The following is a 115343-nucleotide window of genomic DNA, read 5'->3' as shown; positions in this document are numbered from 1 at the left end:
GCGCCTTGTCCAGGCGGCCGATTTTCGAGTCCTTGTCATAGGCCCATTCGCGTTTGGCGTCGGTGTGATGCACCAGCCCCATCAGGCGCGGGCCGTCGCCGGCGGCGGTCCACTGGAGCATCTGCAGGTCGCCGTCGGAGTTGCCGAAGGCGAGGATCGGTCGGCGGCCAATCACGCTGTCGATACTTACCGGTTTGCCGGGGCCGTCATCGTTGTGGGCAATTTTGGCGGTGCGCAGGATTGACGGTTTGCCGTCCTTGACCTGGTATTCGGTGACAAACGTGGAGCCGATCACGTGCTCTGGCGGTATGCCATAGACCTCTTCGGCAAATACGCGCATAAAGCCGGTATCGCCGCCGGACACGATGTAGGGCTTGAATCCCTGGCTGCGCAGGTAGGCCAGCACTTCCAGCATCGGCTGGTAGACCATCTCGGTGTAGGGCTTGCCGCTGGTGGGGTGGCGTGCGCTGCTTAGCCAGCGCTGGACGTTGTCGCGGAACTCATCGGTGGTGAGCCCTGCGTGGGTCGTCATGAAAATTTTCAGCAGGCCCTCCATGCCGCTTTCGGCCAGGGAATTGTGGTCGTTTTCCAGCACCGCCTTGAACGGTTGCTGGTCTTTCCATTCCGGGTGTTGGGGGGCCATGCGTTTGATTTCGTCGAAGGCAAACAGCTCCTCGAAATAACCCGGTTGCTCGCTCCACAGGGTGCCATCGTTGTCGAACACGGCGATACGCGCTTCGGGTTGTACAAAGCCCTTACTGTCTGGCGTGGTAACCGTCTCGACAAATTCGATGATGCTTTTTTTCGCCGGCCCTTGGTTCCAGGAGGGCAACGGGTCGGCAGCCAGGGCGAACAGGGGCAGGGCGAATAGCAGAGTCGCTGCCGTTCTTGCCGAGATCCTTTTGCTCCAGTGGGAGCGAGCCTGCTCGCGAAGACCATTCGCGAGCAGGCTCGCTCCCACGGCTACAGTTTTTTGTTTATTCATTTTTGGAAGTCCTTTTCATGTCTTGGGTTGAGCGGGCGCAAACCATAGTTTTTGCGCGGCGGGCGGTTGTGTTTCCACTGACGCATGGCATTGAAAGCGTGGAGCAAGCGCCGCCGGTTCACAGACAGGGCAACGGCCAGCAGCAATAACCCGATGCCAACCAGCAACGTGGCGGGCAGCCGCAGCCGCAGCCGGGTGGGTTGGCCCATTTGCCTGAGGTCGTCAACGATCGAGAACACCGGGGTGTAGCTGCTGCTGGCTGTGGCCTTGAAGGTGACGGCCGGGAGTTCGCCGAAACGGATTTGGCGGTTCACGCTGTCCCACCATTTGACGCGGATTGCCGGCAGCTCGAAATCGCCTTCGCGCTCGATGCGATAACTGATCCGGTCAATGCGCTGACCGCCATTGAAACCGCCCCGGCCGTCGTCCAGATTGCTCACCTGCGGGGTCTGCGGGTAGGCACCGAGTCCGGCCACCGAGCCCCGGGGCGGAGCGGGCAGGGCCAGCCCCGGGGTACCGTCGGCCTGTAACGTCACGCTGCGGGTCAGGCTGTCACCCACCTTGAACGGGCCGCCTGGCGGGGTCAGGGTCTGGCTCAGGCGCAACGCGCTGGCCACCAGTATCGGTTCGCCGGGGCTGAACCCTTCGGGCAGACTGGCACGAAAGGTCAGCACCGGGGTTTGCCCCGACAGCTCATGGCTGGCCTGCGCCGGGGTCGCGCGCACTGTCAGTGGCGCGATCGAGAACGCTTGCGCCTGCGTCGGGGTGATTCGATAGGTGTAGCGCAGGCCGCTGAAGGTCTGGCCCTGAATCGTCTGCGACAGGTGCCCGGCCTCACCATTGGGCGGTGTCACATCGGTACCGTCCAGGTTCAGTTCGGGTAATGACGCACCACGGGTGAACCAGCTGTCGGTGAGCACATCGACCTGCAACTGCAAGGTCTCGCCCACCACCACGGCATCACCCGGTACCAGCCGGGCCTGCACCAACAGTTGCGGTTCGTTGGCCTGTGCCAGGCCGACGAACATCAGCAGTACCAGGGCGCAGGGCTTCATGGCGCCACCTTTTGGTCTTGCAGGCTGAATTTTTGCCGCAGGAAATTGGCCGGAGAGGTGGTCAGGTTTTGCAGCCATTGTTCGTCGCTGGCCGCCTGCGGGGTTTGCAGCGGTTTGCTCTGGCCTTTGCCTGGCGGCTTGTCGAATTTGATCGCGTCAGGTTTGACTTCGGGGTGTTCTGCTCGGCGCTGTCGGTATCTTTTTCCAGGGCAATGGCCAATGCCAAATTGGCACTGGCTTCGGGGAACTGCGGTTGCAGGGCCAAGGCCTGGCGATAGGCGGCAATCGCCTGATCGAACTTGTAGCGGCGTACGTAAATATTGCCCAGGTAAAAGTACGCCGGGGCGGTGTTCAACTGGGCAAAGCTGGCCAGTGCCAGATCGAAATCGGCGGCGTTATAAGCTGCGATGCCTTTCCAGTAAGGATCGACAAATAACTCGGCTGCTGCGGGGTAGTGCTGGTGCTCAAAGGCCCAACGCCCTTGCTGATCCCGGGTGAAGAAGGCATCGGTCAGTGCGTTGGCCTGCGCCGGTGACGGTTGCAGGGCCAGCCCTGCGCCCAGCAGCAGGACGGCGTTCCAGTTGAGGCTCCAGCCACGGCGCACCGAGAACCAGGCAAGCAATAGCAGGGGCCCGCATAACCAGTAACCGGCGTCTTTCCATTGCAGCTCGCGCTGCTCGTCGCTGGCGGCCTGGAAGTGCTGTTGGGCGTGGCCTTCGACCCAGTCCAGATCATCGTTGTTTATGGTCAGGCTGCCCAGCGGTGCATCGGTGGCCGCGGCCAGTTGCTTGAGCGCGGCGCTGTCGAAGCTGCCCAGTTGCGGGCGACCGGAACTGTCGGTGCGCGGTTGGCCGCTGGCATCGCGAATGATCCCGCCATTGCTGCTGCCCACTGCCAGTACCAGTACTTGCAGGGCATTGTCGTGCATCAGGGCTTTGAGGCTGTCCAGTTGCGAGGTGTCGGCGCCATCGGTGATCAGCAGCAGGGTGCCCGGAGCTTTCTCGGCCTGCAGCAGGCGCCTGGCCTGCTCGATCACTGCCGCTACGTTTTTGCCGGGCCGGGCAATCTCAGGCCTCCCGCGGTGGTGAGCGCGGGTGGCGCCGTGAGGCCAGCAGTGCGAGCAGGTGATACAGCGTCATCAGGCTGATGGCGGCCGCTACGGGCAACCAGAACAGGTCACGTTTGGGCTGGTGGCTGAAGGTTTGCACCCTGTGCGGGGTGATGCGGTCCAGGGTGGCGTACACCTGGTTCAGGCTGTCACGGTCTTCTGCGCGAAAGTACTGGCCGCCGGTGCTGTTGGCGATGCTCTGCAGGGCTGCAAGGTTGACCTTGGCTTCACCATCGGCTTCCGGGTCGCCTATGCCGATGGTGTGGATCACTACCCCTTTGGCCGCCGCCATGGCCGCGGCACGGGGCACGGGGATGACGCTGCTGGTGTCGTTGCCGTCGGTGAGCAGGATCAGTACTTTCTCCTGCTCGTGGGCCTGGTCGAGCAGTTTCAGGCTCAGGCCGATGGCGTCGCCGATAGCGGTGTCGGGCCCGGCCATGCCGATGCCGGTGTCGTCCAGCAGCAGCGACAGGCTGGCGTGGTCGAGGGTCAGGGGCGCTTGCGGGTAGGCAGCGCTACCAAACAGGATCAGGCCGATGCGGTCGTCCTTGCGCCGGGCAATAAAGTCCTGCACCACGTGTTTGACCGCGCTCAGGCGGTCGATCCTCTGCCCGCTGGCGTCGGTGAAATCGGTGGTTTGCATCGATTGAGAGATATCGATGGCAAGCATCAGGTCGCGCACCGGTTGCTGGCGCTCGATGGGTTTTTCGACCCATACCGGTCTGGCCACGGCCACCACCAGCAATGTCCACACCAGCAGGTTGAGCAGCAATTGCCAGATGTTGTGCTGCGCACCTGCGATCTGTGGTGCTTGATCGACAGCGCGGCTCATGGCGTTGAAAAACGGTACGCGTACCGCACTGCGGGCTTCGCGGTAAGCGGGCAGCCAGCGGTAGCCGAACCACGGCAAGGGCAGCAACAGCAGCAACCAGGGATAATCAAACTGCCACATGGTGCAGCTCCACCCAGCGTGTACAGGTGTCGACCAACTGCTGGCGTTGTGCGGCGGGCAGGGCGAGCAATTGCTCATCCTGGGCGTAGGCCAGAAACGCCAGTTGCTGGCTGAAATCCTCGGGCACAGGCGGCGGGCCGTGGCGTTGTAAAAAGTCCTGCCAGGCCTCGCCCTGCAGAGGCGCCGCTGCCTGCGGGACGGGCATGGACAGTGCCACCCGTTTAAGCAGCGTGGGCAGTTCGCGCAAGGTGCCCAGCGGGTCGTTGGCCGCGCGCAGTTGTGCCAGCCGTTGCAAGGCCTCGCGCCGGTAGCGGTCACGCCGCCACTGCCAGCAGGCGCGTGCCGCCCAGACCGCCAGGCCGGTCAGCACAACCCCAAGCAAGGCCCACCAGCCCCAGGTCTGCGGCAGGTAGCTGACGGGTGCAGGCAGGGCCAGGGTTTGCAGTTGGTCAATGCTGGGGATAGGACTGCTCATGGCCGCGCCCCGCCCAGTTTGCCCAGTTCGATCCGCAGCTGGCTGTGAGTATCCTGCGCGGTGCTGAACATCATCAGCGGCACCTGGCTGCGGCGCAGCAGGCTGGCGATGTCCTTGAAGCGCCCGCTGAGGAAGTCGCCCAGCGGCTGGCGTACGTGTGCGTGCTCTACCGCCAGCTCCACTTGCAACTGGCCCTGGGTAACCAGCAAGCGCCCGGTGTCGGGCAGGTCCAGCGCCAATGGGTCGTAAACCTGCATGGCGATGACATCGTTGTGCACTGCCAGTTGGCGCAGCAACTGCAGGGTGTGCGGCCCGGCCCCGGCGAAATCGCTGATCAGGCAAATCAGGTGGTCATGCCCGGCAATGGCCAGGCACTGTTGCAGAACCTTGTCCAGTTGGTCGGCGTCTTCGCAGTCCGGTTGAGTGGCATTGAGTTCCTGGTTTTGCCGGGCAATTTTGCTGCACAACGCCTCCACCCGTTTGCGGCTGCGCAGCGGGGCAATACTGTCGATGCGTTGATCGTTGAATACCAGGGCGCCCACCCGGTCACCGGCGTTGAACACCATCCATGCGGCCAGTGCACCCAGTTCGGCAGCGGTGGCGGATTTGAAGCTGCGGCTGGAGCCAAAAAACATCGACATGCGCTGGTCGACCACGATCAAGGCCGGGCGGTCGCGTTCTTCGGTAAAGGTACGCACCACTGGCTTGCCAGTGCGCAATGAGGCACGCCAGTCGAGGTGGCGCAGGTCGTCACCGGGTTGATAGCGGCGTAGTTCGTCAAAATTCAGGCCGCGGCCACGCAAGCGCGAAGCATGATTGCCCGAGAGGATACTGCCGTGGGGTTGGCGGGCGACAAAACTCAACGCCCGCGCTTTGAACTCCAGCGCCATCAGTTGCGCAAGCGAGACGTATACCAGGCCGTCGGCCTCCTGCCGTTGGGCGTGCATCAGGCAGGTATCGCGACTTTGTCGAGTATGCGTTGCAGTACCTGATCAGCGCTGACGCCATCGGCCACGGCGTCGTAGCTCAGTTGCAGGCGGTGGCGCAGTACCGGATACGCCACGGCGCGCACGTTGTCCGGGGTGACAAAGGCCTGGCCGCGCAGCCAGGCGTCGGCACGGGCGCAGCGGTCAAGGCCGATACCGCCGCGGGGGCTGGCGCCGATACTGATCCAGCGGGCCAGATCGGCGTCATAGTCGGCAGGACGGCGGGTGGCGTTGATCAGGTCGATCAGGTAAGCATCGATGGCGGGGGACACGGCCACTGTGGCGACTTCGCGGCGAGCCGCGAAAATCACCTCCTGACCCAGGGTAAACGGCGGGGCTGTATCGGCTGTGGCGTGCTGCACCTGTTCTTCAGCGCGCAGCATACGCAGCACCCGGGATTCATCTGCCGGGCTTGGGTAGTCGAGCAGCACTTTCATCACAAAGCGGTCCATCTGCGCCTCGGGCAGCGGGTAGGTACCTTCCTGTTCGATGGGGTTTTGCGTAGCCAGCACCATAAACAGTGCGGGCAGCGGGTGGCTGTTGCCGGCGACGGTGATCTGCCGTTCTTCCATGGCTTCAAGCAGGGCCGCCTGCACCTTGGCCGGGGCGCGGTTGATTTCGTCGGCCAGGATCAGGTTGCCAAACAGCGGCCCGGGTTGAAAACGGATCAGGTTCTGGCCGTCCACCTGGTGCAGCACCTCGGCGCCGGTGATGTCCGATGGCAGCAGGTCAGGGGTGAACTGGATACGGCTCATCTGCGCCTCTAGGTGCCTGGCCAACGCCTTGACGGTGCGGGTCTTGGCCAAACCCGGCAGGCTTTCGAGGAGCAGATGACCGTTGGCCAGCAAGCCGACGATGATCTGGCGGATAACCTCGTCCTGGCCCAATACCGCTTCGGCGATGCTGGCTTGCAGGGCATTCAGATCGTTGAGCGCTGTCATAAAGCATTCCTTGCTTGAGCACGATTACCAGGGGGCGGGGACCACCACAAACTGCACGTTGCCACCCACATAGCGGGGCTGATACCAGGTTGGTCCGCAGTGTTGATACGCCACATTGTTGGCCACGACCGATACGCAGTCCGCAGGCACGCTGGTGACTTGCGAGCCGATGGCTATTGCCGTGGCCGTGGTTGCACCCACCACGGCGGCGGCTGCCCACGGGTGATACCAGTTGTCCGGTGGTGGTGGCGCAGGCAAGGGCCGTGGCGGAGGTGGCATGGGCCGTGGTGCCGGGTAGGGATGCGGTTGGGGGGCCGGCTGCGGGTAGGGGTGCGGCCCCGGCTGTGGATGCGGCTGTGGATGCGGCTGTGGCTGTGGCTGTGGCATGGGGTGCGGCGCTGGGTGTCCGCCAGTGTGCGGCAGCACAAAAGTCCGTGCGCCGCCACCACCGCGCAGTTGCCAGGCCAGGGCGACAGAGGTGTGCAGCAGGCAGGCGCTGAGCACGCCACAGAACAGCCAGTGCAGACGCTTCATGGTTGCGCCTCCAGGCTGTATTTGCTCGGGGCCCACTGCAACGGCACTTCCTGGGCACCTGCGGGCGGATCAAAATCAAAGCTGTGGGCGCTGATTGCCGGTGTGAGCTGCCAGGTAAAGTCGACGCTGTGACGCGGCTGCTCGGGTATGTCGCGGCGGGTGATGGTCAGGCGGCACGGCAGGCGCTGTTCGCCCTCACGCAGCCACAGCTGCCAGTCGATAGCATCCTGACGCAAGGCGTAATGATCACAGCGCTGGCCGTCCAGCGTCTCACTGCCAATCAGCACGGCCGAACGCAAACCGGCCTGTCTGACGGTGTTGGCGTTCCAGCGAAACAGGTCGGCCAGCGGCAACTCGATGCCATAGCGACTATTGAGCAGGTCGATCAGTGCGTTGATGTTCGCCGGAGCGGGGGCGCTTGCGTAGTAGGGGCTGGGGCTCTGGTAGAGGGTGAAGCGCTTGCCGTTGTAATAGAGGGTGCGGTGTATGCCCTGATTGTCCACCGAGACCAGCAGCTTGTCCGGCTGTTGGGCCAGCAGTCGGGTGGTGTGCCGAAATTCGACGGTCTGGCCGTTATCCAGTACCTGGTCTGTCTGGCTGCGGGCCTCGACGCCAAACTGCTTGAGGCTGCGCAGGTAACTGCCCATCTGCTCCAGGGCCTGCACAGCCGCGGGCTCGATGGCGGACGGGTCGCCGGCATGGGCGTGCAAGGCCAGGGCCAGTAACAGGCCTGGCACTACGCGACGTACCCGAGGCATGGTCACGACGCTTACCAGACGTACTGCATGCGCAGCGTCCAGGTGGCGATATCCGGTGAGCCTTTGCGCTCGCTCACGGTGTCGGTATAGGCCAGCAGGCCGCCGAATTGGGGGGTGAGCATAAAGCCCATACTGGCGCCTGCTAGGGTGCTTTCCTGTTTGTTGTCCTGCCAGTCGCCGTCAATTTTTGTCTCGCCGCCCCGGCTATAGGTGGCGTCCAGCGAAGCCCACAGGGCGCGGTTGAAGTCGTAGCTGTAATGGCCTTCGATGGCATACAGGGGTTTTTGTTCGAGCTTGCTGTTGCCCTGGTATTCATCGTTGGACCCGAACAACGACACCATGGTGTTGATCTCCAGCCAGGTGGGGCCGATGGGGGTGCCGAAACCCAGCTCGGGTTTGTACACCCAGCGATTGGCACCGATATTGATCACCCGGTTCTTGTCATAGTCGCCGGTGGGGGTGGTGACTGTCAGGGATGCCGTGAGAAAGGTCTCGGGAGTCCATTTGGCGAACTCCTCCTTGCTCAGGGCGGGGCCGCCAAAGATGTTGTGTGCGAACACCAATTGGGTGTCACCCATGCCACCGTTGTGTTTGGTACCGGTGAAATAGCGGGCGTTGTCGAATGATGCGGATAGATCGGCGTAAGGCTGCAGGATCTCGAAGGCACTGTTGCGCCCGTCGATACCGAAGCTACGGGCATAACGCAGGATATACAGGTCGGCATTGAGGGACAGACCGTCGATGGGTAGCGAGGTGTCGATGGGGGTATTGGAGTCGACGCGGTTGTAATAGCCGAGCAGCATGTTCAGGTCGGTGGGGGTGTTTTGCCAGTCACGGGCGTTGTCGGCCCAGCCCGCCAGCGGCGTCAGGATCAGGGTGAGGGCGGTAAAGCTGGCCTTGCGAGCGGTACTTGCTCCCATCGTAGTGCTCCTTCAATCGCTCTTTGGCGGTTTATCGTCCGATGCCCGGCGTGTTTATTTGTTTACTGAAGCTAGCAGCAACCGCGAAATTCGCTGGCTGGTGACGCAAATGCTGCTGATTCTGTGGGCTGGGTCTCTTTTAAATGACGAGCGGTTATAGGTGTTGCGCTCGGGGAGCAGGGTTGGTGTTGTTCAAATTTTTGCTTTTGCTGTAGCCACCCCCATGAATGGATTTGTCCCCGGTGGTTTTAACTGCAATACCGGCGACATATTTTCTCTATGGGACCAAGCCCATTCAGCGGACTACTGGTTATTTAGCCACCTATGAGCACTGGCTGCGTGATATCGTATTGACCTTTATCCAGAGGCTATCCAATGCGAATGCTGATTAGCGTCATGAGTCTGGCCATGCTGGCCGGTTGTGTGTCTCCTGCGATGGACACTGCCCGTAGCCAGGCCCCGACCCGGGTGCTGGCTTCGGAAAAAGCCACGGCGCTGGTCGCCGAATGCATCAAGTTTTCCTGGCAGGATGAAAGCGTGTTCGGGGTCGATGCCAGTGCCTATATCAATAACGACAAGGCTGGCAAACAGACCGTCTACACCCGTGGCGCCGAGTCCTTTGCCGATCTGACGCCCCAGGGCACCGGCACGGCAGTGAGCTACTACGCCCAACAGCCGGGTGATGCTGCTGCCATGCGCCGCCTGGCGATGCTGGCGACATGCCTGTAACCGCGTAATGGACTTGAGGCAGGGCTTTGTCCTGACCCGGCACTGGCGTGATACGCCGTCGGGTATCGAGGTCGACTTCTGGTTGGCCACCGATGACGGGCCGCAGCAGGTGCGCCTGCCTTACCAAACCTGCACCGCGTTTATCCCCAAGATTCAGCTTGGCCAGGCCCAGGCTCTGCTGCAGAACGAGCGCGATATCGAATGGCGTGAGCTGGCGCTGTGTGATTTCCAGTCGCGCCCGCTGATCGGCCTCTACTGCCGCCAGCATGCCCAGTTGATGGACATCGCCCAGCGCCTGCGCCGCGCCGGGGTCGATGTGTACGAGGCCGATATACGCCCGCCGGAGCGGTTCCTGATGGAGCGTTTTATCACTGCGCCGGTGAGCTTTGGCGGCCGTGTACAGGGCGATGGCCCGCTGCTGGACGCCCGGATCAAGCCGCATCCCGACTACCGGCCAAGGTTGAAATTGGTGTCCCTGGATATTGAAACCAGCGAGCAGGGCGATCTGTATTCCATCGCCCTCGAGGGCTGCGGTCAGCGTCAGGTGTATATGCTGGGCAAGGCCACCGCGGCCGATACCCCGGTGGATTTCGACCTGGAGTTCTGCGCCAGCCGCGGCGACCTGTTACTGCGTCTTAACCAGTGGATGGCCCGGCATGACCCCGACGCGATCATCGGCTGGAATGTGGTGCAGTTCGACATGCGGGTGTTGCACGAGCATGCCCGGCGCCTTGGTATCCCGTTGCTGCTGGGGCGTGGCAGCAGTGAAATGCAGTGGCGCGAACACGGCACGCGCAAAAACCATTTTGTCGCCAGTGCTGCGGGCCGCTTGATCATTGACGGCATCGAGTCGTTGCGCTCAGCGACTTGGTCGTTCCCGTCTTTCAGCCTGGAAAACGTCGCCCAGACCCTGCTTGGCGAAGGCAAGGACATCAGCACGCCGTACCAGCGCATGGACGAAATCAACCGCATGTTCGCCCACGACAAACCTGCGTTGGCGCGCTACAACCTCAAGGACTGCGAACTGGTCACGCGGATTTTCGCGAAAACCGAGCTGCTGACCTTTTTGCTGGAGCGCGCCTCGGTCACGGGGCTGGAGGCCGATCGCAGCGGTGGCTCGGTGGCGGCCTTTTATCACCTGTATATGCCGTTGATGCACCGTCAGGGCTTTGTCGCCCCCAATCTGGGGGACAAACCGCCCCAGGCCAGCCCCGGCGGCTTTGTCATGGAGTCCGAGCCGGGGTTGTATGAGTCGGTGCTGGTGCTCGATTACAAAAGCCTGTACCCGTCGATTATCCGCACTTTTTTGATTGACCCGCTGGGGCTGGTTGAAGGCTTGCGCGAGCCTGGCGATGAAACCTCGGTACCGGGCTTTCGTGGTGCGCGTTTCTCTCGCACCCGGCATTGCTTGCCGGCCATTATCGAGCGCGTGGCCAAGGGGCGCGAAGTGGCCAAGCGGGACAAAAACGCGCCCCTGTCACAGGCCCTGAAAATCATCATGAATGCGTTTTACGGGGTGCTGGGCTCCAGCGGTTGCCGGTTTTTTGATACGCGGCTGGCATCCTCGATCACCCTGCGCGGGCATGAAATCATGCTCAAGACGCGGGCACTGATCGAGGCCCGGGGCTATAGCGTGATCTATGGCGACACGGACTCCACCTTTGTCTGGCTGCGCAGTCAGCACAGTGAGGAGGACGCGGCGAGTATCGGCCGTGAGCTGGTGCAGTACGTCAACGACTGGTGGCAGGCCCATGTGCGTGACGAGTATGGGCTGACCAGCGCACTGGAGCTGCAATTCGAGACCCACTACAGCCGCTTTTTCATGCCCACCATTCGTGGCGCCGAAGAGGGCAGCAAAAAGCGCTATGCGGGGTTGGTGGTGCACGCCGACGGCCGTCGGGAGATGGTCTACAAGGGGCTTGAGACCGTGCGCAGCGACTGGTCACCGCTGGCCCGGCAGTTCCAGCAGGCGTTGTACCTGCGCATCTTCAATCGTCAGCCCTGGCAGGCCTACGTGCGTGACTTTGTGCGTGCCACCCTGGCGGGTGAGCATGATGAACTGCTGATCTACCGCAAGCGCCTGCGCCGCCCGCTCAGTGATTACGAGCGCAATGTGCCGCCCCATGTGCGGGCGGCGCGGCTGGCCGATGAGTATAACGACCGGCAGGGGCGGCCCCGGCAGTACCAGAATGGCGGGACGATCAGCTACGTGATCACCGTGGCCGGCCCCCAGCCGTTGGAGAACCGCACCGCAGAAGTGGATTACGAGCACTATCTGTCGCGTCAGCTGCAACCGGTGGCCGACGCGATTCTGGTGTTTGTCGATGACAATTTCAGCGCCCTGGTGGGCGGGCAACTGGGGTTGTTCTAAGCGTCGCTGGCAGGGCTGGCGGCGGCCTTGGAGCGGGCACGATCCTTGGCGGCCTTGGCTTCGGCGGCCAGGCATTCCAGGCAGAACTGCTCGGCATAGCTCATCAGGATTTCGGTGGTGTCGCCCTTGATCGTGCGGGACCCAGCGAGGATATAGCGCATGCGTTTTTCCGTGACCCCGAGGCGCAGGGCAATCCAGGCCGGGGTCTGGCCGATACGGTCGACCAGTTTGTTGGCGTATTCGGTGGAGTGGTTGTAGCGTTCAGCGTTGGGAAACATAGGGGTTCCATGGGGCGGTAGGATGAAGCCGGAGGGCATGGTACTCCTTTTCACCCGCGCCCATGATTTTGCCTACCCCGGCGGTCACGACTTGACCGGCTTGATCAGACTCTCTGCCGGGATGCCAAACATCTCATGCAGCTTCCAGATCATGGGCAGGGTCAGGGAGCGCTTGCCGTTGAGCACTTCATACACCCGGTTCTGCCGGCCGATCGCAGGCACCAGGTCAGCCGCTGACAACCCGGACTGCTCCATCCTGAAGCGGATGGCATCCAGCGGGTTGGGCAGGTCGACGGGAAAGTGCTTGGCTTCGTAGGCTTCGATCAGGGTGATCATGACCTCCAGGTAATCGCCCTCAGGTGTCCCGGGCTGCGGTTCATTGTCGAACAGCGGCGAAACCGACTTCAGTGCGTCTTTGTAGTCCTGCTCGGTGCGAATTGGACGAATATTCATGGCTTACTCCATTTCCACGGTGTTGGCATCGATGGCGTCGTACTGCTGGTGAGTGCCTGCGAATTTGATATAGATGGCGCTGAAGCGGTAGGCCACAGCTACCACGAGCCGATAGTCGTTACCTTTGATGTTGAACACGACCCGGTTGCTCTTGAGAATGCTGGCATGGCGAAACGGCGCCTTGATGTCGGCCGGCGTTTGCCAGTTTGCCTTTTTCGCTTCATCTATCCAGCAGAGGAAGGATTGCTCTGAGCCTGGGTGCTGTTGCCAAAAAATCTTGAGCTGACTGACTGCGATGATTCTCATAAAACGATCCTGGTCCCATGATGGGACTTTTGCAAGTTGGCTTTACGTCCTGTGCTGCTCAAATACCCTGCAACTCTCAGGAGCGCCAGTTTGAAAGCTTGAGCAAATATGAGCTGCGCCATTCAGGCCTCACTGCCCCCGGCATGGACTCTTCTGTAACAGCGAAAGACCCGGCCGAAGTCATGCCCGCCCGCTGTTTTATGAACTAGAGTTTCCCCCACTCACCAACAGACACGAGAGGGACTTTCATGACTGCGCTGGATGTTTTCTGGGTCGGGCTGGGGGGCGGGCTGGGCTCGCTGTTGCGCTGGTGGATCGGTTTGCGGGTAGGGCAGTTCTATAAGGGGCCGTTTCCGCTGGGTACATTTTTGATCAACGTCAGCGGCGCATTTGTAATCGGTTACCTGAGCATCCTGTTTACCGTGGACTGGCGCGACCGCTACGGCGACTTCCTCAGCGCCGCGGTGCTCACCGGTATTCTGGGCGGTTACACCACATTCAGCAGCATGCAGCTGGATGCCTCGAAACTGGCCAAGGCCAGGGATCGTGCATGGGCCGCAGGTTATCTGATCATCTCGGTACTGGTCGGCCTGGCCGCCGCCGCTTTCGGCGCCTGGCTGGCGCGCTGACTCAGGAGTCACACCATGCTCAACATGATTATTCTGATTTTCGTCGGTGGTGCGTTCGGCGCCATGTGCCGCGAGTTCGTCATGCTCTCGGTGCCGCGCCTGGCCGATGGTTTTCCCATGGATATCTTTGTCGCCAATATCGTCGCCGCGTTCCTGCTGGGCGTGGCCACGTCGCTGTTCAAGAGCAACCGCATCAACCAGTACGTGCACGTGATGGTCGGCACCGGGATCATGGGCGGGTTATCCACGTTCTCCAGTTTCGTGTTTGGCGCAGTCGAGATGATGCAAGACCCGGGCAGTGTTTTTGTCTCCATCTGCTATCTGGTGATCAGCCTGGTAATCGGTTTTGCTGCCGTCGAACTGGGTCTGATTGCCGGGGCCAAGGTTACGCCGCTGCCTGCATCCGATACCCCGCAATAAGCCCTTGCAGCGCCCATGAAAAAGCCCTCGTCAGAGGGCTTTTTTTATCCTGCCAAGTCTCAGGCCAAAGACGTACGCTTGCCGAAGAACATCTCGGTGATCAGATCATTGTTGATTTGATCGCCCTGCAGGGTACGCACCAGCAACTCACTGCCCAGCAACGGCAACGACAGCACCATGGTCGGGTTGACGCGTTTGACCTTGGGCATGTTCCGCGTTTCGTTGACCAGTGCGATGATCTGGGTTTCGTCGCCTGCCACTTCCTTGGCCGCGAGGATGGTGAACACGTTTTCGGCGTCGCTGTCGCACAGGGTGACGATGTACTTGGCGTCCGCTGCTCCGGCCAGTTTCAGGGTCGACGCGGCCGACGGGTCACCTTCAATGATATCGGCCTTTTCCGGCAGGTCATGCTGGCTGCCGGCCGCGCATACCACCGTGACGTGTTCGCCGCGATCGGTCAGACCTTTGTAGACGTTTTGTGCCAGGGAACCAACGCCAACGAGAATGTAGTGATTTTTACGCGCCATATGGGTAATCCTGCCTTTAACAATACGTTGGATGTTGTTGCTGATCAGCGGGCCGGCAATGGACGCCACCGAAATCGCGAAGATGGTGATGCCCAGGATGATCACTGTCAGGGTGAAAAAACGCGCATCGGTGGTATGCGGGACGATGTCACCAAAGCCTACGGTGGACATCACCACGATGGCGAAGTAGAACGCCGATGGCAGGTCCGTCACCGGCGGTGCAAAGCCATCACCGATGTAGAGCGTGCCCAGCGTGCTGTAGACGATCAGTGAGGCGATGCTGACCACCGCAAAGAAGCTGCCCGAGGCCAGGCTGTAGTGGTCAAAACGGCGCCAATAGAAGGCCAGCACGGCAATGGTGACCAGCGAGAAGAAGGTCACGCCGTCAGGTTTTTTCAGAATGAAAAAATCCACGCAGACCGTGGCCACCAGCAGCAGCAGGGAAAAAAACCAGCTGATGCGTGACTTGATCAACAGCCCCAGTGACATCAGCAGGAGTACAAGCCCCACCACAAACCCGGGGATTTCCAGCAAGGCTAAAAAGCTTAATGCCTCCTTCCAGGTATCAAAGGAGCCGGATTTGGCATTGGCATGGGCAACGCCACGTTCAAGCACCGGCAGAAATAAAAGAAAGCCGTTGATCGCAACCAGCAAGGCGACCCCATAGGCAAAGGAGATCCGATTTTTAACGTCCTGTAATAAAGTCATGGCACCTACGACGCGTCAGTTAAGGGGTGAGGGGAGTGTAGGTCAGGTTTATCGGGCTGCCACCAGCAGCCCGTGCGCTTGAGCCTCTGATCAGGCGTTGGCAGGCAGTTGGTCATAGCCGCGGATGTAGTAATTGAGGGCCGAAATCAGCCAGCACAGGACAAACATCCCGATGATCCAGTAGCCAATCTCGCCGAAGTTTTCACTGAGGGCATTGATCGGCGTCCATATCCCGCCGGTGAGTTGCAGTTTTTCGGCAATCAACCCCAGCGCTTCGACACCACCAATAAACAGGGCCACGACCACCGAGGCGGCAGTGATGGTGATGTTGTAGTAGAGCTTGCGCACCGGTTTGGAAAACGCCCAGCCGTAGGCACCGATCATCACGAAGTTGTCCAGTGAATCGATCAGGGCCATGCCCACCGCAAACAGCACCGGGAATACCATGATTGACCACAGGCTGATGCCGTGGGAGGCGCTGGTGGCGCTGATGCCCAGCAAGCCGATTTCGGTGGCAGTGTCAAAGCCCAGGCCAAACAGAAAGCCCACCGGGTACATGTGCCAGCTTTTGTTAACCAGGTTGAACACCCGACCAAAAATTCGCGCCATCAGGCCACCCTGGTGGGTGGTGATCAGGTCCAGTTCTTCGGGGGGCAGGGTGTGGCCGGCCTTGACCTGTTTGAACTTCTTGTACACCGAGATCAGGATGACCAGGTTGAGCACGCCGAACAGCAGCAGGAATACCGAGGACACCAGGGTGCCGATCAGGCCGCCGGTTTCATGGAACCACTCCATATCGTCCTTGAACGCCATTGCCGTGGCCGCAATCGCGAAAGACGCCAGCACCACAATGGTCGAATGCCCCAGGGAGAACCAGGTGCCTACGGCTATCGGGCGTTTGCCCTGTTGCATCAGCTTGCGGGTGACATTGTCGATGGCGGCAATATGGTCGGCGTCCACGGCGTGGCGCAGGCCGAAGCCGTACGCGAGCAATGCGGTGCCCATCAAGACCGGGTTGTTGCCGAACTCGATAAAGGCCCAGGCCCAAGCCAGCAGGTTGGCCACGATCAGGCCGGTCAGCAGATAAATGGCGCGCCGTGTGGTGTTCGACGGCTCGGCATTTGTCAGGGGGTAGGCAATCGCGGTCATGGAAAGACTCCGGCAAAGGGATCGAAATTATTGGCGGTGGGCCGGCATGACGTCTTTGTTGGGCACCAGAAACAGCCAGGAAGCCAGTACAAAGGGCATGGTCAATGTCGGGATGCCAACCGGGGCCAGTACTGTATTCAAGGCGCCTTGCACAAATACAGTGAAAACCACGCCAATCAGGGTGTAGATCAACACGCGCCAGCTGGGCTTGTTGAAGGTCGAGCCCAGGGCGATGGCAGTCAGCACGGCGCTGAAGGCATACAGGCCGTTATTGATGCTGGCGTGTTCGGCTTGCAGCACCACGGCCACCAGCACCGCCAGCAGCGAGCCCAGCAGGCCGAACACCGCGGCCCACAACGATGACACCGCCAACCCGGCGAGAAACAGCACGCTGCCGATCACCGTGCTGATCAAGAACACTTCGGAGATCCCGTAGAACGTGCTCTTGAACAGGTCGATACCATCGAACAGGCTGGTGTTGTACGCGACCAGATCATGGGGCAGGTTGGGCACGGGCAGGGCGCTGGTGTTCAGGCCGCCAAAGGCATAGCTGGCCAGCAGCATGGTCCAGGTCACCAGCACGAAGGGCGCCGTGAGGGCGGCGACTTTCCAGGTCTTCAGAATATCGGCGATGCAGATGGTGACAATTACCGAGACCACACTGCCGAGGATAATGCACAGCCACAGGATGGGTGTGACAGCGAGGAAGGTAGGCAGGGCAGCGCCGACCAGGCAGCCGTTATAGCCATAGAGGCCGGCCTTCCAGGAAGTGCGGTCCTTGAGGTGCATACCGGTAAGGGTTGCCACGACCGTGCCCAGGACACTGCCGAAGGCCATGGCCGGGTTGCCTTCGCCAAACGCGCCGACAAAAATGGCGGCAAAAAACAGTAGCCCGGTCAGCGGGTTATTCTGGAACATGACCTGAGCACAACCACGCAGGGTGACGTCGATAAACTCAAGGACGACGTTGCCATCCACGATTTTCGACCACTTGGATGCAGCTTCCATATTGACTCTCCCAATTGAGCATTTGGCCAGGATCAGCTTGTGTAGCAGCTGCCGAAGGAACGAGGCTGCGTCCGGCGGCGCAGCCGTCGTAATTCCTGAGGACAGGGTTTGACTGGCACACCGCAGTGCCTGATTTTGCGACGGCTGCGCCGCCGAACGCAGCCTCGTTCCTACGGCAGCTGCTACACAGCTACTTCCACAAAAACGCCGGTTGCAGGGTCACGCCCAGGATTTCTTCGCGGGCCACCTTCCAGAACTCGCGGATTTGCGCCTTGACCTCGCCACTGTCGTTGCCCAGCACCTTGAATATCAGCCCGCAGTCGTTGGGCAGGCGGGTCACCCCGCTGGCCAGCCCGGCCTGCATGTCAAACAGCGCCGGGATGCGCTCGACAATCCGGTCGTGATGCTCCCTGGGCGTGAGCAATACCACGTTGCCGAACACATCGAAGGTCTGCATCACGCCAATGGCGTCCAGGCTCTCTTTTTTTGGCTCAAGAATGTACTTCTCGACAAACAGCTCGCGACCCTCGAGGTTCTCGGCGCGCACCCGGGAGGAGTACACGTCAAAGCCGAAACGCTCATCCACATGATGATACTTGCGCCCCGACATCAGGATTTCGCAGTAGATGGCCGTCGCCGTGGGGTGGATCCTGATTTGCGTGTCGGTGATAAACCGTGCATTGCGATGGGGGATCAGCGGGTCGGGCATAAACTCCAGGTAGCCGCCTTCTTCGATAGTGAAGTGCTGGATTTGCGAGGCGTAGTTGGCATTCATCGAATGCACTTTGGTCGCCGACTGGGTGGTGACGTGCCCGCAGGCACCCACCCCCACGTTGACATCTGTGGCCAGGCGGTCGCCCTGCAGCACGCAGCCCGAAGTTGAAATCATGGTCACACAGGGCAGCTCGGGCATTTCCTCGTCCCAATACAAGGCCCGTTGCACCAGCGATGGTACGCGGCGCTCCATGTCCGCCAGCACGCTGCGGTTACCGCGCTTTTCAAAACCCAGGCGCAGGTAGCCGCTTTTACCCACGGCACCGCTGTGCATTTGCGCCGGTTCGTCCTGGTACTGCGACAGCTCCGGCGCATCAATGCCGAGTGAGTGAGCGCGTAGCCGTGACGGGTTGTTCACGATCTGGCTCTGCGCTGTCATGCACTGACCCCGCTTTTGACCGCCGGTTTTTGTGCGAACAGGAACATGTGCTCGATCATGTCCACCAGTTCTTCAATGCCCTGACCGGTCTTGCAGTTGGTGAGGATATACGGGCGGTTGCCGCGTACCACTTTGGTGTCGCTTTCCATCACATCAAGGCTGGCGCCAACGTAGGGGGCGAGGTCGATCTTGTTGATGATCAGGATATCGGCCTGCACCAGCCCCGGGCCATTTTTGCGCGGGATTTTCTCGCCTTCGGCGACGTCGATCACGTAGATATAAAAGTCGGCCAGGGCCGGACTGAAGGTCAGGGTCAGGTTGTCGCCGCCGCTCTCGATCATGATCAGGTCGCTGTCGGGGAACTTCTCTTCCATTTCCTCGACCGCGGCAATGTTCATACTCGGGTCTTCACGCACGGCGGTGTGCGGGCAGGCACCCGTTTCCACACCGAGGATCTTGTCTTCATCGAGGATACCCTTGAGGGTACGTTTGACCTGTTTGGCATCTTCGGTGGTGACGATATCGTTGGTGATGATCAAGGGCTTGTAGCCACGGTTGATCAGGATCGGAGTTATCACTTCGATGATCGCGGTTTTACCTGAACCGACCGGGCCGCCAATACCAATACGAGTAAACTTTTTCACGGTTATTTCCTTACCAGATAGGGGAGCGGAAGCTGCGTCGACACATGCCGACGCAGCCCGGGGTGTCAGTTCATGAATAGCCGTACATGTGCCTTGACGTGCACGGCGGCGAGCACATCGACTATCGGGACATAGGAGAACATCTGCTCGATATCGCCGACTTCGGCGATATCGCAGAACGCTTCAATGTCGTGGTTGAGTTCGAACAGGATGTGCTGGGTGTCCAGGTGCGTGACCCGCATCAGGCGCATGGCCGCGCTGAGGATGGTCATGGCCACGCCGTACTGGTGCATCACCACGACCTCACGGGCACCGATGCCCTGGGTCGACATCACCACGGCCTGGGTGACGGGGTAGGTGCCTGCCGCGTTGCCGGCCTTGATCTGTTCAAGCCACCAGCGCACCAGCGGTTTTTCGACGACATGGATCGACATTTCCGCCAGTTTTTTGCCCATGCGCGTGGCCATCAACCGGCTTTCTTCATTGAGCTTGCGGTTATTCACCGCCCAGTCGGCGCGTAAAATGCCGTCGCGGTCTTCTGCCACGGCAGCCCGGTGCGCAGCGACCACGCCCATGCCGTCACAGCTGGCCGCCTGCTTGAGGGCGGTGAGCACAAAACCCTTCAGGGTCGGGACATCGTGGACGATGCCTTTTTGAATGGCCGATTCCACGCCGTTGGAGAACGAAAAGGCACCGACCGGCAATACGGAATCGCCAAACTGCATGATGCGAATTAGATCTGATGCGTTCATCTATGCGCCTTCTTGCCGGGTTCAGTGCTTATGGCTGTGAAACGTATGGCCGTTGTCGTGACTGTGACTGTGTGCGTCATGGCTGTGCACGCCCTGGATCTTCAGGGCGGCAGCGTCCAGCTTGTCTTGCGGGCTGGCCACGTGAACATGGGTGTCGGTTTCTTCGGCACCGCCAAACAGCAGGCGCGCCTCGGATGTGGTCAGCAGCGGCAGGATTTCGGCGCCGCCAACAAAAGCGTACGGCAGGTGTTGAAAGCCGTGGGTGCGCATCACCGAGTCCATCATTTTGGTTTCGACGGTGAGCGGGATATAGACCTCGTTGTTTTTGGTCACGGCTTTCCAGTGCTGGTTGCCGAGGGCATGGCCGAGCTCGAAGCTGGTTTTGATCAGCACGTCCAGGGGCTGTTTTTTCAGCTCCTTGAGATCGATGACCATCACGTCGCGCAGGTTCAGTTGCACCACTACGGCGGTGTTGGAGCCTTCATCCCAGAGCAGCACATCGCCGTCCGAGAGCACCACGTTACGTTCCAGCGAAATGCCCAGGTCAAGACCGCCGAGGCTGGTGCGCCGGCAGCGACTTTTTTGCGCTTCACGCTGGTCGAGCACCAGCAGGTCAACCTTGGCGCCTTCGAGTTTGTGTTGCCAGTGCGGGTCTTTCTTGGCGTTGCCGAGTATGTGTTCAATCAAAATCACGTCGCAAACTCCTTCCCTGAATCATGTGCCGGGCGTGTGCCACCGGGTGCAGGTGCCCCCGGTAGCGGCCCGTTCAGGCATTAGCCAAAGAAATAACGCTGGTTCATGGTGGCCACATCGATGGGCTTGCACGTGGCGTGTACGCCGTCGACTTTTACCGCGAAAGTTTCCGGATCAACATCGATATGCGGGGTCTGGTCATTGCGCACCAGGTCCTTTTTGGACACGGTGCGGCAACCGCGCACCGCCATGACCTGACGCTCCAGCCCGGCCTTTTCTTTCACGCCGTCTTCCAGCGCCGCTTGCGACACGAAGGTCACGCAGGTGTCTTGCAGGGACTTGCCGAAGGCACCGAACATCGGACGGTAGAACACCGGCTGCGGGGTTGGCAGAGAGGCGTTCGGGTCACCCATGGCGGCCCAGTTGATCATGCCGCCCTTGATCACCATTTTCGGTTTTGCCCCGAAGAAACGCGGATCCCACAGCACCAGGTCGGCCATCTTGCCGACTTCCACCGAGCCCAGCACATGGCTGATACCCTGGGCCAGTGCCGGGTTGATGGTGATCTTGGCCACGTAACGCAGCACCCGGAAGTTGTCGTTATCGGCGCTGTCTTCCGGCAGTTTGCCACGCGACACTTTCATCGCATGGGCGGTTTGCATCACCCGCAGCCAGTTTTCACCGACCCGGCCCATGGCCTGGGAGTCACTGGAAAACATGGAGATCACGCCCATGTCCTGCAGCACGTTTTCGGCGGCAATAGTTTCCGGGCGTACGCGGCTTTCAGCAAACGACACGTCAGCCGGCACGTTCGGGTTGAGGTTGTGGCAGACCATGATCATGTCGAACAGCTCGGCCTGGCTGTTGACGCCGTAAGGCAGGGTCGGGTTGGTCGAGCTTGGCAGTACGTTGCTCTGGCTGGCCACCTTGATGATGTCGGGGGCGTGACCACCACCGGCGCCTTCCGTGTGGAAGGTGTGAATGGTGCGACCTTCGAAAGCATCAATGGTGTCTTCGACGTAGCCACATTCGTTCAAGCTGTCAGTGTGCACCGACACCTGCACGTCCATCTCGTCGGCGGTACGCAGCGCATGGCGCAGTGCGTTTGAGGTTGCGCCCCAGTCTTCGTGAACCTTGAGCCCGGCGACACCGGCGATGATCTGTTCGGCCAGCGGCTCGCGGCCAAAAGAGTTGCCCTTGCCCAGCATGCCGACGTTGATCGGCAGCCCTTCGAGCGAACGCAGCATCTGGCGGATGTTCCAGGGGCCGGCAGTCACGGTGGTACCGTTGGTGCCATCGGTAGGGCCGATACCGCCGCCGAAGAAGGTGGTGATGCCGTTGGACAGCCCGTGATAAGCCTGCTGCGGCGAGATCAAGTGAATGTGGGTGTCGATCCCGGCTGCAGTCAGGATCAGGTGCTCGCCGGAGATGGCGTCGGTGCTCACACCCACGACCAGGCCGGGGGTCACGCCGCTCATGATGCCCGGGTTGCCGCTTTTGCCGATCCCGACGATCTTGCCGTCACGGATACCCACGTCGGCTTTGATTACGCCCTGGATCGCGTCGATGATGGTGACGTTGGTGATAACCAGGTCCAGTACGCCGTTGTCGCGGGTCAGGGTATTGTCGGCGCCCATGCCGTCGCGCAGGGATTTGCCGCCGCCGTAAACGGATTCTTCACCGTAACCGCGCAGGTCCTTTTCAATCTCGACAAACAGGTTGGTGTCACCCAGGCGGATTTTGTCGCCCGTGGTTGGGCCGAACAGGCCTGCGTATTCTTTGCGTGAAATGGTTGGCATCGGTGGCTCCTTTTCTAATGCCGCGCGAGCGTCAATGGTTCAACGGCGCGAGTGCAAAGTATGAGAATGCGTGTTTACTTGTCGTTGACGGGCTTGGACGGCTTGGCCGGCTCGGAGAACTTGAAGCCGCGATCGACTGCGCGCTGGATGGCCTGCAGTTTTTCCGGGCGCTCATGGTTGCTGGTGAGCTTGTCCGGTACCCAGCCATCGACCAGGTTGTTGAAGCCGTAAAGCGTTTGCTTGCCACCGTAGGGGATCAACGGCACTTCGATTTCGTCGCCCGGCTCGAAGCGGATGGCTGTGGTGGCCGTGATGTTCAGGCGCTTGCCAAAGGCGGCGGCGCGGTCGAATTCCAGGGCACGGTTGACTTCAAAGAAGTGAAAGTGCGAGCCGATCTGGATCGGACGGTCACCGGTGTTGCGCACCTTTACCTTGGTGACGGGGCGGTCTTCGTTAAAGGTGATGGGCGTGCTGGCGTAAATCGTGCCGCCCAGAGGCACATCGGCTTCATTGCCCTTGCTGACGCCACCGGGGTTCTTGGCGTGGGGGATGCTGTGGTTCGGGTGAGTATCCTGGTGCGGGCCTGCTGTCTCTTTGGTGCTCATGACTGATTCCTCAAAACGTGAAAGTTTTGCGTTTACCGGGTTTAAAGCAGACGGTTACTTGATCGGGTCGTGGACCGTGACCAGACGACTGCCGTCGGTGAAAATCGCTTCAACCTGAACGTTGGGAATAAGGTCGCTGACGCCTTCCATCACGTCATCCTTGGTGAGTACTTTGCTGGCCTCGGTCATCACATCCTCAACCGACTTGCCATCGCGTGCGCCTTCCAGGGCGGTCACGGTGATAATTGAAACAGCCTCTGGATAGTTCAATTTCAAGCCGCGAGCCTTGCGCCGGAATGCGACGTCCGACAGGGTGTAAACCATCAGCTTTTCGACTTCTCTGGGGGTGAGCTGCATAAGCCCTCCTATCTACAGTGCGGTAAGAATTAACGTTCTGGAGTGCCGCTCAGGCGTGCGCGCATGCAAAACACTCCACACGATGGGTACGTGTGAAGGCGGGTTGACGAGTGAGTGGGTTTTTTTAATGCCTATTGTCGTTTCATAAGCTCAACCGTTCAAATCCATTAATACGGGTGCGAGCAGAGCCTAGACCATAATTTCAGGCAGGCCAGGTGTTGCAGGCGTGCGGGTCAGAGGTTGTTGACACAAAATGAAATACAAGGTTTTGTTAAAAACTTCTTATAAAACAATTTGTTATATGTTTTGAGTTTGTGGTTTAAGCGTCGTTAATCGCTGAAAATTCCATGTTTATGTACGAAGATTCTTCATCTTTAGTGCGATAAGTCATCTAAATGAGTCGGATGTAACTTTTTGCTGTGGGTGTTACGTTATTTTTCGTCGGGCAACTTGTCGTTTTTAAACAAATGCCGATGGCCGCAGTGGTACAGCGCGGCATGCAACTGGTCATTGAGTTCGGTCAATTGCCTGAGCATCTCCAGGCTTAGCCAGACATAGGCATAAAAGGGTGTCTCGGTGATCTTGCCGTCCAGGCTCTTGAGCACAAGCTCCTTGAGATCGTGGGCTTTCTGGCGCAGTTCGCCGCTGATCTGGTTGTTGGAAATGCCCATACACAGCTTGTTCTGCAGCGATTCGAGCGCTTGCGGGATCAACTGGTGCAGACCGTTCAAGGCGGGCTCGCTTTCGATCAGCAGGTGGCTTTCCCGTGATGACCAATAAGCGTCAATCATCAGGCTCATGGTGGCCAGCAGGTTGCGGTGCAGGGTTTGCAGGGACTCGAACACTTGTGGCTTGAGGTTGCTTTCGTTGCTGGCAGGGGTGATGTAGTTGCGCAACTTGATGACCGCGTCCAGTTCGTTCTTCAGTTGATCATCCAGATTGGGGCGTTCGGGGATTCGCGGGGAGAAGTATTGCGAGTACAGGGTATTGATCTTGCCCAGGCTCTCGCTGAACTTGATCCGCAGGTCGGTATAGGCCCGCTGTGGGTAAATGCTGGTGTAGAGCATGGCCAACAAAGAACCTGCCAGCACATAGCCGCTGCGGGTGAGTGCCGACTCCATGTCATTGGGCGGGGCGCAGCTGACCACCGCCAGGGTTGCTCCGATCAGCAGGGCCATATAGGGGTGTTTGCCCAGGGTCAGGTAACCGGCGATAAACATCATCACCGCGCACCAGAGCAGCATCAGGCTAAAAGAGTGCATCTCCAGATACAGCGCCACCAGCCCGGACAGCGCGCCCAGTACTGTGCCGCCAGTACGCTGCAGGGCCCGGGAGAATACGTTGCCCCAGTAGGGCTGTGGTCCCATGACAATGAGCATGGTGATCAGGGCATAGGAGGCGCCGTCGAGCTTGAAGAAGCGGATGACAACAAATGTAATCAGGAACGCCAGGCTGATGCGGGTGGCGTGGATCCAGCGGTAATTTTTGCAGACCAACTGTTCCAGATTCGAAATCTTTTTACCCAGCCGCATAAAGTCCCCAATTGCTGTAGTGGATTGGGCTGGCAGCGTAGTTCAGGTCTGGCGGGTCCACCACTGGGGATGGCTCTATCGTGGGGCAGGAAAAGCGGCAGGCGTAAAAAAGGCCATTACCATCATGGGGATCCGGTAATGGCCAAAAATCTCAACCAAAGAGAGCGTCAGGCGCAAACCTGACGAGCGGCAATGTATCAATGCCACTCTTAGTTAGCTAGCTAAGAGTGAGCGAAACTGTTTTACCTGCTGCGCAACAATGGTGCATTGCTGGTTGGCTAGGCAGGGGGAGCGTTAGCCGATACCCTTTGCTCCATGCAAATACCTGACTTGAATCTACTGGTTACCTTGAATGTCTTGCTCGAAGAGGGCTCTGTGGTGGGTGCTGCCCGACGCATGAACCTGAGTGCCCCGGCCATGAGCCGCACCCTGACCCGGATTCGCGAGGTATTGAACGACCCCATTCTGGTGCGTTCAGGGCGTGGCCTGGTGCCCACGCCCCGTGCCCTGGAGTTGCGTGAACAGGTGCGCGGTGTGGTGGAGCTGGCGCACGGGGTGTTCACCCAGAGCCAGAACAGTGATTTGCGTGAGCTGGAGCGTACGTTCAGCATTCGCGCCAATGACGTGTTTTTTGGTGTGTATGGCGCAGCACTGCGCCAGCAAATGGCCCTGGAGATGCCCAAGGCTACGTTGCGGGTGGTACCTGAGGGTTTTACTGATGACGAGGCACTGAATGAAGGTCGCATTGACCTGACTATCTGCGCCACTAACCGCTTCAGCCCGGATATCAAGGTCCAGAGGCTGTTTACCTGTCCGTTTGTGGGGTTGGCACGGGAAGGGCATCCGATTTTTGATGAGCCCGTTACGGCCCGGCGCTTTGCCGGTTTTGACCACATCAGTGTGTCCCGCAGGGGCCATGCCCGCGGGCCGATTGATGCGCTGCTGGCCGAACTGGGGCTGGAGCGTCGGGTGTCGTTTACCACGCCGACGTTCTACTCGGCGATTTTTGCCCTGGCAGGGGAGGATCTGATACTGCCGCTGATGCCCCAGGTGCTGCTCAAAAACCTGGAGCCACTGGGCCTCAAACTGCGCCCGTTCGAGCTGCCGATCACCCTGCAGCCGGTGGATATTGTCCAGGCCTGGCATCCGCGGCTGGACAACGACCATGCCCACCGCTGGCTGCGTCGTACCCTCAAGACCTTTTGCGACAACGCGGTGATTTGACCGCAACCTCTGTAGCCGCTGCCGAAGGAACGAGGCTGCTGCTACGGGGAGGGAGTCAACATTACAATGGTTGCGTCTGACGCACTCCACAGTTAGTTATTTATCAATTTTTATAGCTATGCCGGCTGATTAAACTTTCTGTCATCTATCAAGACGACGGAGTCAGCCATGTATTGGCGGTTTGACCATGGGCGCAGTCTGGCGCCTGGAGCTGCGCTGTGACGGCGCTGGTTGCGGGTGCCGTGGCTCCCGCCCCGGCCCCGGCCAGCAGTGCGGCGTTTGGCCTGCGGATTTTTACCGGTCTGCTGGGCGTTTTGCTCGCCGTGCTGGTGTCGGGGTTCAACGAGAATGTCACCAAGGTGGCCATGCCCGATATCCGCGGGGCGATGGGTATCGGTTATGACGAAAGCACCTGGCTGCTGGCGGTGTATTCGGCCACGTCCATCAGTGCCATGGCCTTTGCGCCGTGGTGTGCAGCCACCTTTTCCCTGCGCCGTTTTACCCTGTGTGCCATCGGCGCCTTTTTACTGTTGGGCATTCTTTGCCCTCTGGCCCCGAATGTTGATGCGCTGATGCTGCTGCGCACCTTGCAAGGCTTTGCCGGTGGGGCCTTGCCGCCGATGTTGATGTCAGTGGCGTTGCGCTTCCTGCCGCCGGGCATTCGTCTGTATGGCCTGGGCAGTTATGCGCTGACGGCCACTTTCGGGCCCAGCTTCGGCACGCCGTTATCGGCCTGGTGGGTGGAGTACGCCGGGTGGCAATGGGCGTTCTGGCAAATCATCCCCCTGGGCCTGTTGTCGATGGCCTGCGTGGCCTGGGGCTTGCCGCAAGACCCGTTGCGTCTGGAGCGTTTCAAGCAGTTTGACTGGCGCGGCCTGCTCCTGGGTTTGCCGGGGTTGATCATGCTGGTACTGGCGCTGGAGCTGGGTCAGCGCCTGAACTGGTTCGAGTCGCCGATGATCCGTTTTTTTATCGTCGCCGGCACGGCCCTGATGGTGCTGTTCTTTATCAATGAGTGGTCCCATCCGCTGCCGTTTTTCAAGCTGCAACTGCTGAAAATCCGCAATCTTGCCCATGCATTGTTGACGCTGGGCGGGGTGTTGTTTGTGTTGCTGGCAGTGATCAAGATTCCGTCCAGTTACCTCGCTCAGGTGCAGGGCTATCGCCCCCTCGAAACCGCGCCGGTGATGTTGCTGGTGGCCTTGCCGCAATTGATTGCGCTGCCACTGGTCGTTGCGTTGTGCAATCTGCGCTGGGTCGATTGTCGCTGGGTGCTGGCCATTGGTCTGGGGTTGCTGGCGCTGGCCTGCGGCATCGGTTCGCAAGTTACCTCGGTGTGGAACCGGGAAAATTTTTACGGCTTGCAGGCGATACAGATCATCGCCCAGCCCATGGCAGTGATTCCTCTGCTGATGCTCGCCACCGGCGGCCTGAACCCGGCGGATGGCCCGTTTGCATCGGCCTGGTTCAATACCGTCAAAGGGTTTTCGGCGGTGGCAGCAAGCAGTGTGCTGGGGGTGCTGACGCTCAATCGCGAGCACTACCACTCAACCATGTTGCTCGATCGGCTGGGCAACTCGCCGCTGGTCAATTCCGGCACAGACCTGGCGCGTCGGGTTCACCAGCAGGCCGTGGTGCTGACCAGTTCTGATCTTTATCTGTACATGGCCGTCCTGGCGCTTTTTCTGATTGTGTTAATTCCTTTTGGCCCCACGCGGATCTACGCGCCGGGCACAGCTGCTGGAGTTGTGAAATGAGTACAACAAACGGGCGCAAGCCCTGGGTTCTGGTCGGCGCAGTCGCGTTGGCAGTGATCGTGCTGTACGGGTTGTGGCGGTTGGTCTTTGCCACGGGCACCGTGCAGAACACCAATGATGCCTTTGTCAGCGCCGATTACACCTTGATTGCGCCAAAAGTGGCGGGGTTTATCGACGAGGTGCTGGTGCAGGATAACCAGCCGGTCAAGGCCGGTCAGTTGCTGGCGCGGATCGATCCGCAGGACTACCGCGCTGCCGTGCAGGCTGCGCAAGCCAGCGTGGCGACGGCACAGGCACAACGGGTCAATGCCCTGGCGATGCTGGAGCGCCAGCGATCGTTGATCGAGCAGGCCAAGGCCACGGTCGATGCGGATCTGGCGCAGGTCGAATTTACCGAGCATGAGTTGCAGCGTTATCAGCATCTGGCCGGGCAGGGCGCAGGCACGCTGCAGAACTCCCAGCAGGCGAAAAACCGTTCGCTCACCGCGCGTGCCGAGTTGGCACAGCACAAGGCTGCACTGGAAGCTGCTCGCCAGCAAACCCGGGTGCTGGCCGCCCGGGCTACGGCCGCGCAAGCCTCGGTGCAGTATGCCGAGGCCTTACTGGCACGGGCCGATCTGGACTTGTCGCATACACAACTGCTGGCACCGTTTGACGGTGTGGTGGGGCGTCGCAGTGTGCGCCTCGGCGCTTACGTCAAACCCGGCGACACCGTGCTGGCGGTGGTGCCGCTGGCCGACGCCTATGTGGTGGCCAACTTTCTCGAGCACCAGCTCACCAACATGCAGGCAGGGCAGCGTGTGACGATCAAGGTCGACAGTTTTCCGGGGCAGACCCTGCAAGGCACCGTGGACAGCATCGCCCCGGCCACGGGGGTGACGTTCTCGGCGATTGCTCCGGATAACGCCACGGGCAACTTCACCAAAGTGGCGCAACGTATTGCGGTGAAAGTCACTCTGGATCACGGGCAGTTACTGGCCAGCCAATTGCGCCTGGGGATGTCGGTGGATGCCTCCATCGACACGGCAATGGCTCACGATCAGCAGGTCAGCACTCGATGAACAAAACTGCAGTGGCCCTGGCTGTGGCCTGTTACAGCGTACTGAGCCTGAGTGGTTGCGTGGTAGGCCCGGACTTCAAGGCTCCCGTGCCCAAGTTGCCTGCGAACTGGGCGTCGGTACCCACTGAGGCGGGGCACAACCATGCGCTGCAAACAGCGGTGGACCTGCACTGGTGGGACCGTTTCGGCGACAGGCAATTGTCGGCGCTGGTGCGCGAGGCGCAGCAGCGCAACTTTGATGTGCAACTGGCTGCAAGCCGCTTGCAGCAAAGCCTGGCTATCCGCCGTCAGATCAACGCCGACACCTTGCCCGAGGTCGGTGCAACGGCGGCTTACAGTCGGAGCCGTAACAGCCAGAAAGGTTTGAGTGACCCTTCCGGGCACAGTGGCAAGCAGGCTTTCAACCTGTGGAATGGTGGCCTTGGGTTCAGTTGGGAGGCTGACCTCTGGGGCCGGGTCAAGCGTTCGGTGGAAGCGGCTGATGCCTCGGTACAAGTGGCGGTGCAGGACCGCAACGCGGTGCAACTGTTGGTGATCGTGCAGACCGCGCAGCACTATATTCAGTTGCGCGGCACTCAGCAGGCATTGGCCGTGGTGGAGCAAAACCTGCAAATCGCCCGCCGCAGCCTGGAACTGACCCGGTTGCAGCTGCGGGAGGGCGTGGCTACGGATTTACAGGTGTCTGAAGCTGGCGCCCAAGTGGCCGAGATCGAAGCACGTCAGGCCCCCTTGCAGCAACGCAGTGCACAGTTGATCAATGCTCTCGGCTTGCTGCTGGCCCGCGAGCCAAGAGCCTTGCAGGCGCAATTGAGCGCAGCGGCAGGGGTGCCGGCCTATGGCGCCGATGTGCCGATCGGTTTGCCCAGCGAATTGGCGCAACGGCGGCCCGATATTCGTCGTGCCGAGGCCCGATTGCATGCAGCCACTGCAGCGATCGGCATGGCCGAGGCGGACTTCTATCCGCGGATTACCCTGTCCGGCAGTATCGGTTTTCAAGCCACGCAGCTGTCGGATCTGGGCAGTTGGGGCTCGCGCAATTTTGCATTCGGCCCGGGCTTGAGCGTACCGGTGTTCGAGGGCGGGCGTTTGCAGGGGGCCTTGCAGTTGCAGGAAGGGCGCCAGCAGGAGGCGGGCATTGCCTACCAGCAAACCGTATTGCGCGCCTGGCATGAGGTGGACGATACGCTGGTGGCGTATCAGGCCAGCCAGCGCCGGCGCGACAGCCTGCAGCAGGCGGTGATGCATAGCCAGCGGGCGCTGGACAGCGTGCACCAGCAATATGCCCAGGGTACGGTGGACTTTCTCAACGTACTCACGGTGCAAAACGCGTTGCTGGCCAACGAAGCGGCGCTGGTGGACAGCACTGCGCAGGTCTCGTTGTCCCTGGTGGATGTGTTTGCGGCGCTGGGTGGGGGGTGGCAGGGCTAGCTGCTTGCAGATTCTGGTGGGAGCGGGCGCATCGACCAAGTTATCCCGGCAAACCGCAGTGCCGGCATCGCAGGCAAGCCAGCTCCCTCAGGTAATGAGTGATTGCCCACAGGTTTTGCTATGCTCGCGCCTTCGACCGCAAACGCCAATATAGGCGTGCCCCGTTCATATTGAGCCTATTTATGTCTGCCGATACCCAAGCCACAACGGTGCGTTTTTCCCGTTCCGACTACAGAACCCTGGGCCTTGCTGCCCTGGGCGGGGCGCTGGAGATCTACGATTTTATCATTTTCGTGTTCTTTGCCCTGACCCTCAGCCAGCTGTTTTTTCCCCCGGACATGCCCGAATGGCTGCGTCTGCTGCAAAGCTTCGGGATTTTTGTGACCGGCTATCTGGCGCGTCCGCTGGGCGGGATTCTGATGGCGCATTTTGCCGATCACCTGGGGCGCAAACGAGTATTCAGCCTGAGCATCCTGATGATGGCGCTGCCCTGCCTGCTGATCGGCATCATGCCCACTTACTCCGAAATCGGTTACTTCGCCCCGCTGATCCTGCTGGCCCTGCGCATCCTGCAGGGCGCAGCGGTCGGTGGCGAAGTGCCCAGTGCCTGGGTGTTTGTGGCCGAACATGCGCCGGCCGGTCGCCGCGGCTTTGCCCTTGGTTTTTTGCAGGCCGGGCTGACTTTTGGCTACTTGATCGGGGCCTTGACCGCCACACTGCTGGCACAGCTGTTTACCCCGGCAGAAATCCTCGATTACGCCTGGCGCTTTCCGTTCCTGCTCGGTGGCGTGTTCGGCGTGATTGGCGTGTGGTTGCGCCGTTGGCTCAGTGAAACGCCGGTGTTTCTGGCCCTGCGTGAACGCAAAGAGGGCCGGGCCGAGTTCCCCTTACGCACAGTATTGCGCGAGCACCGGGCTTCATTGCTGCCGGCAGCGCTGCTGACCTGCGTGCTCACCAGTGCCGTTGTGGTGTTTGTGGTTATCACGCCGACCGTGATGCAGCAGCGCTTCGGCATGACTGCCAGTCATACCTTTGCGTTGAGCAGCCTGGGTATCGTATTTTTGAATATAGGCTGTGTGCTGGCCGGGTTGATCGTTGACCGTATCGGCGTATGGCGCAGCATCGCACTGTACAGTCTGCTGCTGCCGCTGGGCATTGGCGTGTTGTATGCCAGCCTGGTCGGGGAGTGGGTTTTGCCCGGCCTAGCCTATGCGTTCGCCGGCTTGACCTGCGGGATTGTCGGGGTAGTGCCGTCGGTGATGGTCGGACTGTTCCCGGCCCCGATCCGGGTTTCGGGGATTTCCTTTACCTATAATATCGCCTATGCGCTTTGGGCCAGTACCACGCCGTTGCTGCTGATCGCGCTGATGCCGTGGAGTCCCTGGGTGTGCCTGGGGTTTTGTGCGCTGATGGGGCTGGTGGGCCTGTCAACTGCATGGCGTTACGGTTTCAGCGGTGTTACAGCGGTTGAGAGGCGTTTGCTGGCCAAGGCCGAAATGTAGTGCGAAGACCTTCTGTCATCCGGGTGATTGCTGGCTCTAATAGGAAGCATTACTATTCGCGCCCCACCTGTGCAGTCCTGTGCGATGACTCAGAAAGTGCCCCGCAGAACGGGCTTCTTTGAACACTACGAAGAGTTGATCGGCACCTGGACCCGGCGCCTGCGCAATCGGCAGCAGGCGCAAGACCTGGCCCATGACACCTTTGTCCGCGTGCTTGAATCCAACCCGGATGCGGTTGAGCAGCCACGCGCCTATTTGCATCAGACTGCACGCAATATTGCGGTGGACGGTTTTCGCCGCCAGGAGTTACGCGACGCCAGGGAGCTGGCTGCCGTTCCCCCAAGTTCGTCGCAAACCGGCGATCCGGAGCAGTATATGCGCGCTATCCAGTTGGCTGAGTCGGTCGAAAGGGCTTTGCAGGAACTGCCGCTCAATTGTCGCAAGGTTTTCGTCTGGCAGAAAATCGAAGGCCTGACCCAGGCCGAGATTGCCGAACGCCTGGGGCTGTCCAGGAACATGGTGGAAAAGTATATGATCCGCACCCTGCGCCATCTGCGTGAACGGGTGGAGGCGCCGTGATGACATCGGTAAAGGATTGCAGGATGGATACACGAGACTGTACCTGTGGCAGCGCCAACGTGCGTGATGCGGCGGCCACCTGGTTTACCCGCGTGCAAGCACAAACCTTGGGTGCGTGCGAGCAGGCCGAGTTTGAAGCCTGGCGTACGCAGCATGCCAGCCATGAGGCGGAGTATCAGTGGCTGGCCAGCCTGTGGTCAGCCGCCGATCTCTTGCCCCGGGCCCGCATGCGGGCGCTGTGTGAAGTGCCGGTGGCGAAACCGACACGCCTTTCGTTACTGGCTTGCGGGCTGGCCGCAGGTATTGTGGCCGTGGCGGCGGGGGCGGGTGTATGGATGCAACTGCAGTCGTCGGCGGGTTATCACGCCGAATTTGCCACGGTGTTGGGAGAGCACCGCACCCTTGATTTGCCTGATGGCTCGAGCATTGAACTCAATGGTCGCAGCCGTGTGCGCGTCAGCTTTGCGCGTGAGCAGCGCAATGTTGAACTGGAGCAGGGCGAAGCCATGTTCAGTGTGGCCCATGATCCGGAGCGGCCATTTGTGGTGCAGGCCGGGGCCGGCAGGGTAACGGTGACCGGTACCCGTTTTGATGTGCTGCGCGAAGCCGAGCAGACGCGGGTTGCGGTGGAATCAGGGCATGTGCGGGTCCAGGGAGGCAATCCGGATGCACAGGTCAACCTGACTGCCGGGTTGGGTACCGTGGTCGATGCCCGGGGCCATGTAGCGGCCGCGCAGGCAGTTAATACCGGGGCGCTGACGGCCTGGCGCAAGGGGCAACTGGTATTTGAAGATGCCAGTCTGGGCGAGGTGGCCGCCGAGGTCTCGCGCTATCGCGACAAGCCGCTGCACGTCAGCACCCCAGCGCTGGCGCAAATGCGGCTTTCCAGCGTATTCAAAACCGATGACACCGATGCCCTGCTCAAGGCGTTGCCGCAGATCCTGCCGGTGGCTATCAAAACCCGCGCAGATGGCAGCCAGGAGATCATTGCCAGAAAATAATTGCGCTGGGGATTCAGGTTTTTTTCGAGTTCTTCGTCTTCTTGATCAACTGCAACTGGTTTGTATTAACAGTTGCACTCAAGTGCGATCCATAGGGCAAGACTCGACGTGAAAAACAACAATCTTCGTGGGCGACTATCCTCGCTTGAAACACCCCTGAGCATTCCATCTTCTGTCGCCCGGACGCGCCTGCTACCGCTGGCGTTGGCCCTGGCGGTGAGCGCGGCAATGCCCTGTGCTTTTGCTGGCGAATCTGCGCCGGCTGTGATCCATATTCAATCTCAGCCCCTGGGCTCGGCCCTGAGCCAACTGGCGCAGCAAACGGCATTGCAAGTGTTTTTCAGCCCGCAGCTGGTGGCTGGCAAGCAGGCTCCGGCGGTGAATGGCAACCTGTCGCCAGAACAGGCGCTGGCCCGACTGGTGCAGGACAGTGGCTTGAGCTACGAGCTTGACGGTGATGCTGTAACCCTGCGTGCGGCGCCCACGGTCAGTGCTGCTGCGCCAGCGTCCGGGCCGCTGGAACTGGGGCCGGTGGATGTAAAGGTGGTCGGCAACTGGCTGAGCGATGCCAATGACGCGGTGGTGCAGAACCACCCGGGGGCGCGGACAGTGGTGCGTCGCGAAGCGATGGTCGAGCAGGGCACGATGAACGTCAGTGATGCCCTCAAGCGTATCCCGGGTGTTCAGGTGCAGGAGTCCAACGGCACGGGCGGCAGTGATATCTCGCTGAACGTGGGGGTGCGGGGTTTGACGTCGCGTCTGTCGCCGCGCTCCACCGTCCTGATTGACGGTGTTCCGGCAGCGTTTGCGCCCTACGGCCAGCCACAATTGTCGATGGCACCGATTTCATCGGGCAACCTGGACAGCATCGACGTGGTACGCGGTGCCGGCTCTGTACGCTACGGGCCGCAAAACGTGGGCGGAGTGATCAACTTTGTGACCCGGGCCATTCCCGAGACCTTCCAGGGCGAGGTCGGTACAACCCTGGAAACCTCCGAGCGTGGTGGCTGGAAACATATTGAATCGGTATTTCTCGGCGGCACGGCGGACAACGGTATCGGTGCTGCATTGCTGTATTCCGGAGTCAAGGGTGATGGCTATCGCGCGCGCAACAACGACAACGATATCGATGACGTCTTGCTCAAGACCCACTGGGCACCCACCGACCAGGATGATTTCACCCTCAATTTCCACTACTACGACGCCACCGCGGACATGCCCGGTGGCCTGACCCAAAAGCAGTTTGACGCTGACCCGTACCAGTCGCTGCGTGACTACGACAACTTTACCGGGCGACGCAAGGATGTGTCCTTCAAGTACCTGCGTCAGATCGACGACCAGACCCAGTTTGAAGTCCTGACCTATTACACCGACAGCTTCCGTGGCAGCAACATTGCAGCCCGCAATCTGCAAACCCTGGCTTCGTATCCGCGCAGTTACCACACCTTCGGTATCGAGCCGCGGGTGTCCCATGTGTTCACCCTGGGGCCGGTCACGCAGGAAGTGGGGCTGGGCTATCGCTACCTCAAAGAGGCGATGCATGAAGAGGCCAGCCAGGTGTACCTGGTCAATAACGTGCCTGTGCCGGGGCCCGGGGCAGACGGTCATGTGTATCAGGATCGCACAGGTGGCACCGAGGCCAACGCGTTCTATATCGATGACAAGATCGATGTGGGTAACTGGACGGTCACCCCGGGTATCCGCTTTGAGCGGATCAGCACCAACAGGCACGACCGCCCGGTACTGGGCAATAACGGCAAACCAGTGCAGGAAAAAAACCGCAGCATCGACAGCAGCGAAGCACTGCCGGCCCTGAGCGTGATGTATCACCTGTCGGACGCGTGGAAACTGTTTGCCAACTACGAGACCTCGTTCGGCAGCCTGCAGTACTTCCAGCTGGGCCAGGGCGGTGTCGGCGATGCGACCGCAGCGGGTTTGCGTCCTGAAAAGGCCAAGACCTATGAGCTGGGTACGCGTTACGACAATGGTGTGTGGGGCGGTGAAGTGACGCTGTTCTACATCGACTTTGCCGACGAGCTGCAATATGTGAGCAACGATGTGGGCTGGACCAACCTGGGCGCGACCAGGCACCAGGGTATCGAGACCTCGGTTCACTACGATATGTCGGCACTGGACGCACGCCTTGACGGCCTGTCGGTCAATGCGGGCTTTACCTACACCAAGGCGACGTCCGAGGGTGACATCCCGAACTTCAAAGGGCGTGATCTGCCGCTGTATTCGCGCCAGGTGGTCAACCTCGGGGCGCGTTACGTGGTCAACCGCTGGACCTACAACCTGGACATGTTTGCCCAGTCCCAGCAGCACGCGCCGGGCACTGGCGGGGTGTACATCACTGATCCGACCCCGGATGGCCAGTACGGCGATATTCCTGGGTATGCGACCTGGAGCACCCGAGTCGGTTACGACTTCGGCCCTGAAGCGTCAAACCTGAAAGTGGGAGCGGGGATCAAGAACCTGTTCAACCAGGAGTACTACACCCGCTCCAGCGACAACAACGCGGGGATTTACCTGGGCGAGCCGCGTACGTTCTTTGTGCAGGCGAGTGTGGGTTTTTAAGCCAAAATGCCCCTCACCCGGAGGGAGAGGGGACTAAAAGCAGAAGCAAATTTGTGCAACACCACCCATCGGCCCCCTCTACCGCCGGGAGAGGGCTGGGGTGAGGGGCTCGCTCTAAACCCGCAAAATCCGCCCGCTGATGGCTACGGCTATCAGCATGGCGGTGATCAGCAAAAAGGCCGCGCCCAGGCTGCTGGCATGGGCGATAAAGCCGATGGCCGCAGGCCCTGCCAGAATCCCCGCATACCCCAGGGTGGTAATGGCTGGCACGGCGATATGCTCCGGCATTACGGTCTGTTTGCCCACGGCGGTGTACAGCACCGGCACGATATTCGAACACCCTGCGCCCACCAGCGCATAACCGAGCAATGCTGACTCCCAGTTCGGTGCCAGGGTTGCCAGGGCCATGCCCGCGGCGGCAAACAACCCACCCAGGACAATCACCAGCCGCGCACCCAGACGCTTGACGATGGTATCGCCCATCAGTCGGCCCGCGGTCATGGTCAAGGCAAACGCGGCATAACCCAGCCCGGCATAGGCATCGCCAATGCCTTTCTCGGAGGTCAGGAATACGGCGCTCCAGTCGAGCATTGCGCCTTCGGCCAGGAACACGGTAAAGCACAGCAAGCCGATAAAGAGCACCACGCCGTGGGGCACGGCAAACGCCGGACCGTTGCTTTCGCTGCCATAAGGCAGCAGGTGCGGAGCAGCCTTGAGCAGGGCTGCGAGGATCAATGCAATCACCACCACAATCGCCCACAGCGGCGTCAGGCCCAGCGCCAGCAGGGCGCTGACCCCGGCCGCACCGGCAATTCCGCCGACACTGAACAGCCCATGAAAACCCGACATCATGGTGCGCCCGCTGGCACGCTCGACGATCACGGCCTGCAAGTTGACGGTGGAGTCGACGGCGCCGAGCCCAGCGCCAAACAAGAACAGTGTGGCGATCAGTAGCGGTATGGCACTGACCGTCGCCAGCAGTGGCAGCGCGAGGCAGATCAACAGCGTGCCGCCCACCAGCACCCGGCGGCAGCCATAACGGCTGGCGAGGATGCCGGCAATGGGCATCGCCAGGATTGAGCCCGCGCCCAGGCACAGCAATAACAAGCCCAAAGTGGCCTCGTCCAGTCCCGCACGGGCTTTGGCGTAGGGCACCAGTGGCGCCCAGGCGGCGAGGCCAAAACCGGCGATGAAAAAGGCAATGCGGGTCGACATTTGTTCGAGGCGCCCCGGCACAAGGGGCATTTGGGTGGTGATGGCAGTCATGGTCATCCTTGGAAAACGGCTTTGGTGCGCTGCGGCGTAACATCCTTGCATATTTGCGGCCTGTGTCGCGAGGGCGCTGGCGTACGGCTTGGCGAGAGTGGTTGAATAGCGCGCTTGCTTATCCCACTGCCACTGGTGCGTATTTTATGGACAAGAATTCTGACTCCGCAGTGCTATTGCTCAACCCCGCCGGGCTGTATGACCCTGCGCCCAACGGTTACTCCCATGTTGCCCGTGTGGCCGCGAATGTGCGGCTGGTGTACACCGCCGGCCAGGGCGGCGAGAACGCCGACAGTGAGCTGTCGACGGACTTCGCCGAGCAGGTGCGCCAGGCCTTTGCCAACCTGCAGATCGCCCTGGCAGCGGCCGATGCGCAGATCAAGGACGTGGCCAAGATCACCGTATTGATCGTGGATCACAGCCTGGAGCGCTTGCAGATTCTGGGCGCCGAAGTGAAGCGGGTATGGGGGGAGCTGCCGGCCCCGGCCTGCACCTTGATCCCGGTGCCGCGTCTGGCGCTGGATGAGATGTTATTTGAGGTCGAGGCGGTAGCGGCGGTAGCCGTCTGAGAGATTGCCCTGTGGGAGCGGGCTTGCTCGCGATAGAAACGGCGCGGTTTACCTGATACACCGCATCGATCCAATCGCGAGCAAGCCCGCTCCCACAGGGACAATGTGGGGCGTTAAACCTGCAATAACCGCTCGCGCAGTTTGCCGATTTCGTCGCGCATTTGCGCTGCCGCCTCGAACTCGAGATCGCGGGCCAGGGCGTACATTTTTTCTTCCAGTTGGCGAATGCGCTTGCTGATCTCGCTGGGCGAGCGCAGCTCGTTCTCGTACTTGGCGTTTTCTTCCGCGGCCTTGGCCATGCCTTTGCGCTTTTTGCTGCGCGAACCCGGCACCACCGCACCCTCCATGATATCCGCGACATCCTTGAACACGCCTTTGGGCGTAATGCCGTTGGCGAGGTTGAAAGCGATCTGTTTCTCGCGCCGGCGTTCGGTCTCGCCAATGGCGCGTTCCATCGAGCCGGTGATGCGATCAGCGTACAGAATCGCCCGGCCATTGAGGTTACGCGCCGCCCGGCCAATGGTCTGGATCAACGAGCGTTCGGAGCGCAGGAAGCCCTCCTTGTCGGCGTCCAGGATCGCCACCAGCGACACCTCGGGCATGTCCAGCCCTTCACGCAGCAGGTTGATCCCCACCAGCACGTCAAATACGCCCAGGCGCAGATCGCGGATGATTTCGACGCGCTCCACGGTGTCGATATCCGAGTGCAGATAGCGTACCCGCACGCCATGGTCGGCCAGGTAATCGGTGAGGTCTTCGGACATGCGTTTGGTCAGGGTGGTGACCAGCACACGCTCTTCCAGCGCCACGCGCTTGGCAATCTCGGAGAGCAAATCGTCGACCTGGGTGAGGGCCGGACGCACTTCGATCTGCGGATCGACCAGGCCGGTGGGGCGCACCACCTGCTCGACCACGCGGCCCGAATGTTCGGCTTCGTAGTTGCCAGGGGTGGCGGAAACAAAAATGGTCTGCGGGCTGATGCGTTCCCATTCGTCAAAACGCATCGGCCGGTTGTCCAGTGCCGAGGGCAGGCGGAAGCCATATTCCACCAGGGTCTCTTTACGCGAACGGTCGCCTTTGTACATGGCGCCCACTTGCGGCACGCTGACGTGAGACTCGTCGATCACCAGCAGCGCGTCGGCCGGCAGGTAGTCGAACAGGGTCGGTGGCGGGGCCCCGGACTCGCGGCCCGAAAGGTAGCGCGAGTAGTTTTCGATGCCGTTGCAGTAACCCAGCTCCATGATCATTTCCAGATCGAAGCGGGTGCGCTGTTCCAGGCGCTGGGCCTCGACCAGCTTGTTGTTGGCCCGCAGGTATTCGAGCCGCTCCTTGAGTTCTTCCTTGATCCCTTCCACGGCGTCGAGCAGGGTTTCGCGCGGTGTCACATAGTGGCTCTTGGGGTAGAAGGTAAAGCGCGGCATCTTGCGGATGACTTCGCCGGTCAGCGGGTCAAAGGCACTGATGCTTTCGACTTCATCATCGAACAGTTCGATGCGCACCGCCTCCAGATCCGATTCGGCAGGATAGATGTCGATCACATCGCCGCGCACGCGGAAGGTGGCGCGGGCAAAGTCCATATCGTTGCGGGTGTATTGCAGATCGGCCAGGCGGCGCAGCAACTCGCGCTGGTCGAGCTTATCGCCACGGTCGACGTGCAACACCATCTTCAGATAGGTCTCGGGGCTGCCCAGGCCATAAATGCACGACACCGTGGTAACGATGATCGCGTCCTTGCGCTCCAGCAGGGCCTTGGTTGCGGACAGGCGCATCTGCTCGATATGGTCGTTGATCGAGGCATCCTTCTCGATAAAGGTATCGGAGGAGGGCACGTACGCTTCGGGCTGGTAGTAGTCATAGTACGAGACGAAGTACTCCACCGCGTTGTTCGGGAAGAATGACTTGAACTCGCCGTACAGCTGGGCAGCCAGGGTTTTATTGGGCGCCAGCACCAGGGTGGGGCGGTTCACATGGGCGATCACGTTGGCAATGCTGAACGTCTTGCCCGAACCGGTTACCCCGAGCAGGGTCTGGTGCGACAGGCCGGCTTCGATGCCTTCAATCATCTGGCGAATGGCTTCGGGTTGATCGCCTGCGGGCTTGAAGCGGGTAACAAGCTGAAAATCGGGCATGAAGGACCTCAGGGTTTGCTTCTATAAAAGCAGTAGCCTTTATAAGTGCATGCGACTCAGGCCGCAGGAAAAAACAGGATACGGCTAAATATGGAGGTCATGTCCGACTGTTTCAAGGTACAGCTCTGATACGGGCATATCGGCAAAGATTGCAATTAGACCAGTGGCCTGAAAATAAACTCAAATACTTGGGTAAAACCGGCAATAGGCTGTTGCCCGAATCCTGATCGGGCTTATACTTGCTCCCCGTTTGTGCACCGCTCTAGTGCAATCGGCTGGAGCGTTGTCACCCCCTCCATTCCCCATTCAGAGCCGCCGTAATAATGAGCCTGTTCTCCGCTGTCGAAATGGCACCACGCGATCCTATCCTGGGCCTCAACGAAGCATTCAACGCCGATACCCGTACCAGCAAAGTGAACCTGGGGGTTGGTGTTTACTGCAACGAAGAGGGACGAATTCCGCTCTTGCGTGCCGTTGTCGAAGCCGAAACGATCCGGGTTGCCCAGCACGCGTCGCGCGGTTATTTGCCGATCGATGGTATTGCCGCCTACGACCAGGCCGTGCAAAAGCTGTTGTTCGGTGCCGAGTCGCCGTTGCTGGCAGCTGGCCGGGTGATCACCACTCAAGCCGTTGGCGGTACGGGCGCGCTGAAAATCGGTGCTGACTTCCTTAAGCAACTGCAGCCAGGCGCAGTAGTCGCGATCAGCGATCCAAGCTGGGAAAACCACCGTGCACTGTTTGAAGCCGCCGGTTTTCCGGTGCAGAACTACCGTTACTACGACGCCGCCAGCCATGACGTCAACCGTTCCGGCATGCTCGAAGATCTGAATGCCTTGCCCGCCGGCTCCATTGTTGTGCTGCACGCTTGCTGCCACAACCCGACCGGTGTCGACCTGACCCCGGCCGACTGGCAGAACGTGCTGGACGTGGTCAAGGCCAAAGGCCTGATCCCGTTCCTGGACATGGCCTACCAGGGCTTTGGCGACGGCATCGACGAAGACGCAGCAGCAGTACGCCTGTTCGCCGGCTCGGGCCTGAGCTTCTTTGTTTCCAGCTCGTTCTCCAAGTCGTTTTCTCTGTACGGCGAGCGTGTCGGTGCACTGTCGATCATCACCGAATCGAAGGAAGAGAGCGCCCGTGTGCTGTCCCAGGTCAAGCGCGTGATCCGTACCAACTACTCCAACCCGCCGACTCACGGTGCAACCATTGCTGCAGCCGTGCTTAACAGCCCTGAGCTGCGTGCGATGTGGGAAGACGAGCTGGCAGAAATGCGTCTGCGCATTCGTGGCATGCGTCTGCAAATGGTTGAGCTGCTGTCGAAAAAGGCTCCTGGGCATGACTTCAGCTTTGTTGCACGTCAGCGTGGCATGTTCTCGTACTCCGGTCTGACCGTTGAACAAGTAACGCGTCTGCGTACCGAATTCGGTATTTATGCCCTTGATACCGGCCGAATCTGCGTGGCTTCTTTGAACCAGCGCAACATTGAGGCGGTAACCGACGCCATTGTTCAGGTCATCTGAATAATGCAGGGAGAAGTCAGCAAAAGTGTTGACTTCTCTTTTTATATCAGTAAGATAGACGCCATTCCGCGATAGCTCAGTTGGTAGAGCAAATGACTGTTAATCATTGGGTCCCTGGTTCGAGTCCAGGTCGTGGAGCCAGATAGTAAAAAAGCCGCTAGCGATAGCGGCTTTTTTTTGCCTGAAATTTGGCAAGGTCCAGATTCTCCCTCCTGGACCAGGACCTCAGCAAAACAATGGCTTATGGCCATTTTCCTACAACCTGAAACGTTTTTTTTAAGATGTTCGTCACGAATATCGCTATTCGATAATAAAAATCGTTTACCTATATCTGAGAATGATTATTATTGGCACCAGTGATGCCTCGCTAAAAGGACCTGTGTCAGTGATAAAAACTTCTCCGGTTTTTTCCCGGCTACAAGACGGGAAAGTTGTTTACGGCATGCTCAATTCCCTGCCTTCACCCATGCTTTGCGAGATGCTCGCGTTTGCCGGCTACGACTTTGTAATTCTTGATCTGGAGCACTTGCTGCGCTCCGAAGAAGACATCATGCATTGCGTTCGGGCATGTGAGGCCGCAGGTATTTCGCCCTGGCTGCGCATGGCGCAAGTGGACGAGAAATTGATCGGCAGGGCGCTGGACGCCGGTATCGAAACCATCGTGCTGTCACGCACCGAAAGCGCCGTACAGGTTCAGCGCGCCATTGAGGCGGCCTTTTTTCCGCCCCTGGGCAAGCGCGGCATGACCGGTGGGCGCATCACCGGCTTCGGTCGCCTGCCACTGCCCGAATACATCGATCTGGCCAACCGCCAGACCCCCATCATTCCCATGATCGAAAGCCGCGCCGGTGTTGACGCGCTGGGCGACATCCTGCAACTGGACGGGGTCGGCATGATCATGGAAGGCGCCCTGGACCTGGCCCTCGATCTCGGCCTGGGGCCTGATCCTCTCAATCCTCGGGTCTGGCAAACCCTGCAAGGCATGGCCGACGCCTGTCTTGGCGCCGGCGTCGCTTTTTGCGCCAACCCCCGCACCGTCGAACAGAACGCGCTATGGCGCGCCCGCGGCGTGCGCAGTTTTCTGGCCGGTGAAGACCGTGGCTTGCTGCATAACGCACTCAAAGCCCGCCTGCATTCTCTCCAACAGCAATAATGAGTCGACGTAGTCCAATGAAAACAATATCCCTACACTTTTCACTGAGCCTCATGACACTGGGTATTTGCCAGGCTGCCATGGCCGCCGATCAACAACCCCCCGGCCATAGCGTTGAGCTGGCGCCCATGACGATTGAGGGCGATGTACTGGGTGCCGCCAGCGATCAGGAAGTGCGTACCTATGCCGGGAGTCGCAGCGTCATCGATTCCAGCGACCTGAAAAAAGCCAGCACCCGTGGCCTGGATGATGCGCTGCAACGGGTTCCGGGCATCAAGATTTTCGACGAGACCGGCACCGGTGCGCTGCCCCAGATTTCGGTACGTGGGCTGTACGAGAGCCGCAGCGGACGCATCCAGGCCTTGTCGGACGGCATCCCGCTCGCGTTGGCACCCTACGGCCAGACCGGCCTGTCGCTGTTCCCAATGACCATGGCCACGGTCGACCGGGTTGATATCGTGCGCGGGGGCGCAGCGGTGCAATACGGTCCAAACAACGTCGGCGGGGTGATCAACTTCATCAGCAAGCCGATTCCCCGCGAATGGGAAACCACCCTGCAGGAGAAAACCACGTTCAATGCTGGCGGGCGCCAGTTGTGGGATACCTATCTGGGCACCGGCGGCTACCTGACCGACAACTTCGGGCTGCAACTGGACATCAATACCCTGAGCGGCGAATACGGGCGCGAACACTCTGATACCGATGTGCAGAACTACCGCCTGCGCGGCCAATGGAACATCGATGATGACCGGGATCTGAGTTTCGGCGTTCAGCATTACAAGGCCGACATGGACCTGGCCGGAGCCCTCAGCGTCAAGGACTACAAGGACGACCCGCGTCAGTCAACGCGCCCGCTGGACCGCTTCGAGGGTGACACGGATCGTGTGTGGGGCACTTACACCCAGCGTCTTGGCACCATGGGGCCGTTCGATTCGGTGGAGTTCAGCTGGACCAACTTTGCCCACAACAGCTACCGCAATTTCGTCGTAGGACTGCCGTTCACTCCGGACGGTACGGCCGTGACCAAGCAGGACGGCCCGCGTGACTTCAAGGTTTGGGGTTCGGAGCCGCGCATCAGCGCCACCATCGATGGCGACACCGTCGGCCAGACCTGGCTAATCGGTGCCCGCTATGTCAGCGAAGACATCAGTTACAAGGTCAACCGGCAGAGTCTGGCTACGGGTGTGACTGCACCGTTTCGCGACTGGAAATTCGATGACAGCGCCCGTGCCTTCTACATCAGCAACGCCATCAGCCTGCTTGATCATCGCCTGACCATCACCCCCGGCGCGCGCTATGAAAACGCGCGCATGAACTACAGCGATGGCATCACCGGGTTCGAGCGCGAGAACAAGTCTGAAGAATGGCTGCCGGGCCTGACCGTGGGTTACCAGGCCAACGACGCCTGGTATGTCTATGCCAACGCGCAGAAGTCCCTGCGTCCGCCTCAGGTTACGCAGATCGTCAAGGAAGGTGCGGTCGGTGCCGAGCTGGCCTGGAACTACGAGACTGGCGTGCGTTACACCCCGTGGGAGGGCATGCGTGTCGACTTCAACCTGTACCGCATCGACTTTGATGACCAGATTGTCTACAACGCCACCACCGACCGTTTCGACAACCTTGGCAGCACACGTCATCAGGGTTTCGAGACCGATATTTTCTGGACCCCGCAGGCCATGCGTGATCTGGACCTGCATGCCGGTTATGCCTACCTCGATGCCAAACAACGCAACGGCACTTACAAAGACAACGAAGTGCCGTACTCCTCGCGAAACCAGTTTATGGTGGATGCCCGCTACCGTTTTGCCGAGCACTGGACCTACAACCTCGACGGTCTTTACATCAGCAAGGCCTACACCGACGCTGCCAATACCCGCGAAGAAAACGCCTCTGCCAGCGTGGGTGAACTGCCTTCTTACTGGGTGTGGAACACGGCTATCGAACGTGAGTTCCCGCTGGCCGACAAGAGCATCCTGACCGCCTCGGCGGGCATCAGTAACCTGTTCAACCGCGAATACTATTTCCGAGGTATCGACACCAGCCCTTGGGGTCGTCAACCCGCGCCAGAGCGTTCGCTCACCTTAGGCGTCAATTACCGCTTCTAAACCGCGCACACGCGCTTTTGTAAATCAGTTGCCCATCCTGCGGGACGGGCAACTGTTGCCCCCAGGAAAGTGCCATGCAACGTCCATTCGTCATCCTTGCTCACGTCGCACACCCAGCCATTCTCGAGGGCTTTATGCCAGCCGCGCAGCAGCGCGGGCTGCCAATTGTGCTGATCACCGATCATGCTCAGGAACATCGTCGCCTGCTTGCCGGCTCGTCTCTTTCGCCGGACCGGCTGCAGGTGATCGAATGTGATGTATTCAACCCGCTGGCGGTCATCGAAACCCTCAATGGCCAGGGTTTGCGCCCGGTTGCCGTATTTTCCAACAGCGATCACCTGCAAACCGCGACAGCAGTCGTGGCGGAGGCGTTCGAGTGCCCCGGCAAGAACTGGCGGTTGTGCCATGCCGCCAAGAACAAGGCCGCCATGCGTGAGCGCATGCAGCGTCTGGGTCTGCCCGGGCCGTGGTTCCAGGTGCTTGCCTCGGGCTGCGCGTTGCCTGCTGATGCGCCATGGCCAGTGGTGGCCAAGCCCCGTGAAGGGGTGGCCAGCCTGGACGTGCGCTTGTGTCACAACGCCGCTGAACTGAGTGCTTACTGTGAACGGTTCTGGGAGCAGCAACCGGACCGTGCACTGCTGCTGGAGGCTTACCTGGAAGGGCCACTGTTCACCCTTGAGACCCTCGGTGACGGTCGTAGCCTGCAAGCCATTGGCGGCTTTGACGTAAGCCTTTCTGCGCCGCCCCATTTTGTCGAACTCGCTGCCCGCTGGAATGGCCCGCTAAGCAGCGCACAGCGTACCGCGGCGCTGGCGCAAGTGGCGGCATTCGGGGTCAATTTTGGCGTTTGTCACAGCGAATTCATCCTCACCGCACAAGGCCCGGTGCTGGTCGAGATCAACTATCGCAGTATCGGTGACGGCCGCGAGTTTTTGCTGGACCGGCTGCTGCCACAGGGCTGGTTTGACCGAATCGTTGCCCTGCATCTGGGGCAGGCGCTGGTCGACGCACAACCGGCTCGGGCCCAGGCAACCGTGCACTATCTGGTGGCCGAGCGTTCGGGGCGGCTGGATCAGGCCAGTGCCAGTTTCAATGTCGAATCCGCAGACCACTGGTGCGATTACCGGGCGCTGCAACATCCCGGCGACACGGTGACCATCAGCCACTCCAACAAGGACTACGTCGGCGTATTGCGCCTGATTGCCCCGGATGACGTGAGCCTGGATGCGCAATTGCATTCGACCCTCAACGACCTGAAATGGGTGGTGGCATGAACCTGCAACCAGAAGCTGCCGATCAGGCCTACATCACCCGCCGCATCATCGATTGCTGCCTGCGTGAAGATATCCGCGGAGTTGTCAGTCAGGGCCGGATCTGTCCGCTGCCCGAGGCGTTGCATCAGCTGCTTGCGCATCAATCCAGCGGCATCTGGCTGCGGATCACCGATCTGGCGGCTGACGAGTTGTGGCTGCCAGTGGTCAAGGCGTATCCGTTGCAGGATTGGAGTGTTACCGGCGATGCCTGGATCCGGGTATCGCGACAGCACCCGCCTGAGGTCCAGCGTGGCTACTCGCTCTGGCTTGGCCACCTGAGCCAGGGTCTGGACGCTGAAAGCCTGGGGTTGTTCGAGGCGTATCTGAAAGAGGCCGATTGCGCCACGCAACACCGGACCCTGTGCAAGCAGGCCGGTCAACGCAATGCCGTCGCGCTCGGCGATGTGATCGGGCTCCAGCACTGGTCGCAGCGCCTGTTGAAGATTGATCAGCTGGCCAGCTATCTGGACCACCCGTACTACCCGACTGCACGGGCCAAAAGCGGCTTCGATGACGCAGCCCTTGAACGCTATGCGCCGGAGTTTGCACCGCGTTTCAAACTCAACTGGCTGGCGATCCCCAAGCAGGCCATGACCCTCACCAGTGTGCAGCCGCCGCACTGGCCGGGTTTCGAGGAAGTAGGCTTGCCAGGCACTTTGCACAACAGCCACTCACTGCTGCCGGTGCATCCGTTGACCTGGGCTGTGCTTGAACAGTATGGCTTGCCTGAGGGCGCACTCAAGGCGCCACGCACGGCCATGCAGGTTGAGCCGACGCTGTCCGTGCGTACGGTGGTGTGCATTGATCAGCCCCATTGGCATATCAAATTACCGTTGCTGGTCACTACCCTGGGCGCGCGCAATCTGCGTCTGATCAAGCCGAGCACCCTGTACGACGGCCACTGGTTTGAAACCACCTTGCAGGCGCTCGCCAGGCGAGATCCGGAGTTGGGATCACGCTATTTGCACGTAGATGAACAACACGGCGGTCATGTCGCCCAAAGCCGTCATCTGGCCTATATCGTGCGCCGCTATCCGGCGGGGCTGGAGCACACCACACTGGTGCCGGTGGCTGCACTGGCCAGCCCTCTTGCGGGTGGGCGCCTGTTCCTCGAACAGCTGGTCGAGGGTTTTTATGCCGGCTCCCTGCAACACTGGCTCGACGACTACCTTGACCTGTTACTGCAGGTTCATCTACGGCTGTGGCTGCGATACGGCATCGCGCTTGAGGCCAACCAGCAGAACGCCGTGCTGATATTCGAACACGGCCGGCCAATGCGCCTGTTGATGAAGGACAACGACGCCGCGCGCCTTTGGCCGCAACGTTTCGCTGCAGCTTGTGCGGATCTGGCCGGGCTGCCAGCCGCCTTGCAGGATGAGCGCATTCGTGTCAACAGCAGTCAGCCTTTGGCCGAGATGTTCTGCACCATCACCCTGCAACTGAATATCGTCGCTATTTTGCAGGCCATTGCGGCAGCGGGGCTGGCGCCTCAAGCCAGCCTGTACGACACACTGCGCCGGCGCTTGAGCGGTTGTCTGCAGCAACTCGAAGCCGAAGGCATCAACTGTGACGACGCACGCCGCTGGTTGCTCGACAGCCCAAGGTTGCCGGTCAAGTACCTGCTCAGCGCCGGCAGCCTGTTCAGCAAGGCGCATTCCGGTGCAAGTGATATCAACAAGTTCTATGGCTACAGCGCGGCGAATTTCCTGCTGGAGGAGGTGCCATGCAGCGCCGTTTAATCGCCAGCGTCTTGTTGGGGCATTACCTGTCGGCCTTTACGGCGCTGGGGATTCCGCTGTATCTACCGCGCATCCTGGGCGACCTCGCGCCCGGCACGCCGGGATGGGCCATCGGCGTGCTGTTTGTCCTGCCAACCCTGTGCACCGCCCTGGCCGCGCCAGTATGGGGGCGCTGGGCCGATCGCAACGGTTGTCGTCTGTCGTTGCTGCGCGCCCATGCCGGGTTGTTCGCGGGTTTTCTGCTGGCAGGCTTGAGCCCCAATCTGACCGTGTTCGTGCTGGCATTGGTTATCCAGGGCACCTTCGGCGGAGCAATGGCGGCCTCCAACGCCTACCTGTCGACCCAGCTCAAGGGCTCCGGGCTGTCCCGCGCCCTGAACTGGACTCAGTATTCGGCACGGCTGGCAATGATCAGCGGCCCGATCCTGCTGGGGCTGCTGACCTCCCGGGGCTTGGGCATCAACCTTTACAGCTGGCTGGCGTGGTTGCCGCTGCTGGCTTTTGTTCTGGTGTTGGCACTGCCCAACGACAAGCCCGGGCATGCCCTGGACAGCAAACAAAAACCGCCGCCAGGCCAACTGCCAGCCGACATGGCGCGCCTGCTGGCGGTGCAGTTTCTGTTCAGCTTCGCCATGGTGGTCACCTTTCCCTACTTCATGCCATACGGTGAACAATTGGGGATAGGTAACGACACCTTGATCGGTGTGTTCTACAGCCTGCCGCATTTGGTTTATCTGCTGGCCTTGCCCTGGGTCCACAAGCATCAGGGCAACGTCCTGTTGCCGGGGCTGGCGCTGCTGGCGATCAGCAATGCGCTGCAATTCTGGAGCGTGCAGGCAGAGCCGTTGTTCGCCCTGCGTCTGCTCAGTGGCGCGGGCATGCTGCTCAGCTTTGTCGGGCTGCACCGCTGCCTTAGTCAGCGCAGCCGGCAAGGCAGTGCAGGGCGCCTGTTCGGCTGGTTTGACTCCAGCGGCAAATGGGCCGGTACCGCTGCCGGTGTTACGGCTGCTCTGGTCACTCAGACCTGCGGCATTGCATCCCCCTTTCTGGTTGCCTGCCTGGCTGCCATGGCCGCCATGGTCATGGCGCGCCCTCTAATGATCACTTCCCGGGAGATTCCGGCATGACGTTCGTTCCCAATACCTTGTCCCTGAATGACCATGCCCTTGATGGTGAAGCCCAGCGCCATGCCATCGAGTGCCTGCTCAATTGCTATTTGCGCGAATATGCATTGCCGCGCAACGAAGCCGATCTGAACTACCAGGCACAGGATGTGCCGATGAGCCTGCGTCAGGCCGGCGCTCGTTGCATCAGCATCCGCCTGCCGGCCGGCCGTTTGGTGGTGCGCATCGACAGCGCCAGCCTGCTGGGCCGCTGTCATTACATCGGCGCGCCTTATTTCAAGGGCAACCAGCAGGGCTGGCGGCCACTGGAGGCCCAGGAACTGGCCAGCCTTCTGTGTACGCCACTGAGCGGTGCCGGGCGTGTCGGCGAGATGCTGCAACAGTTCGCCAACAGCCTGCAGATCACCCGGGCCTTCCTGCGTCATTCTCGTCCGGCCAACGAAGCTGCCGACAGCCTGCTGGCATCCGAGCAGCATCAGCTCTGGGGGCATGCCCTGCACCCGACACCGAAAAGCCGCGAGGGTATTTCCCAGAACGATTTGCTGGCCTGCTCGCCTGAGGTCGGGGCGTGTTTTCAGTTGCACTGGTTCAAGATCGACCCGGCGCTGTTTCGCCATCAGGGTGAGGACCCGCGCAGTACCCTGCAGCAACTGTCGGGGCGCGACGACGCCTATCCGTGTCACCCCTGGGAAGTCGCCCGCATACTGGCCGATCCGCTGGTGCAGCGGGCGCAACAGCAGGGTCTGATCGAATACCTTGGCCCTCTGGGTCAGGCCATGTTCCCGACCTCGTCGGTGCGTACGCTCTACCACCCGCAACTGGCTTATTTCATGAAGTTCTCGATGCATGTGCGGCTGACCAATTGCGTACGCAAGAATGCCTGGTATGAGCTGGACAGTGCCGTGGCCCTGACTCATCTGCTCCGGCCGGTCATGAGCGAGCTGGCAATCCGGCAACCGGACTTTTTGCTGATGCCCGAGCCCGCAGCCTCCAGCCTTGATCTCGGTGCTTTGGGTACGCTGGAGCAGGCCCGCGAAGTCACCGAATGCTTCGGTATCGTTTACCGGGAAAACCTGTCCATGGCCGATCGCGGGGCGTATCAGCCGCAGGTGGCAATGGCGCTGTTTACCTGGGACTTGCAAGGTCGCAGTGTCTGTCGTCACCAGGTTCGACGTTATGCCGACATCACCGGCCTGGGCATTGAGCAGGCCACGCTCAACTGGCTGGATGCCTATGCCGCGAAAATGCTCGGCGGCGTGCTGCACTGCCTGTTCCGTCAGGGGGTGGCGCTGGAGCCGCATTTACAAAACACGGTTGTCGGCTTTGCTCAGGACGGCTTGCCGAACCGGGTGTGGATCCGCGATCTGGAGGGCACCAAGCTGGTTCCTGAAATCTGGCCGGCAGAACGCTTGAGCGCGCTCGACGAGCGTACCCGCAACTCGGTGTACTACAGCGCGCAAAAGGCCTGGCAGCGGGTGGCTTACTGTGCGCTGGTGAATAATCTGGGCGAGGCGATTTTTCATCTGGCCAATGGTAGCGATGCTCTGGAACAACAGTTGTGGACGCGCACCGGCGAGCTGTTGCACGAACAGTGCGCGCTTCTCGGTCATCCGCAGCAGCTGCGCGAGTTGTGCGCCGGTGCGCCATTCCCCGGCAAGGAAAACTTTATGACCCGTCTGATGATGCGCGCCGATCGCGAAGCGGGTTACACCCAGCTGCCCAGCCCGTTGGCGTTTATTGCAAAGAGTAAGTGCGCATGACTCTTCCTGTCGCTGTTACCCGCTGTATCGATCAGCTCAAGGCTGAACACGAGGGGCCATTGTGTGCCTATGTCTACGACTTGCCTGCCCTTGAACAGCATATAAAGGCAATGCGCGCCGTGCTGCCCGTTAACTGCGAATTGTTCTATGCCGCCAAGGCCAACCCGGAGGCGCGGGTGTTGAAAACCCTTGCACCGTGGGTAGACGGTTTCGAAGCGGCCTCGGGCGGGGAGCTGACCTGGCTACATGAGCAGTGCCCCGACGAGCCACTGATCTTTGGCGGCCCGGGCAAGCTTGATCGTGAACTGGATATCGCCATGCAGTACAGCATCTCGGCGTTTCATGTAGAGAGCGTGACCGAGCTTCGCAGTCTGGCGCGCATCGCTCGCCAGCGTGGCGTGAGGGCTGCGCTGATGTTGCGCTTGAACCTCAAGCTGACGCAGGCACCGCAGAGCAGGCTGGTCATGGGCGGCAAGCCCACGCCGTTCGGGCTGGACGAGCAGGGGCTGGCAAGTGCACTGCAATTGTTGCGCGAAGAGCCGTCTCTGGAGCTCAAGGGGCTGCACTTTCATATGCTGTCACACCAGCTGGATGTCGATGCGCACCTTGAGTTGATACGCAGCTACTTCCTGACTTTCCGCCAGTTGTGTGTCGACCACGACCTGCAACTGCCCGTGCTGAATGTCGGAGGCGGCATGGGCATCAACTACCAGAACCCGGCGCAGTCGTTCGACTGGCCAAGGTTTTGTCAGGGGCTCAAGGGGCTGGTTGATGAGTTCGGCATGGGCGCGACCCGAATCCGCTTCGAAATTGGTCGCTTTATCAGCGCAGCCTGCGGCTATTACGTCATGCAGGTGCTGGATATCAAAAGCAGCCACGGCGAGTTTTTTGCCATTGGTCGAGGCGGCACTCATCATTTCCGCACGCCTGCAGCGCAAGACCATAACCATCCGTTCACGGTTATGCGGGGCACAAATCCCCCGCAGATAAGCGGTCAGGACGTCACCCTGGTAGGCCAGTTGTGCACGCCCAAGGATGTGCTGGCCAGGCAGCAACCTGTTGCGCAACTGGCGATTGGTGACCTGCTGGTGTTTAGCCTGGCGGGTGCCTATGCCTGGAATATCTCGCACCAGAACTTCCTGATGCACGAACCGCCTCTGAAGGTGTTTATCGACGGGTGATGCCATGGAGTTGCCAGCCAGGGTGCCGGCAACTCCATCCTTGGCAATCAGCCATCCACGCTGATTCCTGGTATGCATCGAACTCTATAAAGAGCTCGGTTATCAGGAAACCCACAGGGCCACGCAATACGGCTTTGCCCGGGTTTTCATGCGCAAGCTGCTTCAAGCCCAAGCCGGATACTGAACAGCCCATAATGATGCAGGCTGTTCAGTTGAAGTCATCACCCAGGTCGGCCAGGGCTTTACTCCCCCAGTAAAGCCCTGTTGAGAAAGTCATATCCCAATTTGATCGATGGCACGCTGATGCAAATGAAGATGATGCCGAACTGCCAGTGAACAATCTTGCCCTGGGCCTCCAGCGCAGTAATTGACGAGCGCAGTTCGAGGCCTTGTTCCTTGACGGATGACCTGAGCTCTACACCTTGCTCCCTTATCAGAACGCGCAGTTCAGCGCCCAATTCTGAAATGGAGGCTTTCAGGTGCCGTTCGGTTTGCCCCAGGTCTGATTTGGAGGCGAGATCTTTCACTTCATTCTCCCAGGCTTCGACAACGGCTTTAGTTTTACCTGAAGGCATACTGATGGATGTCAGCGCGTCGTAAAGGGTAATGGATGATTTCATATTGTCTCCTGCGATTGGCAAGTGACGTCGGGCCGCCATCTGACGCCTGACTCCTGTCACTGTGAGGGCGATTCACTCCTTGCCTGAGATTCTACTTTTATCCCGAATCAATACAGTCAGACCTTTCTTAGCGTTGCGTCAGTCGCGGTGGTATTTCTGGTGACCGATTATGATTACGAGTAGAGCAGCATCGTGCTGGCGCAAAAAAGCCTGCAGTCAGCAGGCTCTTTGCATGAGTCAGGTTGCAGCACGCAGCATCAGCGTGGCGTCGGTTGCACCACCGGCTGTGGCGTCATCTGCGGAGCGTTGTGAGCAGGCAGCATTTCCCAGGCATCACGGGGCTCGTCCAGATCTCGGTTGAGGGTTTCCGGGGTCTTGAAGGTGGTGTACAGGGTGATCAGCGTCAGCAGCGACAGGTAGCAGGCAATCGGCAACCAGGCGCCGATACCGGCGCTGGCATCGCCATCGTGACTGGCCACGACCAGAGCGATCAGCCCGGCGCCAATCAAGGGCGCAATACCGCCAGCAATCACCGCCGAGGCTTCCCGGGCAATGGATACGCCCATATAGCGGTGGCGCGAGCCGAACAGTTCAGGCATCAGCGCCGCCTGGGTGCCGAACATGCCCCAGGTGCCGATGCCCAGCGCGATAGAGATAGCAATAATGCTCGCGATCACATTGCCCTGGCTCAGTATCCACCATACCGGGAACGCCAGTGCCAGTTGCAGCAGCGCAAAGGCCCGGTACACCACTACACGGCCAAAACGGTCGCTGAGTTTACCGGCAATCGGCACGGTCAGAGCACCCAGGCTGGCGGCGCAGATCAAGGTGAGCACGCCCACCGGCCCTTGCAGGCCGACCACACCAACGATGTAACTCACCGCCAGGGCCTGATAAATCGAAGACCCGCCGTTTTCTCCCAGGCGTAGGCCAATGCCCAGCAGCAGCGTCGGTTTTGAGTGTTTCATCGCACTTTTTAGCGGATTGTCGCAGACGCGCTTGAGGGCCTTGAGGCGGATAAAGGTCGGCGACTCCTTGAGCGACAGGCGCATGTAAAGGCCCAGGGCGACGATCACCACGCTGCTGAAGAACGGTATGCGCCACAACCCGCTTTCGAGCACGTTGTCACTGCTGCTGATAACCATGAAGTACACCAGCGCGGCAAGGATGGTGCCCAGTTGAATGCCAAGGAAGGGCAGGGCAGCGTAAAAACCGCGTCGGCCCGGGGGTGCATACTCGGTCATCATCACTGCCGCGCCGGCCTGTTCGGCACCTGCACCGAGGCCCTGGAGCAAACGCAGCACCACCAGCAGCACCGGGGCCAGGTAGCCGACTTGATCAAACGTGGGCAGGGCACCGATCAGGGTGCTGGAAATACCCATCAGCAACACCGTGGAGGTGAGCACGAACTTGCGTCCCACGCGGTCACCGATCATGCCGAACAGCACACCACCCAATGGCCTTATCGCGAAGCCCAGGAAGTAGGTGCCGAAGCTGGCAATCAGGCTCATGGTGCGGGTTTGTTCAGGAAAGAACAGCGGCCCGAAAATCAGCGCCGCTGCCAGGGTGTAGAGGGCAAAGTCGTAGTATTCCAGCGCACTGCCCAGGGAGCAGGCCCAGGCAGCGCGGTGCAGGTCTTTTTTGTGTTCCGGGCTTTCGGGGACCAATTCAATATCAGATGAAGCATGATCGTGAGTCATGTTGGTACCTTCTGGTAGGCGCCTTTACGGCATCTTGTTATCGATAGGCAGCAGGATTTCTTACAATTTCAACCTCTGGATTTCATCGAGCATGGCCTGCTCCATGATGTCGATGGGGGCCTCCATGCCGGTGTACAACTCGATTTGCCGGCAGGCCTGCTGCACCAGCATGCGTGTGCCGGACACGGTGCGGCAGCCCAGCGCGGCGGCTTGCAGAAGCAAGGCGGTACGCACGGGCATAAAGGCTACATCCATGACGATCAGATGGCTGGCCAGCAGCCCGTCCAGCGGGTTGCTGTCGGGCTGCTTGAAGCCCACGCTGGTGGCATTGATCACGATGTCGAAATCCCGGGCTGCGAAGGCCTCGACACTGCCGCCCCAGTGCGCGCCCAGGTCTGTGCTCAGGGCCTTGCCCCGTTCGCTGCTGCGGTTAAACACCGTGACCTGGGCTGCTGCTTGCAGGCAGCCAAAGACCACGGCCCGCGCTGCGCCTCCGGCGCCAATTACGGCAATGCGCTGGTTGTTGAGTTCGCAGACTTCCTGCAGGGCGCGTACTGCACCGAGGTAGTCGGTGTTGTAGCCGGTGAGAACGCCGTCGATGTTATTGATGGTGTTGACCGCGCCAATGACCAGCGCGGCTTCATCGATCGCGTCCAGATGCTCCATCACGACGGTTTTGTAGGGCATGGACACGTTCATGCCGCGCACACCCAATGCGCGGATGGCCGCGACGCCCGCCACCGGGTCCTCGATGCCGAAGCAGACGAAGGTGTAGTCCAGGCCCAGGGCCGCGTAGGCCGCATTGTGGATTTTCGCAGAGAGAGAAAAGGGCGAGCCCATGATCGAACCGCACAGGGTTGGCAGGGACTGGGGCATGCGTGCCTCCTAGTATTGGATTTATGAGTGGGGCAATAAGCCCACTTTCAACCCCTGCAGCGCAGTGTGCCAATCGTATATGGTGATGCCGTGATCACGGATGCTGATCACCAGCTGAGACTTGATGATTGGCGATGACTGCAGCACATTGTGCTTCTCCCGGTGTTATGGTGCTGAATCCTTCCTGCCAACGGATTTGTTGTGATGACTACACCGCGTGCTGCTGTCGGCCCGATCAAGGCCGTGATTTTCGATATGGACGGGTTATTGCTGGATACTGAGGGTATTTACACCGAAGTCACGCAGATCATCGCCGAACGCTACGGTCGCACCTATGACTGGAGCATCAAGCAGCACATCATCGGCCGTGGCGCCCTGGACCTGGCAGAATTTCTGGTCAAGGCGCTGGAATTACCGATCACCGCGCAGGAATTTCTGGTTGTCCGCGAGCCGTTGCTAAAAGAACGCTTCCCCAAAGCCACGGGCATGCCGGGTGCCGAGGCGCTGGTGCGCCATCTCAAGGCCCACAAGGTGCCAATTGCCGTGGGCACCAGTTCATCGCAACATTCCTTTGCCCACAAAACCACCTTGCATGGTGAGTGGTTTGAGCTGTTCGACACCATTGTCACCGCTGACGACCCTGAAGTGGGGGCAGCCAAGCCTGCACCGGATATCTTCCTGACGGCGGCACGGCGCCTGGGTGTTGCGCCCGAGCACTGCCTGGTATTCGAAGATTCGCCTTTCGGGGTAACGGCTGCCAAAGCCGCCAACATGACTGCGATTGCCGTACCTGATGTAGCCATGGCCGACAGCAAGTACACGCATGCCGACCTGATCATCCGCCAGCTGGCCGACTTTGATCTGGCGGCTTATGGTTTGCCGCCGATGCGATAAGTGCTAGCCAGATCCCTTACACGCGATTATTGCACCGGCAGTTTTTCCAGTGCCGCACGCAATTCGTCGGCGCTGGAAAACTCTTGCTGTGACATTAGTTTGCCACTATCCAGTTGCAGCCACAGTACCTTGTCTTCGGCACCGGGGTACTGGGCGGCAACAGCCCCGTCGCGGTCAAGCACAACACGGTAGCTGTAGTCACGCATGGCCGGGATGGCGATAAATTTGCCGATCAGCGAGGGCATGCGCTGCACATCGGCGAGAAACACCACATTGCGTGCTTCCAGGTAGCCCTTGGCCTGGTTTTCCAGCGCAGCCTTGACCAGCTTGGAGCCGTCCATGTTGCGCGCCACCAGTAGCACGCGGGTTTTTTCGTCCAGCGTGTAGGCCTGGTCATGCTGGTCGTTCAGGGTCCATGGCGTCAGGCGCTCACCGATATTCGCGGCCTGGGCCAGCATGGAAAACGCGCTCAACAACAGCACAAGTGCAATTCTCACCGTTTGATACCCCTTCAGTTAATGGTTCTGGCCTGACAGGTTTCAGGTATGGCCGGTATGGTATCCCACAGCACAAGGTAAAAGGTCTGAGACGCATTTAGCTACAAATTGCTCTATGGTTAAGCGCTACCGGCCCAAGGAAACGCCAAGATGACGCGTCTGACAGCGAAAGACTTTGCCCCTGAATTACTTGAGCTTTATGACTACTACGCCCACGGCAAGATCAACCGTCGCGAGTTTCTTGACCGTGCTGCTGTATTCGCCCTGGGCACCACTGCGTTATCGGTGCTGACGGCGTTGAGCCCAGACTACGCACTCGCCGAGCAGGTCTCCTTTACCGACCCGGATATCATTGCCGAGTACATCATGTACCCATCGCCCAGGGGCAACGGCCAGGTGCGCGGTTATCTGGTGCGGCCAGCCAAGGCAGCGGGCAAGCTGCCAGCCGTGGTGGTGGTGCATGAGAACCGTGGGCTGAATCCTTACATCGAAGATGTTGCCAGGCGCCTGGGCAAGGCGGGATATATCGCTCTGGCACCCGATGGCCTGACGTCAGTGGGCGGATATCCCGGCAATGATGAGCAAGGCCTGGCGTTGCAGCAAAAAGTCGACCCTGCCAGGCTGATGAATGACTTCTTCGCGGCGGTGGAGTGGTTGATGCAGCATGATGCCAGTACCGGCAAAGTTGGGATTACCGGGTTCTGCTATGGCGGCGGGGTGGCCAATGCGGCGGCAGTGGCCTACCCGGAGCTGGGAGCTGCAGTGTCGTTTTACGGGCGCCAGCCCGGTGCAGACGAGGTCGCCCGTATCCAGGCACCGTTGATGCTGCACTACGCCGGGCTGGATACACGGATCAATGACGGCTGGCCAGCTTTTGAGCAGGCGTTGAACAGCAACGGTAAAGTCCATGAAGCGCATATCTACCCGGGAGTGAATCACGGCTTTCATAACGACTCGACGCCTCGCTACGATGAAGCCGCGGCTACTCTGGCCTGGAACAGGACCCTGGGCTGGTTCGGCAAGTATCTGGCGTAGCGGGCTTAGCCGTTCTTCTTGCGCAGGCTCTTGAGCCGAGCGCTGGCGCGCTGCACGGCGGCCATTTTTTCCGGGCGCTTCATGCCCCGCCACTTGCGGATATCTTCCCGGGTTCGACCGCAGCTCACGCAGAGCTCACCACTTAACTGGCAAACTGCAATGCACGGGTTTTCAATGTCTTTTGCCACAGTTCAACTGCGTCCGGTCTGTTTTTGCGCCAGGCGCTTGGGCCAGTTGCCGCCACAACTGCGCTGGCACTCTTCTTCTGAATCGAAGAATACATGGGCCGAGCCGTTACGCACCTTTACACCGGCATCCGCCAGCGCCTGGGCCGTCAGCTCACCCATATAGCGCGCCTCGCCATCGGCCAGGGCGAAGTCTTTGCTGGCTTGCGTATCGAACACCCAGACCACCTTCAGGCTGGCCGGGAAGGCCTCGTAGTCAACAACATGGGTCAACCAGGCAAACCCCGGGATCTGTGATTTGGCCGTTTCGCAGGCCTCGGTCAGGGAGGTGATCAGGCGACGTTCGATCTGTGCCTGGGTGCGTTTGCTTAAAGACATGGGTGAATCCTGTTGATAGGCGGGGCAAAGGCACGATTATACCTGAGCGCGGGGCTTGGCTACTGCTGCTTCGCCCAGAGTGCCACCTGAGGTAGAATGTCGCGGTAAGTCGGCTGGCCGCCCTGGAGCGTCATGCCCACGCAGGTTCCCCGGAAGGAGCCGCGAGCAGGCCGGACATCAAGGGAGTCACATCCGCTGTACCCAAAATGTTACCCAAGTAGCTGAAGCCAAGACCAACAAGAGATCAGCGCCCAAGGTACATGAAGTGAGGTCTGTAACGTGCACAGGCCTTATATGTCTGCCCGTTCGGGGCTTGAAGCTGGCTCGATTGCAGGTGACCGTCTGTAGTGGGTCAGGCAAATTCAGGCACCGAGTGCCGGGCAGATGGCGTTTTATCTTAGGTACTACAACATGTTAAAAAAAATGAACAAGGGGCTACTGGGCCTGGCGCTGACCATGGGGATTACCTCCGTGCATGCGGCAGAACCTAAACACGTGGATGTACTGCTGATCGGCGGCGGCATCATGAGCGCTACTCTGGGTGTATGGCTCAACGAGCTGGAACCCGGCATGTCCATGGAGATGATTGAACGTCTCGATGGCGTTGCCCTGGAAAGCTCCAACGGCTGGAACAACGCAGGTACCGGTCACTCCGCCCTGGCTGAGCTGAACTACACGCCGGAAGACAAGAACGGCAACGTTGAAATCCCGAAGGCCATTGAAATCAATGAAGCTTTCCAGGTATCGCGTCAGTTCTGGTCGTGGCAGGTCAAGAACGGCGTACTGAAAGATCCGCGCTCGTTTATCAACTCCACGCCGCACATGAGTTTTGTGTGGGGCGATGACAACATCAAGTTCTTGAAAAAGCGCTATGAAGCCCTGCAGGCCAGCCCTCTGTTCGCGGGCATGCAGTACTCCGAAGATCCAGTGCAGATCAAGAAGTGGGTTCCGTTGATGATGGAAGGGCGCGATCCCAACCAGAAAATCGCGGCCACCTGGTCTCCGATCGGTACTGACGTGAATTTCGGCGAAATCACACGCCAGTTCGCGGCTTACCTGCAAACCAAGCCTAACTTCTCGCTGAAACTGTCGAGCGAAGTTGAAGACATCAAGCGCAATGAAGATGGTTCGTGGCGCGTGGTGTACAAAAACCTGAAAGATGGCAGCAAAACCGAAACTGACGCCAAGTTCGTCTTTATCGGCGCTGGCGGCGGTGCCCTGCACCTGCTGCAGAAGTCCGGCATTCCTGAAGCCAAGGAATACGCAGGCTTCCCGGTTGGCGGCTCGTTCCTGGTAACCGATAACCCGACTGTTGCCGAGCAGCATCTGGCCAAGGCCTACGGCAAGGCTTCGGTTGGTGCGCCACCGATGTCGGTTCCGCACCTGGACACCCGCGTGCTGGATGGCAAGCGCGTTATCCTGTTTGGCCCGTTCGCGACTTTCTCGACCAAGTTCCTGAAAGAAGGTTCGTACTTCGACCTGCTGACCAGCACCACCCCGCACAACATCTGGCCAATGACCAAAGTGGGTATCGAACAGTACCCACTGGTTGAATACCTGGCCGGCCAGCTGATGCTGTCGGACGAAGACCGCTTCAATGCGTTGAAAGAGTACTTCCCGAACGCCAAGTCCGAAGACTGGCGCCTGTGGCAGGCCGGTCAGCGCGTGCAGATCATCAAGCGTGACGAAGAGAAGGGCGGCGTGCTGAAACTCGGTACCGAGATTGTCAGCGCCAAAGATGGCAGCATCGCCGGTCTGCTGGGCGCATCCCCGGGTGCCTCCACGGCTGCACCGATCATGCTCACCGTGCTTGAAACCGTGTTCAAGGACAAGGTTGCAACACCGGAGTGGCAAGCGAAGCTGCACCAGATCGTGCCGAGCTATGGCACCAAGCTGAACGGCGATCCTGATCGCGTTGCCCAAGAGTGGGCCTACACGGCTGAAGTCCTGCAATTGACTCCACCACCGGCGATCCCGGCGGCAACTCACACTGCAACGCCTGCTACGGAGCCGGCAAAGCCTGCTCCAAGCAACCCAGCGGCTGACATGGCGCTGTAAAAAAACGGCCCCACCCGACGCTGCTCGGGTGGGGCTGCTTTATCTCGCGTTACCGCCTCGCTCAACCCCTTCGCAATACCTCACTGCGTCCCGAACAGGGCCGTCCAGTAAATCCCTGCATCACTTTTTGGGTCTACCGCGTAGGCTGCGCCCAGCTCGCGAAACCCCGGATTCATCACGTTGGCGCAATGACCAGGGCTGGCCAGCCAGCCGTCGACCAGCTTGCGAGTGGTGTCCTGCCCGGCGGCGATATTTTCACCGATCTGCTGCGCGATATAGCCCGCCAGTTCAGCGCGATCCCCCGGGGTGCTGCCATCGCGGCCCTTGTGATCGAAGTAGTTATTGTTGGCCATGTCCCGTGAATGACTCTCGGCAGCGCTAGCCAGGGTGGTGTTCCAGGTCAGGGGCGCGGCAGGGCCGAAGGCCTGGGTGCCGCATTGGCGGGGTTGGTTACGGGCGCTGTTGAGCATCTCGAGGACCTTCTGGCCTTCGGCCTGCCAGTCTCCCAGGCGTGCCGCCAGCAGCGGACGGGCCAGAACGATGCGCCAGTCACGCTGGTCGTGGCTGACGCCGATATCGACAAATTGCGGGTCCAGCACCACGCGGCAAAAGCTTTCCTGGACGGCTTTCATGGCGGCCTGGGCGTCACGGGGGCCGGACAGGTTGATCGCCTGTACGTTGACCATCGGGTATGCCGCCTGTGCCAGGGCTTGCTGCAAATCGCCAAAACTGCTGGCCGGCAGCACCAGGCGGGTGTCGGCCGACAGTGGCGGCAACTCTTGCGAGGCCTGCCCTGCGCACAATTGAATCTGGCTGCGGTAAGCATTGATCGAGTCGATCAGTTGCGATTCTTCGCTGGCCACGGCGCCAGCGCTGAACACCAGACTCAGTGTCAAGGCCCCGAGACGGGGCAGGGTGAAGTGAGCGCGCATACGGGTTCCCTCTTAACGGAGTGCAACCATGATGCGTTATTTGGCCCCTTTAGTCTTTTGCCAGGGCCACAAAGGCTTTGGCCCGGGCAGTCAGTTGATCGATCTGGCGATCACGTTTCTTCTCGGCGTCGAGCATGGCCTTTTTGCCGTTGCGTTGCAGCAGGTAGGTATGGATCTGGCGCACTTCGGTGGACTGGTAGATCGCGGCGACGTCGAGCACGGCCATCAGGCCGTCGCTGCTATGGTCACGGGTGTTCATCAGCACTTGCGGGCCGCGGGTACCGATGACTTGCAGCCCCATTGCCTCGAATTCCGCAACCTTGGTCACACTGCAAGTCAGCTCGGTGTGAGGGTAGCGGCGCACGACTTCCTCGAGCATCGAACGGGTCACCCCCAGATGGCGGTGGCTGGCCAGCTCGGCCATATAGGCAATGCCGCAGGCCTGGGGGTCGTCCTTGAAAGGCAGGTACAAGGCGAAGCCCGTTACTTTTTCCGGGTCCTGGGCATCGGTGGCGACAATCAGCTCGACCGCAATGCCTTTGGTGCCGTCGAGTGCCTGCAGGTACAGATGCACTTCAAAGCCGATGGCGTACTGATAAATGCTGTACAGCAGATTGCTCGGGGCGATTTCCATCGCACTGATATCGCTCAGGTGATCGACCACGAGCTGCAGGATCTGGCTGTTGATCGGTTCGCTGACCGGGGAATCGTAATGGCTGAGGGTGGTCATGGGGATGGTTTCTATAGTGTGCCGCAGCACAATTCGTAGCAGCTGCCGAAGGCTGCGTCCGATTGCGAAGCGATCGTAAATGCGCAGTGCAAGGTTTATCTGGATAATCGCGGTGGCTGATTTTACGGCGGCTTCGCCGCCGGACGCAGCCTTCGGCAGCTGCTACAAAATCAAAATCAGCTTCGCCGAGCTCAGCGCTGGCTCAACCAGAAGTCATGCAGCGCCCGGGCCGCAGGGGCAATGGCGGCAACGCTTTGCTGGTGGGCGGCAACGTCGAGGTCGTCGGGCAGTTCGAAGTTGTCCTGCTCGGCGCAGTCGGCGATGGCCTGGAGCAAGCGTGCTTGCGGCGCCGGAAGTGCTGGCCAGTTGCTGATGGCCACCGCACGGGTGTAACCAAAACACCATTCTTCCGCCAGGGTTACATCCTGGCCCAGATGTTCGGTCTGCTCGAAACGCGGAATAAATGCGCTGCTGTCCTCAGCCAGTTGCCGGGCCAGGGTATTGATATGGCGAACGCTCAGTTCGATGAACTGTTTGGCTTCCTCAGGGTTTTCCCAGGCCGGGTTCTGACCGCCCCAGATTGCCGGGAACCAGTCGGCGATATCGACCTGAGTCGGGCTTGAAACCAGTGCGGTGAAATAACCGTCGAGCTCCGAAGGGTTGAGCACGGAGTGATCGTCGCCGTATTTGAGCAGCGTGTTTTCGATCACGTCAAAGTCGCTGGCGTTCAGGGGTTGCGATTGCATGTTCGGGCTCCTTGGTGTGGCGGCAAAACGGGGGGTCTGCGGCAGACTCAGTCCACCGAAACAATAGACTCGAGTTCAAAGTATTTAAAGCCAGCCTTGGCCAGGGCTTTTTTCGCCTCTTGCTCGGCGTTGAATCGGCTCAAATCCTTGGAGTCATGGACAAACAGGCTTTCATCGCCGTCAAACACCTTGGTCACCCGCATGGTGACGCGCAGGACAGGCCCGCTGCGCTTTTTCGGCACAGGTGATGGCGCTTTGGCAGGTGCCGCAGCTTTTTTCGGAGCAGGGATGGTTTTGGCAGGAGCCGGTTCAACTTCAGGTTGAACCGGGGCAGCAGGCAGATCAAGGCCGAGCGCTCTGCGCATGTCGTCCTCGGTGAATCCGGCACTCATTGGTATGACTCAGTTAATTTAAAAGACGCGCTTATAGGGCAGAGATTCGGGTTATGGCAAGCGAATTTGTTCATATGCCGCAAAATATGACCTTTTCCGGGGTTAAAGCCCTTGTTCAGAGCCGATTCAGGGGTCGCTAAACAAGCCGTGACCATCCAGCAGTTTCCAGGCAATTTCAGGTCGTTTCTCCAGCGCCCGGCGGATGGCGGCCGGGATTGCCTGTCGGGTTTTTCGGCACAGGCCCGGTTGCTCGGCGAGGTGTATCGCAATGCCTCGCATGGTACGCACTTCTGTGACGCCGGGGTCGATCAGTACTTCAATGCCCAGTTGCTCGTGCATGCGGCGCTGCATATGTTCAAGATCGTCGAAGCTTTTCAGGTTTTCCAGCCGCTCGATCAGCACTTTCTCGGCCTGACGCGTGAGGTTGAGGATGCGCAGGTCGGTGCCAGGTGTCGCCAACAGTTGCTCCCGCTCGCAGATGCAGGCGCCGGGTGGGCAGGGTGAGCGCAGCGACGCAGAAGAAGTCATCAGGCTCAGCATAGCTGCCCCGGGATTTAGTCGTCCAGACGCAGGGCCATGATCACGGTGCGCTCGTCCCCATGGAACTCGTCGCGTACTTTCGCAAAGCCCAGTTGCGCGTAGAAGGACTCGGCCGTAAGCGAGGAGGGTACCCGCAGCTCTTGAATCTGCGCAACAATGGCCGCCTCCTTGATGCGTGCCATCAATTGCTGGCCTATGCCTCGGCCCTGATGGCCCGGATTGACGAACACACTGCGCACCACCGCGTGATCCAGGCTGGCAGTTCCCACTACAAGGTGTTCGTGTACGGCCACGTACATCTGGCGCTGCTGCATCAACTTCAGAATCTCGGCCGGGCAGAAGTTCTGCCCGATCCGGGTGATCACCTCGGGGGAATAGTCCCGGGCATTGGATTCGCGCAAGGCGGCAATCACCACCTTGCTGATGGCCTGGGCATCGCCCGGTGTGGCGCGGCGAATCAGGTACTGCATACACACTCCTTTAGGTCATGCGTCAGCGCTGTTGGCCAGAATGGCGGCATACAGCAGGCGGTCAATGTTGGCGCCGCTCAGGATCAGTGCAACCCGGCGCCCTTTTTGCCTTGAGTGCTCGCTGATCAGGCCGGCCAGCGCGGCAGCGCCTGCGCCTTCAGCGGTGTTATGGGTGGTTTCATGGTAGACCCGAATCGCATGGGCGATCTGCTGGTCGGACACCCGAATCACCCGCGCCGCGCCCTTGGCAATAATTTCCAGCGCCTCGGGCAGCGGTTGGCGACAAGCCAGTCCGTCAGCAAACGTGTGGGCCGACTCGGTGCAGACCACACGGCCCTGCTCGACACTTTGCGCATAAGCATCGGCGTGCGCAGACACCACACCGACAATCTCGGTCTTCAGGCCCAGCAAGTCGCGGGCCTGGATCAGCCCGCAAATGCCCGAGCCCATGCCGATGGGGACATACACTGTGTCCAGTTCTTCCACTGCTTCTAGCAACTCCAGCGCATAAGTGGCCACGCCGCGAATCAGGTCGGGATGGAAGGCGGGGACCAGGTGCAATTTATAAGTGTGTGCCAGCACCGCCGCATGGGTGCGGGCCTCGTCAAAATCCTTGCCGCATTCAATCACGGTAGCGCCGAGGGCACGCATGGCGGCATTCTTTTCCACCGAGTTGCCTTCCGGCACCACGATCCGGATTGGAAGGCCTACGCTGCGCGCTGCCAGTGCGAGGCTCTGGCCGTGATTGCCGCGTGTGGCTGTGACCAGGCCTTTGGTGCCCGGTTCGCGGTCCAGCAAACCCTGCACATACAACAGGCCGCCGCGCACTTTGAAGGCACCGGTGGGCGTGTGGTTTTCATGCTTGACCCATACCGTGCAACCCATGCGTTCGGTCAGCAAAGGCCAGGCCAGTTGCGGTGTGGGCGCCAGGGTCTGGTGCACGGTATGGGCTGCAAGGCGAAGGGCATTCAAATCAAACATGGCACACCGTCATCGAGGGATTTGACTCGATTCTAGGCACGACGCATTGTATGGGCCGACCCTTATATTGCATGGCCAACAATAAATGTGGATGCCAACCCTCAATGACACAGACCAGCCGCGCTATCTTGCACTGGTCGATGCAATCACCCGGGCCATCGCCTGCGGCGAACTGCAACCCGGTGCACGTTTGCCACCCCAGCGGCGTCTGGCCTGGGCGCTGGGCTGGAACCCCAGTACCACGATGCAGGCTTATCGCGAGGCGGCCAGGCGGCATCTGGTTTCGGGTGAGGTAGGGCGTGGTACCTATGTGCTGGCCAGCAGCCAGGAAGCGAAGCTGTTCAGGCTGCAACTCGCCGATGAGCAGACACCCCGTATCGACCTGCGAACCAACCTGCCCGCCATTGACCATCTTGGCGAAGAGGATGGGTTGGCCTTGTCCTGGTTGCTCGACAGTAACCAGGCGATCCGCTTGCAGGGTTATTTGAGCGCTGCGGATCTGTTGCAGGCACGGGCACAGGGCGCGGCCTGGCTCAAGGGCCGCGGGCTGGACTTGAGCGTGGACAACATCATGCTCTGCACCGGCGCCCAGCAAGGGCTGTTTACGGTGCTGCTGTCGTTATGCCAGGCAGGCGATGCGGTACTGGTTGAAGCCTTTACTGCGCCGGGAATCAAGGCTGCCTGCGCACAGTTGCGTTTGCCCATGCATGGCGTCGCGATGGATCGGGAAGGGATCCTGGCGCAGGACTTCGACCGGATGATCCGCGCCACGGGTGCGCGGGTTGCCATACTGACCCCGACCCTGCAAAACCCGACTTCGGCGGTGATGAGCGTTGAGCGCAGGCTGGCGATTGCCGATATTGCCCGACGCCATGGTGTGCAGGTGATTGAAGACGATGTCTATGGTGCGCTGACCGACAGCCCGCCGTTGTACCGCTTTTTGCCCGAGCTCGCAGTGCTGGTCACCAGTTTGTCCAAGACCGTTGCGGCGGGAGTGCGCCTGGGCTGGATTGTGGCTAACCCACAGCTGCTGGCGCGTATTGATCCCTATGCGCAGTCGGCGCACTGGGGGGTATCGCCGCTGTGCCAGGCCATCGCCTGCCAATGGATCAGTGATGGCACAGCACAAGCGCGGCTGGAGTGGCAAACCCTGGAAGTGAGCCGGCGCTGGCGCCTGGCAAAAAAGTTTTTGGGGGCTGCGATGTATCAGACAGACACGCCATCACCGCATATCTGGGTGACTGTGGAAGACGGCGCCGAGGCGTGTCGCGCCGTTGGCGTTGAGGTGGTGCCGACGGATGTATTTGCGGTGAAGTCCAGCGCTGGCCATGCGGTGCGCATCAGCCTGACGGCGGCTGCCAGTGTCCAGGCTTTAAAAGTGGCGCTGGAAAGGATTGCGGGTTTGCAGCCCTCTGCAGGAGGGAGAGGGCACAGGCCGCAACCAGCAAACAAACTTTAGCGTCCCCCAATCAAGTCCCTTTTCCCTGCCGCAGCGCGTTAGGGTGAGGGGCTTTTCATCTGGCTAACCAAGGAACCCCTATGCGCAGAGAAATCGGCTACTGGCACCGCGAAGGTCGCGAGTTGTTCTACTACCTGGAATTCAAACCTGAAACCGCCGAGTTCTACCTGACCTGCGAACACACGCCTGCCGAAGGCGAGGGCAGTGTGCGCTCGGTATTGCTCAGTGAGGCTCGCGGCGAGCGCTACTACGAAGATGCGCTGTTGATCATCAAAGAGGAACTGTTCAAGCAATACACCCTCTGAAGGTTGCTGGCAAAACCTGCCACGCGCTGGTCACGCCGAGCATGGGCTTGTGCAAAGCACGGTTTTCCCTGCGGTTCACAGGCTGAAGTCCAGGGACTTCAAAGGCTGGGCTGAAGAAATCGATCAGGTGACCCGTTCGCCGGAATCCCTGGCCTTATCTTGGCACTTCGCTGAGCTGCAGGACCCAGGTAATCGCCTGCGCCTTGTCATCCCATACATATCTCAAATGCTGGCCCTGAACCGGTAGTGAAAGTGCTGGAGGGCGAAACGCAGCCACGCATTCGTGGCCGGTCAGGCGCACGCTGTTGTACAGCAGGCCCCAGGCGCCATCTGCCCGCAATGGCTGGGCGAAGGCCTGGGGCAGGCCATATCGGGCAGGTGAAGGATCGTGCAGTCGGGCAACGCCACGTATATCGATCATCGGCTTTACCACGCGATTGATATAGGTGCGCAGGGTGATTTCAATACTGGCTTCCCGGGTGGCCCGCCAGAATTGTTCCTGATGAAAGCAGGTCTCAGCAATGGCGGCCTCGAGGCTGTTGGCACAGTAGTACACACCATAAGTGCCATCGGTAAAACGACTGGCCCGGCCAATATGGGTAAAGGCGGCCATTATCGGCGTCGAGCCTTCGCCGCACAGACGGTCTTCTGGCGTTACCCGTTGCAGCACGCCTGCCTGGTCACGCAGGCGGTCATTGGTCAGGCTTTCGAGGGCGAAGGCGATTTCAAGATCTGCTGGATCCAGGGTGTCTTCAAATACCGAGATGGGCGGGAAGGCGCTATTGATGATGCGGTAAGCCTTGGTCCATTCAGGCAGCACTGCATCTGGCATCAGCCGCGTACTCCATCCAGATAACGACGCACGTCTGCCAGATCGACCACCTGACCGGCGAGCATGTAGCCCAGGGCGCTCTGGCCATTAAAGGGCGCTGCTGAGTTGGGTTTGTGTACCCATTCGTAGGCCCGCTCAGGCTTGTTGCTGAACAGGATGCGCAGAGCTTTGTGTACGCCCATCAAGTACGAAATGCGTTCCAGAGTGTCGTGGGGCAAGCGCACGTTCGGCAGTTTTTTGTATTTGAAGTAGGTGGTATTACCTATGGCGCCGAGCAGGGTGCACTGTTGATCCTTGGTGCAACCCCAGTGCTCCATCAGGCTGAAGAAAAAGGTCAGGGCAACACGACCTGCATCGCCGCTGGTGATGTCGGGCTCAGGATTTTGGGCGACTAGATGCATGACTGCCTCCGATACAGGTATAAATCCAGCCTACTCCGGATATGAATAAATTCAAGACGACCGTTCGTAACTGAATGTTTGCCCCAGTGGCCCGGCAGTGAGTTTTTGCCCCGTGGGGGATTGCCTGTGCGTTGGTCTGTCAGTCTTTGTCTGTCAGTGAAGTTTTCGTGCCGCTCCACGCTAAGCACACCGCCCGGGCATGATCTACGCTTTACTAATGAAGGCTTTCAAAGCTGGAATTTTCAATGCGTAGCCCATCTGAAAACAGCCTGCACACTGCGTTGAAAGCCTGCCGGGAAAGCTTTCTCTCCGTTGGTTTTTTCAGCTTCTTTATCAATGCGTTAATGCTGGTTCCCACGTTCTATATGTTGCAGGTCTATGGGCGCGTGATCACCAGCGGTAGCCTGACCACCCTCAGCATGTTGACGCTGATCATGACCGGTCTGGTGATCACCCTCGGCTGCCTTGAGTGGACCCGATCACGGATCATGGTCCGGGTCAGCAACCGCCTGGACATGCTGCTCAGCCGCCAGGTCTACAAGGCCAGTTTCAAGCGGGCCCTGGAAAGCGGCGGGATGGACGCCTCGGCCCAACCGCTGAATGACTTGACCGGCTTGCGTCAGTTTCTCTCCGGTAACGGCTTGTTTGCCTTTTTTGATGCCCCCTGGCTACCCATCTATATCGCCGTGATGTTTATGTTTCACCCCTGGTTTGGCTGGGTGGCGACGGGCAGTGCGCTGTTGTTGCTGTTGCTTGCGTTTGTTAATGAAAGATTGACCGGGCCGACGCTGGCCCAGGCCAACAAGGAGCATATTGGCGCTTCGCTCTACACCACGAAAAACCTGCGCAATGCCGAAGTCATCGAATCCATGGGCATGCTTGAAACCTTGATGGACCGTTGGTGGACCCGGCAAAAAAATGTGCTGTTGCTGCAATCCCGGGCCAGCGATAAAGGGGCCATGATCAGCACCCTGTCCAGGTCGTTCCGGATTCTGGTGCAATCGCTGATTCTCGGACTGGGGGCCTATCTGGCCGTTGATCATCAGGTGGGGGCAGGGCTGGTGTTTGCCGGGTCGGTGCTGCTGGGCCGGGCACTGGCACCCATTGATCTGATTATCGGCAGCTGGAAAGGCTTTATTGCGGCGCGCTCGCAGTACGCCCGGCTTAACGCGATCCTGGCCAGCCAACAGGCTCAGCCCGAGCGCATGTCATTACCGGCGCCCAAGGGCGACGTGCAGGTTGAGAACCTGACCGTTGCGGCTCCCGGCTCGAATATTGCCATCATCAAGAACATCAGTTTCAGTGTGCCGGCCGGTTGCGTGGTCGGCATTATCGGCCCCAGTGCGGCGGGCAAGTCTACCCTCGCCAGGGCGCTGCTGGGCATCTGGGCACCGCTGCAAGGTGTGGTGCGCCTGGATGGCGCGGATATCACCGCCTGGGATAAACATGAACTGGGGCCCCATATCGGCTACTTGCCCCAGGACATCGAGCTGTTCGAAGGCAGCGTCAGCGACAACATTGCCCGTTTTACCCGGGTCGATTCCGAGAAAGTCATTCTTGCGGCCACCACGGCCGGTGTTCACGACATGATCCTGTTGTTGCCCGATGGTTACGACACCGTGATTGGTGGTGACGGCGTGGTACTTTCCGGCGGGCAGCGCCAGCGCATAGGGCTGGCTCGCGCCCTATACGGCAGCCCGCGGCTGATCATCCTCGATGAGCCCAATTCCAATCTCGACGAAGTCGGTGACCGAGCCCTGATAGCTGCCCTTCACAGGATCAGGCTGTCAGGTGCCACCCTGTTTGTGATTACCCATCGCACCAATATTGTGTCCCAGCTTGACCGGCTCATGGTGATGAGCAACGGCGGCCTCAGTCTGTTCGGGCCGCGTGAGCTCGTGCTGACGGAGCTCAACGCACAGCAGGCGCCAAAACAGACCATGCAGGCTGAAACCGCCATGGCTGCGGTGGCTAACGGCAAGGACGGTTCCGATGAACCCCATGATCCCAATTCCATCAACTGACAACTTTGCCGAACTGACCACTAGCGATCGAAAAATCCGACGCCTGGGTTTTGTCATTGTGGTGCTGACTTTCGGCGTGTTCGGCACCTGGGCTGCGTTCGCGCCGCTTGATGGCGCGGCCTATGCACCGGGTGTGGTGACCGTGCAGGCGTATCGCAAAACGGTACAGCACCTTGAAGGCGGCATCGTCAAAGAGGTGCTGGTACATGACGGTGATACCGTCAAACAGGATGACCCGCTGATCATTCTCGACGATACGCCGCTGCGCTTCGAATACCAGATGACCCGTGGGCAACTGATTGCCGCCAAAGCCATGGAAGCCCGGCTTGTGGCAGAGCGCGACAATCTGCCCGAGATTGCTTTTGCTCCGCTGGCCACAGCCGACATCCAGCGGGGCGGCGAAGCGCGCCAGGGCGAAATCCGGGTATTCAACGCCCAGCGAGGCTCGCGCCTGGGGCAGATTGCCGTGCTGCAAGAGCGCATTGACCAGTTGAATGAACAGATCAATGGCACCCAGGCGATTATCGGCGCCAAGGGGCATCTGGACAGGTCCTACAGTGGTGAAATTGTCGAATTGACTGACCTGCTGGCCCAGGGCTTTGTCGACAAACAGCGTCTGCTCGAGCAGGAACGCAAGCGCCAACTGCTCAGGTCGGAAGTGGTCGAGCACCGTTCCGCAATCACCACCAGCCGCTTGCAGATCAATGAAACCCGGCTGCAGATCCTGCAGATCGACAAGGACTTCAATGCCGAAGTGGTCAAGCAACTGGCAGAGGTCCAGAGCAAAATTTACGACCTGCAGGAGCGCGCCAGCGCCCTGGAAGACCGCCTGGACCATAGCGTGATTCGTGCCCCTGAAGCGGGCATGGTGATCGGCATGACCGTGCATACGATTGGCGGCGTGGTGCGCCCGGCGACCCCGTTGCTGGACATCGTACCGTCAGTGTCGGGGCTGGTTATTGAGGCCCAGGTGGCGCCGGTGGACATTGATCGTGTTGCCATCGGCAGGCGTGCGGATATTCGTTTTGGCGCGTTCAACAGCGCCACCACACCGGTGATCGAAGGCGAGGTCAGCAGTGTTTCGGCAGACCGGCTGATCAATGAAAAAACCGGGGCCGGTTATTACCTCGCCCGGGTCAAGGTGACCAAAGCCGGTGAGCACACCCTGGGGGAACGCAAGTTGCTGCCGGGCATGCCGGCGGACGTGTTGATCATCACCGGGCAGCGCACTCTGCTGCACTACCTGATGCAACCGGCGCGCAATGCCCTCTCACAATCGATGATTGAGGAGTGATCATGCAAGTGACTGCACGCGTGCTGGGTGGTTTGTTCGGGCTTGCCGCGGGGGTTGCCCTTGCGCAAGGCGCAGTGCCGGCGGCGCAAGGGGTCAGCGCATCGACATTCACCACTGACCTGATGCAGTTGTATCGCGAGGCCCGTTTGCAGGACCCGCGAATATTGGCCTCCCGTGCGCGGGCGCAAGCAGGGCAGGAGTACCAGCGTGAAGCCATGGGCACCCTGTTGCCGCAGGTATCGCTCAACGCCGGGGTCAACCGGATTCACCAGGAAAACGAGCTGGTGCAGCAGAGTTTCGACAGTGAAGTCTACAGTCTGGTATTGCGTCAGTATCTGTACAACAAGTCCACCTGGGAGAATTACCAGAAGTTCAAAAGCATGGCCAAACAGTCCGATTCCGAAGCCCTGGAGGCTCAGTCCGAGGCCACGGTGGAGCTGGCCCGGCGGTACTTCACGGTATTGGCCGCCGAAGATGAACTCGAGCTGATTCAGGCCGAGCTGCGTACCACGCAAAAAAGCCTGGACCGGGTCAACGCGCTGTACGCCAAACAGCTGGCCTTGATTACCGATCAGCTGGACCTCAAGGCCCGTGTCGACGGCCTGGCGGCGCAGGTCCTGGATGCCCGTAACCAGGTCAGCGTCAGTCGCGCGGCGCTGGCCGAGATCGTCGGACGGCCGGTCAAGGAGAAGCTCAGTCGCGTGCGCGACGATGTGCAGTTACGGGTTTCGACGCAGAGCCTGGAAAGCTGGGTGCGCGAAGGGGTTGCGCAAAACCCGGCACTCAAGGCCAATGAAAGCGGGGTAGAGGTGGCTGGCGCGGCCTTGCGTAGCGGCAAGGGCGGGCACTATCCGACTCTGAGCCTGACCCTCAGCGCGCAGCAGTCCAACGAAGGCTATAACAATGCCCTGGTGCCGCGCACCGACAGTTATGTGGCCGGGATCGGCCTGCAGGTACCGATATACAGCGGCGGCTCGACCTCGGCACGGGTGCGCGGGCTGTATCAGGATCAGATCGCGGCCGAGCAACAGCTGGAGTCGGTACAGCGGCGGGTGGTCAAGGAAATCACCAGCGCCTACCTGACGGCCGATACCAGCGCAGAGAAGATCAGCGCCAGTCGCCATGCCCTGGCTTCGGCACAGCTGTCCAGAGCCGCCGCAGAAAAAGCGTTCGGTTACGGGATGGTGAATGCCGTCGATGTGCTGACCAGTGTGCGTAACGAATACCGGGCTCATCGGGATTTGCTCAAGACCCAGTACGACTTCGTCACCAATGTCATTACGCTCAATCGCTGGGCGGGCAAGCCACCTGGTGAAAGTGTCGCAAGCGTGAATCTGTGGCTGAATCCTGGCAGTCCGGCGGCGGACATTGCGGATCCGCGATAACGCCATTTAATTGACCTTGTGCTTATCTGTTAACCTGGCGTTACACCATCTGTCTGTTTTTTTGACACGCATGATGCCTGTCATACATGCCACGTCCCCCCGGCAGCACGCCTAAGGCCTTGATTTGCGTGGTCTGCTGGCCGCATGCGGGAATAAACACGAGGTGTCTGATAAAAAAACTCATTGCCCGATTGCCGTTCTGGCAGGCGGGGCAGCACGCAGGTCTGTCCTAGACTTACCAGACAGCCCGAGGAAGAACATCAACAGGCGCAAGCTATTGATAAGTACTCCTGATTGTTTTTGCTTCTACTCGAACGGGCAGCGGGTAGAGGTGATTGATGGTTCAAGGGAGTCAGGAAGGTAATGCCCCCCCTCAGAAAACCCATACGTGTGATGCTGATCGACTGTCGCCCGCTTGTTCTCAGAGGTCTTCACGACTTGATCAATGCCAGGAAGCCTCAAATGGAAGTGAGTGGCCAGGCCACCACCTATACCCATGCGCTTGACCTTGCCGATCAGTTACGACCCCATGTCATATTTTTTAGCTTCTTTCCGGACGCGCTGAACCCGCTGGCGGTCATCACCCAACTCACCCGCAGTACCGGGATTAAAGTGCTGGTGCTCAAAGGGCTGTACGAGGTCATACCCGCAACCCAGGCAATGGAAGCGGGTGCTCGTGGCATCGTACTGGCGGAAGACCCGACCGAGTCGATCATCCTTGCCATCATCAAGGTCCACCATCGAGACACCGGGCTCAACAGGGCCTGGACCGGCGGCCTGTGTGACTATGCTGCGAGCGGGCATACGGCCTTGAAACACAATCTGGAACTGGAGAAACAATCGCGTCTGACCTTGCGCGAAAGAGAGCTGATTCGCGCCATCGTGGGTGAGCCCTCGGCCAAGTACATGAGCATCGCCGGAAGCCTGGGCATCAGCGAGCACACCGTGCATAACCATCTGAGCAACATTTACCAGAAGCTTGACCTGATCAACCGTACGGACTTGCTGATGTACGCAATCAAGCACGGGTTGTTTGACAGCAAATAAAGGCCCGACAAAAAAGGCCTGGCTCCTTGTGGGAGCCAGGCCTTTTTACCTGCTGCGACATTTACACAATGTCAGTCGGGGCTATATCCGTCACACCCACCAACTTGATAATACCGGTGATCCCCGTGCCATCACCGTCGTATGCCAGATAGCCGTCGCCTCCAACGACGCCAAAGTAGTAGTTGGTGGTGCCATTGAGCGCCGTATCGGCGGCGGTAATAAAGGCTGCCACGTTGGCCGCGGGGGCCGCCACTTCCATATAGTTCGCCCCTGTGCCTGCGGTCGGGAAGTTCAGCGTGTCCACCCCGGAAGTGAAGCCGGAGGAGATCACTGTCGTTGCCGCAGTCAGTGAGCTATCGGTATCCAGGCCGCTGAAGTTGAAGGTGTCGGCCCCCACACCACCGGTGAAGGTTTTGTCCCCTTCGATGGTCACATTCAGGGTCTGGGCTGCGGTTGAATCGGCATCCGCATCCGTCACCACGACGTTGAAGGCCAGATGGGCATCCGGGGTGGTCGAGGTGACAAAACCGAGGTCAGTGATCTTTATCACATCGCCATCCCAGGTTCCCGCTTCACCGGCTTCTACAGGGTTGCTTTTACTGCCCTCGCCGGACTCGTTGCTGAAGGTCAATGTGCTGCCGGTACTGACCCCGCTGACGCCCACATTGCCATTGAGGTTGTAGCCGCTACCGCTGACACCCTCGGTGGAATCCAGCACCTGCAGGCCCTGGATCAGGTAGTTCTCGCCGCCGAAGTTGTAGTCGTTGCTCTCGATAATCACCGCACCGTCGTTCTGATCCAGGGTGATCCCGTAGGCTGCGGGGTTGGCAATCGGATGGAAGTTATTGGGTGAAGTCGAGGCGTTTTTTATGATGATGTCTTCGCTGTCGACAATGATCGCCCGGGTGATTTGGCTGTTGTCGTCAGGATCGATAAGCTTGAGCACCAGTACCAGGTCCTCGCTGCCGATGCCGTCGAACTTGACGTAGATCCCTTTGCTGGTGGCTGTGGGCGCTGCGGCTGTATCACCGAACGGGCTGGCGGTGAAGAAGTCCAGGTCCATTACCTCGCCTTGCTGGATGGTGTCACCGGCCACGCCGGCGGCGGTCCCGGAAACACTGACCCATGAGGTGGCGGCAGAGAACAGCTCACCGGGGACGAAGGCGCTGTTGCCACCGGCCATGATGTTATTGGCACCGGTGCCTGAACCCTGTTCAGCGAAACCGCTGAACTGCACAAAGAAGTCGTCGGCCAGCTTGGCCACCGACACCGGCGGTTGCTGGTTGATTGGCGTTGTGCCGCCAATGTTGTAGCCGGTGAAGCCTTGTGCTGCGGAGGTTTTCAGGATGCTGAAGCTGTCGATATCGTCCGTCAGGCTCAAGGTGTAGGTATCTGCCACCTTGTCAAAGGTCATGGTACCGGTTGCGTTGGTCAGCGCGCCCAGCGTCGGGTTGTTGGAAACATAGGTGAAGGAGAGGTTAAACACCGCACTGGTGTCTGACTCCGAGGCCCATGTCACCACTTTGTTGCTGATGGCGGTGGTGCCCACCGTGCTGTCTCCCATGCTCACGGACAGGTCGCTGTTTGCAGAGCTGTAGACCGTTCCCAGGCGCTCATCCGCGCCGATGTCATAGGCAAATACGCCAGTGCCGCCTGGAGTCGGGTTGCTGGCGTTGGCATAGACCACATTGGACTTGGCGGTGACCACGGGCGAGTCGTCATCCACGGTAATCAGCAGGCCGTTGGCGGCGGCCGTGATGCTGTCGCCGTCATAGTCCGTGGCATTGATTGCAGTGCCCAGAGCGATGTTCAGATCGTTCTCGTTCAGGCCGGCGGCATGGTCGAGTTGATCGAGCAGCATAAAGGCATAGGCCCCTGTCGCCGCTTGCACGCTGAAGGTGAACACCGAATTGCCGGCCCCGGCAGAAGCGGTCAGCAACCAGGTGTTACTGCCCGCGTCATAGGCAGTGGCATAGGTCACCGTGACCCCGCCGCTTTTCAGGCCCAGGGCTGACAGGCCATTGGTGGTCAGGGAGTAACTCAGCGGCTCGTCTGCGCCGGACTGGAACAGGGCGCTGACATTGCCGCTGGCCAATACGATTTCCCCGGCGACGTCCCCGGTACCGCCCGGGATACCATCACCGGGGCCAGAGTCGGCCGCGCCTTCAAGTACACCGTCTTCGTCCACCGTGCCGGTGAGCAGATTGATCGATGCGAGTGGCGTGTCGTCATCCACCGTGATCACCAGGCCATCGGCCGCTGCCGTCACGCTGTCGCCGTCAAAGTCGGTGGCGTTGAGGGTCGTGCCGAGGGCGATGGTCAGATCATTCTCGTTCAGGCCGGCGGCATGGTCGAGTTGATCCACCAGAGTAAAGGCATAAGCGCCGGTTGCAGCGTGCAGGCTGAAGGTGAACACCGTATTGCCAGCTTCGGCCGAGGCCGTGAGCAGCCAGGTGCTGCTGCCTGGGTCAAAGGCGACCGCGTAAGTGACGGCCACGCCGCCGCTCATCAGGCCCAGTGCTGCCATGCCGGTGGTGGTCAGCGAATAGCTCAGGGCTTCGTCTGCACCCGACTGGAACAGGGTACTGACATTGCCGCTGGCCAATACGGTTTCCCCGGCCACATCCCCGCTACCACCGGCGATGCCATCGCCGGGGCCGGCGTTAACCGTGCCTTCCACCACACCGTCTTCGTCCACCGTACCGGTGAGCTGATTGATGGAAGCGATCGGTGAATCGTCGTTCACCGTAATCACCAGGCCATTGGCCGCTGCGGTCACACTGTCGCCATCAAAGTCGGTGGCATTGACGGCAGTGCCGAGGGCAATGCTCAGATCGTTTTCGTTCAGGCCGGCGGCATGATCGAGTTGATCCACCAGGGTAAAGGCATAGGCGCCGGTTGCGGCGTGCAGGTTGAAGGTGAACACCGTATTGCCTGCTCCGGCCGAGGCCGTGAGCTGCCAGGTGTTGCTGCCTGCGTCAAAGGCGACCGCATAGCTGACGGCCACACCGCCGCTTTGCAGACCCAGGGCCGCCATGCCATTGGTGGTCAGCGAGTAGCTCAGCGCTTCGTCCGCGCCGGACTGGAACAGGGTGCTGACGTTGCCGCTGGCCAATACGGTTTCCCCGGCCACATCCCCGGTACCACCGGCGATACCATCGCCGGGGCCGGCGTTAGCCGTGCCTTCCACCACACCGTCCTCGTCCACGCTGCCGGTGAGCTGATTGACCGTGGCGACAGGGGTATCATCGTTCACCGTGATCACAAGGCCGTTGGCGGCTGCCGTTACCGTGTCGCCATCAAAGTCGGTAGCGTTGATGGCGGTGCCAAGGGCGATGGTCAGATCGTTCTCGTTCAGGCCGGCGGCATGATCGAGTTGATCCACCAGGGTAAAGGCATAGGCGCCAGTGCTTGTGTGCAGACTGAAAGTGAACACCGTATTGCCTGCTCCGGCTGATGCAGTGAGCAGCCAGGTGCTGCTGATGGCATCAAAGGCGACCGCATAGGTGACGGTCACTCCGGCGCTTTTCAGCCCCAGGGCTGACAGGCCATTGGTGGTCAGCGAATAGCTCAGTGGCTCGTCCGCACCGGAGGCAAACAGGGTACTGACATTGCCGCTGGCAAGCACGATCTCCCCGGCCACATCACCTGTGCCGCCTGCGATACCATCACCGGGACCAGCGTTAGCCGCACCTTCGAGCACACCGTCTTCGTCCACCGTCCCCGTGAGCGGGTTCAGTGTGGCGATCGGGGTGTCGTCATCCACGGTGATTACCAGTTTCTGCGCCGTAGCGGTGACCGAGTCGCCGTCCTTGTCGGTGACCTTAAGCACCGAACCCAACTGCAGCAGCAGTTCGTTTTCGCTGTTGTCGCCACCCACGGTATCCGGGTGGTCGAGTTGATCGAGAAGGGTGAAGGTATAGCTGCCGTCAGAGGTATTGGTCAGCTCCAGCTTGAACACCGCGCGGTCAGTGGCGGCGACGTATTCAGCAGCGGCACCGACATAGCCCCACAGGGTGTTGCCGATCACGTCATATTTAACCGCCTCGCCCTTGGAGGCCAGCGCCACCGCAGTCGCGGCGCTGTCAACTACTTGCACGCCGGAAGTGTCGTTGGACAAGGAGTAGCTTGCCGGCGCATCAGTACCGGATGTGAATACAGTGGCCACAGTGCCTGAGGCCGATGCCTGAACCAGCAGGCCCGCGTCGCCGACACCGCCATCGATGCCGCCAATCAGACTGTCTTCATCCACCAGTGCCGTTACCGGCAGCCCCGCGGCGGCAGGGCCGTCGTCTTCAAAGTTAAACAGGCTGCCGACTTCCTGAGGCACGGCCACCACATTGGGCAGATGGAAACCGCCGATATCGAACGTGGAGTTGCCGGTGCCGCTGTTTTCAATTACCACGCGATTGTGGGTGCCATCAACGGTGTATTGCAGGGAGAAGTTGGCTTCGAAGCCGACAATCGTTGCGGTGCGGTCAAGGCCGCCATTGCTGGTGTTGAAGGTCACACTGATGCTGCCGAGCGTGGTGTTGGTCGTGACCCCGGTCAGACCGGCGATGGCAACACCATTGGCACCGATCACCGTGATACTGGCGATATAGCCAAGATTGTCTGCCCCGTTTACCGCATGCCCATTACCGTCAAGCAGGCCGTCATAGTAAGCCGATCCGACCTCCAGGCCGGTGGTAAAGGCGCTGATAGTGGCCGCACAGGTTTTCGGGGGGGTGGCCTGGGCGATGACAATGGTTGCGCCGCTTGCCGCGAAGAGCCCGCCAAACAGGATGTTGCTTTCGTTGGTCGCCTCACCATGGGTCAGGTCTGGCACGGTGTAACGCGCGTCCGGGTTGCTCACAAAACTGAAGATCATGCCTTCGCCAGCCTTGATCCCCTGGCTGTTGGTGCCGATGGTGGTAGGGCCGGCACCCTGGCTGGTATTGACGGTGTCAGCCTGATTGGCAGGTACCTGATCCGGGTCCATGCCGGTAACGATCAGGCCTGTGGTACTGCCACCTGCCTTGAACATCAGAAAGCCGTTCTGCCCAGAGGGCAAACCGGCGAAATCAAAAGCCAGGTCCTGGCTGGCGGTTACCCAGAGGTGGTTGGTCATGTCGACCACATCATCGGGGTTGGTGGTGTCCGGGTGCAGCAGCGGTTCTTGCTGCATCATCCAGACCTTGGCCCCGGTTGCGGTTTCCTCCAGATAGGCAGCAAAAATAAGGGTACCGCCCGGATCTGCCAGGTCGTCCTCGGGTGCGGGTGTCGCCCCTTCAGTGCAGGCACGGCCCAGCACGATATTGTTGGTCGTGTCCGTATAAAGAAAGATTCTGGTGCCATCGAGGGTATACAGGCCGCTCCAGTCCGAGCCGCTGTTGGCGTTGGTCGGGTCGCCCAGCGCCTTGCCCTGGGCATCGGTAAAGGCCAGGTCCGCGTAGGTGCCGGTGATGGTGATCAGGTCGGCACCGCTGTTGCCGGCGGCGCCGGTATAGCCACTCAGCGCCGCATTCTTGACCGGTGTGGCGCCCAGCAGAGTGAACAGACGGGACTCGAATGCGAAGGGCAGGTCGCCGGTATCATCGGTACCATTGATGGCCGCGACGGTGATGTCGTTATCGTTGATATCTTCGATATCGGTGGAGGTGGCGGCGTTCTGCAAACCGCTCGTTTCATCGACCGTGATACTGCTGTTCAAGATGATAGCCATGACGCTCTCCTGGCTGATTCCGGTCACAGAGCTGACCGCTGGGGATTTATTGCGACAGATCTCAACTATGGGTTTGTGCGTCAGGTTGCGCATCGGCCGATACTCCCAGGCGGTCTGGGAGTATCGGCCTATCAGGGAGGGGAAGCAGGAGAGCTGAGGCAGGAGCTTTTTCACCTGCCTACGGTTAGCATTGCGCCTTATAAATACACAAGAAACGGATCGAATCTTGACCGAACGACGTCAATTCAGCACCGGCATGAAGGGCAAGAACCTTCGCTACCTCAAAGACAGTGCCATAGAGCCAGGGCCAATGGTGCGTACCGGTTTTGTGTTGCTGGAGCATTTTTCGCTGCCGGCCTTCACCCAGGCGCTGGACACCATCATTACTGCCAACCTGCTGCGTGCCGGTTTGTTTTCTTCGCGCACCTATGGCTTGAGCGACGGTGAGGTGGTCAGCGATCTGGGCCTGGTGATCCGCCCCGATGCGTGTATTGATCCGGCGATGATCCATGAACTGGACCTGCTGGTGATCTGCGGGGGTTACCGGACCGAGTTGAAGCTCAACGATGAGTTGAGCAGCCTGCTCAGGACGGCTGCGCGTGCGGGTATCACGCTGGGCGGGTTATGGAACGGCGCCTGGTTTCTCGCCAGTGCCGGGGTGCTGGACGGTTATCGTTGCGCAATCCACCCAGAGCATCGCCCGGCACTGACCGAAGTGGCCAAGGCAGCGCAGGTCACCAGCGAACCCTATGTTATCGATCGTGACCGGATGACCGCCTCCAGTCCTGCCGGAGCCTTCCAGATGGCTCTGGGCTGGATCAAGAGCCTGCATGACAAGGCACTGGTGGAAGGCATCGAGGATATTCTGGCATTTGAGGAATCACGCTACCGACGGATCAAGCCGGCGGAAAATATCTGCGTCAGTGCGCCCTTGCGCGAAGTGGTCAAGCTGATGGACGCCAACCTCGAGGACCCTCTGGAGCTTGAACAGCTTGCGGTTTATGTCGGCCGGTCCCGACGTCAGCTCGAGCGTCTGTTCAAGGAGCAACTGGGTACCACGCCGCAGCGCTATTACCTGGAACTGCGCATCACTGAAGCGCGGCGGTTGCTGCAGCACACCGAGCTGTCTCAAGTCGATGTTTTGGTGGCATGCGGGTTTGTCTCGCCCAGTCATTTCAGCAAGTGCTACAGCGCCTATTTCGGCTATCGACCATCCAAGGAAGTGCGCCTGGTCAAATAACTCAGCCCGGCACAGTGCCGATCCTTGACTATGCTGTGGGCACTTACTGCGCAGGCAGATGCTCTGGTTAGAGGGGTTGGGATGATTTCAGAATGGGAAATGATTGGCCGTTTGCTGCTGGCAGCGGTGCTCGGCAGCTTGATTGGCTTGCAGCGCGAGCATCAATTCTGGACAGCAGGTTTGCGGACGCACATGTTGGTGGCGACCGGAGCATGCTTGTTTATGACCGTGTCGGCATTTGGTTTCCAACAGGCGCTGACCCAGCCGGGCACGCAACTGGATCCTTCGCGGATTGCTGCGCAAATTGTCACCGGCATCGGCTTTCTCGGGGCCGGGTCGATCATGATGCGCGGCGAAGTAATCAAGGGGCTGAACACGGCGGCTAGCCTGTGGGCAGTGGCGGCCATCGGCATGTCCATTGGCGGCGGCATGTATGTGCTGGGCGTAGCTGCGACCGTGTTGATTCTGGCCATTTTGATTGCCATCGGGCCTATCGAGCACCGCTATCGCGATTATATAAAGGTCCATGTGATCAAGCTGGTGGCCCCTCTTGGGGTGGTGAATCGCCAGAGCCTTGAGGAGTTTCTCGGTGAGGATGCTGCGCGACTCAAGCAGGTGGTGGTTGAGCAGGGGCCGGACATGGGGACCGAGAGCATCACGGTGGAGTTCAAAAGAACCAGCCGGGTTGAGACGGCAGAGCTGTTGAAGCGAATTCTGACCATTCCGGATGTCAGGGAAGAGCAGGCGCCGCATTAATTCAAGGCCTGTTGCCCTGGGTTGTAGCCTGCAAATCAATACCCAGGGAGTGCATCACTTTGATCACGGTTTCAAAGCGGGGCTTGGCACCCGCAGCGAAAGCCTTGTACAAACTGGCACGACCAAGCCCGGTGGCATTGGCTATTTGCCCCATGCCACGAGCTTTTGCAACGTAGCCAACGGCACGGATCAGTTCGTCAGTGTCACCGTCGGCAAGCACTTGAGTCAGGTATTCGCTGATGGCCTCATCGCTGTTCAGCAGCTGTGCCATGTCGAAGGGCAGTAGCGTAGTGGTCATGTTAAATCTCCTTTGCCATTTTATGCGCCTGGCGGATATCGCCAGGCTGTGTGGACTTGTCACCCCCGGCCAGCAAAATCACGATCGAGACCTCGCGCAAGGTGAAATACACCCGATAGCCTGCGCCGATATCAATGCGCAGCTCAGATACGCCATTGCCCACGGATTTGAAATCACCCAAGTTGCCGGTTGATACCCGGTCAATTCTTCGGGCGATGGCGATCCGTGCACGCATGTCTCTTAAATTCAGCAGCCAATCAGCAAAAATTATGGTTTGCCGTATCTCGTGATTCATCAATGATTGTCTCCATTTGGAGACGATTTGCAAGCCTTGTTGTATGCCAGCATGATTTGCTCCGATGAGTGGTTGCGGCTTGGGTGGTGGTCTCGAAAAAGACTAGCCACCGGCCTTCATCGCAGCAGGACAAATATGTGAGCGGCCATGACAAACCATGCCCTTGATGCAGGCGACTACGCGGGCTGGGCCATGGCTGGTGTTTGACGCACTGTCACAGCCCTCGCAGTTGGTGGACACCGCCACCGAACAGCCGCTGGCCTTGATGCAACCGGTGGCTGCGGATGGTCGGGTGATTGGGCCCGGGCAAATCCGGGTAAAAAAATCGAGGTGTGAAGTCTTGAGTCCTGCAGCCGCTGCGGCTTCAGAGTTCACACTCGGATCACGCTTGCACCTGTAGATACTCTGTTGCAGGTCAAGCCCTATTGTCGGAGCGAGCCTGCTCGCGAACGACCTTCGCGAGCAGGCTCGCTCCCACAGTTGCAGTGTTTCTGTAGTCGCTGCTGAGGAACGAAGGCCGCGAGTCAGCTGTTACAGAGCCCTTAACCAGTAATAGAGTAACTACAGGAATTTCGGTTAAAACTGCATCTCGGGCACATGCTCGGGGACGATCAGTTTACCGGCGGTTTTGCTGACGATTTCTTCAACACTGACACCCGGGGCGCGCTCCTTGAGGATGAAGGCGCCGTTGTCGATTTCCAGATAGGCCAGATCCGTCAGTACCCGCTTGATGCAACCGGCGCCGGTCAGCGGCAGGCTGCAACGCGCCAGCAGTTTGGACTCGCCGTCCTTGGAGGCGTGGGTCATGGTGACGATGATGTTTTCGGCACCGGCCACCAGGTCCATCGCTCCACCCATGCCCTTGACCAGTTTTCCGGGGATCATCCAGGAGGCGATATTGCCCTGTACATCGACTTCAAATGCGCCGAGCACGGTCAGATCAATATGGCCACCCCGGATCATTGCGAAGGATTCTGCCGAGGAAAAAATCGACGCCCCGGTGCGCGCAGTCACAGTCTGCTTGCCGGCGTTGATCATGTCGGCGTCGGCTTCACCGACGCGGGGGAAGGCACCCATGCCGAGCAGGCCGTTTTCCGATTGCAGCATGACTTCCATGCCTTCGGGGATGTAGTTGGCAACCAGGGTCGGAATACCGATACCCAGGTTGACGTAGAAACCGTCCTGCATTTCACGGGCGACGCGCTGTGCCATTTGTTCGCGGGTAAGAGCCATTTTTGTTCTCCGTGCTCAGGTTCAAAAGCTTGGGGCAGGGTGGGCAGAGGATCAGTCGCGCTCGGTGAGCTGTTCGATGCGTTTTTCAAACGTGCCGCAAATGATCCGGTCGACGTAGATGCCCGGGGTGTGGATCTGCGTCGGATCCAGCTCGCCGGGTTCGACGATTTCTTCGACTTCAACCACGGTGATCCTGCCCGCCGTAGCGGCCAGCGGGTTGAAATTCTGCGCGGTGTGACGGTAGATCACGTTGCCGAAGTGATCGGCTTTCCAGCCTTTGACAATGGCAAAATCGCCGGTGATGGACTCTTCCATCAAATAGGTACGCCCTTTGAATTCACGGGTTTCCTTGCCGTCGGCGACCGGGGTGCCGACCCCGGTAGCGGTGAAAAACGCCGGGATACCGGCACCGCCGGCGCGCATTTTTTCCGCGAGCGTACCTTGCGGGGTCAGCTCCACTTCAATTTCGCCGCTGAGCAACTGTTTTTCGAACAGGGCGTTTTCACCGACGTACGAGGCAATGACCTTGCGGATCTGACGGTCTTGCAGCAGTACGCCAAGGCCGAAACCGTCGACTCCGCAGTTGTTGGATACCACGGTCAGGTCACGGATGCCCTGGCGCTTTATCTCGTTGATCAGGTTCTCCGGGATGCCGCACAGGCCAAAGCCGCCAGAGATCACGGTCATGCCATCCTTGAGCCCGGCCAGGGCTTCTTCATAAGACTCCACACGCTTGTCGAAACCTGCCATATGCACCTCTTTTATTGTTCGCCGGCTGTGCTCAGCCATTGGTGATGAGTGTTACTGCGTATCATTGATTTGATAAGTTGATTTTTGCGTCAGATTAATAGATAAAACAAATCAATAAGCCTGAGGCCTGGCCATGACCGTAAAACAAATCCGTGCCTTTCTTGCGGTGGCCCAAAGCCTGAGTTTTGCCGTGGCCTGCGAACGTCTGCATTTGTCCCAGTCGGCCCTGAGCCTGACCATCAAGGCGCTGGAACAGGGCCTGGGCGGGCGATTGTTCAGTCGCACCACGCGCAATGTCGCCCTGACCCCGGAGGGCGAGTCGCTGTTGCCGCTGGCCCGGCGTTTGATTGCTGACTGGGACAATGTCGAAGACCAAATGCGCCAGCGCTTCACCCTGCAGCGCGGGCGCGTCACCCTGGCCGCCATCCCGTCGTTTTCGGGCAACTTGCTGCCGGCCATTGTGAAAAATTTTCGCGCGCGGCATCCCAAGGTCAACGTCACGGTCAACGATGTGATCAACGAGCAGGTACTGGAGATGGTGCGTGACCGGGAGGTGGAGCTGGGTGTGGCCTTCGAACCGGCAGGCGCTTCGTCGCTGACGTTCACCCCGCTGTATCTGGACCGTTTTGTCGCCGTGGTGCCCCGGGACTCGGCACTGGCCGGGCTTGACTTGATCGACTGGCAGACCCTGCTGGAACAGCCCTTTATCACTCTGCAACGACCGTCTGCGGTGAGGGTGCTGCTGGAAGAACACTTGCAGGCGCGGCAGATGAAATTGCCGGTTGAATTTGAAAGCCATCAGTTGGCCACGGTGGGCCGCATGGTCGCCAGCGGGCTGGGCGTGAGCGTGGTGCCGGCCCTGTGTGCCGAACAGATGCGTGAGCTGGGAGCCTGCTGCATCACCTTGCATGAGCCGGTGGTGGAGCGGGCCATTGGCGTTTTGACCAAGCCTGGCCATGAGCTTTCGTCGGCGGCCCAGGCGATGTTCGACAGCTTGTTGGAAAGAACCTGGTAATCGCGGTTGTGGGAGCGGGCTTGCTCGCGATGGCATCGACGCGGTTCAACCGCTATACCGCGCCGCCTGCATCGCGAGCAAGCCCGCTCCCACAGATGAACCGCTAGGCCTCGCGTCCGGCTTTGTGCCCGGCGCTGATTGCGCCTTCGATATAGCCGATACTGTGGCAGTCGCCGATGCTGCTGGCGCTCAACCCCGCTCGGGTCAGTTCGTCGAGCAGTCCGGTATCGGGCTGGGCGCCGATGGCAAGTACCACGGAGTCGGCGTCACTCTGCGCCGAAGTGCCATCGGCCAGTTGATAGCGCACGCTGTGGCCGTCGATCGCCGTAACGCTGGCCCCGGTGATCAACTCGCCGCCATGCACACGAATTTCATGCAGCACCCGCCAGCGCCGCACAATGGCCAGCTCCCGGCCCAGGTGAGTACCGCTTTCCAGTACGGTGACCTGACGTCCGCGGGCAATCAAAAATTCCGCCAGCTCCAGGCCTACCAGGCCGCCACCGATAATGGTCACGCGCTTGCCCAGCGGCATCCACACCCGCGACAGTTTTTCCATGGCTTCACGGCTATCAGTCACGCCAGTCAGGCTGCCGGCCTTCATCAGTGCACGCTGGGTGAAGGACAGTTTGCGTTTGGCTATTTCTTCAGCACGGTCACCCGTCATCAAACGGCGCAGTTCGTCGCCACTCCAGACATGGTCCTGATCGGCGCCGGGGATGGCCGGTGCCGCACGTTCGGCACCTACGGCCACCAGCACCTGATCGGCACCCAGGTCGCGCAGCAGGGCAGGGCTGGCCAGGGTGTTGAGGCGGATATCAATCGCCGACTGCTGCACCTGCACCTTGAGATTTTCCAGCAGGCGGGCGTTTTCGGCATAGGCGAGGCCGGCGAAAAACAACGTGCCACCGAGGCGGTCGCTGCGCTCGAGCAGGGTCACGCGATGGCCGCGTAACGCGGCGATGCGTGCGGCTTCCATCCCGGCAGGCCCGGCTCCCACCACCACCAGATGCTTGGGTGTGGCAGTGGGGCCGATGACGTATTCGAACTCATGGCCGGTCATGGGGTTGACCGCGCATTTGACCCGCTCGTTGATAAAAATCTGGCTCACGCACACGTAGCAGTAAATGCACGGGCGGATACTCGCTTCCTGGTCGTTGAGCAATTTGTTGGGCAGGTCCGGGTCGGCGAGGAACTTGCGGGCCATGGCAATGAAGTCGCAGTCGCCGCGCTTGAGGGCGGCTTCACCGACCTCCGGCTCGATCCGCCCCACGGCAATCACCGGGACTTGCACGCTACGCTTGAGCGCAGCGGTCCATTCCAGATACCCCCCGGGCTTGTGCACCAGTGGCGCCTCGGTAAACACCACGCCGCTGGTGATGCGCGCAGTGGCCGAAACGCTGACCGCATCTACACCTGCCGCCTCGGCCATGCGTGCCACGGCGATGGCATCTTCAAGATTGATGCCGCCGGGGGTGTGCAGTTCTTCGGCATCCAGGCGCAGCCATACGGCAAATTCATGGCCGACTTTGGCCCGTATTGCAGCGATGATTTGCAGCAGCAGCCGGGCACGGTTCTCCAGCGAGCCGCCGTACTCGTCTTCACGCTGGTTGTAATAGCCGGAGAGGAAACCGGCGATGATGTAGCCGTGGGCCGCATGGATTTCCACACCGTCGAAACCCGCTCGCCTGGCGCGGTCGGCGGCACTGGCAAACCACTCGATCATCTGCGCGATATCGGCGCTGTCCATTACACGGATCGGTGAGCCTTCGGCGCGACGCTTCATGGAGCTGACAAAGTTGGCCAGTTCTTCGGGCGTCAGCGCGGCCATCATGTCGCTTTGCAGCACCGGCGGCACCGAGGGCACCCATAGTTGCCGGCCTTCGGCCATGTCGCGGACTGCCGTCTTGCCGGCGTGCTGCAACTGCATGGCAATTTTTGCGCCGTGCTGGTGGACGCGCTCGGCGAGTCGGCTCAAACCGGGGATAAACTCATCGCTGGAAACGCCGACCTGGAATGGCTCGGCGGTCCCGGCCGGAAACGCCACCGAGCACACCCCCATGATCAATAGCCCGGCGCCGCCACGGGCGCGGGCTTCGTAATAGGCCTGAATGCGCTCGCCACACTGGCCATTGGCCTCGGCGAAGTTGGAGCCCATGGGCGCCATGATGATGCGGTTGCGCAGTTCAAGAGAACCTATGCGACCGGGTGCCAGTAACTGAGGGTATTTTGTCATTGTTATTTCAGCCCGAGCGGGTGTCTGGAAGGGCTACGGCCGCCCGCAGGCAGCCGCAGGTCATGCAGGTATACGGTTAGCCGCGCAGGAACTCCAGGCACGCCTTGTTGAACATGTCGCGGTGTTCGACCTGTACCCAGTGGCCGCACTGATTGAGCATGATAAAACGCGCATTGGGAGCGTGGGTCAGCACTTTAAGCGCGCCGGATGCGGGGTTGAAATTGTCGTCGGTGCCCCAGAACCCGAGGATCGGTGCCTGCAGCTCTTCAAGGCGCTCGGTCATGTTGGGCACCATCATGGTGCTGAACAGATTGCGCGGCTGATGCACGGCCACGGCCACGCGCTCGGCCAGCAGGTTGTCGTCCAGTAGCGCGGTGTCGAACAGTTGCAGGCTCATGATCCGGCGCATTTGCTCGATGCCCAGCGGGCCTGCGTTATACAGCTCGACCATGCGCTGGATGCCGATCATCTTGAAGTAGGTTTCGCGCTCTTCAACACCGCCTGGCGCCATGAGAATAAGTTTTTCGACGCGCTCCGGCTCAGCCAGCGCCAGGCCCAGAGCAATCGCACCGCCCAGGGAATTGCCGAGCAAGGTGGCGCGCTTGACCCCCACTGCCTTGAGAAAGCCCGACATGGCGTTGACGAAGAACGCCAGGTCGTAGTTCACATCTTCCGGTTTGTCGGAGCGGCCGAAGCCCGGCAAATCCACCACCAGATTGCGAAAGCCGTTAGCCACAAACTGCGGATAGTTGCCCTTGAAGTTGCTGTAGCCACTGGCGCCCGGGCCACTGCCGTGCAACCACAATACGACCGGGCCGCTGCCCTCGTCGAGAAAGTGCAGGCGCAGGCCGCTGTCCAGTGTCACAAAGTGGCCGATGGGCAGGGGAAGGTCTTGTTCGGTCATCACTCAATCTCCAGTTGTCAGGCAGTGGCCGCGTCAGCCAGCGGTGCTGGGGTCGGGGTCTTGTTCATCAGGTGGTTGCGGTAGCGCGGCAAGGCCATGGCCAGAAACACCGAGGCCAGAACCAGCAGCGAGATACAGGAAGCCAGGGCATAGCGCAGGCCTTCGTTGCCCAGGGTATGGGCAAAGCCGTCACTGAGCATGCCGATCAGCAGCGGCCCGACACCGACCCCGAGCAGGGTCATGGCCATTACAAAAATTGCAGTGGCCTGGGCCAGGCGGGTGGCTGGAAACAGATGGGAGATGGCGCCCAGGCAGGGCGTTGCCCACCAGGTGCCAAAAAAGCTGAATACGCAATAAAACAGAAACGCGGTCGGCATGGGTGTGCTGCCCATATAAAATGCAGTGCCCACTGGCCAGAGGAAATACGCCAGACCGAACGGGATGCTGATCAGCGTGCCCAGCAGCGGCACCCCGATTTGCCAGCCCTTGTCGCGACGCACCAGGCGATCACACAAAATGCCGCAGGTCAGGGTGCCGATGGTTGCCCCGGCACCGCCTGCGACCCCGGCCAGCAGGCCCGCGTCCTGCAGGCTCAGGCCGTGGGAGCGGATCAGGAAGCTCGGGCTCCAGGTGCCGATGGCATAACCGGCAATGGCAGCCGAGCCGCCGGTGCACACCAGCCAGAGAAAGGACGGTGTCTGGAACAATTCGCGAACAGTGACCAGCCAGTGGTCTTGCGCGACCAGATTGGGGCTGACCAGCATCGCCGGCTTGGGTGCCCGCACGGTAAACAGCAGGATCAACCCGAGCAAAATCCCCGGTGCGCCGATCACCACAAAAGCGAAACGCCAGCCGTAATGCTGGGCAATCCAGCCGCCCAGACCGAGGCCGAAAATCGCCCCCAGACTTGAGCCCAGCATCAATACCGACAGGGCGGTCGAGCGGCGGTCGGGCGGGTAGAGGTCCGAGACCATGGCCATTGACGGCGCGGTGCCCCCGGCTTCGCCGATAGCGACCCCGATCCGGGCGATCACCAGCATGGTAAAGCTGGCGGCAAAGCCGCAGAAAATGGTCATGACGCTCCAGGCAATACAGCTGAAGGCGATGACTTTTTTGCGCCCGATCCGATCGGACAGGCGCCCCAGCGGAAAGCCGAAAAGGGTGTAGAACACGGCAAAGGTCACACCTGAAAGCAGACCTATACCGGTATCGGAAATGCCGAACTCGGCCTTCACCGGTTCGATCAAGATGGCCATCAGCAGCCGGTCTATGTAGTTGAAGATATAGATGGCTGCCAATACGCCCAGTGCGTAATGGGTTCGCCAGGTGGGGCGCAAGGGTATGGACACGACGGGTCTCCCGGTTTTTGTTCTAGTGAGTGAGTTATTCCACGAACCGGCTGGAGGAACATCGTCCATTTAGACCAGCCGGTCATGCACAGAATCTCTCTGGGGATGAAAGCTGTAGATACTCTGTTGCAGGTCAAGCCCTATTGTGGGAGCGAGCCTGCTCGCGAACGACCTTCGCGAGCAGGCTCGCTCCCACAGTTGCAGTGTTTCTGCAGCTGCCGTAGGAACTAGCCTGCTCGTCAGCTGCTACCGTCGTCATCCGCTCTTGAGCTGCTTAGTCCCATCGGACGATGTTCAGCTTTTAGCCGCAGTCAATGATTGCTCCCATACACCGTCCGGGCTTACCGGCGGGCCGACTTCGGGCAGGTGGGAGAACAGGATGAAATTGCTTAACAAAGTGGCGTTTGTAACCGGTGCAGGCCAGGGCATGGGACGAGCGATTGTTCGTCACTTTGCCGAGCAGGGGGCCAAGGTTGTCGCCGCCGACATCAACCTCGATGCCGCGCGTCAAAGCATTGAAGGGCTGGGCGAAAAGGCCCTGGCAGTGTCCTGCAACGTCGCTGACAGCGACTCGGTCGCCACCGCGATGGCTGCCGTGCATGCACATTTCGGCAGCCTTGATGTGCTGGTCAATAATGCCGGTATCGGCTCCATCGATGCCTTCGCACAAACCCCGGACGAACACTGGCAACGAGTGATCGGGGTCAACCTGACCGGGCCGTTTTTCTGCAGTCGTGAAGCGGTGAAGCTGATGCTCGCCGCTGCCACGCCCGGCGTGATTATCAATATCTCCAGCACCGCCGCCCTGACGGGCGAAGGTCCGAGCCATTACTGTGCAGCCAAGGCCGGGGTAATGGGCCTGACCCGCAGTATGGCGCGCGAACTTGCAGGCAACGGCATACGGGTCAACACCATCGTTCCCGGCCCGACCAACACGCCGATGATGGCTGACATCCCGGACGACTGGATGCAAAGCATGCTCAAGGCCATCCCCCTGGGTCGCATGGGTGAAACCGATGAAATCGCTCGCGTCGCGGCCTTTCTGGCCAGTGATGACGCAGCGTTCATCACCGGTCAGAACCTCGCGGTCAACGGCGGCATGGCGTTTATCTGAGTGCCGCGCACAGCAATGGGAGAGCAGATCATGGGTACTCGTTTACAAGACAAAATTGCCTTTATCAGCGGCGCCGGTTCAGGCATCGGCGCGGCCACGGCGTTGCGCTTTGCCGAAGAAGGCGCGCTGGTGGTGCTGTGCGGGCGGCGCATCGAGCCGCTGCAAGCCGTAGCGGCACAGATCCGTGACAGCGGCGGCCGTGCCGAATGCGCGGTGGCCGATGTCAGCAATGAAGCCGCTTATGTCGGCGCCATCAGCGAGACGGCACAGCGCCACGGCCGTCTGGATATTCTGGTCAACAACGCCATGGCCTACAGCTGGGGCGCGATTGACAGCACCTCGACCGCTGACTGGCATTCGAACTTCGCCACCACGGTGGACGGCACCTTTTGGGGAACACGCACGGCCATGGGCCTGATGCGCGCCCAGGGCAGCGGTTCGATCATCAACCTGGCTTCGATCTGCGGGCAGTTCGGTACGCCGTGGATGGCCGGTTACTCGGCGGCCAAGGCCGCGGTGATCAACTTCAGCCGCGCTGCGGCCAGTGAAGGTGCCAGCCACAACATCCGTTGCAACGTGGTCAGCCCGGGTGTGGTCGAGACACCGGCCACGGCAGGCATGCTCACCGATGACAAGACGCGCACCAATACCGAAAAACTGATCCCGCTCAAGCGCGTCGGCCAGCCGGTGGAAGTGGCCAACGCCATTCTGTTCCTGGCCAGCGACGAAGCTTCATACATCACCGGTGCTTGCCTGCCGGTGGATGGCGGGCGCAGCAGCGAGCTGTACACGGTACTGGAATAAGGACCCTTTTATGGAACAGAGCGCTTTGTTAGCCCGTCTCGATCGGCTGGAATCGATTGATGAGATCCGCCAGCTGGCTGGTAAATATTCGTTGTCGCTGGACATGCGTGACCTCGATGCCCACGTCAATCTGTTTGCCGAAGACATTCGCGTAGGCCGCGAGAAAACCGGGCGTGCGCACCTCAAGGCCTGGGTCGACGACACGTTACGCGACCAGTTTCATGGCACTTCCCATCACCTGGGCCAGCACCTGATCGAGTTCACCGACCCGGACCATGCCGTGGGCGTGGTGTATTCCAAGAACGAGCACGAGACCGGCCCCGAGTGGGTGACCATGCAAATGCTCTATTGGGATGACTATGAGCGCATGCAGGGGCGCTGGTATTTCCGCCGTCGCCTGCCGTGCTACTGGTACGCCAGTGACCTCAACAAACCGCCGATCGGCACGCAAAAAATGCGCTGGCCGGGGCGCGAACCCTACGCCGGTACGTTCCACGATCTGTTCCCGTCGTGGACCGAGTTCTGGGCCAGCCGCCCGGACAAGGAGCAACTGCCGCAAGTGGCGACAGCGGCTCCGCTCGAGCACTTTCTTGCCACCCTGCGCCGTGGGGCTGGCGCACCGAAAATCCGCGTGCGCTGAGGAAATACCATGAGCATTCTGTTTGAACCCGTGCGCCTGGGTGAGCTTGAACTGGCCAACCGTATCGTCATGGCGCCCATGACCCGCAGCCGCGCCGATCAACACGGGGTGCCGACGGCCGAGATGGTCGAGTATTACCGTCAGCGCGCTTCGGCCGGACTGATTGTCGCCGAAGGCACGGCGCCCTCGGCCAGTGGCCTGGGCTACTGTCGCACCCCGGCGATTTACTCCCCGGCACAAATTGCCGCCTGGAAAGCCGTGACCGATGCAGTGCATGCCGAAGGTGGCCTGATTGTGCTGCAACTGATGCATGTGGGGCGTGCAGCCAGCGCCCACAACAAACCGGCAGGCGCCGCCACGGTAGCGCCGTCGGCCTTGCGCGCCCGCACCCAGCTGTTTACCGACACTGCCGGGATGGTCGATACCGACGAGCCGCAGGCCTTGTCGCCGCACGACATCGAACAGGTCATCGAAGATTACCGCCAGGCCGCACTCAATGCACGCCAGGCCGGTTTTGATGGCGTCGAGCTGCACTGCACCAGCGGTTATCTGCCGATGCAATTCATGGCCTCGGGCAGCAACCGGCGTGAAGACCAGTACGGTGGCAGTGTTGAAAATCGCGTGCGCTTCCCGCAGCAGGTGCTGGCAGCGATGGCTTCGGCTATTGGCCCCGGGCGTGTCGCCTTGCGCCTGTGCCCGGGCAATCCGTTCAACGATATCGATGACGAAGACCCGCTGGCCACCGCAGTTGCCCTGTGCAAGGCCGCCGAGCCGATGGGCCTGGCTTATGTGCATATCATGCGCTCACCGCTGGCGGAACTGGATGCCTTTGCCCTGGCCCAGCGTCATTGCAGCAACGGCCTGATCCTCAATGACGGTTTTGACGGCGAATCGGCACAAGCCGCGCTGCAGGCCGGGCAGGGCGATGCAGTGTCGTTTGCCCGACACTTTATTGCCAACCCGGACCTGGTCGAGCGCTTGCGCAAGGGCTTGCCCCTTGCCCGCTTCGACCGCAAGACCCTGTACTCACCTGGCCCGGAAGGCTACAGCGATTACCCGCTGGCCGAGGCGGTGGCGCCATGAACGACATGTCCCGCATCAGCACCCTGACGGCAGTCAGACAACAGCCCGTGCCCCGTGATCAGACCCAGGCACTGCTGGATTTGCGTTCTGCGGCCAGCGGCCAGATCAAACCGGCGGACCTGTATACCCTGGCCGACCGTCTTGAAGGGCAGGCCCGTGCATTCCCCGATCGGCCTTTTATGATCGACGGCGAGCAGCGTGTCACCTACGCCGCCGTGGAAGCCCAGGCCAATCGTATGGCCCATGTGTTTTACGCCAAGGGCCTGCGCCCCGGGGATGTTTGCGCGATTGCCATGGAGAACCGTCCGCAGTTCTTCTACAGCTGGTTCGGACTGGTCAAGCTCGGTGTGGTGGTGGCGTTTATCAACACCCAGGTCAGTGGCAAGCCACTGGTGCATGCCTTGCAATCCACTGCGGCCAGGGCGGTGGTGGTGGGCGAAGAATGCCTGGCCAATCTGCTGGGCACTCAAGGTTTGCCCGATGTCCCGCTGTGGCTGGTCAACGATGCACTGAACCCCTTTGACGGCGAGCTGCCGGCCATTGTCGATATTGACTTTGAACAGCACGTCGCCGCTGCCCCGGCCACGGTCTTCGCCCGTGACGTGCGTGCGGCGATTACGGCCGAAACCACCACACTGCTGATATTTACCTCGGGCACCACCGGCCTGCCCAAGGCGGCACGCTATAGCCATATGCGCTGGTTGTCCTCGGGTGACGTGATGGAAGTCACCCTGGGGGCCACCTGTGACGACGTATTTTACTGCTGCCTGCCGCTGTACCACGGCGCGGCGGCCACTTCGGTGACGTCCACGGCACTGCGCGCAGGTGCGAGCATTGTGTTGCGGCGCAAGTTCAGCGTGCGTGAGTTCTGGCCGGATGTGCGCCGCAACCGCATCACCGTGTTTCAGTACATTGGAGAAATCTGTCGCTACCTGCTCAACCAGCCAGTGGTGACCGGTGAGCGCGAGCACAGTTTGCGCCATATGCTCGGTGCCGGGCTCACGCCTGAATCCTGGCAGCGCTGGCTGGAGCGTTTTGGCCCGATCCAGGTGTTCGAGGGCTGGGGTGCCACCGAAGCCAACGCCAACCTGATCAATGTCGATAACTATGTGGGCTCCTGTGGTCGCGTGCCGGACTGGAGCCGCACCAATCTGCGCCTGGTGCGTTACGACGTGGAAAGCGACAGCCATCCGCGGGATGCAAACGGTTTTTACCAGTTGTGCCAACCGGGAGAAATCGGCGAGGCAATGGGCTTTATCGTTGATCACCCGCAGATAGGCGGTGGGCGTTTCGAGGGGTACACCAGTACTGCGGCCAGCGAGAGCAAGATCCGCCGCGATGTGTTTCAACGTGGTGATGCCTATTGGAGTTCGGGTGATCTGCTGCGTTATGACGACGACGGCTATTTCTATTTTGTCGACCGCATCGGCGACACCTTCCGCTGGAAAAGCGAGAACGTCTCGACCCTGGAAGTGGCCGACACCCTGAGTGATATGCCGGGGCTTGAACTGATCAACGTGTACGGCGTGCAGGTACCTGAACACGAAGGCCGTGCGGGGATGGCGGCGATCTTGATGCAGCCCGAGCATAGCTTTGACCCGCAGGCTTTTTATGAGCTGACGCAAACCCGTTTGCCGCGTTATGCCGCGCCGGTGTTTGTACGGGTAACACTGGCGGCGGACCTGACCAGCACCTTCAAGCTGCGCAAGGTTGATTTGCAGCGTCAGGGTTACGCGCCGCAGTTGTTTGCCGATCCGCTATTTGTGCGCGATGAAAGTAGCCGCACCTATCAGCCGTACTCCCTGCAAGTGCTGGCCCGTAACGGTCTGCTGCCGTTTGCAGGTGCCGGCCATGAATGAACTCGACGCTCAAGGCCATCAATGGCGTGACGGCCTGCGCTACCCCTGGCCACAGGCCCCGGCCAGCGGCCAGGTGCAGGAAGTGGCCGACGGCGTGCTCTGGCTGCGCATGCCGCTGCCGTTTGGCCTTGATCACATCAACCTGTATCTGCTGCGTCACGGTGACGGCTGGGTGGCGGTGGATACCGGGCTGAACAGCGATCAATGTCGCGCCGTGTGGGAGCAGGTGTTTGTCGAAGCCATGGCTGGCTTGCCCCTCAAGGCGGTCATTTGCACCCATTTTCACAGTGACCACACCGGTGTGGTGGGCTGGCTGGCCGAGCGATTTCGTTGCCCGGTGCTGATGACCCATGGCGAGTTCGAGGCGCTGCACCATGGCCCGCCGCGAGCGACGGCACCGGACTGGGCGTTTCTGGATTTTTATCAAAAGGCCGGCTTCAGCGCCGAGCGCGCGACGGCGTTGCTGCCGCTGATCCAGGGCGAGCACTTTCGCCCGCAACTGGTGGCGGGGTTTACCCGGCTGAACCAGGGCAGCCAGTTGACCATCGGCGGGCGGCGCTGGGAGGTGGTGATGGGGAACGGTCATTCACCGGAACACGCCTGTCTGTATGCGCCGGACGATGGTTTGCTGATCTCCGGCGACCAGGTGTTGCCGCGCATCACTTCCACCATTGCCGTGTATGTCAGCGAGCCTCAGGCCAACCCTTTGCGGGACTGGCTGGACTCGATCGAACGGTTGCGCACGATCCCCGACCACGTACTGGTGCTGCCGGCCCATGAACGGCCGTTTTACAACCTGCATCTGCGCCTGGACCAGTTGCGCGACCACCATCGCCAGCACTTGCAGCAGTTGCTGGCAGCGTGCGAACAACCGCGCACCGGGCTGGAAATGATGGGGGTGCTGTTCAAGAAACTGTCAGGCCGTTTCGACGAGCTGATGGCGCTAGGCGAGACGTTGGCGCATGCCAATTACCTTATGGCCGAGGGGGCGCTCGTTCGTGAGGAAGAAGGAGGGCTGCATCGTTATCGACAGGCCCCGACAGGAGTCGTGAAGTTCGACCCGCTTGAGTTGCTTTGAACACAACGCAATGACGCTTGAACCCATCGAAGCGGCCACCGAGTCGCTAATCAGGAGAGGCAGAGTGATCAATAAAAATAACAATAATTGTTCAGGGCAGCGCCCGCACAACTTCCAGGCCAGTGGCCTGGCCGTTGCCGTGGCGCTGGTCTGCAGCCCGCTGTGGGCAGGGGACACCATCGAGTTCGATGACGGCACCACGATTGATTGGTCGGTCACCACCAGCTATGGCATCGGTACGCGGCTGGGCAATCCCAGCGGCCGGTTGATGGGGGTCAACGTCGATGATCCGAACCGCAACTTTGATCAGCACAGCCTCACCACCAACCGGGTGGGCGCGCTGGGCGAAATGATCCTGCGCAAAGACAACTACGGTGCGGTGGTGCGCGCCAGTACCTTTTACGACGATGTGTATCACCGCAAGAATGACAACGATTCACCGGCCACCGTCAACAAATACGGCGACAACGACGAGTTCACCAGTGACACCCGCTACTACAGCGGTGGCCGCACGCGCCTGCTCGACGCTTATGTGTTTGGCGGCTGGCGTTTTGAAAACGACACCATGCTCGACGTAAAAGCGGGTCGGCATATCGAGTCATGGGGCGAGAGCCTTTACTACCCTGGCGTCAACGGCGTGCAGAACCCGTCCGATGCGGTCAAGGCCGCGCAGCCGGGGGTTGAGGTCAAAGAGGTGCTGCTGCCGGTGGGGCAGTTCTCGGCGTCTTACCGGATCAACCCGAAAATTACCCTGGGCGGTTATGTGCAGTACGAGTGGAAGGGCACCGAACTGCCGCCGGTGGGCAGCTTTTTGTCGACTTCCGACGTGATCGGCCCGGGCCGCGAATTTTTGTATATGGGCGCCAACAAGGTGCCTTACCTGGGCACCGACGAGCCGCGCGACAGCGGCCAGTGGGGTGCTCAGGTCCGCTACAGGCCGATTACCGACCTCGAAGTATCGCTGTTCCATGTTGTGTACCACGACAAAAACCCGGCCACTGCGCTGGAGGGCTGGGACCCGATACCGGCAGGCCCCGGTGGCCTGGCTTACAAGGCCAACGGCTACCGGGTCAAATATTTTGAAGACATCAAACTCACCGGTATCAGTGCCACCACCAAGCTTGGCGAGTACCAGCTTGGTGCGGAGTGGTCGTATCGCGACGGTGCTCCGGTGATGGTCAATACCGGTCTGGGCCCGGTGCCGGCCAAGGGTAAGGGCCAACAGTTCCAGTTGTCGGCCATGCGCATCCTGGGGGACCGCCCCTGGGCCAGCCAGACCACCCTGACCGGTGAGTTTGTCACGGTGCGTGCCGACCACGCCGACGAAACCTCTGCCGCGCCGAACCTTGAAGGTGTGGGCCTGTTGCCGTCGCTGGTGCCGTCCGTGCAACCGTCCGATCAGTACACCTACAAAACGGCCACGGCCTGGCGTACCCGCTCTTCGAGCGCTTACACCGTGGGCGCCTCGTTCAGTTACCCGGGCGTATTCCAGGGCTGGGACCTTGAAGTGCCGTTCACCTTCTCCAACGTATTCAGCGGTGCGGCACCGATGTCGGGAACCATTGCCGGGGTGGCGGGGGACAGGCGCCTGAGTGCGGGTACCACCTTCAAATACCTGGGCAACCTGGAAGTATCCCTCAGGTATATCGGGTACCTGGGCTCCCCCGACCCGATCTACCGCCCGCTGGCAGACCGTGACTACGCCACGTTCTCGATGAAATACACGTTCTGACGACTTGCCTGCCCCTGTGTGGGAGCGGGCTTGCTCGCGATACAGGCACTGAGGTTTTGCAGCAGAACCGCGTCGGTGCCAGCGCGAGCAAGCCCGCTCCCACGGAACGGCCTGATTTGCACTTTTAAAGAGAGAAAACCATGGGTCTTAAAGGTCATGCCGCCATTGTTGGCAGCGCTCAGTACAAACCGGAGAAATACGCCACGGCCCCGCGAATGTTCCATCTGGAACAAGTGGCTGACCTGGCGGCCCGGGCGTTACAGGATGCCGGCTTGCAGGCATCGGATCTCGACGGGCTGGTGATCAATGGCCCGCATTTTCATGAAGCCTCAGTGTTCGTCCCGGCTATGGCCGCCGAGTACCTGGGCTTGCGCCTGAATTTTGCCGAAGTGGTCGACCTTGGCGGCTGTACCTCGGTGGGCATGGTCTGGCGCGCTGCCGCTGCCATTGAGCTGGGTTTGTGCCAGGCGGTGCTGTGTGTGCTGCCCGCGCGCATGGCACCCATGGGCCCGGATGAGGACGCCAGCTGGATGGCCCGGGCCATGCGCTTTGGCGGCCACAGCACGGCATTCGGTGCACCCGAAGCCGAGTTCGACTTGCCGTACGGGCATATGGGCCAGAACACCGGCTACGCGATGATCGCCCAGCGCTATGCCGCGCAATATGGTTATGACCCGCGGGCACTGGCAAAAATAGCGGTCGATCAGCGCACCAATGCGCAGTACAACCCCGAAGCGATGTTTTACGGCCAGCCGCTGACCATCGAGCAAGTGCTGGCCAGTAAAAAAGTTGCCGACCCGCTGCATGTACTGGAAATCGTCATGCCGGTGGCCGGTGGCGCCGCGATGATTATCGCCTCCAAAGAGGTGGCAGCACGGGCGCGCAAGCGGCCGTCGTGGATCACTGGTTTCGGCGAGCACCTGGCGTTCAAGTCGCCGTCCTATGCCCAGGACATGCTGCACACACCTATCGGGCCTGCCTCGCAGCGCGCATTCGCAATGGCCGGGCTCAAACCGGCCGATGTGGATGCGGCACAAATTTACGACTGCTACACCATCACCGCCTTGCTGACCCTGGAAGACGCCGGTTTTTGCGCCAAGGGCGAAGGCATGAACTTTGTCCGTGAACACGACCTGACCTGGCGCGGCGATTTCCCGATGAACACCCACGGCGGCCAGCTCAGCTTTGGCCAGGCCGGCGCGGCGGGGGGGATGAGCCAGGTGATCGAGGCGGTGACGCAAATTGCCGGTGAAGCGGGCGAGCGCCAGCTCAAACGCTGCGACACGGTATATGTCTCAGGCACCGGTGGGGTGATGAGTGAGCAGGGCGCATTGATACTTCAGGGAGCATAAATCCGATGTCGAACAACAAACCAATGCCGGTTCCGACCGAGATTTCTGCACCGTTCTGGGAAGGCCTGAAGGCCGAGCGCCTGCTGATTCAGCAATGTGAACGATGCAGCCACTGGGTGTTTTACCCGCGCAGGCACTGCCCGGCGTGCTTTACCCATGCCCTGACCTGGCGTGAAGTCAGTGGTGGCGCGACGCTGTACAGCTTTACCGTGACACGCATCGCGACCCTGCCGGACTTTGCCGATGAAATGCCGCAGATACTGGCGGTGGTCGAGCTGGATCAGGGTGTGCGCATCAATACCAATCTGGTCGGGCTGGACGAGTCTGAAGTCAAAGTGGGCATGCGCCTGCAACCGGTATTTGCCGAGGTCGATGCCAAGGGCAACCGGCTGCTGCGTTTTACCGGGCTGGACAAGGATGCCGAGGCGTTGAAGACGCTGCGTACGGTTGAGCAACCGGTGCCAGAAACCGCAGTGCCAGTGCGCCAGATTGCCCTGGATGACGAAGAGGGCCTGCAGGCGCTGGTCAGCGACGAGTTCAGCCCATGGAGCAACCAGGTGGTGGTCGATCAGGGCCTGATTGACAGCTTTGCCCAGTTATCCGGGGATGATTACTGGATCCACACCGACCCGGAACGGGCGCGCAAGCAAAGTCCGTTTGGCGGCACCATCGCCCACGGTGCGCTGGTGCAGATCCTGCAGTCACGGATGAAACTCAACCTGGGTTACGAGATCACCGGGTTCACCAATATGGTCAACTATGGTTCGGATCGCCTGCGCTTCCCGGCACCGGTGCCGGCGGGCTCGACCATCCATGCGCGGGCCCGGGTCAAGCGGGTAGAGCGGGTCAGAAGCGGTACTCAGCTGACCCTGGAACTCAATACCCATGTGCTGGGCAGCGAGCGGCCGTCGGTAATCAATGAACTGGTGATTTTGTATATGTGATGCCCTGTGGGAGCGGGCGTGCCCGCGATGCTATCGACGCGGTTTTAATGACACACCGCGCCGCCTGCATCGCGGGCAAGCCCGCTCCCACCGGTTTAAGGCGCCCCACCTGAGCGCTTTAGTCTCAACGGACGATGAACCCCACCCCCATCCTTCCCATACTCCTCCAAGCCAATAAATACAGGCATTGAGGAGCAGGCACATGATCGACATTCGTGGTTTGAGCTACTTCGTTGCAGAGTCTGCAGATCCCGTTCAATGGCAGCGTTACGCCGAAGACGTGCTCGGGATGATGGTCAGCGAAGCACCCGCCGGCGGCTTGTACGTGAAGATGGATGAGCGTCCGTATCGCATGCTTATCGTGCCGGGCGGTGAGTCGCGGTATCTGGCTTCCGGTTGGGAGCTGGCCGGCGAAAAGGCTTTCAACGCCGCGATCGAAGTGCTGGATCAGGCCGACGTCAACTGGCGCCTGGGCAGCGCCGAACAGTGCGATCAGCGCGGTGTGCAAGCACTGCTGCACGTCACCGACCCTTCAGGTAACCGCCATGAATTGAGCTGGGGCCATCGCTCCGATTGCCAGCCCTTTGTCTCGCCCCAGGGAGTGCCGGGTTTTGTCACCGGTGATATGGGCCTGGGCCACACCGTACTGCCCGCGCCAAATTTCGATGCCACCCTGGCGTTTGCCAAGGATGTGCTGGGCTTTGAGCTGTCGGATATTTTCAACTTCCGTCCCGACCCTTCGGCACCACCGATCCGCATCCATTTTCTGCATTGCAAAAATAGCCGTCACCACAGCCTGGCCCTGGCCGAGTACCCGGTGCCGTCCGGCTGCGTGCATGTGATGGTCGAGGTCGAGTCGATGACCGAAGTGGGCCGCGCCCATGACCGGCGCATCGCGCATGACGTACAGCTGTCGGCCACCCTCGGCCAGCATCTGAATGACCGCATGACCTCTTTCTATATGAAAACCCCTTCAGGTTTTGACCTGGAGTATGGCTATGGCGGCTTGCTGGTGGATTGGCAGGACCACAGCGCTTTTGAATTCACCCGGGTAAGCCTGTGGGGCCATGACTTCTCCGCAGGACAGTCGTAAGGAGCACTACATGAACAAGCAAATGACAGCGGCAGACGTGGTCGGCCAACTGCGCGACGGCATGACCATCGGCTTCGGCGGCTGGGGCCCGCGGCGCAAGCCCATGGCGATCGTGCGCGAGATCCTGCGTTCTGACGTCAAGGATCTCACCGTGGTCGCCTATGGCGGTCCCGAGGTCGGCATGCTCTGCGCTGCCGGCAAGGTCAAAAAACTGATTTTCGGCTTTGCCACCCTCGATGCCATCCCGCTCGAAGCCTACTTTCGCAAGGCCCGCGAGGCCGGAGAACTGGAGCTGATGGAACTGGACGAGGGCATGCTGCAATGGGGCCTGCGGGCCGCCGGCATGCGTCTGCCGTTCTTGCCGACCCGTTGTGGCCTGGCCACCGATGTCAGCCGCCTGAACCCCGGGATCAAGCGGGTGCAGTCGCCCTATGCGGATGGCGAGGTGTTGCTGGCCATGCCGGCGCTGAATCTGGATATCGCCTTTTTGCACGTCAACGTTGCCGACCGCCTGGGCAATACCCTGGTAACGGGCCCCGATCCTTATTTCGATCATTTGTATGCCCGTGCCGCCAAACAGTGCTTTGTCTCCTGTGAGCGGATCGAGGAGCGCTTGAACCTGGATGCCGCCCAGGCCCGCTTCAACACCTTCGAACGTTATCTGGTCAGCGGCGTGGTGCATGCACCCTTTGGTGCGCATCCAACAGCCTGCCCCTCCGATTACGGCTGGGACCTTAGCCACTTGAAACGCTACAGCGCCAGCGCTGCCGAAGAAGGTGGCTGGGAAGGTTATGTAGCCGAGTTTGTGACCCCGGGCGAAAGCGCCTACCAGGCCAGCAATGGCGGGGTCGATCGATTGAGCGCTTTGCCGCTGCCCGTGTTTTGAGGAGTGTGGACATGACTGCTACTAGCGAATTTACCCTGGCTGAACTGTTGATCGTGGCCGCCTGTGAAGCCTGGCGCGGTAACGGCGAAGTGATTGCTTCGGGCCTGGGGGTAATCCCGCGCCTGGGCGCGAGCCTGGCCAAACTGACCCATAGCCCGGAACTGTTGATGACCGACAGCGAGGCATTTCTGGTGGAAGAGCCTATTCCCCTGGGGCCGCGTGGAGATTTTGTACCGCGTTATTCGGGCTATCTGTCGTTCGAGCGGGTGTTCGAGTGCGTGTGGGGCGGGCGTCGCCACGCCATGATCGGTCCGACCCAGATCGACCGCTGGGGCCAGACCAACCTGTCGTGCATTGGCGACTACCAAAAGCCCAAGGTGGCAATGCTCGGGGTGCGCGGTTTGCCGGGCAACAGCATCAACCATATCAACTCGTTCTTCGTGCCGTCGCACAACACCCGGGCGTTTGTCGCCGGGGAAGTGGACATGGTCTCGGGTGTCGGCTTCAAGCCCGAGCGCTGGGAAGAGGGCATGCGCAGCGACCTGATGGACATCCGCCTGATCGTCACCGACCTGTGTGTGATGGACTTCGGCGGACCGGACCGGGCCGTGCAGGTGCGTTCCCTGCATCCGGGCGTGAGCTTTGAAGAGGTACAGGAGAAAACCGGATTCCCGCTGCTCAAGGCCGCCGACCTCAAGCAGACCGTGGCGCCGACGCCGGAGCAACTGGCGCTGATCCGCCGCCTCGATCCCCATGACTATCGCGCCTCTGCGCTCAAGGGCAACCCGCCCGGCATTCGTCAGGCCTGATGGCCAGGAGTTCATATGAGCAGCGACAGCGAATTTGTGCAGCGGGCTGACACCGCTGTGTATGAAACCGAGGACCCGGTGCTTTATGGGGTGGCCGATGGTATCGCCACGCTGACCATGAACCGGCCGACCGTCAATAACGCGCAAAACTCGCAGATGACCTACGCCCTGGACGACGCCTTGCGCCGTGCCGTCAATGACGATGCGGTGAAGGTCATTGTGCTGCGCGGCAATGGTAAGCATTTTTCCGCAGGGCACGATATCGGCACGCCGGGGCGCGATATCAACAAGGAATTTGAGCGCGCCAGCCTGTGGTGGGACCACACCAACAAGCCGGGCGGCGAGTACCTCTATGCCCGCGAGCAAGAGGTGTACCTGGGCATGTGCCGGCGCTGGCGCGAACTGCCCAAGCCGACCATTGCCATGGTGCAGGGGGCGTGCATTGCCGGCGGGCTGATGCTGGCCTGGGTCTGTGATTTGATCGTGGCCAGTGACGATGCTTTTTTTCAGGATCCGGTGGTACGCATGGGCATTCCGGGGGTTGAGTATTTTGCCCACCCCTATGAACTGAACCCGCGCATTGCCAAGGAGTTTCTGTTTACTGGCGATCGCATGAGCGCCGAACGCGCCTACCAGATGGGCATGGTCAATCGCCTGTTTACCCGCGAAGGGCTGGAGGCCGGTACCTATGCGCTGGCAGCGGCCATCGCCAAACAGCCGCGCATGGGCCTGGCCCTGACCAAGCAGGCGATCAATCACGTCGAGGACTTGCAGGGCAAGCGTACGGCGATGGACGCGGTGTTTGCCTGGCATCACTTCGCCCATAGCCATAACGAGCTGCTGTCCGGGGACAAGCTGGGCGGCTATGACGCCAAGGCCATGATTGAAGCGAACAAGAGTGCTGCGGGAGAGCGTGGATGAGTGACTATCTGCAAACGGCATTGACCGATGCCCTGGGCTGCCGTTACCCCATAGTGCAAACCGCGATGGGCTGGGTAGCGGACGCCAATCTGGTGATCGCCAGTACCCGTGCGGGGGCCTTCGGTTTTCTGGCCGGAGCGACCATTGCGGCGGATCAGCTGGAGGGCCAAATCCTGCGGGTGATCGAGGCCACGGGGGGGAGTAATTTCGGCCTCAATTTCCATATGTTCCAGGAAAACGCCGCGCAGTGCGTGGACCTGGCCATCAAGTACCGCCTGCGAGCCGTCAGCTATGGCCGCGGCCCCGACCGCCAGACCATCGGGCGTTTCAAAAAGGCCGGGGTGTTGTGCATTCCCACCGTGGGTGCGCTTAAACACGCACTCAAGGCCGTGGAACTGGGCGCGGACATGGTCACCGTACAGGGCGGCGAGGGTGGCGGGCATACCGGGGGCGTGCCGAGCACCATTTTACTGCCGCAGGTGCTGGATGCGGTGCGGGTGCCGGTGATTGCCGCGGGGGGCTATTCCACCGGGCGCGGGCTGGCCGGGGCGCTGGCCACAGGTGCGGCCGGGGTGGCCATGGGCACGCGGTTCCTGATGACCCAGGAGTCGCCAACCCCGATCGCGACGCTGGAGCGCTACGTGAAAGTGACCGACCCACAGCAGATTCGCGTGACGACGGCAGTGGATGGCATGCGCCACCGCATGATCGAAAACGCTTTTATCAATCGTCTGGAAAAAGCCGGTGCCTTTGGCCGCCTGCGCATTGCCCTGGGCAGCGCCTGGCACTGGAAGCAACACACCGGCATGAGCCTTGGGCATATGCTCGGTGTTTTTGCCAAATCAATAAAAGAAGACCCTGCTGCGCTGTCGCAGACGGTGATGGCGGCCAATCAGCCGGTGCTGTTGCAGCGCTCGATGGTGGATGGCGTACCGGATGAGGGGATTTTGTCCAGCGGGCAGGTGGCCGCTGCCATTGGCGAACTGAAAAGTTGCCAGAGCCTGATCGACGAGATGGTGCAAGAGGCCGAGCGCTGCCTGATAGCGGTGAATGCACGTCATCAGGCAGCGCGCTGTAAGGCGGGGGAAGCGGCAGCCATCTGAAACGGCTGGCTCTGCTGTAATTTAACTTATCTGGATACAAAGCCTGTCCGCTCTGGCCCGTGGGGCAAGCATTCTGATCACTACACTTTTTAATTATTGTGCAGTTCAGGAAGCTGATTTATGCCCCAAGCCTTGCATCGCCATACTCCCTTGCTAACCGCTTATGACCCTCGCGGGCTGGCCATCTGCACGGTGGCCTGTCATCGGCGCACTGCGGCGCAGGAACCTGAAGCGCGGATCAGCCGCCAGGTGTTTGGCCCCAGCGGTTTTTTGACCGAACAGTGGGATCCGCGTCTGGTGGCATTGCGCCGTAAAAATCCGACTACGGTGCCCAATCAGCGCAATCGATCTTCGCTGTCGGGGCGCCTGCTGCGCAGCGACAGTGTTGACCGCGGCGTGCGTATCAGCCTGGCAGGGGCGGGCGGGCAACTGCGCTTTAGTTGGGATGCCCGGGGTACCCGCAGCATCTGGGAATACGATGAACTGCTGCGCCTGAGCGCCGTATTCGAACAGGGCGCCGGAACTGAGGTTGCGCATTGTGTCGAGCGTCTGACCTATGCCGACAACAGCGCTGTGCATGCGCGCCAAAATGGCTGCGCCCGGCTGATCCGTCATGACGACCCTGCCGGCACGCTGTGGTTTGAGGGCTATGACCTGCTGGGGCATGTGACGAGTCAGTCACGGCGATTCGTACGTGACGCATCCCAAGCGCCCAACTGGTCGCCGCAGGCCGGGTTGCGTGAGCAGCACCTTGAATCCCGAAGCTGGCGCACTCAATGGCGCCGTGATGCTGTGGGCCAGTTGGTTGAGCAAATCGATGCCCAGGGCAATCGGCAGCGTATGCGCCATGATGTGGACGGTCTGCTGGCTGCGGTGATGGTCAATCTCGGCAGCGGTCGCCAGCACAGTGTGGTGCAGCAAAGATCCTATAACGCGAGCGGCCAGATAGAAGTTGAACGGTCGGGCAACGGGGTAGTGCGTGCCCTGGCCTACAGCCCGTTGGATGACCGCCTGCAGCAACTGAAAACATGGCGCACCAGTAATCCGGGTGAAGCCTTGCAGGACTTGAACTATGTCTATGACCGGGTTGGCAATGTGCTGAATATCAGTGATGCAGCGCAACCTGTGCTGTGGTCTGATAATACCCGGCTGCAAGCATTGAGCACTTATACCTACGACTCGCTCTACCAACTGATAGAAGCCACGGGCCGTGAAAACGCCAGCAATCTCAATGGCCCGCAGCTGCCCGTTGCTGCGGGCCTGGGTGCGGCCAACGGTCAGCGTATGCGTAACTACCGTCAGTCGTATACCTACGATGCAGGCGGCAATCTTGCCCGACTGCAACACATGCCCAGCCACGGTTCTGGCTATACGCGACAGATGAACGTGGCTGACCACAGCAATCACGGCCTTGAACAAAAGTCGGGGCTGCCCGCCCGCCCCGGGCTGGCAAGCGGCTTTGACGCGAATGGCAACCAGCAGGTACTCGAACCGGGGCAGTGGCTGAGCTGGACCCTGCGCAATCAATTGCAGCGAGTTACCCGTGTCACACGTCAGGACGGTGCCAACGATGATGAGGCCTATGTCTACGACAGCAGCGGGGCAAGGGCGCTTAAAATCAGACAGTCCCATGGCCATCGTCAGCCCCGTCGTGAAGAGGTGTATTACTTGCCCGGTCTCGAAGTCCGGCGCAACAGCGCCACGGGCGAATGGTTGAATGTGCTGACGGTGGCCGGTGATCTCAATAGCGCGAGCATATTGCAGTGGGAGAAGGGGCGCCCCGAAAGCATCGATAACGAACACATGCGTTTGAGCCTCTCGGACCATCTGGGCTGCAGCATGCTGGAGCTGGATGGCTCTGGGCGGTTACTCAGTCAGGAAAGCTACTACCCCTATGGAGCCACTGCCTGGTGGGCGACGAAAAATACCCTTGAAGCCCGTTATAAATTTATTCGCTATTCGGGCAAGGAGCGCGATGCCAGCGGGCTCTACTATTACGGCTTGCGGTATTACGCACCGTGGCTGGCGCGCTGGGTCAGCGCCGATCCGGGCGATGATATTGATGGCATGAACCTGTACGCGATGGCGCTGGGCAATCCCGTCGGCAGGGTCGACGAGCAGGGCCTGCTGAGTTCGGAGGCGGCTATTGGCCGGTTTGCCGGATTGCACTCGGCCATCTCCGGGCTGTCCAGGCAGATCAGGTCGCGGTGGCAGGCTTCGAGTGCCGCCGCGATTCGTGATGGGCTGGCAACCTGGATCAGTAATGTTGTCGGGGTGGGGGTCGACCTGGCCCTGTTTGAGGGTCGTCAACCGACTCACGGGCTCAATGTTGCCTTGCGAAGTACGGTAAATGCCATTGATGCACTGGCCGTCATGCACATGGGTACCGGGCTTTTTGCAAACTTGACTCACTGGAGCCCCTTTATCGGTTTTATTGCCGCAAACGTTACGCACAGGGGCTTTGAAATGCGAGGTGCCAGCGAGGGGGCGGGTTCTGATGAGGTTTGGGATCCCGTGGCTCGAGTGAGGCTGGCGGGGCATGTGCGCTCACTTACACGTGAAGTCCTGCAGCAGACCTTGAGAGGTTACGGTGACAGCGTGTCCTGGGGGCAGACCCCGGTAAGTTCCAGAATCATGCGAACGATGATGAGTGCAGGTGCCTATGGCCTGGCTACTGTTCCCAACGCGGTCTATGGTCAGTTTGTGCCAGGGCCACTGCAGCCGAATATAGCGCCTGTGATCGAGGCTTATGACGGGGCGGCGGGGACGTACATTCGCGCGGGCCATCAATCTGCTCAGCTGGATCGTCACGTGAATACGCTGCAGATCCCGCCAGGGATGGCCACGTTTCATGGAGGCATGAGCAGGATGTTCAATCAGACGTGGGTTTACTGGGCCGGGGTCGGGATCGAGGCCATCGCCGCGTATGTCACAGGTTCGCCGATAGCGCAGCAAAGTTCACGGGCCAGGGCCTGGGTGGGGGCTGCCAAAGGGGCGGTATCGGCACTGACCGAGGTGCGTGGGCTTTTGCTGCAAACGGCCAGAAGTGGTTACAACAGCCTGTTCAAGCGTTGGAGACCGGTCAAGCACTGATGATGGATAACCTGCGGCGGCGGGCCTGTTCGCGATGATAGTGCTCCGGTTTGGTGTGATACGCCACGCTGCCTGCACCGCAGGCATTGTGCTGCCCACGCTGTCTGAGGCTTGCCAGATCATCGTGGCAGCGCTTGGCATCAGGACAGAAATCCGCCATCTACATTCAGCGAGATACCCGTGGTGTAGCTCGATGCATCGCTTGCCAGATACAGCACAGCCCCGGCCATCTCGCCGGGGGCGGCGACGCGTTTGAGCGGGATGTGTTGCAGGGCGGTCTTGAGAATGGCGTCGTTGCTGACCAGCGCCGAGGCAAACTTGGTGTCGGTCAGCCCCGGTAGTAACGCATTGCAACGAATGCCGAACCCTGCACATTCCTTGGCAAACACCTTGGTCATATTGATCACCGCTGCCTTGGTCATCGAATACACACCCTGGAACACTCCCGGTGATACGCCGTTGATCGAGGCTACGTTAATGATGCTGCCGCCGCCGTGCTCGCGCATCAGCTTCCCTGCCTCCACGGACATAAAGAAATAGCCGCGAATATTTACATCGACGGTTTTCTGGAAAGCGCCAAGGTCGGTGTCCAGTACGTTGCAGAACTGCGGATTGGTCGCGGCGTTGTTGACCAGAATATCGATGCGGCCAAAGTCTGCGCGTATGCGCGCAAAGGTCTGAGTGATCTGTTCCATTTCGCCAATATGGCAGGCGATGGCAGTGGCCTTACCGCCCTCGGCGATGATTGCATCGGCCACTGGCTGACAGCCTTCGAGTTTGCGGCTGGAGACAATGACGTGGGCACCTTGTTGGGCCAGCAGCCTGGCAATGGCTTCACCGATGCCGCGGCTGGCACCGGAAACAAAAGCGATTTTGCCATCAAGGTCGAACAGTTGAGTCCTGGACATGTTGATTCCCTGTTATCTGGGGCTTAGAGGCTGGAGCGGCGAATGACGTTGAGGCTCATCTGCTCCAGCAGCGCGTTCATTTGTATGAACTGGGCAAAACGTTTGTCTGCGGTCTGGCCGTGGTAGTAGCGGTAGTAGATCTGTTGAACGATACCCGCCAGACGAAACAGGCCGTAGGTGTAGTAGAAATCGTAGTTGTCTATCTGAATCCCGGAACGCTCGGCGTAGTAATCCACAAATTCGCGGCGGGTCAACATACCCGGAGCGTTGCTCGGCTGGCGCCGCATCAGTTGCACCGGTGCTGGGTCATCCGCCTCGATCCAGTAGGCGAGGGTGTTGCCCAGGTCCATCAGCGGATCACCCAGCGTAGTCAGCTCCCAGTCCAGCACGCCGATGATCTGCATCGGGTTGGCGGGATCTAGGATCACATTATCAAAGCGGTAGTCGTTGTGAACGATAGCCGGGGTCGGGTAGTCGGCTGGCATTTTGGCGTGCAGCCAGTCTTTTACTGCGTGCCAATGGGGTGCATCCGGGGTCAGGGCCTTTTCGTAGCGCTCGCTCCAGCCGCTGATCTGGCGCTGCACGTAGCCTTGCGGCTTACCCAGATCGGCCAGGCCGCAAGCGTTGTAGTCAACGCGATGCAACTCGACCAGTTTGTCGATAAAGCTCTTGCACAGGGTTCTGCTGGCGTCGGCGCCCAATGCCAGTTCCTGCGGCAGATCCGAGCGCAGGATGATGCCCCTGACCCGTTCCATGACATAGAACCCGGAGCCGATCAGACTTTCGTCGGAGCAGTGGGCGTAGGCCCTGGGGCAGTAGGGGAAGGCGTCCTTGAGCTGATTGAGGATGCGAAACTCGCGGCCCATGTCGTGCGCCGATTTGGCCTTTTGGCCAAAGGGCGGGCGGCGCAGTACCAGCTCTCGACCCGGGTATTCAATCAGGTAAGTCAGGTTCGAGGCGCCGCCGGGGAACTGGCTGATCGCAGGTTCCCCCACAAGGCCAGGAATATTTGCCTTGAGGTAAGGGTCAATGCGGCTGGCGTCGAGTTCTTCGCCGGTGCGGATGCGGGTGGACGAGTCGGTAAGCGCCATGTTTATCTCTTCTGTTTATAGTTGAGGCCTGACAACATTCGCTAATCTAATGGGCGGCCCGGGTCTCGACAAGTCGGCTGCTGCCTTAATAGGCAGGGCTGTTAGCAGGGGATCAGCGTCTTTGATGGCCACTGCCTCAATAAACCGCAGGGCAAAAAAAACCGAAGCGCGTGGGCTTCGGTTTTCGGTGCTGCGTGTGGCTTAGGCCGGGAACAGCTCGCTCAGTTTCATGGCCAGCATCATGTCGCCTTCAGCGCGCAGTTTGCCGCCCATAAATGCCTGCATGCCATCGGTTTCGCCGCTAACGATGCCTTCCAGGGTCTCGCCGTCCATCACCAGGGTGACCTGGGCGTCAGGGTTTTCACCTTCTTTGAGTTCACAAGTGCTGTCTTTAACGATCAGCGAGAAGTGTTTATCTTCATCGATGCGGAAACCAAAAACCAGGTCCAGGCCTGCAGCAGCGGCTGGGTTGAATTTGGCTTTCATTGCTTGAACGGCATCAGCTACAGAAGTCATGGTTCGATCCTTATATAGGGTGGAGTACGGCGGCCCGAAGGCCGCGGTTGCCGACGCTCAACGATAGGTGATGAGTGACGGCGTCTTCAACAGTTGCAAATGCACATGACTGTTGAAGGAAGCCAGGGTGACCTCGCGGCCATGAAACTTGAGCTGGCTGAGCGAGGTATTGACGATTTGCCAGCCGAGCTTGAAGGCATCGGTGGCCGGAATTCGGGTCAATAGGTGGACCAGGGCCGTAATGGTGCCTGCAGAAGTGAACACGACAATGTTCTGCTGGCCCTTGGCAAGGTCGAGCAGGCGGTTCAGTCCGCCCTGCACCCGTTCGACAAAGCCCAGCCAGGTTTCCAGTCCAGGGGTATCGTAAGTGCCACTGAGCCAGCGCTCGATGATCAGTTCGAAAATGCGCTGGAACTCTGCCGGATTGTGGGCGGCATTGTTCATCGCCGTCAGGGCCTCTGGCTCGTCCGGCAGCAAGCCGGGAAGCAGGGCATCAAGGATGGCGTAAGCATCGAATTCGTTGAAGGCAGCGTCTGTTTCCAGTGTAGGGGCGGGCAGCCCGGCGGCGTGCAGTTGTGCCAGGGCATGGCGTGCGGTGTCTTGCTGACGTGTCAGATCACCGGCCAGGCAACGGTCAAAGCGCAAATTCAGTTCGGCCAGATGCTGACCGGCAATTTGCGCCTGGTGCACGCCCAGTGGTGACAACTTGTCGTAGTCATCTGCACCAAAGGAGGCCTGGCCATGTCTGATCAAATAGATGCTGCCCACGTGCGCGTCATTCCTGAGCACTGAAAGTCAGGCGAGGTTAGGAGGATGGCAAGTGGCTGTCAATGAAAAAACATACGCTTGTTTGAATTGCTGCGAATGCCCCTGATCAAGGTGTTTCACGGCTGGCAGGCCCCGGTTGGCGTCGGTATGCTGGTTGCCATTGCGCAGCCCTGACCCTCGGGCTGCAATCGTTTTCAAGGAGAGGCTGTGGAATTTCTTGCCGAGTACGCCAGTTTTCTGGCTAAAACCGTGACTCTTGTGGTCGCCATTGTGGTGGTGCTGGTGACTGTTGCTGCATTGCGTGGCAAAGGGCGCCGTTCTACCGGGCAATTGCAGGTCACCAAACTCAATGATTTCTACAAGGGCCTGCGTGAACGCCTGGAGCAATCGCTGCTGTCCAAAGACCAGTTCAAGGCACTGCGCAAGCAGACTGCCAAGGCCGACACAAAACTGAAAAAACAGCCTGAAACCAAGGCAAATGTCTTCGTGCTGGATTTTCACGGTGATATCAAGGCCTCGGCGACAGAAAGCCTGCGCCATGAAATTACTGCCTTGCTGACCCTGGCCAGGCCGACTGACGAAGTGGTGCTGCGTCTGGAAAGTGGTGGTGGCATGGTGCACAGCTATGGCCTTGCGTCGTCGCAATTGGCACGTATCCGTCAGGCAGGCATTCCGCTGACCATCTGCATCGATAAAGTTGCTGCCAGCGGTGGCTACATGATGGCTTGTATCGGCCAGAAGATTATCAGTGCACCGTTTGCAATTCTGGGTTCCATCGGTGTGGTGGCGCAGTTGCCCAACGTCAATCGCCTGCTCAAAAAGCACGACATTGATTATGAAGTGCTGACGGCGGGCGAGTACAAGCGAACGCTCACGGTATTTGGCGAAAACACCGAAAAAGGTCGTGAAAAGTTCCAGCAGGACCTGGATATCACCCATCAGCTGTTCAAGAACTTCGTGTCCAAGTACCGCCCGCAGCTGGCGATTGATGAAGTGGCGACCGGCGAAGTGTGGCTGGGCGTTGCTGCGGTCGATAAACAGCTGGTCGACGAATTGAAAACCAGCGATGAGTATTTGTCCGAGCGGGCCGCGAATGCACAGCTGTATCACCTGCACTATGCCCAGCGCAAAAGTTTGCAGGAGCGTGTGGGGCTGGCTGCCAGCAGTTCGGCGGAACATGTTGTTGACTCATTGTGGAGTCGTTTGACCCAATCACGTTTCTGGTGATTAGTCAGGCGCTGTTGTAAGTTTTACAACAGCGCCTGCGTCTGTGTCTGGTGCGGTAGTTAATTATCGTTTAAAACATGTTTTTTAATAAATAACCTGATTCTTTATCAAGTATTCAGCCGACTATTTTTTAGTGTTGTCTATAAGCTGAAGGCACGAATCCCTATCGAGCCTTTACCATGACCGATGCTATTAGTTATCCGTTATCAGAGTCTGAACGATCCGTTGTCGACTATGCCCGTCGATTGGCGAATGTGCCGGTTGAAAACCAGCACGAAACCTATATTGCGGGGTTGCTTGCACCCTGGTTTAAATATGCGTCGCCGATGTTGCGCGAAAGATTACTTAACAGTTTCAAATTAGGGCAAATGGCTCAGCGCGAGGTCGCGCGCGTGCTGGCCCAAATCAAGCCGATAGAGTCGTTCGCCGAGCCGTTGCTCAAGGAGGCGCTGAAGGCACGTGGCTGGACAGATGCTGACCCCAAGAGGTATGGCATAAAACAGGTTCGCTTGTTGAGTAATCTGTTGCTGTTTTTTGCTCGGCAACAATTCAGGCTAGTTGATTCTCTGATCCAGCTTGCCTTGCCCGAGAAGTTCACACCTGAGTCATTGGAGCTGAACCTGGTATCGAGCGTCAGTCATCACAGCCTGCTGCAGGCAGCGTTGCAGAACTATGAGGCTTTTGAGGCTGTTGAAGGCGGCTTCGACCAGGGGTCGTGCATTTATGCACTCAGAAGTACGCAGCAGATTGAACAGGCCGAATTAAAGCCCGAAGGTTTTGCGCAGATCTGCCGTGACCTGAACCTGGGCATGCAATATCAATGGCATTTGACGCGTGTGTTTGAACCGGCGGATGATAATTGGCCTGCCGACAATGCCAATTCAAAGGCGTATAAGTTGCAAGCTGTATTTGTGCAGAATCTGCGCCAGGAATTTGCCTGCGCCTTGCATGTGGCCTATATGAAGGCGGAGGTCACGACACAATCATATAACTATATATTGAATTTTTTGATTCCGCCGGGTGCTCTCTTTTCGTATATTCACTCAGGTCATAGCACGCTTCAAATCATGGGCTTTGAGGTTCCCGGAGTTATTGTTTTTTGGCCGCAGAGAAAACCGGCCGAAGAGGCGCAGCCCTGCATACTTTATTTGCCGAACAGTTCCGGCACGGCGTTTCACGAATTCGAGTCGTTTGATTTATTAAAGGCGACGCTGCGCGAGTGGTTAAAAAATAGCGTCTTTGCCACGTATTTCTTTCACTTGGTTCCTTTGCGTTACCGCGCCGAGTTTATGCGGCGCACGGACTTGAAAAATATAACCTGGGATTCGTTGTTGTTACGCCGCCCACCGATCATCAATGAACCTGCATTGATGTCCGAAACCCGGCATCTGCCCAAGTTTGACGATCCATTTTTGATTGCCTGGGGGCTGCAGCTGGCCAAGATTAAAGATGATGCCAGGTTGCTGATCGTCCCCACGGAAGATGAAGACTCTAAAAGTCGTTTGGCACGTCAGGCCTCTTTCTTGAATCTGGGGGTGAGCTTGTTGATGGTTGCGTTGGGTTTTGTCCCGGTTCTGGGTGAGATCTTGCTGGTAACCAGTGTCATGCAACTGGGGGTTGAGGTGTATGACGGTATCAAGGCGTGGCAGCGGGGAGACCGGGCCGCCGCGCTGGAGTACTTGTTCGATGTTGCCGAGAATTTTGCGCTGGCTGCCAGCAGCACTGCAGCGGCAAAAGCACTCAGGCCATCGCCGGTCGTGGATGCACTGGTTGCAGTCACGTCAGTTAAAGGTCAAAAACGATTGTGGCGGCCGGATCTCAGGCCCTACCAATACCCAAACCTTGCGCTGGGTGATGCCGAGCCCGATGCGCGAGGGCTCTATAGCATGGGTAACAAGCAGTTTATCAAGCTGGAAGACAAGGTGTATCAGGTCAAAATCGATACTGCGACACAAAGGTGTCATATCCAGCACCCAACCGAGCCGTACACCTACACACCACGCGTCAGGCATAACGGCAGCGGTGCGTGGGTGCATGAACTCGATGATCCGATACAAATGTCGCGTATGCAGTTGTTCCGTCGGTTGGGCCCTGCGGCCCAAGGGTTATCGGACGCTATGGTCGAGCGTGTGCTGGCTGCATCCAATACCAGTGATGATGCGTTGCGCAGGCTGCACATGGATAACCTGCCGCCACCTCCTGCGTTGGCAGACAGCATGAGGCGCGTGCAGTTGAGTCAAATGATCGAACGCTTCATCGTACAAATGCAGCAGGGGGGCAAAGTGTCTACCGATACTGCGCAATTGCAACTGGAGCTGTTGACTCGTCTTGAGGGCTGGCCTGCGGACAGAGTTTTACGCGTGGTGAACATGCGCGGGTCCATGGTCATGGAGTACGGGCCTGAAGTGGAGTCTACGCATCCCCGCCTGCAAGTTACCGAAGCCCAGATCAAGAACGCAGAATTGCTCAAGACCACGCTGGAGTCCTTCTCCTCGGCGCAAATCGAGGTTTTGTTGGGGCAATCTGTCGATGGCCTTGAGCAACAGGAACAGGCATTGGCGCGCCAGTTGGGTCGCTTTGCCCAAGCTACAAAGTCTGACCTGTTCTCGCATCTGTATAAACGGGGCGAGGTGGTGACAGCCTGGATGGAGCTGTTGCAAAAACAGTTTCCGAGTTTGCCGGCAAGTGTGATGGGCGAGTTGATGGATCAACTTGCCCCGGCCGAAATGGCAACAGTGCAGAGCACCGGGCGCCTGCCGCTGCATATCCTGGAAGAGGCGCGCAGCTACACGCAGGTATTGCGTTTGAACCGGGCACTGGAGGGTAAGCGTCCAGCCCTACCACCTGTAACCCATTCGACTCGGTCGGCATCCTGTGCTCTTTTCGTCGGGAGAGTTACATGGAACCAATGTCAGTGCGGCGCGAGTTATGGATCGCACATGTTCAAGCC

General features: G+C 59.9%; 102 protein-coding genes, 1 tRNA gene and 2 pseudogenes (1 of these 105 running past the window's edge). 52 read left to right on the top strand and 53 right to left on the bottom strand.

Translation table 11 applies throughout. The features are described 5' to 3' along the window. The 10 genes and pseudogenes from HBN79_RS18970 to HBN79_RS18925 all read right to left on the bottom strand — a co-directional run. Positions 1-985, bottom strand: the 5' portion of a protein-coding gene (locus tag HBN79_RS18970; RefSeq protein ID WP_262372670.1) for an HAD family hydrolase. Its footprint begins 101 nt before the window's first position; the window shows 985 of its 1086 coding nt (coding positions 1-985); its start codon is at positions 983-985; the stop codon falls past the left edge of the window. After that, positions 982-2040 (bottom strand): BatD family protein, encoded by a 1059-nt coding sequence (locus HBN79_RS18965; RefSeq protein WP_169917026.1) that lies wholly within the window; start codon positions 2038-2040, stop codon positions 982-984. The genes HBN79_RS18970 and HBN79_RS18965 overlap by 4 nt, the downstream gene beginning before the upstream one ends. After that, a pseudogene (locus tag HBN79_RS18960) lies at positions 2037-3106 on the bottom strand (tetratricopeptide repeat protein); the annotation flags it as partial. The pseudogene HBN79_RS18960 and the gene HBN79_RS18965, both read right to left, overlap by 4 nt. Before the next feature lies 1 nt (position 3107). Continuing rightward, complete coding sequence (locus HBN79_RS18955) at positions 3108-4100, bottom strand: VWA domain-containing protein (protein ID WP_169917025.1); 993 nt, start codon at positions 4098-4100, stop codon at positions 3108-3110. Beyond that, positions 4087-4575 (bottom strand): DUF4381 domain-containing protein, encoded by a 489-nt coding sequence (locus HBN79_RS18950; protein ID WP_095018085.1) that lies wholly within the window; start codon positions 4573-4575, stop codon positions 4087-4089. Before HBN79_RS18950 ends, HBN79_RS18955 begins: the two co-directional genes overlap by 14 nt. Beyond that, on the bottom strand, positions 4572-5522 hold the full coding sequence (locus HBN79_RS18945; protein WP_095000490.1) for a DUF58 domain-containing protein: 951 nt from the start codon (positions 5520-5522) through the stop codon (positions 4572-4574). The genes HBN79_RS18950 and HBN79_RS18945 overlap by 4 nt, the downstream gene beginning before the upstream one ends. Then, positions 5522-6502, bottom strand: a complete 981-nt coding sequence (locus tag HBN79_RS18940) for a MoxR family ATPase (RefSeq protein WP_095000489.1) — start codon at positions 6500-6502, stop codon at positions 5522-5524. The genes HBN79_RS18945 and HBN79_RS18940 overlap by 1 nt, the downstream gene beginning before the upstream one ends. Positions 6503-6526: 24 nt before the next feature. Further along, complete coding sequence (locus tag HBN79_RS23890) at positions 6527-7036, bottom strand: hypothetical protein (protein WP_186348347.1); 510 nt, start codon at positions 7034-7036, stop codon at positions 6527-6529. Then, the gene (locus HBN79_RS18930; RefSeq protein ID WP_169917028.1) at positions 7033-7794 is read right to left on the bottom strand and encodes a DUF2092 domain-containing protein; all 762 of its coding nucleotides are present in this window, start codon (positions 7792-7794) and stop codon (positions 7033-7035) included. Before HBN79_RS18930 ends, HBN79_RS23890 begins: the two co-directional genes overlap by 4 nt. A gap of 11 nt (positions 7795-7805) precedes the next feature. Then, positions 7806-8714, bottom strand: a complete 909-nt coding sequence (locus tag HBN79_RS18925; RefSeq protein ID WP_169917024.1) for a transporter — start codon at positions 8712-8714, stop codon at positions 7806-7808. Positions 8715-9089: 375 nt separating this feature from the next. On the opposite strand from HBN79_RS18925, the gene HBN79_RS18920 reads away from it, so the two are divergent. Both HBN79_RS18920 and HBN79_RS18915 read left to right on the top strand, forming a co-directional pair. After that, a complete protein-coding gene (locus HBN79_RS18920; RefSeq protein WP_165446478.1) occupies positions 9090-9443 on the top strand; it encodes a hypothetical protein in 354 nt (117 codons plus the stop codon). Positions 9444-9450: 7 nt separating this feature from the next. Continuing rightward, complete coding sequence (locus HBN79_RS18915; RefSeq protein WP_169917023.1) at positions 9451-11814, top strand: DNA polymerase II; 2364 nt, start codon at positions 9451-9453, stop codon at positions 11812-11814. Here the strand turns inward: HBN79_RS18915 and HBN79_RS18910 are convergent. From HBN79_RS18910 to HBN79_RS18900, 3 genes are all read right to left on the bottom strand, one after another. Then, complete coding sequence (locus HBN79_RS18910; protein ID WP_016781210.1) at positions 11811-12092, bottom strand: hypothetical protein; 282 nt, start codon at positions 12090-12092, stop codon at positions 11811-11813. The two genes, HBN79_RS18915 and HBN79_RS18910, sit on opposite strands and share 4 nt — an antisense overlap. 84 nt (positions 12093-12176) lie before the next feature. Further along, positions 12177-12545 (bottom strand): transcriptional regulator, encoded by a 369-nt coding sequence (locus HBN79_RS18905; RefSeq protein ID WP_095018083.1) that lies wholly within the window; start codon positions 12543-12545, stop codon positions 12177-12179. A 3-nt stretch (positions 12546-12548) separates the two neighbouring features. Continuing rightward, on the bottom strand, positions 12549-12851 hold the full coding sequence (locus HBN79_RS18900) for a type II toxin-antitoxin system HigB family toxin (RefSeq protein WP_095018082.1): 303 nt from the start codon (positions 12849-12851) through the stop codon (positions 12549-12551). 248 nt (positions 12852-13099) lie between these two features. On the opposite strand from HBN79_RS18900, the gene crcB (HBN79_RS18895) reads away from it, so the two are divergent. Next, complete coding sequence (crcB, locus tag HBN79_RS18895) at positions 13100-13480, top strand: fluoride efflux transporter CrcB (RefSeq protein ID WP_095018081.1); 381 nt, start codon at positions 13100-13102, stop codon at positions 13478-13480. A gap of 15 nt (positions 13481-13495) precedes the next feature. Then, a complete protein-coding gene (gene crcB / locus HBN79_RS18890; protein WP_095018080.1) occupies positions 13496-13900 on the top strand; it encodes a fluoride efflux transporter CrcB in 405 nt (134 codons plus the stop codon). A gap of 59 nt (positions 13901-13959) precedes the next feature. Here crcB (HBN79_RS18890) and kch read toward each other — a convergent pair whose 3' ends face one another. From kch to HBN79_RS18835, 11 genes are all read right to left on the bottom strand, one after another. Then, positions 13960-15135, bottom strand: coding sequence for a voltage-gated potassium channel protein (gene kch / locus HBN79_RS18885; RefSeq protein WP_095000483.1), 1176 nt, complete (start codon positions 15133-15135; stop codon positions 13960-13962). A 90-nt stretch (positions 15136-15225) separates the two neighbouring features. Further along, entirely contained in the window at positions 15226-16284 is a 1059-nt protein-coding gene (locus tag HBN79_RS18880) for a HoxN/HupN/NixA family nickel/cobalt transporter (protein ID WP_169917022.1), read from the bottom strand. 27 nt (positions 16285-16311) lie between these two features. Next, positions 16312-17292, bottom strand: a complete 981-nt coding sequence (gene yut, locus HBN79_RS18875; RefSeq protein ID WP_095018079.1) for an urea transporter — start codon at positions 17290-17292, stop codon at positions 16312-16314. Between the two features lie 190 nt (positions 17293-17482). Continuing rightward, on the bottom strand, positions 17483-18445 hold the full coding sequence (locus HBN79_RS18870) for an urease accessory protein UreD (protein ID WP_095000480.1): 963 nt from the start codon (positions 18443-18445) through the stop codon (positions 17483-17485). Beyond that, complete coding sequence (ureG, locus tag HBN79_RS18865; RefSeq protein WP_169917021.1) at positions 18442-19089, bottom strand: urease accessory protein UreG; 648 nt, start codon at positions 19087-19089, stop codon at positions 18442-18444. The genes HBN79_RS18870 and ureG overlap by 4 nt, the downstream gene beginning before the upstream one ends. 65 nt (positions 19090-19154) lie before the next feature. Next, a complete protein-coding gene (locus HBN79_RS18860) occupies positions 19155-19841 on the bottom strand; it encodes an urease accessory protein UreF (protein ID WP_169917020.1) in 687 nt (228 codons plus the stop codon). Positions 19842-19862: 21 nt separating this feature from the next. Next, the gene (gene ureE, locus HBN79_RS18855) at positions 19863-20534 is read right to left on the bottom strand and encodes a hypothetical protein (protein ID WP_095018078.1); all 672 of its coding nucleotides are present in this window, start codon (positions 20532-20534) and stop codon (positions 19863-19865) included. 80 nt (positions 20535-20614) lie between these two features. After that, positions 20615-22333, bottom strand: a complete 1719-nt coding sequence (locus HBN79_RS18850) for an urease subunit alpha (RefSeq protein ID WP_095000477.1) — start codon at positions 22331-22333, stop codon at positions 20615-20617. A gap of 74 nt (positions 22334-22407) precedes the next feature. After that, positions 22408-22938, bottom strand: a complete 531-nt coding sequence (locus HBN79_RS18845; RefSeq protein ID WP_153328757.1) for an urease subunit beta — start codon at positions 22936-22938, stop codon at positions 22408-22410. A gap of 54 nt (positions 22939-22992) precedes the next feature. Beyond that, entirely contained in the window at positions 22993-23295 is a 303-nt protein-coding gene (locus tag HBN79_RS18840) for an urease subunit gamma (RefSeq protein WP_016781195.1), read from the bottom strand. A 431-nt stretch (positions 23296-23726) separates the two neighbouring features. Beyond that, the gene (locus tag HBN79_RS18835; protein WP_095000476.1) at positions 23727-24827 is read right to left on the bottom strand and encodes an FUSC family protein; all 1101 of its coding nucleotides are present in this window, start codon (positions 24825-24827) and stop codon (positions 23727-23729) included. A gap of 315 nt (positions 24828-25142) precedes the next feature. Between HBN79_RS18835 and HBN79_RS18830 the strand changes: the two genes are divergently transcribed. From HBN79_RS18830 to HBN79_RS18795, 8 genes are all read left to right on the top strand, one after another. Further along, positions 25143-26051, top strand: coding sequence for a LysR family transcriptional regulator (locus HBN79_RS18830; protein WP_095023544.1), 909 nt, complete (start codon positions 25143-25145; stop codon positions 26049-26051). Between the two features lie 218 nt (positions 26052-26269). Then, positions 26270-27808 carry an MFS transporter gene (locus HBN79_RS18825; RefSeq protein WP_095031650.1) on the top strand — a complete coding sequence of 513 codons (1539 nt, stop codon included), beginning with the start codon at positions 26270-26272 and terminating at the stop codon, positions 27806-27808. After that, positions 27805-28869 (top strand): HlyD family secretion protein, encoded by a 1065-nt coding sequence (locus HBN79_RS18820; RefSeq protein ID WP_169917019.1) that lies wholly within the window; start codon positions 27805-27807, stop codon positions 28867-28869. Before HBN79_RS18825 ends, HBN79_RS18820 begins: the two co-directional genes overlap by 4 nt. Beyond that, positions 28866-30296, top strand: a complete 1431-nt coding sequence (locus HBN79_RS18815; RefSeq protein WP_095000472.1) for an efflux transporter outer membrane subunit — start codon at positions 28866-28868, stop codon at positions 30294-30296. The genes HBN79_RS18820 and HBN79_RS18815 overlap by 4 nt, the downstream gene beginning before the upstream one ends. A 182-nt stretch (positions 30297-30478) precedes the next feature. Then, on the top strand, positions 30479-31798 hold the full coding sequence (locus HBN79_RS18810) for an MFS transporter (protein WP_169917018.1): 1320 nt from the start codon (positions 30479-30481) through the stop codon (positions 31796-31798). An 84-nt stretch (positions 31799-31882) separates the two neighbouring features. Continuing rightward, complete coding sequence (locus tag HBN79_RS18805) at positions 31883-32377, top strand: sigma-70 family RNA polymerase sigma factor (RefSeq protein WP_169917017.1); 495 nt, start codon at positions 31883-31885, stop codon at positions 32375-32377. Positions 32378-32400: 23 nt separating this feature from the next. Further along, on the top strand, positions 32401-33378 hold the full coding sequence (locus tag HBN79_RS18800) for a FecR family protein (protein WP_095018074.1): 978 nt from the start codon (positions 32401-32403) through the stop codon (positions 33376-33378). Positions 33379-33606: 228 nt separating this feature from the next. Further along, complete coding sequence (locus tag HBN79_RS18795) at positions 33607-35955, top strand: TonB-dependent receptor (protein ID WP_262372671.1); 2349 nt, start codon at positions 33607-33609, stop codon at positions 35953-35955. Positions 35956-36069: 114 nt separating this feature from the next. On the opposite strand, the gene HBN79_RS18790 is transcribed toward HBN79_RS18795, so the two are convergent. Beyond that, a complete protein-coding gene (locus tag HBN79_RS18790) occupies positions 36070-37221 on the bottom strand; it encodes an MFS transporter (RefSeq protein WP_095000468.1) in 1152 nt (383 codons plus the stop codon). Between the two features lie 146 nt (positions 37222-37367). On the opposite strand from HBN79_RS18790, the gene HBN79_RS18785 reads away from it, so the two are divergent. After that, positions 37368-37790: a RidA family protein gene (locus HBN79_RS18785; protein ID WP_095000467.1), complete on the top strand. Its 423-nt coding sequence runs from the start codon at positions 37368-37370 to the stop codon at positions 37788-37790. Between the two features lie 113 nt (positions 37791-37903). Here HBN79_RS18785 and uvrB read toward each other — a convergent pair whose 3' ends face one another. Next, the gene (gene uvrB, locus HBN79_RS18780) at positions 37904-39919 is read right to left on the bottom strand and encodes an excinuclease ABC subunit UvrB (protein ID WP_095000466.1); all 2016 of its coding nucleotides are present in this window, start codon (positions 39917-39919) and stop codon (positions 37904-37906) included. Positions 39920-40242: 323 nt separating this feature from the next. Here uvrB and HBN79_RS18775 point away from each other — a divergent pair, with 323 nt between their 5' ends. The 10 genes and pseudogenes from HBN79_RS18775 to HBN79_RS24010 all read left to right on the top strand — a co-directional run. After that, positions 40243-41439 (top strand): amino acid aminotransferase, encoded by a 1197-nt coding sequence (locus HBN79_RS18775; protein ID WP_095023547.1) that lies wholly within the window; start codon positions 40243-40245, stop codon positions 41437-41439. 65 nt (positions 41440-41504) lie between these two features. Beyond that, positions 41505-41580: transfer RNA gene (locus HBN79_RS18770), tRNA-Asn, on the top strand. A gap of 301 nt (positions 41581-41881) precedes the next feature. After that, positions 41882-42592, top strand: a complete 711-nt coding sequence (locus HBN79_RS18765; protein ID WP_153379295.1) for an aldolase/citrate lyase family protein — start codon at positions 41882-41884, stop codon at positions 42590-42592. A gap of 17 nt (positions 42593-42609) precedes the next feature. Next, positions 42610-44697, top strand: coding sequence for a TonB-dependent siderophore receptor (locus HBN79_RS18760; RefSeq protein ID WP_169917016.1), 2088 nt, complete (start codon positions 42610-42612; stop codon positions 44695-44697). 74 nt (positions 44698-44771) lie between these two features. Next, positions 44772-45971, top strand: a complete 1200-nt coding sequence (locus HBN79_RS18755) for a siderophore biosynthesis protein PvsA (protein WP_095000462.1) — start codon at positions 44772-44774, stop codon at positions 45969-45971. Further along, on the top strand, positions 45968-47749 hold the full coding sequence (locus HBN79_RS18750; protein ID WP_169917015.1) for an IucA/IucC family protein: 1782 nt from the start codon (positions 45968-45970) through the stop codon (positions 47747-47749). Before HBN79_RS18755 ends, HBN79_RS18750 begins: the two co-directional genes overlap by 4 nt. Next, positions 47734-48876, top strand: coding sequence for an MFS transporter (locus HBN79_RS18745; RefSeq protein WP_169917014.1), 1143 nt, complete (start codon positions 47734-47736; stop codon positions 48874-48876). The genes HBN79_RS18750 and HBN79_RS18745 overlap by 16 nt, the downstream gene beginning before the upstream one ends. After that, positions 48873-50633, top strand: coding sequence for an IucA/IucC family protein (locus tag HBN79_RS18740; protein ID WP_169917013.1), 1761 nt, complete (start codon positions 48873-48875; stop codon positions 50631-50633). Before HBN79_RS18745 ends, HBN79_RS18740 begins: the two co-directional genes overlap by 4 nt. Further along, positions 50630-51814, top strand: a complete 1185-nt coding sequence (locus HBN79_RS18735; RefSeq protein WP_169917012.1) for a type III PLP-dependent enzyme — start codon at positions 50630-50632, stop codon at positions 51812-51814. Before HBN79_RS18740 ends, HBN79_RS18735 begins: the two co-directional genes overlap by 4 nt. Before the next feature lie 76 nt (positions 51815-51890). Continuing rightward, positions 51891-51998: pseudogene (locus HBN79_RS24010) on the top strand (GNAT family N-acetyltransferase); the annotation flags it as partial. A gap of 58 nt (positions 51999-52056) precedes the next feature. Here the strand turns inward: HBN79_RS24010 and HBN79_RS18730 are convergent. From HBN79_RS18730 to aroE, 3 genes are all read right to left on the bottom strand, one after another. Further along, on the bottom strand, positions 52057-52434 hold the full coding sequence (locus HBN79_RS18730) for a DUF1640 domain-containing protein (protein ID WP_095000458.1): 378 nt from the start codon (positions 52432-52434) through the stop codon (positions 52057-52059). A gap of 257 nt (positions 52435-52691) precedes the next feature. After that, entirely contained in the window at positions 52692-54134 is a 1443-nt protein-coding gene (locus tag HBN79_RS18725; RefSeq protein WP_095000457.1) for an MFS transporter, read from the bottom strand. Between the two features lie 60 nt (positions 54135-54194). Then, positions 54195-55010, bottom strand: coding sequence for a shikimate dehydrogenase (gene aroE / locus HBN79_RS18720; protein WP_169917011.1), 816 nt, complete (start codon positions 55008-55010; stop codon positions 54195-54197). Positions 55011-55214: 204 nt separating this feature from the next. On the opposite strand from aroE, the gene HBN79_RS18715 reads away from it, so the two are divergent. Next, a complete protein-coding gene (locus HBN79_RS18715; protein ID WP_095000455.1) occupies positions 55215-55904 on the top strand; it encodes an HAD-IA family hydrolase in 690 nt (229 codons plus the stop codon). Between the two features lie 26 nt (positions 55905-55930). Here HBN79_RS18715 and HBN79_RS18710 read toward each other — a convergent pair whose 3' ends face one another. After that, positions 55931-56401, bottom strand: coding sequence for an FAD/FMN-containing dehydrogenase (locus HBN79_RS18710; protein WP_169917010.1), 471 nt, complete (start codon positions 56399-56401; stop codon positions 55931-55933). A 150-nt stretch (positions 56402-56551) separates the two neighbouring features. Here HBN79_RS18710 and yghX point away from each other — a divergent pair, with 150 nt between their 5' ends. Beyond that, positions 56552-57436 (top strand): YghX family hydrolase, encoded by an 885-nt coding sequence (gene yghX, locus HBN79_RS18705; RefSeq protein ID WP_095039077.1) that lies wholly within the window; start codon positions 56552-56554, stop codon positions 57434-57436. A gap of 5 nt (positions 57437-57441) precedes the next feature. On the opposite strand, the gene HBN79_RS18700 is transcribed toward yghX, so the two are convergent. Beyond that, on the bottom strand, positions 57442-57624 hold the full coding sequence (locus HBN79_RS18700; RefSeq protein ID WP_095018063.1) for a DUF1289 domain-containing protein: 183 nt from the start codon (positions 57622-57624) through the stop codon (positions 57442-57444). A 3-nt stretch (positions 57625-57627) separates the two neighbouring features. Continuing rightward, on the bottom strand, positions 57628-57999 hold the full coding sequence (locus tag HBN79_RS18695) for a hypothetical protein (RefSeq protein WP_095000451.1): 372 nt from the start codon (positions 57997-57999) through the stop codon (positions 57628-57630). 411 nt (positions 58000-58410) lie between these two features. On the opposite strand from HBN79_RS18695, the gene mqo reads away from it, so the two are divergent. Beyond that, positions 58411-60057: a malate dehydrogenase (quinone) gene (mqo, locus tag HBN79_RS18690; protein WP_095018062.1), complete on the top strand. Its 1647-nt coding sequence runs from the start codon at positions 58411-58413 to the stop codon at positions 60055-60057. A gap of 80 nt (positions 60058-60137) precedes the next feature. Here the strand turns inward: mqo and HBN79_RS18685 are convergent, their stop codons facing one another. From HBN79_RS18685 to HBN79_RS18655, 7 genes are all read right to left on the bottom strand, one after another. Then, positions 60138-60989, bottom strand: a complete 852-nt coding sequence (locus tag HBN79_RS18685; protein WP_095000449.1) for a CAP domain-containing protein — start codon at positions 60987-60989, stop codon at positions 60138-60140. 49 nt (positions 60990-61038) lie between these two features. Further along, positions 61039-61719: a GNAT family N-acetyltransferase gene (locus tag HBN79_RS18680; protein ID WP_095023557.1), complete on the bottom strand. Its 681-nt coding sequence runs from the start codon at positions 61717-61719 to the stop codon at positions 61039-61041. A 191-nt stretch (positions 61720-61910) separates the two neighbouring features. Then, complete coding sequence (locus tag HBN79_RS18675; protein WP_095023558.1) at positions 61911-62465, bottom strand: UPF0149 family protein; 555 nt, start codon at positions 62463-62465, stop codon at positions 61911-61913. Between the two features lie 47 nt (positions 62466-62512). Then, positions 62513-62857: a hypothetical protein gene (locus tag HBN79_RS18670; protein WP_095000446.1), complete on the bottom strand. Its 345-nt coding sequence runs from the start codon at positions 62855-62857 to the stop codon at positions 62513-62515. Between the two features lie 126 nt (positions 62858-62983). Next, the gene (locus tag HBN79_RS18665) at positions 62984-63385 is read right to left on the bottom strand and encodes a hypothetical protein (protein ID WP_095000642.1); all 402 of its coding nucleotides are present in this window, start codon (positions 63383-63385) and stop codon (positions 62984-62986) included. 26 nt (positions 63386-63411) lie between these two features. Continuing rightward, entirely contained in the window at positions 63412-63867 is a 456-nt protein-coding gene (locus tag HBN79_RS18660) for a GNAT family N-acetyltransferase (RefSeq protein WP_169917009.1), read from the bottom strand. 15 nt (positions 63868-63882) lie between these two features. Further along, positions 63883-64848 carry a threonine dehydratase gene (locus HBN79_RS18655; protein ID WP_169917008.1) on the bottom strand — a complete coding sequence of 322 codons (966 nt, stop codon included), beginning with the start codon at positions 64846-64848 and terminating at the stop codon, positions 63883-63885. An 85-nt stretch (positions 64849-64933) separates the two neighbouring features. Between HBN79_RS18655 and HBN79_RS18650 the strand changes: the two genes are divergently transcribed. Together HBN79_RS18650 and HBN79_RS18645 are read left to right on the top strand one after the other, a co-directional pair. Further along, entirely contained in the window at positions 64934-66307 is a 1374-nt protein-coding gene (locus tag HBN79_RS18650) for a PLP-dependent aminotransferase family protein (protein WP_169917007.1), read from the top strand. An 80-nt stretch (positions 66308-66387) separates the two neighbouring features. Further along, positions 66388-66612, top strand: coding sequence for a hypothetical protein (locus HBN79_RS18645; protein ID WP_095000442.1), 225 nt, complete (start codon positions 66388-66390; stop codon positions 66610-66612). A gap of 154 nt (positions 66613-66766) precedes the next feature. Here HBN79_RS18645 and HBN79_RS18640 read toward each other — a convergent pair whose 3' ends face one another. After that, on the bottom strand, positions 66767-67444 hold the full coding sequence (locus HBN79_RS18640; protein WP_153379313.1) for an RES family NAD+ phosphorylase: 678 nt from the start codon (positions 67442-67444) through the stop codon (positions 66767-66769). Beyond that, positions 67444-67845: an MbcA/ParS/Xre antitoxin family protein gene (locus HBN79_RS18635; RefSeq protein WP_169917006.1), complete on the bottom strand. Its 402-nt coding sequence runs from the start codon at positions 67843-67845 to the stop codon at positions 67444-67446. The genes HBN79_RS18640 and HBN79_RS18635 overlap by 1 nt, the downstream gene beginning before the upstream one ends. A gap of 245 nt (positions 67846-68090) precedes the next feature. On the opposite strand from HBN79_RS18635, the gene HBN79_RS18630 reads away from it, so the two are divergent. From HBN79_RS18630 to HBN79_RS18615, 4 genes are all read left to right on the top strand, one after another. Beyond that, positions 68091-69869, top strand: coding sequence for a type I secretion system permease/ATPase (locus tag HBN79_RS18630; RefSeq protein ID WP_169917005.1), 1779 nt, complete (start codon positions 68091-68093; stop codon positions 69867-69869). Continuing rightward, complete coding sequence (locus tag HBN79_RS18625) at positions 69838-71163, top strand: HlyD family type I secretion periplasmic adaptor subunit (protein ID WP_169917004.1); 1326 nt, start codon at positions 69838-69840, stop codon at positions 71161-71163. Before HBN79_RS18630 ends, HBN79_RS18625 begins: the two co-directional genes overlap by 32 nt. Before the next feature lie 2 nt (positions 71164-71165). After that, a complete protein-coding gene (locus tag HBN79_RS18620; protein ID WP_095026496.1) occupies positions 71166-72548 on the top strand; it encodes a TolC family outer membrane protein in 1383 nt (460 codons plus the stop codon). Between the two features lie 363 nt (positions 72549-72911). After that, entirely contained in the window at positions 72912-73595 is a 684-nt protein-coding gene (locus HBN79_RS18615; protein WP_095000436.1) for a response regulator transcription factor, read from the top strand. A gap of 61 nt (positions 73596-73656) precedes the next feature. Here HBN79_RS18615 and HBN79_RS18610 read toward each other — a convergent pair whose 3' ends face one another. Then, positions 73657-79299 carry a DUF5801 repeats-in-toxin domain-containing protein gene (locus tag HBN79_RS18610; RefSeq protein WP_169917003.1) on the bottom strand — a complete coding sequence of 1881 codons (5643 nt, stop codon included), beginning with the start codon at positions 79297-79299 and terminating at the stop codon, positions 73657-73659. Between the two features lie 226 nt (positions 79300-79525). Here HBN79_RS18610 and HBN79_RS18605 point away from each other — a divergent pair, with 226 nt between their 5' ends. Together HBN79_RS18605 and HBN79_RS18600 are read left to right on the top strand one after the other, a co-directional pair. Next, positions 79526-80539 (top strand): GlxA family transcriptional regulator, encoded by a 1014-nt coding sequence (locus HBN79_RS18605; RefSeq protein WP_169917002.1) that lies wholly within the window; start codon positions 79526-79528, stop codon positions 80537-80539. Between the two features lie 81 nt (positions 80540-80620). Next, on the top strand, positions 80621-81295 hold the full coding sequence (locus tag HBN79_RS18600; RefSeq protein WP_095000434.1) for an MgtC/SapB family protein: 675 nt from the start codon (positions 80621-80623) through the stop codon (positions 81293-81295). A gap of 1 nt (position 81296) precedes the next feature. Here HBN79_RS18600 and HBN79_RS18595 read toward each other — a convergent pair whose 3' ends face one another. The 4 genes from HBN79_RS18595 to HBN79_RS18580 all read right to left on the bottom strand — a co-directional run bounded on the left by HBN79_RS18595 (position 81297) and on the right by HBN79_RS18580 (position 83871). Next, positions 81297-81593, bottom strand: coding sequence for an addiction module antidote protein (locus tag HBN79_RS18595; RefSeq protein WP_095000433.1), 297 nt, complete (start codon positions 81591-81593; stop codon positions 81297-81299). Between the two features lies 1 nt (position 81594). After that, positions 81595-81888: a type II toxin-antitoxin system RelE/ParE family toxin gene (locus HBN79_RS18590; RefSeq protein ID WP_095000432.1), complete on the bottom strand. Its 294-nt coding sequence runs from the start codon at positions 81886-81888 to the stop codon at positions 81595-81597. A gap of 576 nt (positions 81889-82464) precedes the next feature. Further along, positions 82465-83121, bottom strand: coding sequence for a CoA transferase subunit B (locus HBN79_RS18585; protein ID WP_095000431.1), 657 nt, complete (start codon positions 83119-83121; stop codon positions 82465-82467). Between the two features lie 51 nt (positions 83122-83172). Then, positions 83173-83871 carry a CoA transferase subunit A gene (locus HBN79_RS18580; protein WP_169917001.1) on the bottom strand — a complete coding sequence of 233 codons (699 nt, stop codon included), beginning with the start codon at positions 83869-83871 and terminating at the stop codon, positions 83173-83175. A 133-nt stretch (positions 83872-84004) separates the two neighbouring features. Between HBN79_RS18580 and HBN79_RS18575 the strand changes: the two genes are divergently transcribed. Beyond that, a complete protein-coding gene (locus HBN79_RS18575) occupies positions 84005-84886 on the top strand; it encodes a LysR family transcriptional regulator (RefSeq protein ID WP_095000429.1) in 882 nt (293 codons plus the stop codon). Positions 84887-84989: 103 nt separating this feature from the next. Here the strand turns inward: HBN79_RS18575 and HBN79_RS18570 are convergent, their stop codons facing one another. From HBN79_RS18570 to HBN79_RS18560, 3 genes are all read right to left on the bottom strand, one after another. After that, entirely contained in the window at positions 84990-87119 is a 2130-nt protein-coding gene (locus HBN79_RS18570) for an FAD-dependent oxidoreductase (protein WP_095031638.1), read from the bottom strand. Between the two features lie 76 nt (positions 87120-87195). Beyond that, positions 87196-88023 (bottom strand): alpha/beta hydrolase, encoded by an 828-nt coding sequence (locus HBN79_RS18565; RefSeq protein WP_095000427.1) that lies wholly within the window; start codon positions 88021-88023, stop codon positions 87196-87198. Positions 88024-88040: 17 nt separating this feature from the next. Beyond that, positions 88041-89372 (bottom strand): MFS transporter, encoded by a 1332-nt coding sequence (locus tag HBN79_RS18560; RefSeq protein WP_095020041.1) that lies wholly within the window; start codon positions 89370-89372, stop codon positions 88041-88043. 379 nt (positions 89373-89751) lie between these two features. Here HBN79_RS18560 and HBN79_RS18555 point away from each other — a divergent pair, with 379 nt between their 5' ends. The 15 genes from HBN79_RS18555 (at position 89752) to HBN79_RS18485 (ending at position 107883) form a co-directional block, all read left to right on the top strand. After that, positions 89752-90486, top strand: coding sequence for a 3-oxoacyl-ACP reductase family protein (locus HBN79_RS18555; RefSeq protein ID WP_095000425.1), 735 nt, complete (start codon positions 89752-89754; stop codon positions 90484-90486). Between the two features lie 30 nt (positions 90487-90516). After that, positions 90517-91290, top strand: coding sequence for an SDR family NAD(P)-dependent oxidoreductase (locus HBN79_RS18550; RefSeq protein ID WP_095000424.1), 774 nt, complete (start codon positions 90517-90519; stop codon positions 91288-91290). A 10-nt stretch (positions 91291-91300) separates the two neighbouring features. Next, positions 91301-91930, top strand: coding sequence for a nuclear transport factor 2 family protein (locus tag HBN79_RS18545; RefSeq protein WP_095000423.1), 630 nt, complete (start codon positions 91301-91303; stop codon positions 91928-91930). 9 nt (positions 91931-91939) lie between these two features. Beyond that, complete coding sequence (locus HBN79_RS18540) at positions 91940-93013, top strand: alkene reductase (protein WP_095000422.1); 1074 nt, start codon at positions 91940-91942, stop codon at positions 93011-93013. After that, positions 93010-94872: a long-chain-acyl-CoA synthetase gene (locus HBN79_RS18535; protein WP_169917000.1), complete on the top strand. Its 1863-nt coding sequence runs from the start codon at positions 93010-93012 to the stop codon at positions 94870-94872. Before HBN79_RS18540 ends, HBN79_RS18535 begins: the two co-directional genes overlap by 4 nt. Further along, positions 94865-95950, top strand: a complete 1086-nt coding sequence (locus HBN79_RS18530) for an MBL fold metallo-hydrolase (RefSeq protein WP_169916999.1) — start codon at positions 94865-94867, stop codon at positions 95948-95950. Before HBN79_RS18535 ends, HBN79_RS18530 begins: the two co-directional genes overlap by 8 nt. 64 nt (positions 95951-96014) lie before the next feature. Next, a complete protein-coding gene (locus HBN79_RS18525; RefSeq protein ID WP_169916998.1) occupies positions 96015-97682 on the top strand; it encodes a DUF1302 family protein in 1668 nt (555 codons plus the stop codon). A gap of 140 nt (positions 97683-97822) precedes the next feature. Further along, the gene (locus HBN79_RS18520; protein WP_095000418.1) at positions 97823-99034 is read left to right on the top strand and encodes a thiolase family protein; all 1212 of its coding nucleotides are present in this window, start codon (positions 97823-97825) and stop codon (positions 99032-99034) included. A gap of 5 nt (positions 99035-99039) precedes the next feature. Further along, a complete protein-coding gene (locus tag HBN79_RS18515) occupies positions 99040-99978 on the top strand; it encodes an OB-fold domain-containing protein (protein WP_095020036.1) in 939 nt (312 codons plus the stop codon). A gap of 202 nt (positions 99979-100180) precedes the next feature. Then, positions 100181-101071: a VOC family protein gene (locus tag HBN79_RS18510; protein ID WP_095000416.1), complete on the top strand. Its 891-nt coding sequence runs from the start codon at positions 100181-100183 to the stop codon at positions 101069-101071. 10 nt (positions 101072-101081) lie between these two features. Further along, the gene (locus HBN79_RS18505) at positions 101082-101957 is read left to right on the top strand and encodes a CoA transferase subunit A (protein ID WP_169916997.1); all 876 of its coding nucleotides are present in this window, start codon (positions 101082-101084) and stop codon (positions 101955-101957) included. 11 nt (positions 101958-101968) lie between these two features. Next, positions 101969-102766 (top strand): ketoacid CoA transferase, encoded by a 798-nt coding sequence (locus HBN79_RS18500; protein WP_095000414.1) that lies wholly within the window; start codon positions 101969-101971, stop codon positions 102764-102766. A 15-nt stretch (positions 102767-102781) separates the two neighbouring features. After that, positions 102782-103687 carry an enoyl-CoA hydratase gene (locus tag HBN79_RS18495; protein ID WP_095000413.1) on the top strand — a complete coding sequence of 302 codons (906 nt, stop codon included), beginning with the start codon at positions 102782-102784 and terminating at the stop codon, positions 103685-103687. Next, entirely contained in the window at positions 103684-104790 is a 1107-nt protein-coding gene (locus HBN79_RS18490) for a nitronate monooxygenase (protein WP_095000412.1), read from the top strand. The genes HBN79_RS18495 and HBN79_RS18490 overlap by 4 nt, the downstream gene beginning before the upstream one ends. 120 nt (positions 104791-104910) lie before the next feature. Beyond that, entirely contained in the window at positions 104911-107883 is a 2973-nt protein-coding gene (locus HBN79_RS18485; protein WP_169916996.1) for an RHS repeat protein, read from the top strand. A gap of 140 nt (positions 107884-108023) precedes the next feature. Here the strand turns inward: HBN79_RS18485 and HBN79_RS18480 are convergent, their stop codons facing one another. The 4 genes from HBN79_RS18480 to HBN79_RS18465 all read right to left on the bottom strand — a co-directional run bounded on the left by HBN79_RS18480 (position 108024) and on the right by HBN79_RS18465 (position 111166). Next, entirely contained in the window at positions 108024-108791 is a 768-nt protein-coding gene (locus HBN79_RS18480) for an SDR family oxidoreductase (protein ID WP_095018034.1), read from the bottom strand. Positions 108792-108814: 23 nt separating this feature from the next. Further along, positions 108815-109882 (bottom strand): phosphotransferase family protein, encoded by a 1068-nt coding sequence (locus tag HBN79_RS18475; RefSeq protein WP_095023575.1) that lies wholly within the window; start codon positions 109880-109882, stop codon positions 108815-108817. Positions 109883-110083: 201 nt separating this feature from the next. Then, on the bottom strand, positions 110084-110398 hold the full coding sequence (locus HBN79_RS18470; protein ID WP_095000408.1) for an SCP2 sterol-binding domain-containing protein: 315 nt from the start codon (positions 110396-110398) through the stop codon (positions 110084-110086). 57 nt (positions 110399-110455) lie between these two features. Continuing rightward, on the bottom strand, positions 110456-111166 hold the full coding sequence (locus HBN79_RS18465; RefSeq protein ID WP_169916995.1) for a histidine phosphatase family protein: 711 nt from the start codon (positions 111164-111166) through the stop codon (positions 110456-110458). Between the two features lie 207 nt (positions 111167-111373). Between HBN79_RS18465 and sohB the strand changes: the two genes are divergently transcribed. Further along, on the top strand, positions 111374-112393 hold the full coding sequence (sohB, locus tag HBN79_RS18460; RefSeq protein WP_169916994.1) for a protease SohB: 1020 nt from the start codon (positions 111374-111376) through the stop codon (positions 112391-112393). A 179-nt stretch (positions 112394-112572) separates the two neighbouring features. Then, on the top strand, positions 112573-115343 hold a 2771-nt coding region (locus tag HBN79_RS18455; protein WP_346010145.1), incomplete at its 3' end, for a DUF6543 domain-containing protein.

Origin of the sequence: Pseudomonas sp. WS 5051, from assembly GCF_012985715.1 — a bacterium.
GTDB lineage: Bacteria > Pseudomonadota > Gammaproteobacteria > Pseudomonadales > Pseudomonadaceae > Aquipseudomonas > Aquipseudomonas bubulae.
This window is presented reverse-complemented; position numbering and strand designations above follow the sequence as displayed.

What these genes read in the sequence shown, in the direction of transcription:
- HBN79_RS18965 (WP_169917026.1), bottom strand. Translation starts at nt 2,040, where the DNA reads ATGAAGCCCTGCGCCCTGGTACTGCTGATGTTCGTCGGCCTGGCACAG.
- HBN79_RS18955 (WP_169917025.1), bottom strand. Translation starts at nt 4,100, where the DNA reads ATGTGGCAGTTTGATTATCCCTGGTTGCTGCTGTTGCTGCCCTTGCCG.
- HBN79_RS18950 (WP_095018085.1), bottom strand. Translation starts at nt 4,575, where the DNA reads ATGAGCAGTCCTATCCCCAGCATTGACCAACTGCAAACCCTGGCCCTG.
- HBN79_RS18945 (WP_095000490.1), bottom strand. Translation starts at nt 5,522, where the DNA reads ATGCACGCCCAACGGCAGGAGGCCGACGGCCTGGTATACGTCTCGCTT.
- HBN79_RS18940 (WP_095000489.1), bottom strand. Translation starts at nt 6,502, where the DNA reads ATGACAGCGCTCAACGATCTGAATGCCCTGCAAGCCAGCATCGCCGAA.
- HBN79_RS23890 (WP_186348347.1), bottom strand. Translation starts at nt 7,036, where the DNA reads ATGAAGCGTCTGCACTGGCTGTTCTGTGGCGTGCTCAGCGCCTGCCTG.
- HBN79_RS18930 (WP_169917028.1), bottom strand. Translation starts at nt 7,794, where the DNA reads ATGCCTCGGGTACGTCGCGTAGTGCCAGGCCTGTTACTGGCCCTGGCC.
- HBN79_RS18925 (WP_169917024.1), bottom strand. Translation starts at nt 8,714, where the DNA reads ATGGGAGCAAGTACCGCTCGCAAGGCCAGCTTTACCGCCCTCACCCTG.
- HBN79_RS18920 (WP_165446478.1), top strand. Translation starts at nt 9,090, where the DNA reads ATGCGAATGCTGATTAGCGTCATGAGTCTGGCCATGCTGGCCGGTTGT.
- HBN79_RS18915 (WP_169917023.1), top strand. Translation starts at nt 9,451, where the DNA reads ATGGACTTGAGGCAGGGCTTTGTCCTGACCCGGCACTGGCGTGATACG.
- HBN79_RS18910 (WP_016781210.1), bottom strand. Translation starts at nt 12,092, where the DNA reads ATGTTTCCCAACGCTGAACGCTACAACCACTCCACCGAATACGCCAAC.
- HBN79_RS18905 (WP_095018083.1), bottom strand. Translation starts at nt 12,545, where the DNA reads ATGAATATTCGTCCAATTCGCACCGAGCAGGACTACAAAGACGCACTG.
- HBN79_RS18900 (WP_095018082.1), bottom strand. Translation starts at nt 12,851, where the DNA reads ATGAGAATCATCGCAGTCAGTCAGCTCAAGATTTTTTGGCAACAGCAC.
- crcB (WP_095018081.1), top strand. Translation starts at nt 13,100, where the DNA reads ATGACTGCGCTGGATGTTTTCTGGGTCGGGCTGGGGGGCGGGCTGGGC.
- crcB (WP_095018080.1), top strand. Translation starts at nt 13,496, where the DNA reads ATGCTCAACATGATTATTCTGATTTTCGTCGGTGGTGCGTTCGGCGCC.
- kch (WP_095000483.1), bottom strand. Translation starts at nt 15,135, where the DNA reads ATGACTTTATTACAGGACGTTAAAAATCGGATCTCCTTTGCCTATGGG.
- HBN79_RS18880 (WP_169917022.1), bottom strand. Translation starts at nt 16,284, where the DNA reads ATGACCGCGATTGCCTACCCCCTGACAAATGCCGAGCCGTCGAACACC.
- yut (WP_095018079.1), bottom strand. Translation starts at nt 17,292, where the DNA reads ATGGAAGCTGCATCCAAGTGGTCGAAAATCGTGGATGGCAACGTCGTC.
- HBN79_RS18870 (WP_095000480.1), bottom strand. Translation starts at nt 18,445, where the DNA reads ATGACAGCGCAGAGCCAGATCGTGAACAACCCGTCACGGCTACGCGCT.
- HBN79_RS18860 (WP_169917020.1), bottom strand. Translation starts at nt 19,841, where the DNA reads ATGAACGCATCAGATCTAATTCGCATCATGCAGTTTGGCGATTCCGTA.
- HBN79_RS18850 (WP_095000477.1), bottom strand. Translation starts at nt 22,333, where the DNA reads ATGCCAACCATTTCACGCAAAGAATACGCAGGCCTGTTCGGCCCAACC.
- HBN79_RS18845 (WP_153328757.1), bottom strand. Translation starts at nt 22,938, where the DNA reads ATGAGCACCAAAGAGACAGCAGGCCCGCACCAGGATACTCACCCGAAC.
- HBN79_RS18840 (WP_016781195.1), bottom strand. Translation starts at nt 23,295, where the DNA reads ATGCAGCTCACCCCCAGAGAAGTCGAAAAGCTGATGGTTTACACCCTG.
- HBN79_RS18835 (WP_095000476.1), bottom strand. Translation starts at nt 24,827, where the DNA reads ATGCGGCTGGGTAAAAAGATTTCGAATCTGGAACAGTTGGTCTGCAAA.
- HBN79_RS18830 (WP_095023544.1), top strand. Translation starts at nt 25,143, where the DNA reads ATGCAAATACCTGACTTGAATCTACTGGTTACCTTGAATGTCTTGCTC.
- HBN79_RS18820 (WP_169917019.1), top strand. Translation starts at nt 27,805, where the DNA reads ATGAGTACAACAAACGGGCGCAAGCCCTGGGTTCTGGTCGGCGCAGTC.
- HBN79_RS18815 (WP_095000472.1), top strand. Translation starts at nt 28,866, where the DNA reads ATGAACAAAACTGCAGTGGCCCTGGCTGTGGCCTGTTACAGCGTACTG.
- HBN79_RS18810 (WP_169917018.1), top strand. Translation starts at nt 30,479, where the DNA reads ATGTCTGCCGATACCCAAGCCACAACGGTGCGTTTTTCCCGTTCCGAC.
- HBN79_RS18805 (WP_169917017.1), top strand. Translation starts at nt 31,883, where the DNA reads ATGACTCAGAAAGTGCCCCGCAGAACGGGCTTCTTTGAACACTACGAA.
- HBN79_RS18800 (WP_095018074.1), top strand. Translation starts at nt 32,401, where the DNA reads ATGGATACACGAGACTGTACCTGTGGCAGCGCCAACGTGCGTGATGCG.
- HBN79_RS18795 (WP_262372671.1), top strand. Translation starts at nt 33,607, where the DNA reads ATGCCCTGTGCTTTTGCTGGCGAATCTGCGCCGGCTGTGATCCATATT.
- HBN79_RS18790 (WP_095000468.1), bottom strand. Translation starts at nt 37,221, where the DNA reads ATGACTGCCATCACCACCCAAATGCCCCTTGTGCCGGGGCGCCTCGAA.
- HBN79_RS18785 (WP_095000467.1), top strand. Translation starts at nt 37,368, where the DNA reads ATGGACAAGAATTCTGACTCCGCAGTGCTATTGCTCAACCCCGCCGGG.
- uvrB (WP_095000466.1), bottom strand. Translation starts at nt 39,919, where the DNA reads ATGCCCGATTTTCAGCTTGTTACCCGCTTCAAGCCCGCAGGCGATCAA.
- HBN79_RS18775 (WP_095023547.1), top strand. Translation starts at nt 40,243, where the DNA reads ATGAGCCTGTTCTCCGCTGTCGAAATGGCACCACGCGATCCTATCCTG.
- HBN79_RS18765 (WP_153379295.1), top strand. Translation starts at nt 41,882, where the DNA reads ATGCTCAATTCCCTGCCTTCACCCATGCTTTGCGAGATGCTCGCGTTT.
- HBN79_RS18760 (WP_169917016.1), top strand. Translation starts at nt 42,610, where the DNA reads ATGAAAACAATATCCCTACACTTTTCACTGAGCCTCATGACACTGGGT.
- HBN79_RS18755 (WP_095000462.1), top strand. Translation starts at nt 44,772, where the DNA reads ATGCAACGTCCATTCGTCATCCTTGCTCACGTCGCACACCCAGCCATT.
- HBN79_RS18750 (WP_169917015.1), top strand. Translation starts at nt 45,968, where the DNA reads ATGAACCTGCAACCAGAAGCTGCCGATCAGGCCTACATCACCCGCCGC.
- HBN79_RS18745 (WP_169917014.1), top strand. Translation starts at nt 47,734, where the DNA reads ATGCAGCGCCGTTTAATCGCCAGCGTCTTGTTGGGGCATTACCTGTCG.
- HBN79_RS18740 (WP_169917013.1), top strand. Translation starts at nt 48,873, where the DNA reads ATGACGTTCGTTCCCAATACCTTGTCCCTGAATGACCATGCCCTTGAT.
- HBN79_RS18735 (WP_169917012.1), top strand. Translation starts at nt 50,630, where the DNA reads ATGACTCTTCCTGTCGCTGTTACCCGCTGTATCGATCAGCTCAAGGCT.
- HBN79_RS18730 (WP_095000458.1), bottom strand. Translation starts at nt 52,434, where the DNA reads ATGAAATCATCCATTACCCTTTACGACGCGCTGACATCCATCAGTATG.
- HBN79_RS18725 (WP_095000457.1), bottom strand. Translation starts at nt 54,134, where the DNA reads ATGACTCACGATCATGCTTCATCTGATATTGAATTGGTCCCCGAAAGC.
- aroE (WP_169917011.1), bottom strand. Translation starts at nt 55,010, where the DNA reads ATGCCCCAGTCCCTGCCAACCCTGTGCGGTTCGATCATGGGCTCGCCC.
- HBN79_RS18715 (WP_095000455.1), top strand. Translation starts at nt 55,215, where the DNA reads ATGACTACACCGCGTGCTGCTGTCGGCCCGATCAAGGCCGTGATTTTC.
- yghX (WP_095039077.1), top strand. Translation starts at nt 56,552, where the DNA reads ATGACGCGTCTGACAGCGAAAGACTTTGCCCCTGAATTACTTGAGCTT.
- HBN79_RS18695 (WP_095000451.1), bottom strand. Translation starts at nt 57,999, where the DNA reads ATGTCTTTAAGCAAACGCACCCAGGCACAGATCGAACGTCGCCTGATC.
- mqo (WP_095018062.1), top strand. Translation starts at nt 58,411, where the DNA reads ATGTTAAAAAAAATGAACAAGGGGCTACTGGGCCTGGCGCTGACCATG.
- HBN79_RS18685 (WP_095000449.1), bottom strand. Translation starts at nt 60,989, where the DNA reads ATGCGCGCTCACTTCACCCTGCCCCGTCTCGGGGCCTTGACACTGAGT.
- HBN79_RS18680 (WP_095023557.1), bottom strand. Translation starts at nt 61,719, where the DNA reads ATGACCACCCTCAGCCATTACGATTCCCCGGTCAGCGAACCGATCAAC.
- HBN79_RS18675 (WP_095023558.1), bottom strand. Translation starts at nt 62,465, where the DNA reads ATGCAATCGCAACCCCTGAACGCCAGCGACTTTGACGTGATCGAAAAC.
- HBN79_RS18670 (WP_095000446.1), bottom strand. Translation starts at nt 62,857, where the DNA reads ATGAGTGCCGGATTCACCGAGGACGACATGCGCAGAGCGCTCGGCCTT.
- HBN79_RS18665 (WP_095000642.1), bottom strand. Translation starts at nt 63,385, where the DNA reads ATGACTTCTTCTGCGTCGCTGCGCTCACCCTGCCCACCCGGCGCCTGC.
- HBN79_RS18660 (WP_169917009.1), bottom strand. Translation starts at nt 63,867, where the DNA reads ATGCAGTACCTGATTCGCCGCGCCACACCGGGCGATGCCCAGGCCATC.
- HBN79_RS18655 (WP_169917008.1), bottom strand. Translation starts at nt 64,848, where the DNA reads ATGTTTGATTTGAATGCCCTTCGCCTTGCAGCCCATACCGTGCACCAG.
- HBN79_RS18650 (WP_169917007.1), top strand. Translation starts at nt 64,934, where the DNA reads ATGTGGATGCCAACCCTCAATGACACAGACCAGCCGCGCTATCTTGCA.
- HBN79_RS18645 (WP_095000442.1), top strand. Translation starts at nt 66,388, where the DNA reads ATGCGCAGAGAAATCGGCTACTGGCACCGCGAAGGTCGCGAGTTGTTC.
- HBN79_RS18640 (WP_153379313.1), bottom strand. Translation starts at nt 67,444, where the DNA reads ATGCCAGATGCAGTGCTGCCTGAATGGACCAAGGCTTACCGCATCATC.
- HBN79_RS18635 (WP_169917006.1), bottom strand. Translation starts at nt 67,845, where the DNA reads ATGCATCTAGTCGCCCAAAATCCTGAGCCCGACATCACCAGCGGCGAT.
- HBN79_RS18630 (WP_169917005.1), top strand. Translation starts at nt 68,091, where the DNA reads ATGCGTAGCCCATCTGAAAACAGCCTGCACACTGCGTTGAAAGCCTGC.
- HBN79_RS18625 (WP_169917004.1), top strand. Translation starts at nt 69,838, where the DNA reads ATGAACCCCATGATCCCAATTCCATCAACTGACAACTTTGCCGAACTG.
- HBN79_RS18620 (WP_095026496.1), top strand. Translation starts at nt 71,166, where the DNA reads ATGCAAGTGACTGCACGCGTGCTGGGTGGTTTGTTCGGGCTTGCCGCG.
- HBN79_RS18615 (WP_095000436.1), top strand. Translation starts at nt 72,912, where the DNA reads ATGCCCCCCCTCAGAAAACCCATACGTGTGATGCTGATCGACTGTCGC.
- HBN79_RS18610 (WP_169917003.1), bottom strand. Translation starts at nt 79,299, where the DNA reads ATGGCTATCATCTTGAACAGCAGTATCACGGTCGATGAAACGAGCGGT.
- HBN79_RS18600 (WP_095000434.1), top strand. Translation starts at nt 80,621, where the DNA reads ATGATTTCAGAATGGGAAATGATTGGCCGTTTGCTGCTGGCAGCGGTG.
- HBN79_RS18595 (WP_095000433.1), bottom strand. Translation starts at nt 81,593, where the DNA reads ATGACCACTACGCTACTGCCCTTCGACATGGCACAGCTGCTGAACAGC.
- HBN79_RS18590 (WP_095000432.1), bottom strand. Translation starts at nt 81,888, where the DNA reads ATGAATCACGAGATACGGCAAACCATAATTTTTGCTGATTGGCTGCTG.
- HBN79_RS18585 (WP_095000431.1), bottom strand. Translation starts at nt 83,121, where the DNA reads ATGGCTCTTACCCGCGAACAAATGGCACAGCGCGTCGCCCGTGAAATG.
- HBN79_RS18580 (WP_169917001.1), bottom strand. Translation starts at nt 83,871, where the DNA reads ATGGCAGGTTTCGACAAGCGTGTGGAGTCTTATGAAGAAGCCCTGGCC.
- HBN79_RS18575 (WP_095000429.1), top strand. Translation starts at nt 84,005, where the DNA reads ATGACCGTAAAACAAATCCGTGCCTTTCTTGCGGTGGCCCAAAGCCTG.
- HBN79_RS18570 (WP_095031638.1), bottom strand. Translation starts at nt 87,119, where the DNA reads ATGACAAAATACCCTCAGTTACTGGCACCCGGTCGCATAGGTTCTCTT.
- HBN79_RS18565 (WP_095000427.1), bottom strand. Translation starts at nt 88,023, where the DNA reads ATGACCGAACAAGACCTTCCCCTGCCCATCGGCCACTTTGTGACACTG.
- HBN79_RS18555 (WP_095000425.1), top strand. Translation starts at nt 89,752, where the DNA reads ATGAAATTGCTTAACAAAGTGGCGTTTGTAACCGGTGCAGGCCAGGGC.
- HBN79_RS18550 (WP_095000424.1), top strand. Translation starts at nt 90,517, where the DNA reads ATGGGTACTCGTTTACAAGACAAAATTGCCTTTATCAGCGGCGCCGGT.
- HBN79_RS18545 (WP_095000423.1), top strand. Translation starts at nt 91,301, where the DNA reads ATGGAACAGAGCGCTTTGTTAGCCCGTCTCGATCGGCTGGAATCGATT.
- HBN79_RS18540 (WP_095000422.1), top strand. Translation starts at nt 91,940, where the DNA reads ATGAGCATTCTGTTTGAACCCGTGCGCCTGGGTGAGCTTGAACTGGCC.
- HBN79_RS18535 (WP_169917000.1), top strand. Translation starts at nt 93,010, where the DNA reads ATGAACGACATGTCCCGCATCAGCACCCTGACGGCAGTCAGACAACAG.
- HBN79_RS18530 (WP_169916999.1), top strand. Translation starts at nt 94,865, where the DNA reads ATGAATGAACTCGACGCTCAAGGCCATCAATGGCGTGACGGCCTGCGC.
- HBN79_RS18520 (WP_095000418.1), top strand. Translation starts at nt 97,823, where the DNA reads ATGGGTCTTAAAGGTCATGCCGCCATTGTTGGCAGCGCTCAGTACAAA.
- HBN79_RS18515 (WP_095020036.1), top strand. Translation starts at nt 99,040, where the DNA reads ATGTCGAACAACAAACCAATGCCGGTTCCGACCGAGATTTCTGCACCG.
- HBN79_RS18510 (WP_095000416.1), top strand. Translation starts at nt 100,181, where the DNA reads ATGATCGACATTCGTGGTTTGAGCTACTTCGTTGCAGAGTCTGCAGAT.
- HBN79_RS18505 (WP_169916997.1), top strand. Translation starts at nt 101,082, where the DNA reads ATGAACAAGCAAATGACAGCGGCAGACGTGGTCGGCCAACTGCGCGAC.
- HBN79_RS18500 (WP_095000414.1), top strand. Translation starts at nt 101,969, where the DNA reads ATGACTGCTACTAGCGAATTTACCCTGGCTGAACTGTTGATCGTGGCC.
- HBN79_RS18495 (WP_095000413.1), top strand. Translation starts at nt 102,782, where the DNA reads ATGAGCAGCGACAGCGAATTTGTGCAGCGGGCTGACACCGCTGTGTAT.
- HBN79_RS18490 (WP_095000412.1), top strand. Translation starts at nt 103,684, where the DNA reads ATGAGTGACTATCTGCAAACGGCATTGACCGATGCCCTGGGCTGCCGT.
- HBN79_RS18485 (WP_169916996.1), top strand. Translation starts at nt 104,911, where the DNA reads ATGCCCCAAGCCTTGCATCGCCATACTCCCTTGCTAACCGCTTATGAC.
- HBN79_RS18480 (WP_095018034.1), bottom strand. Translation starts at nt 108,791, where the DNA reads ATGTCCAGGACTCAACTGTTCGACCTTGATGGCAAAATCGCTTTTGTT.
- HBN79_RS18475 (WP_095023575.1), bottom strand. Translation starts at nt 109,882, where the DNA reads ATGGCGCTTACCGACTCGTCCACCCGCATCCGCACCGGCGAAGAACTC.
- HBN79_RS18470 (WP_095000408.1), bottom strand. Translation starts at nt 110,398, where the DNA reads ATGACTTCTGTAGCTGATGCCGTTCAAGCAATGAAAGCCAAATTCAAC.